The 112,482-nt window shown below is 72.9% G+C and carries 103 protein-coding genes and 2 pseudogenes (1 of these 105 only partly in view); 54 read left to right on the forward strand and 51 right to left on the reverse strand.

The window, feature by feature from the left end; all coding sequences use genetic code 11:
• Positions 1-170 precede the first annotated feature (170 nt).
• The 3 genes from ACZ514_RS27255 to ACZ514_RS27265 all read right to left on the reverse strand — a co-directional run bounded on the left by ACZ514_RS27255 (position 171) and on the right by ACZ514_RS27265 (position 3,459).
• Entirely contained in the window at positions 171-1,172 is a 1,002-nt protein-coding gene (locus tag ACZ514_RS27255; RefSeq protein WP_468164766.1) for a glutathione S-transferase family protein, read from the reverse strand.
• A gap of 206 nt (positions 1,173-1,378) precedes the next feature.
• Entirely contained in the window at positions 1,379-1,705 is a 327-nt protein-coding gene (locus ACZ514_RS27260; RefSeq protein ID WP_468164764.1) for a GYD domain-containing protein, read from the reverse strand.
• 368 nt (positions 1,706-2,073) lie between these two features.
• Positions 2,074-3,459, reverse strand: a complete 1,386-nt coding sequence (locus tag ACZ514_RS27265) for an erythromycin esterase family protein (RefSeq protein ID WP_469125887.1) — start codon at positions 3,457-3,459, stop codon at positions 2,074-2,076.
• 277 nt (positions 3,460-3,736) lie between these two features.
• Between ACZ514_RS27265 and ACZ514_RS27270 the strand changes: the two genes are divergently transcribed.
• The 4 genes from ACZ514_RS27270 to ACZ514_RS27285 all read left to right on the forward strand — a co-directional run bounded on the left by ACZ514_RS27270 (position 3,737) and on the right by ACZ514_RS27285 (position 6,249).
• Positions 3,737-4,552: a S1 family peptidase gene (locus ACZ514_RS27270; protein WP_469125888.1), complete on the forward strand. Its 816-nt coding sequence runs from the start codon at positions 3,737-3,739 to the stop codon at positions 4,550-4,552.
• Positions 4,553-4,702: 150 nt separating this feature from the next.
• On the forward strand, positions 4,703-4,891 hold the full coding sequence (locus ACZ514_RS27275) for a DUF6381 family protein (protein ID WP_468164758.1): 189 nt from the start codon (positions 4,703-4,705) through the stop codon (positions 4,889-4,891).
• A gap of 112 nt (positions 4,892-5,003) precedes the next feature.
• Entirely contained in the window at positions 5,004-5,390 is a 387-nt protein-coding gene (locus ACZ514_RS27280) for a VOC family protein (RefSeq protein WP_468164756.1), read from the forward strand.
• Positions 5,391-5,589: 199 nt separating this feature from the next.
• Positions 5,590-6,249, forward strand: a complete 660-nt coding sequence (locus tag ACZ514_RS27285; RefSeq protein ID WP_468165357.1) for an esterase/lipase family protein — start codon at positions 5,590-5,592, stop codon at positions 6,247-6,249.
• Positions 6,250-6,347: 98 nt separating this feature from the next.
• Here ACZ514_RS27285 and ACZ514_RS27290 read toward each other — a convergent pair whose 3' ends face one another.
• Genes ACZ514_RS27290 through ACZ514_RS27310 form a run of 5 tightly spaced genes read right to left on the reverse strand, consistent with a single transcriptional unit; the run spans position 6,348 to position 13,668 of the window.
• Positions 6,348-7,331 (reverse strand): ABC transporter substrate-binding protein, encoded by a 984-nt coding sequence (locus tag ACZ514_RS27290; RefSeq protein ID WP_468164754.1) that lies wholly within the window; start codon positions 7,329-7,331, stop codon positions 6,348-6,350.
• Positions 7,324-9,426: an ABC transporter permease subunit gene (locus ACZ514_RS27295; RefSeq protein ID WP_469125889.1), complete on the reverse strand. Its 2,103-nt coding sequence runs from the start codon at positions 9,424-9,426 to the stop codon at positions 7,324-7,326. Before ACZ514_RS27295 ends, ACZ514_RS27290 begins: the two co-directional genes overlap by 8 nt.
• A 52-nt stretch (positions 9,427-9,478) precedes the next feature.
• The gene (locus ACZ514_RS27300) at positions 9,479-10,579 is read right to left on the reverse strand and encodes a quaternary amine ABC transporter ATP-binding protein (protein ID WP_468164750.1); all 1,101 of its coding nucleotides are present in this window, start codon (positions 10,577-10,579) and stop codon (positions 9,479-9,481) included.
• Positions 10,576-12,168, reverse strand: coding sequence for a GMC family oxidoreductase (locus tag ACZ514_RS27305; RefSeq protein ID WP_469125961.1), 1,593 nt, complete (start codon positions 12,166-12,168; stop codon positions 10,576-10,578). Before ACZ514_RS27305 ends, ACZ514_RS27300 begins: the two co-directional genes overlap by 4 nt.
• Before the next feature lie 15 nt (positions 12,169-12,183).
• Positions 12,184-13,668, reverse strand: coding sequence for an aldehyde dehydrogenase family protein (locus ACZ514_RS27310; protein ID WP_468700865.1), 1,485 nt, complete (start codon positions 13,666-13,668; stop codon positions 12,184-12,186).
• 312 nt (positions 13,669-13,980) lie between these two features.
• Between ACZ514_RS27310 and ACZ514_RS27315 the strand changes: the two genes are divergently transcribed.
• Complete coding sequence (locus ACZ514_RS27315) at positions 13,981-14,355, forward strand: VOC family protein (RefSeq protein WP_468164746.1); 375 nt, start codon at positions 13,981-13,983, stop codon at positions 14,353-14,355.
• 144 nt (positions 14,356-14,499) lie between these two features.
• On the opposite strand, the gene ACZ514_RS27320 is transcribed toward ACZ514_RS27315, so the two are convergent.
• Positions 14,500-15,108, reverse strand: coding sequence for a DinB family protein (locus ACZ514_RS27320; RefSeq protein WP_469125890.1), 609 nt, complete (start codon positions 15,106-15,108; stop codon positions 14,500-14,502).
• Between the two features lie 226 nt (positions 15,109-15,334).
• On the opposite strand from ACZ514_RS27320, the gene ACZ514_RS27325 reads away from it, so the two are divergent.
• Together ACZ514_RS27325 and ACZ514_RS27330 are read left to right on the forward strand one after the other, a co-directional pair.
• Positions 15,335-16,207 carry an isocitrate lyase/PEP mutase family protein gene (locus tag ACZ514_RS27325; protein ID WP_469125891.1) on the forward strand — a complete coding sequence of 291 codons (873 nt, stop codon included), beginning with the start codon at positions 15,335-15,337 and terminating at the stop codon, positions 16,205-16,207.
• Positions 16,204-16,458, forward strand: coding sequence for a hypothetical protein (locus tag ACZ514_RS27330; RefSeq protein WP_469125892.1), 255 nt, complete (start codon positions 16,204-16,206; stop codon positions 16,456-16,458). Before ACZ514_RS27325 ends, ACZ514_RS27330 begins: the two co-directional genes overlap by 4 nt.
• 83 nt (positions 16,459-16,541) lie before the next feature.
• Here ACZ514_RS27330 and ACZ514_RS27335 read toward each other — a convergent pair whose 3' ends face one another.
• The gene (locus ACZ514_RS27335; RefSeq protein ID WP_469125893.1) at positions 16,542-17,513 is read right to left on the reverse strand and encodes a GlxA family transcriptional regulator; all 972 of its coding nucleotides are present in this window, start codon (positions 17,511-17,513) and stop codon (positions 16,542-16,544) included.
• A gap of 99 nt (positions 17,514-17,612) precedes the next feature.
• Between ACZ514_RS27335 and ACZ514_RS27340 the strand changes: the two genes are divergently transcribed.
• Together ACZ514_RS27340 and ACZ514_RS27345 are read left to right on the forward strand one after the other, a co-directional pair.
• A complete protein-coding gene (locus ACZ514_RS27340; RefSeq protein WP_468700857.1) occupies positions 17,613-18,026 on the forward strand; it encodes a hypothetical protein in 414 nt (137 codons plus the stop codon).
• Positions 18,027-18,112: 86 nt separating this feature from the next.
• Positions 18,113-19,381, forward strand: coding sequence for a HEAT repeat domain-containing protein (locus tag ACZ514_RS27345; RefSeq protein ID WP_469125894.1), 1,269 nt, complete (start codon positions 18,113-18,115; stop codon positions 19,379-19,381).
• A 72-nt stretch (positions 19,382-19,453) separates the two neighbouring features.
• Here the strand turns inward: ACZ514_RS27345 and ACZ514_RS27350 are convergent, their stop codons facing one another.
• Positions 19,454-19,837, reverse strand: coding sequence for a VOC family protein (locus ACZ514_RS27350; RefSeq protein ID WP_468164731.1), 384 nt, complete (start codon positions 19,835-19,837; stop codon positions 19,454-19,456).
• Positions 19,838-20,150: 313 nt separating this feature from the next.
• Positions 20,151-20,492, reverse strand: coding sequence for a hypothetical protein (locus ACZ514_RS27355; protein WP_468164729.1), 342 nt, complete (start codon positions 20,490-20,492; stop codon positions 20,151-20,153).
• Between ACZ514_RS27355 and ACZ514_RS27360 the strand changes: the two genes are divergently transcribed.
• Positions 20,491-20,820, forward strand: a complete 330-nt coding sequence (locus tag ACZ514_RS27360) for an RlpA-like double-psi beta-barrel domain-containing protein (RefSeq protein WP_469125895.1) — start codon at positions 20,491-20,493, stop codon at positions 20,818-20,820. The two genes, ACZ514_RS27355 and ACZ514_RS27360, sit on opposite strands and share 2 nt — an antisense overlap.
• A 152-nt stretch (positions 20,821-20,972) precedes the next feature.
• On the opposite strand, the gene ACZ514_RS27365 is transcribed toward ACZ514_RS27360, so the two are convergent.
• The 5 genes from ACZ514_RS27365 to ACZ514_RS27385 form a co-directional block, all read right to left on the reverse strand.
• Positions 20,973-21,488: a glycine-rich domain-containing protein gene (locus tag ACZ514_RS27365; RefSeq protein WP_468164725.1), complete on the reverse strand. Its 516-nt coding sequence runs from the start codon at positions 21,486-21,488 to the stop codon at positions 20,973-20,975.
• Complete coding sequence (locus ACZ514_RS27370; protein WP_468164723.1) at positions 21,485-22,831, reverse strand: hypothetical protein; 1,347 nt, start codon at positions 22,829-22,831, stop codon at positions 21,485-21,487. The genes ACZ514_RS27365 and ACZ514_RS27370 overlap by 4 nt, the downstream gene beginning before the upstream one ends.
• Positions 22,832-22,969: 138 nt before the next feature.
• Positions 22,970-23,122, reverse strand: a complete 153-nt coding sequence (locus ACZ514_RS27375) for a hypothetical protein (protein WP_468164721.1) — start codon at positions 23,120-23,122, stop codon at positions 22,970-22,972.
• Positions 23,123-23,469: 347 nt separating this feature from the next.
• Positions 23,470-24,927, reverse strand: coding sequence for a SulP family inorganic anion transporter (locus ACZ514_RS27380; RefSeq protein ID WP_468164719.1), 1,458 nt, complete (start codon positions 24,925-24,927; stop codon positions 23,470-23,472).
• A gap of 70 nt (positions 24,928-24,997) precedes the next feature.
• Positions 24,998-25,591: a carbonic anhydrase gene (locus tag ACZ514_RS27385; protein ID WP_468164717.1), complete on the reverse strand. Its 594-nt coding sequence runs from the start codon at positions 25,589-25,591 to the stop codon at positions 24,998-25,000.
• A gap of 720 nt (positions 25,592-26,311) precedes the next feature.
• Here ACZ514_RS27385 and ACZ514_RS27390 point away from each other — a divergent pair.
• The 4 genes from ACZ514_RS27390 (at position 26,312) to ACZ514_RS27405 (ending at position 30,873) form a co-directional block, all read left to right on the forward strand.
• On the forward strand, positions 26,312-27,964 hold the full coding sequence (locus ACZ514_RS27390; protein WP_469125896.1) for a flavin-containing monooxygenase: 1,653 nt from the start codon (positions 26,312-26,314) through the stop codon (positions 27,962-27,964).
• A 50-nt stretch (positions 27,965-28,014) separates the two neighbouring features.
• Complete coding sequence (locus ACZ514_RS27395; protein WP_468164713.1) at positions 28,015-29,130, forward strand: AI-2E family transporter; 1,116 nt, start codon at positions 28,015-28,017, stop codon at positions 29,128-29,130.
• Positions 29,131-29,264: 134 nt separating this feature from the next.
• Positions 29,265-29,774, forward strand: a complete 510-nt coding sequence (locus ACZ514_RS27400) for a RidA family protein (RefSeq protein ID WP_468164711.1) — start codon at positions 29,265-29,267, stop codon at positions 29,772-29,774.
• Positions 29,775-30,003: 229 nt separating this feature from the next.
• Positions 30,004-30,873 carry an MBL fold metallo-hydrolase gene (locus tag ACZ514_RS27405; protein ID WP_468700835.1) on the forward strand — a complete coding sequence of 290 codons (870 nt, stop codon included), beginning with the start codon at positions 30,004-30,006 and terminating at the stop codon, positions 30,871-30,873.
• An 84-nt stretch (positions 30,874-30,957) separates the two neighbouring features.
• On the opposite strand, the gene ACZ514_RS27410 is transcribed toward ACZ514_RS27405, so the two are convergent.
• Positions 30,958-31,218 carry a hypothetical protein gene (locus ACZ514_RS27410; protein ID WP_469125897.1) on the reverse strand — a complete coding sequence of 87 codons (261 nt, stop codon included), beginning with the start codon at positions 31,216-31,218 and terminating at the stop codon, positions 30,958-30,960.
• A gap of 201 nt (positions 31,219-31,419) precedes the next feature.
• Here ACZ514_RS27410 and ACZ514_RS27415 point away from each other — a divergent pair, with 201 nt between their 5' ends.
• Together ACZ514_RS27415 and ACZ514_RS27420 are read left to right on the forward strand one after the other, a co-directional pair.
• Positions 31,420-32,118 (forward strand): dioxygenase family protein, encoded by a 699-nt coding sequence (locus ACZ514_RS27415; protein WP_469125898.1) that lies wholly within the window; start codon positions 31,420-31,422, stop codon positions 32,116-32,118.
• 60 nt (positions 32,119-32,178) lie between these two features.
• Complete coding sequence (locus ACZ514_RS27420; RefSeq protein WP_468164706.1) at positions 32,179-32,766, forward strand: hypothetical protein; 588 nt, start codon at positions 32,179-32,181, stop codon at positions 32,764-32,766.
• 29 nt (positions 32,767-32,795) lie between these two features.
• Here ACZ514_RS27420 and ACZ514_RS27425 read toward each other — a convergent pair whose 3' ends face one another.
• Positions 32,796-33,911: an NADAR family protein gene (locus ACZ514_RS27425; protein ID WP_469125899.1), complete on the reverse strand. Its 1,116-nt coding sequence runs from the start codon at positions 33,909-33,911 to the stop codon at positions 32,796-32,798.
• Positions 33,912-34,003: 92 nt separating this feature from the next.
• Between ACZ514_RS27425 and ACZ514_RS27430 the strand changes: the two genes are divergently transcribed.
• Complete coding sequence (locus tag ACZ514_RS27430; protein WP_469125900.1) at positions 34,004-34,876, forward strand: endonuclease/exonuclease/phosphatase family protein; 873 nt, start codon at positions 34,004-34,006, stop codon at positions 34,874-34,876.
• A 170-nt stretch (positions 34,877-35,046) separates the two neighbouring features.
• The gene (locus tag ACZ514_RS27435; RefSeq protein WP_469125901.1) at positions 35,047-35,766 is read left to right on the forward strand and encodes a class E sortase; all 720 of its coding nucleotides are present in this window, start codon (positions 35,047-35,049) and stop codon (positions 35,764-35,766) included.
• A 29-nt stretch (positions 35,767-35,795) separates the two neighbouring features.
• On the opposite strand, the gene ACZ514_RS27440 is transcribed toward ACZ514_RS27435, so the two are convergent.
• The 7 genes from ACZ514_RS27440 to ACZ514_RS27470 all read right to left on the reverse strand — a co-directional run bounded on the left by ACZ514_RS27440 (position 35,796) and on the right by ACZ514_RS27470 (position 45,134).
• Entirely contained in the window at positions 35,796-36,413 is a 618-nt protein-coding gene (locus ACZ514_RS27440) for a nucleoside/nucleotide kinase family protein (RefSeq protein WP_468164697.1), read from the reverse strand.
• 113 nt (positions 36,414-36,526) lie between these two features.
• Positions 36,527-39,073, reverse strand: a complete 2,547-nt coding sequence (locus tag ACZ514_RS27445) for an acyl-CoA reductase (protein WP_469125902.1) — start codon at positions 39,071-39,073, stop codon at positions 36,527-36,529.
• Positions 39,070-40,218, reverse strand: coding sequence for a LuxE/PaaK family acyltransferase (locus ACZ514_RS27450; protein WP_468164693.1), 1,149 nt, complete (start codon positions 40,216-40,218; stop codon positions 39,070-39,072). Before ACZ514_RS27450 ends, ACZ514_RS27445 begins: the two co-directional genes overlap by 4 nt.
• Entirely contained in the window at positions 40,215-41,363 is a 1,149-nt protein-coding gene (locus ACZ514_RS27455; RefSeq protein ID WP_469125903.1) for a GNAT family N-acetyltransferase, read from the reverse strand. Before ACZ514_RS27455 ends, ACZ514_RS27450 begins: the two co-directional genes overlap by 4 nt.
• Entirely contained in the window at positions 41,360-42,655 is a 1,296-nt protein-coding gene (locus ACZ514_RS27460; protein ID WP_469125904.1) for an MFS transporter, read from the reverse strand. Before ACZ514_RS27460 ends, ACZ514_RS27455 begins: the two co-directional genes overlap by 4 nt.
• Positions 42,652-43,911 (reverse strand): phenylacetate--CoA ligase family protein, encoded by a 1,260-nt coding sequence (locus ACZ514_RS27465; protein WP_468164687.1) that lies wholly within the window; start codon positions 43,909-43,911, stop codon positions 42,652-42,654. Before ACZ514_RS27465 ends, ACZ514_RS27460 begins: the two co-directional genes overlap by 4 nt.
• A gap of 293 nt (positions 43,912-44,204) precedes the next feature.
• A complete protein-coding gene (locus tag ACZ514_RS27470; RefSeq protein ID WP_468700819.1) occupies positions 44,205-45,134 on the reverse strand; it encodes an AraC family transcriptional regulator in 930 nt (309 codons plus the stop codon).
• Positions 45,135-45,263: 129 nt separating this feature from the next.
• Here ACZ514_RS27470 and ACZ514_RS27475 point away from each other — a divergent pair, with 129 nt between their 5' ends.
• The gene (locus tag ACZ514_RS27475; RefSeq protein WP_469125905.1) at positions 45,264-45,944 is read left to right on the forward strand and encodes an NAD(P)H oxidoreductase; all 681 of its coding nucleotides are present in this window, start codon (positions 45,264-45,266) and stop codon (positions 45,942-45,944) included.
• A 96-nt stretch (positions 45,945-46,040) separates the two neighbouring features.
• Here ACZ514_RS27475 and ACZ514_RS27480 read toward each other — a convergent pair whose 3' ends face one another.
• Complete coding sequence (locus ACZ514_RS27480) at positions 46,041-47,327, reverse strand: phytase (RefSeq protein WP_469125906.1); 1,287 nt, start codon at positions 47,325-47,327, stop codon at positions 46,041-46,043.
• A gap of 229 nt (positions 47,328-47,556) precedes the next feature.
• On the opposite strand from ACZ514_RS27480, the gene ACZ514_RS27485 reads away from it, so the two are divergent.
• On the forward strand, positions 47,557-47,817 hold the full coding sequence (locus ACZ514_RS27485; RefSeq protein WP_469125907.1) for a hypothetical protein: 261 nt from the start codon (positions 47,557-47,559) through the stop codon (positions 47,815-47,817).
• A 127-nt stretch (positions 47,818-47,944) separates the two neighbouring features.
• Here the strand turns inward: ACZ514_RS27485 and ACZ514_RS27490 are convergent, their stop codons facing one another.
• A complete protein-coding gene (locus ACZ514_RS27490) occupies positions 47,945-49,357 on the reverse strand; it encodes an aminopeptidase P family protein (protein WP_468700811.1) in 1,413 nt (470 codons plus the stop codon).
• Positions 49,358-49,506: 149 nt separating this feature from the next.
• Between ACZ514_RS27490 and ACZ514_RS27495 the strand changes: the two genes are divergently transcribed.
• Positions 49,507-50,490 (forward strand): LuxR family transcriptional regulator, encoded by a 984-nt coding sequence (locus ACZ514_RS27495; RefSeq protein ID WP_468164675.1) that lies wholly within the window; start codon positions 49,507-49,509, stop codon positions 50,488-50,490.
• A 162-nt stretch (positions 50,491-50,652) separates the two neighbouring features.
• Here the strand turns inward: ACZ514_RS27495 and ACZ514_RS27500 are convergent, their stop codons facing one another.
• On the reverse strand, positions 50,653-51,783 hold the full coding sequence (locus ACZ514_RS27500; RefSeq protein ID WP_468700807.1) for an NADH:flavin oxidoreductase: 1,131 nt from the start codon (positions 51,781-51,783) through the stop codon (positions 50,653-50,655).
• Positions 51,784-51,961: 178 nt separating this feature from the next.
• On the opposite strand from ACZ514_RS27500, the gene ACZ514_RS27505 reads away from it, so the two are divergent.
• Both ACZ514_RS27505 and ACZ514_RS27510 read left to right on the forward strand, forming a co-directional pair.
• Positions 51,962-52,441 carry a MarR family winged helix-turn-helix transcriptional regulator gene (locus ACZ514_RS27505; protein WP_468165353.1) on the forward strand — a complete coding sequence of 160 codons (480 nt, stop codon included), beginning with the start codon at positions 51,962-51,964 and terminating at the stop codon, positions 52,439-52,441.
• A 181-nt stretch (positions 52,442-52,622) separates the two neighbouring features.
• Positions 52,623-53,156: a DUF7822 domain-containing protein gene (locus ACZ514_RS27510; protein ID WP_469125908.1), complete on the forward strand. Its 534-nt coding sequence runs from the start codon at positions 52,623-52,625 to the stop codon at positions 53,154-53,156.
• A gap of 127 nt (positions 53,157-53,283) precedes the next feature.
• Here the strand turns inward: ACZ514_RS27510 and ACZ514_RS27515 are convergent, their stop codons facing one another.
• On the reverse strand, positions 53,284-53,625 hold the full coding sequence (locus ACZ514_RS27515; protein ID WP_468164669.1) for a HopJ type III effector protein: 342 nt from the start codon (positions 53,623-53,625) through the stop codon (positions 53,284-53,286).
• 242 nt (positions 53,626-53,867) lie between these two features.
• Positions 53,868-54,533, reverse strand: a complete 666-nt coding sequence (locus ACZ514_RS27520) for a hypothetical protein (protein ID WP_469125909.1) — start codon at positions 54,531-54,533, stop codon at positions 53,868-53,870.
• Between the two features lie 146 nt (positions 54,534-54,679).
• Here ACZ514_RS27520 and ACZ514_RS27525 point away from each other — a divergent pair, with 146 nt between their 5' ends.
• Both ACZ514_RS27525 and ACZ514_RS27530 read left to right on the forward strand, forming a co-directional pair.
• Positions 54,680-55,477 carry a maleylpyruvate isomerase family mycothiol-dependent enzyme gene (locus tag ACZ514_RS27525; protein WP_469125910.1) on the forward strand — a complete coding sequence of 266 codons (798 nt, stop codon included), beginning with the start codon at positions 54,680-54,682 and terminating at the stop codon, positions 55,475-55,477.
• Positions 55,478-55,622: 145 nt separating this feature from the next.
• Positions 55,623-56,096, forward strand: coding sequence for an SgcJ/EcaC family oxidoreductase (locus ACZ514_RS27530; RefSeq protein ID WP_468700802.1), 474 nt, complete (start codon positions 55,623-55,625; stop codon positions 56,094-56,096).
• A gap of 70 nt (positions 56,097-56,166) precedes the next feature.
• Here the strand turns inward: ACZ514_RS27530 and ACZ514_RS27535 are convergent, their stop codons facing one another.
• Complete coding sequence (locus ACZ514_RS27535) at positions 56,167-56,919, reverse strand: nucleotidyltransferase domain-containing protein (RefSeq protein ID WP_469125911.1); 753 nt, start codon at positions 56,917-56,919, stop codon at positions 56,167-56,169.
• Positions 56,920-57,113: 194 nt separating this feature from the next.
• Here ACZ514_RS27535 and ACZ514_RS27540 point away from each other — a divergent pair, with 194 nt between their 5' ends.
• The gene (locus ACZ514_RS27540) at positions 57,114-57,725 is read left to right on the forward strand and encodes an SGNH/GDSL hydrolase family protein (protein WP_469125912.1); all 612 of its coding nucleotides are present in this window, start codon (positions 57,114-57,116) and stop codon (positions 57,723-57,725) included.
• 387 nt (positions 57,726-58,112) lie between these two features.
• On the opposite strand, the gene ACZ514_RS27545 is transcribed toward ACZ514_RS27540, so the two are convergent.
• Both ACZ514_RS27545 and ACZ514_RS27550 read right to left on the reverse strand, forming a co-directional pair.
• A complete protein-coding gene (locus tag ACZ514_RS27545; protein ID WP_469125913.1) occupies positions 58,113-58,928 on the reverse strand; it encodes a hypothetical protein in 816 nt (271 codons plus the stop codon).
• Positions 58,929-59,092: 164 nt separating this feature from the next.
• Complete coding sequence (locus ACZ514_RS27550) at positions 59,093-59,641, reverse strand: phosphatase PAP2 family protein (RefSeq protein WP_469125914.1); 549 nt, start codon at positions 59,639-59,641, stop codon at positions 59,093-59,095.
• A gap of 292 nt (positions 59,642-59,933) precedes the next feature.
• Here ACZ514_RS27550 and ACZ514_RS27555 point away from each other — a divergent pair, with 292 nt between their 5' ends.
• From ACZ514_RS27555 to ACZ514_RS27580, 6 genes are all read left to right on the forward strand, one after another.
• Complete coding sequence (locus ACZ514_RS27555) at positions 59,934-60,605, forward strand: hypothetical protein (protein WP_469125915.1); 672 nt, start codon at positions 59,934-59,936, stop codon at positions 60,603-60,605.
• 218 nt (positions 60,606-60,823) lie between these two features.
• The gene (locus tag ACZ514_RS27560; protein ID WP_469125916.1) at positions 60,824-61,537 is read left to right on the forward strand and encodes a DUF3618 domain-containing protein; all 714 of its coding nucleotides are present in this window, start codon (positions 60,824-60,826) and stop codon (positions 61,535-61,537) included.
• Positions 61,534-61,680: a hypothetical protein gene (locus ACZ514_RS27565; RefSeq protein WP_469125917.1), complete on the forward strand. Its 147-nt coding sequence runs from the start codon at positions 61,534-61,536 to the stop codon at positions 61,678-61,680. The genes ACZ514_RS27560 and ACZ514_RS27565 overlap by 4 nt, the downstream gene beginning before the upstream one ends.
• Before the next feature lie 234 nt (positions 61,681-61,914).
• Positions 61,915-62,334, forward strand: a complete 420-nt coding sequence (locus tag ACZ514_RS27570) for a phage holin family protein (protein WP_468164646.1) — start codon at positions 61,915-61,917, stop codon at positions 62,332-62,334.
• Entirely contained in the window at positions 62,331-62,807 is a 477-nt protein-coding gene (locus ACZ514_RS27575; RefSeq protein WP_468700784.1) for a DUF3618 domain-containing protein, read from the forward strand. Before ACZ514_RS27570 ends, ACZ514_RS27575 begins: the two co-directional genes overlap by 4 nt.
• Positions 62,808-63,224: 417 nt before the next feature.
• Complete coding sequence (locus tag ACZ514_RS27580) at positions 63,225-65,264, forward strand: pectinesterase family protein (RefSeq protein WP_469125918.1); 2,040 nt, start codon at positions 63,225-63,227, stop codon at positions 65,262-65,264.
• Between the two features lie 59 nt (positions 65,265-65,323).
• On the opposite strand, the gene ACZ514_RS27585 is transcribed toward ACZ514_RS27580, so the two are convergent.
• The 4 genes from ACZ514_RS27585 to ACZ514_RS27600 form a co-directional block, all read right to left on the reverse strand.
• Positions 65,324-66,043 carry a hypothetical protein gene (locus ACZ514_RS27585; RefSeq protein ID WP_469125919.1) on the reverse strand — a complete coding sequence of 240 codons (720 nt, stop codon included), beginning with the start codon at positions 66,041-66,043 and terminating at the stop codon, positions 65,324-65,326.
• Positions 66,043-66,567, reverse strand: a complete 525-nt coding sequence (locus tag ACZ514_RS27590) for a SigE family RNA polymerase sigma factor (protein WP_468700781.1) — start codon at positions 66,565-66,567, stop codon at positions 66,043-66,045. Before ACZ514_RS27590 ends, ACZ514_RS27585 begins: the two co-directional genes overlap by 1 nt.
• Before the next feature lie 203 nt (positions 66,568-66,770).
• On the reverse strand, positions 66,771-68,111 hold the full coding sequence (locus tag ACZ514_RS27595) for a pectate lyase family protein (protein WP_468700779.1): 1,341 nt from the start codon (positions 68,109-68,111) through the stop codon (positions 66,771-66,773).
• Positions 68,112-68,444: 333 nt separating this feature from the next.
• On the reverse strand, positions 68,445-69,179 hold the full coding sequence (locus ACZ514_RS27600; RefSeq protein WP_469125920.1) for a hypothetical protein: 735 nt from the start codon (positions 69,177-69,179) through the stop codon (positions 68,445-68,447).
• Between the two features lie 77 nt (positions 69,180-69,256).
• Between ACZ514_RS27600 and ACZ514_RS27605 the strand changes: the two genes are divergently transcribed.
• A complete protein-coding gene (locus ACZ514_RS27605; RefSeq protein ID WP_469125921.1) occupies positions 69,257-69,829 on the forward strand; it encodes an ArsR/SmtB family transcription factor in 573 nt (190 codons plus the stop codon).
• A gap of 160 nt (positions 69,830-69,989) precedes the next feature.
• On the opposite strand, the gene ACZ514_RS27610 is transcribed toward ACZ514_RS27605, so the two are convergent.
• Positions 69,990-70,742 (reverse strand): ASCH domain-containing protein, encoded by a 753-nt coding sequence (locus ACZ514_RS27610; protein WP_469125922.1) that lies wholly within the window; start codon positions 70,740-70,742, stop codon positions 69,990-69,992.
• 318 nt (positions 70,743-71,060) lie between these two features.
• On the opposite strand from ACZ514_RS27610, the gene ACZ514_RS27615 reads away from it, so the two are divergent.
• The 4 genes and pseudogenes from ACZ514_RS27615 (at position 71,061) to ACZ514_RS27630 (ending at position 75,003) form a co-directional block, all read left to right on the forward strand.
• A complete protein-coding gene (locus tag ACZ514_RS27615; protein WP_469125923.1) occupies positions 71,061-72,041 on the forward strand; it encodes an ROK family protein in 981 nt (326 codons plus the stop codon).
• A 436-nt stretch (positions 72,042-72,477) separates the two neighbouring features.
• A complete protein-coding gene (locus tag ACZ514_RS27620; RefSeq protein ID WP_469125924.1) occupies positions 72,478-74,115 on the forward strand; it encodes a cellulase family glycosylhydrolase in 1,638 nt (545 codons plus the stop codon).
• 211 nt (positions 74,116-74,326) lie between these two features.
• A pseudogene (locus ACZ514_RS27625) lies at positions 74,327-74,472 on the forward strand (acetylxylan esterase); the annotation flags it as partial.
• Positions 74,473-74,535: 63 nt separating this feature from the next.
• Entirely contained in the window at positions 74,536-75,003 is a 468-nt protein-coding gene (locus ACZ514_RS27630; protein WP_469125925.1) for an acetylxylan esterase, read from the forward strand.
• Positions 75,004-75,065: 62 nt separating this feature from the next.
• On the opposite strand, the gene ACZ514_RS27635 is transcribed toward ACZ514_RS27630, so the two are convergent.
• A complete protein-coding gene (locus ACZ514_RS27635) occupies positions 75,066-76,106 on the reverse strand; it encodes a LacI family DNA-binding transcriptional regulator (protein ID WP_469125926.1) in 1,041 nt (346 codons plus the stop codon).
• Positions 76,103-78,565 carry a glycoside hydrolase family 2 protein gene (locus ACZ514_RS27640; protein ID WP_469125927.1) on the reverse strand — a complete coding sequence of 821 codons (2,463 nt, stop codon included), beginning with the start codon at positions 78,563-78,565 and terminating at the stop codon, positions 76,103-76,105. The genes ACZ514_RS27635 and ACZ514_RS27640 overlap by 4 nt, the downstream gene beginning before the upstream one ends.
• A gap of 278 nt (positions 78,566-78,843) precedes the next feature.
• Here ACZ514_RS27640 and ACZ514_RS27645 point away from each other — a divergent pair, with 278 nt between their 5' ends.
• The 3 genes from ACZ514_RS27645 to ACZ514_RS27655 all read left to right on the forward strand — a co-directional run bounded on the left by ACZ514_RS27645 (position 78,844) and on the right by ACZ514_RS27655 (position 82,116).
• Positions 78,844-80,163, forward strand: a complete 1,320-nt coding sequence (locus tag ACZ514_RS27645; protein ID WP_469125928.1) for an ABC transporter substrate-binding protein — start codon at positions 78,844-78,846, stop codon at positions 80,161-80,163.
• 82 nt (positions 80,164-80,245) lie between these two features.
• Positions 80,246-81,271: a carbohydrate ABC transporter permease gene (locus ACZ514_RS27650; RefSeq protein WP_469125929.1), complete on the forward strand. Its 1,026-nt coding sequence runs from the start codon at positions 80,246-80,248 to the stop codon at positions 81,269-81,271.
• Positions 81,268-82,116: a carbohydrate ABC transporter permease gene (locus ACZ514_RS27655; RefSeq protein WP_468164616.1), complete on the forward strand. Its 849-nt coding sequence runs from the start codon at positions 81,268-81,270 to the stop codon at positions 82,114-82,116. Before ACZ514_RS27650 ends, ACZ514_RS27655 begins: the two co-directional genes overlap by 4 nt.
• Before the next feature lie 75 nt (positions 82,117-82,191).
• Here ACZ514_RS27655 and ACZ514_RS27660 read toward each other — a convergent pair whose 3' ends face one another.
• The 4 genes from ACZ514_RS27660 to ACZ514_RS27675 all read right to left on the reverse strand — a co-directional run bounded on the left by ACZ514_RS27660 (position 82,192) and on the right by ACZ514_RS27675 (position 88,089).
• Entirely contained in the window at positions 82,192-83,208 is a 1,017-nt protein-coding gene (locus tag ACZ514_RS27660; RefSeq protein WP_468700754.1) for a LacI family DNA-binding transcriptional regulator, read from the reverse strand.
• Positions 83,209-83,353: 145 nt separating this feature from the next.
• Positions 83,354-84,619 (reverse strand): MFS transporter, encoded by a 1,266-nt coding sequence (locus tag ACZ514_RS27665; RefSeq protein WP_469125930.1) that lies wholly within the window; start codon positions 84,617-84,619, stop codon positions 83,354-83,356.
• A gap of 42 nt (positions 84,620-84,661) precedes the next feature.
• Positions 84,662-86,662, reverse strand: coding sequence for a PEP/pyruvate-binding domain-containing protein (locus ACZ514_RS27670; RefSeq protein ID WP_469125931.1), 2,001 nt, complete (start codon positions 86,660-86,662; stop codon positions 84,662-84,664).
• Positions 86,659-88,089, reverse strand: coding sequence for an ATP-grasp domain-containing protein (locus ACZ514_RS27675; RefSeq protein ID WP_469125932.1), 1,431 nt, complete (start codon positions 88,087-88,089; stop codon positions 86,659-86,661). Before ACZ514_RS27675 ends, ACZ514_RS27670 begins: the two co-directional genes overlap by 4 nt.
• A 345-nt stretch (positions 88,090-88,434) precedes the next feature.
• Here ACZ514_RS27675 and ACZ514_RS27680 point away from each other — a divergent pair, with 345 nt between their 5' ends.
• The 6 genes from ACZ514_RS27680 (at position 88,435) to ACZ514_RS27705 (ending at position 92,903) form a co-directional block, all read left to right on the forward strand.
• Positions 88,435-88,782 carry a VOC family protein gene (locus ACZ514_RS27680; protein WP_468164606.1) on the forward strand — a complete coding sequence of 116 codons (348 nt, stop codon included), beginning with the start codon at positions 88,435-88,437 and terminating at the stop codon, positions 88,780-88,782.
• Between the two features lie 671 nt (positions 88,783-89,453).
• Complete coding sequence (locus ACZ514_RS27685) at positions 89,454-89,870, forward strand: hypothetical protein (RefSeq protein ID WP_469125933.1); 417 nt, start codon at positions 89,454-89,456, stop codon at positions 89,868-89,870.
• Positions 89,867-90,199, forward strand: a complete 333-nt coding sequence (locus tag ACZ514_RS27690; RefSeq protein WP_468164602.1) for a winged helix-turn-helix domain-containing protein — start codon at positions 89,867-89,869, stop codon at positions 90,197-90,199. The genes ACZ514_RS27685 and ACZ514_RS27690 overlap by 4 nt, the downstream gene beginning before the upstream one ends.
• A gap of 459 nt (positions 90,200-90,658) precedes the next feature.
• Complete coding sequence (locus tag ACZ514_RS27695) at positions 90,659-91,189, forward strand: DUF6584 family protein (protein WP_469125934.1); 531 nt, start codon at positions 90,659-90,661, stop codon at positions 91,187-91,189.
• Between the two features lie 142 nt (positions 91,190-91,331).
• Positions 91,332-91,895, forward strand: coding sequence for a hypothetical protein (locus tag ACZ514_RS27700; protein WP_469125935.1), 564 nt, complete (start codon positions 91,332-91,334; stop codon positions 91,893-91,895).
• Positions 91,896-92,486: 591 nt separating this feature from the next.
• Entirely contained in the window at positions 92,487-92,903 is a 417-nt protein-coding gene (locus ACZ514_RS27705) for a CBS domain-containing protein (protein WP_468164600.1), read from the forward strand.
• A gap of 836 nt (positions 92,904-93,739) precedes the next feature.
• Here ACZ514_RS27705 and ACZ514_RS27710 read toward each other — a convergent pair.
• The 4 genes from ACZ514_RS27710 to ACZ514_RS27725 form a co-directional block, all read right to left on the reverse strand.
• The gene (locus ACZ514_RS27710; protein WP_468164597.1) at positions 93,740-94,357 is read right to left on the reverse strand and encodes a pyridoxamine 5'-phosphate oxidase family protein; all 618 of its coding nucleotides are present in this window, start codon (positions 94,355-94,357) and stop codon (positions 93,740-93,742) included.
• 36 nt (positions 94,358-94,393) lie between these two features.
• Positions 94,394-95,470, reverse strand: coding sequence for a globin domain-containing protein (locus tag ACZ514_RS27715; RefSeq protein WP_468164595.1), 1,077 nt, complete (start codon positions 95,468-95,470; stop codon positions 94,394-94,396).
• A 619-nt stretch (positions 95,471-96,089) separates the two neighbouring features.
• Positions 96,090-97,409 (reverse strand): hypothetical protein, encoded by a 1,320-nt coding sequence (locus ACZ514_RS27720; protein ID WP_469125936.1) that lies wholly within the window; start codon positions 97,407-97,409, stop codon positions 96,090-96,092.
• A gap of 342 nt (positions 97,410-97,751) precedes the next feature.
• Positions 97,752-99,017: a hypothetical protein gene (locus tag ACZ514_RS27725; RefSeq protein ID WP_469125937.1), complete on the reverse strand. Its 1,266-nt coding sequence runs from the start codon at positions 99,015-99,017 to the stop codon at positions 97,752-97,754.
• Between the two features lie 345 nt (positions 99,018-99,362).
• Here ACZ514_RS27725 and ACZ514_RS27730 point away from each other — a divergent pair, with 345 nt between their 5' ends.
• The 7 genes and pseudogenes from ACZ514_RS27730 to ACZ514_RS27760 all read left to right on the forward strand — a co-directional run bounded on the left by ACZ514_RS27730 (position 99,363) and on the right by ACZ514_RS27760 (position 104,067).
• A complete protein-coding gene (locus ACZ514_RS27730; protein ID WP_468164588.1) occupies positions 99,363-99,671 on the forward strand; it encodes a DUF6247 family protein in 309 nt (102 codons plus the stop codon).
• On the forward strand, positions 99,668-99,928 hold the full coding sequence (locus ACZ514_RS27735) for a hypothetical protein (RefSeq protein WP_468164585.1): 261 nt from the start codon (positions 99,668-99,670) through the stop codon (positions 99,926-99,928). The genes ACZ514_RS27730 and ACZ514_RS27735 overlap by 4 nt, the downstream gene beginning before the upstream one ends.
• A 367-nt stretch (positions 99,929-100,295) precedes the next feature.
• Complete coding sequence (locus ACZ514_RS27740; RefSeq protein ID WP_469125938.1) at positions 100,296-101,204, forward strand: WD40 repeat domain-containing protein; 909 nt, start codon at positions 100,296-100,298, stop codon at positions 101,202-101,204.
• A gap of 534 nt (positions 101,205-101,738) precedes the next feature.
• Positions 101,739-102,269: an NUDIX hydrolase gene (locus tag ACZ514_RS27745; protein ID WP_468164581.1), complete on the forward strand. Its 531-nt coding sequence runs from the start codon at positions 101,739-101,741 to the stop codon at positions 102,267-102,269.
• Positions 102,270-102,774: 505 nt separating this feature from the next.
• Positions 102,775-103,041, forward strand: a complete 267-nt coding sequence (locus ACZ514_RS27750) for a hypothetical protein (RefSeq protein ID WP_469125939.1) — start codon at positions 102,775-102,777, stop codon at positions 103,039-103,041.
• Positions 103,042-103,222: 181 nt separating this feature from the next.
• Positions 103,223-103,420, forward strand: a pseudogene (locus ACZ514_RS27755) (RNA polymerase subunit sigma-24); the annotation flags it as partial.
• 155 nt (positions 103,421-103,575) lie between these two features.
• Positions 103,576-104,067, forward strand: a complete 492-nt coding sequence (locus ACZ514_RS27760; RefSeq protein ID WP_469125940.1) for a pyridoxamine 5'-phosphate oxidase family protein — start codon at positions 103,576-103,578, stop codon at positions 104,065-104,067.
• Positions 104,068-104,391: 324 nt separating this feature from the next.
• Here ACZ514_RS27760 and ACZ514_RS27765 read toward each other — a convergent pair whose 3' ends face one another.
• Positions 104,392-105,180: an alpha/beta fold hydrolase gene (locus tag ACZ514_RS27765; RefSeq protein WP_469125941.1), complete on the reverse strand. Its 789-nt coding sequence runs from the start codon at positions 105,178-105,180 to the stop codon at positions 104,392-104,394.
• Between the two features lie 301 nt (positions 105,181-105,481).
• Entirely contained in the window at positions 105,482-106,648 is a 1,167-nt protein-coding gene (locus ACZ514_RS27770) for a low temperature requirement protein A (protein WP_469125942.1), read from the reverse strand.
• 431 nt (positions 106,649-107,079) lie between these two features.
• On the opposite strand from ACZ514_RS27770, the gene ACZ514_RS27775 reads away from it, so the two are divergent.
• On the forward strand, positions 107,080-112,482 hold the 5' portion of the coding sequence (locus ACZ514_RS27775) for a hypothetical protein (protein ID WP_469125943.1). 489 nt of this gene lie beyond the right edge of the window; only the first 5,403 of its 5,892 coding nucleotides appear in the window; the start codon lies at positions 107,080-107,082; its stop codon lies off the right edge, out of view.

Raw genomic sequence — 112,482 nt, forward strand, 5'->3', positions numbered from 1 at the left:
GGTGAGTTCCTAGACAGCTCCCACCACACCGGAGGTCTTCGCCATGTTCAAGACCAGCCGAGTGTCAACAACGCTCGTGATCAATACACCTAGCCCGGGAGGGCGGGTGCGGGGCCCGCGGGGGCCGGGGAAGGACCCGGCCCCCGCGGGCGGCGTTCGTACCGGGGGTGCTACGGAGCCTGGAGGGGCGGGACGGTCTCGTCGGGGGAGGGAGGCCCGGGCGGGGTGCCGTCCCCGAACGGGCGCCCGCCCAGGGCCTCACGCCCGTGCGGTTCCAGCCAGCCCGACGGGTCGGGGCCGAGGGGAACGATCCCGGACGGGTTGATGTGGCTGTGGACCACGTAGAAGTGCTTCTTGACGTGGTCGAAGTCGACCGTGTCCCCGAAGCCGGGCGTCTGGAACAGGTCCCGGGCGTACGCCCACAGCACTGGCATCTCCGAGAGCTTCTGCCGGTTGCACTTGAAGTGGCCGTGGTAGACGGCGTCGAAGCGCACGAGCGAGGTGAACAGCCGTATGTCCGCCTCGGTGATCGTCTCGCCGACGAGGTAGCGGGACCCCTCCAGCCGCTCGGAGAACCGGTCGAGGCGGGCGAAGAGACGCTCGTACGCCTCGGTGTACGCCTCCTGGGAGGGGGCGAACCCGACGCGGTACACGCCGTTGTTCACGTCCGTGTAGATCTCTTCGTTGACCGCGTCGATCTCCGCCCGCAGCGCCTCCGGGTACAGCTCCGGAGCCCCGTCGCGGTGGTACGCCGTCCACTCCAGCGACATGTCGACGGTCATCTGCGCGTAGTCGTTGGTGACCACCGCGCCGCTCGCCACGTCCACGATCGCGGGCACGGTGATGCCCCGGTCGTAGTCGGGGTCGCGGGCGAAGTAGGCCTCCTGGAGGCGCTCTATGCCCAGGACCGGGTCACGGCCGTCCGGGTCGAGGTCGAAGGTCCAGCTGCGCTTGTCGTGCGTCGGACCGGCGACGGCCATGGGCAGGGCCTTCTCCAGTCCGAGCAGCCGGCGGACGATCACCGCGCGGTGTGCCCAGGGGCAGGCGCGGCTGACGACGAGACGGTAACGGCCGGGCTCCACCGGGAAACCGTCGCGTCCGTCGGCTGTGATGCGGGTGGTGATGTAGCGGCTGTCGCGGGAGTATCCCTTGCCGGGCTTCACATTGCTCATCCCGGGGCCTTACCCAGGAACCGGCGTGCCGAGCGGCCGCTCCACCGGAGTTCAGGCCTCCCTCGTCCCGTTCTCCGGTCTCCGGTTTCCGGACCGGGACGCCGCGGCGCCGAGGGCGCGGAGGCAGGACAGCCCGGCGCGGCCGCCCGGCCGAGCACCGCCGGCGACGGTGGACCCGGCACGGCCGGTACGGCCCGGACCGGCCGCTACGCGCCGGGAGGCCGGTACCGGATCTGCGCCGCCCCGCGCAGGGCGTCCAGGGTCTCGTCGACGCTCAGCAGCACGGTCGTCTCGAACGAGCTGAGCGCGCCGCCCCCGCTGATGGCCAGTGCGACCGAGGCCATGGACACGTTGTCCGGAGCCTCCCAGAGGTTGTAGCCGTCGTGCGTGCCGAAGGCGTACCAGAAGCCGTGGAGCTTCCCGCCGACGGACTCGATGTACGACCGGGCGGCCTCGGAGCGGTCCTCCGGGTGACCGGTCAGCCTCGCCCAGGTCTCCGGCGTGTAGCTGAACCTCGACAGATAGAGCGGCATCGTGTCCCTCCCTCGTTCCACCCATCGGTGCCCCCGCCCGCCGGCGGAGGAACGCGGCGGCCCCCGGATCCCCCCGAACGGCCGGGGCGACGACCGGCACGGCCCACGGCCCCCGGCGGGGCGACGCGGGGGCGTGAGCGGCTGCCGGGGCGTCCTCCGCCACGGCCGAGGTGTGCTCCGGGGGGAACCGGGCCACCATGGTCGAGGGGCGGAGCCCGGAGGTGACGGACATGGACGAATCGCGCAGGGCCTGGCTCATGATCGGCACCGTCATCGCCGTCGTGTTCCTGAACCTCGTGGCCATCATCCTGATGAACGCCCTCGGACGCTGACCGGGCGCGGTGACGGCCGGCGGGATCCCGGGACCGCTACCGTCCGGGTCCCGAGGCGCGCAGCCTGTCGGCGGCGCGGACCCGGTGGAGGTGGACGAGGATGTCGTACGCCCGCCCGAGGGCGAGGGTGGGCAGGGGGTCGGGGGTGAAGGTCGAGCCGGCGTCGTACACCGGGCGGGCGCGCTCCAGCCAGGCGCGGGCCGGTGCGGGGGCGGTCCGCAGGTCGAGGTAGAAGTCCCGGTACCCGAGCAGGTCCAGGGTGTGTTCGTTCATGCCCGGACGCGCCGCCGGGACGGTGACGGTCTTCCAGTCACCGCTGAGGGAGGCGTCCTTGGTGAGGAAGGAGCCGCCGGCGAAGCTGAAGCCGATCGCGGCGTAGTCGCGTCCCAGGCGCTCGCGCAGCAGGGCGCCCTGTGTCCGGGGGTACATGTCCGGATGGGTGGACAGGTACCCGATGTGCCCGTTGTGGGCCGACAGCAGCATCTTGTGGCCGGTGTGGTGCCGCCACCACAGCACGTTTTCGGCCATGGCCTCGTCACGCAGGCGCTCGGCGGCGGTGACCGAGGCCGGATCGGCGAGGTCGACCGTGGCAAAGGCGAACGTCTGCGCGATGTTGCGGGCGTGCCGTACCGTCCACGCGTAGGCGGGCCCCGCGCCACGCTGCCCTCCGGCGACCAGTTCGTACGCCTCCCGGGCGCGGGCGGCGTTCGCCTCGCGTTCCGCGACCGGCCTTCCCAGATAGGCGAACACGTCGTCGAAGGGGCGCAGCCCGGCGTACAGCGCGGTGAGCCGGGGGAGTGCCTCCGGCCGGCTCTCGCGGACGGACGACAGCACGCGCTCGAACATGTGGTCCCCGAGCCCCGGCGCTCCGAGGTCGTCCCCCATGAAGCGGACGCGGCGGCCGGGGTGCCGCTGGTTGTGCTCGCGCATCCAGCCGATCAGACTGACGAACTCCTCCCGCTCCCACGGGGATCCGGCGAGCGCCTGCGCCGCGACGCTCCTGGCGTCACCGGGAGCGCCCTGGAGGAACTCGTCGATCCTGAGCCCGGCCGACCAGCTCATCTCCAGTGCGAAGGTGGTGAAGCCGCGTTCCTCGACGAGGTGCCGGAAGACGCGTTCCTTCATGGCGAAGAACTCGTGCGACCCGTGAGTGGCCTCACCCAGTCCCACCACCGTGGCCTCCCCGGCCATGGCGCTCAGCGCCCGCAGGTCCGCGCCGGGGCCGCCGGGCTCGGTGGAGCGCAGGGGGCGTGCGGCGCGTTGCAGGGCGCGCACCACGGCGGCTTCCCCGTTCTCCCGGGCGGAGCCGGCGCGTACGGCCGTCGCCGCCGAAGCCGCCGGAGCGGTCAGCGCCGTCGCGGCGAGCGCCGCCGTGAGGGCGAGCAGCTGCCGCCGGCCCGTGGTCCCCGTGTGTCCCTGCATTCCGATCACTCCTCGCGTGCCGCGGCTCCCCGAGCCGATGAAACGATCTTCGTCCGCCGTGCCGGGCGCCGCCCTGGGGTGATCCGCCGACTTGCTCCGGGGGCCACCCCGCGGGGCGGCCGGGGGCTGACCCCCGGGCCCAGGGTCCCGGTCGCCGGGGCCGGACGGGCGGGGAGGGGTGGGGCTGGTCCCACCCCGATGGTGCCGCTACCCGGATGGCCCGGTGGATCTCGAACGCGCAGGGTGGACGTCCTGTCCCACGAGCGAAGGAATCCCTGTGTTCCACCCGAAACCGGTCCGGGGCCGCGTGGCCCGCACCGCCGCCGTCGGCGTCATGGCCCTGGCGGTGTGCGCCACCCTGCTGACCGGCGGTGCCGCCGCCATCGTCAACGGCACCGATTCCACGGAGCCCTACCCGTTCATGGCGGTCATCCCGGAGTCGGCCCCGAAGCACGGCCTGTACGACGGTTCCTGCGGGGCGTCGCTGATCGATCCGCAATGGGTGCTGACGGCGGCCCACTGCGTACGGGGCGACGGCCTCGAGCTGGACGGCACCGTCCGCATCGGTGGCCGGGAGCGGAGGACCGGGGGGACGGTCAGGGCCATAGAGCGGATCGTCGTCCACCCCGGCTACGCGAACGGCGACGGGAAGGCACCCAACAGGGACGACATCGCGCTGGTACGCCTCGACCGCCCGGTCACCGAGAAGCCCGTACCGATCGCGGCGCGGGCCGGGCGCCCCGGCACCCCGACCCGGATCCTCGGGTTCGGGACCACCGCCGACACCGAACTGAAGTTCGCGGAGCGGTTGCAGGAGCTCGAAACGCGCAGGGGCACCGAAGCCGAGTGCGCCCCCGGCTACGGGCACCGGACCCGGCTGTGCACGGTCAGCCGCGTCCCGGGGGCGATGGCCTGCTTCGGGGACTCCGGCGGGCCGCAGCTCCAGCGGGGCCGGCACGGCCGGTGGGAACTCGTCGGAGCCACCTCGGGCCCCGGCGCCCCGGGAGTCGCCTGCTCGGCCGGGCCGGGCCTCTACACCGACGTGCCGGTCTACGCGGACTGGATCCGCAGGACCGTACGCCACCACGCCTGACGTCCCGCGCGACGGCCCCCCACCCCCGGCGAACCGCCGCGGAGGGGTTCCGCGCGGTGGAGTACGCCGCCGCCACGGCCGGTGGTGCGCGGGCCCGGCCACCGGGAATGCTTGAGTGGAGGCAGCCAGCCCCGAACCGGAGGAGATCCCATGAGCAACGAGAGCGGGCCCGACGAGCAGGCCCGGAACATGCGCGACAAGGCCGAGCAGCTCGAACTCGCGGCCCAGCGGTCCACCGATGCCGCCGAACGCCAACGGCTGTCCGAGAAGGCCCTGCACATCCGGGAGAAGCTCGAAGAGCTGCACGGCCCGGAGAGCGCCACCACGGACCCCATGTAGCCCACGGGCACGGACCGGGCGCCCCGCGGCGCCCGGTCCGCCGTCGGACCGCCGCGGGCGCGTCCCACCGGAACTCCGCCCGCACGCCGTCGCGGGTGGGCAGAGTGGGGCCATGGTTCACGTACTCGGCAGCAGGGTCCTGCTGCGCCCCACCGATCCCGAACGCTCCCGTGCCTTCTACGGCGGCACCCTGGGCCTCGCCGTGTACCGCGAGTTCGGTACCGGTCCCGAGCGCGGCACGGTCTACTTCCTCGGCGGCGGCTTCCTCGAGGTGTCGGGCCGCGCCGACGCGCCGCCCGCGCCCGGGCTGCGGCTGTGGCTCCAGGTGGCGGACGTGGAGGCGGCCCACCGGGAGCTCCGCGAGCGGGGCGCCGAGGTGCTGCGGCCGCCGCTGCGGGAGCCGTGGGGGCTGATCGAGATGTGGATCGCGGACCCCGACGGCGTACGCATCGTGGTCGTGGAAGTGCCGGCGGACCATCCCCTGCGGTTCCGCCCCTGAACGCCCCGTACCAGTGCGGCCGTCGACGGCCGCACCGGTACGGGGCGGGCCCGGCGGTGCCGAAACGTTCCTCGGGTGAACCGCGGCCTCCGGACGGGTGAGTGTCCGCGTCTCGAGGCCCGGGCGGGACGGGCGGGAGCGCTACAAACGGCCCGTGAACGTGACGACGCCCCGCTCCCTCACTGCCGTCCTGCTGACCATGGCCGCCTTCGCGGCCCCGGCCGCAGCCGCTCCCGCGGCCCCTTCGCCGCCCGACCCGGTGGTCTTCGTACACGGCTGGAACAGCGACGGTACGGCCTGGAACATCATGGCCGACCGGTTCCGGTCGGACGGCTGGCCCGCCGAACGGCTCCACCAGTGGACCTACCCGTCCTCACAGTCCAACACCACGACCGCCTCCCAGCTCGCCGAGACCATCGACCGCGTCCTGGCGTCGACCGGGGCCGCCAAGGTGGACGTCGTGACCCACTCCATGGGTTCCCTCTCCTCCCGCCACTACCTGAAGAACCTCGGCGGCGACGCGAAGGTGGACGCCTGGGTCTCCCTCGCCGGCCCCAACCACGGAACGGAGACCGCCCGTTGGTGCGGCGGTCCCGCCTGCGTCGAGATGCGTCCGGGCTCCGCCTTCCTCCAGGCGCTCAACTCGGGCGACGAGACGCCCGGCGCCCCGCGCTACGCCACCTGGTGGTCCTCCTGCGACGGGATCATCTCGCCCGTGACCTCCGTCGCCCTCAGCGGCGCGGTGAACACGCAGACCTCCTGCCTGCGGCACCAGGCCATCACCGACGACGCCGGGGTCTACCAGCAGGTCAGGGACCACATCGGCGGCACGGCCGCCCAGGAGCCCCCGTCGCGATGACCGCGGGCCTACGGTGGCCCGCCGCATGACGCCGGTACGCGCGTACGGCCCCGCACACCCGGGTGTGCGGGGCCGTACGGAACGGCCCGTGCGGCGGGTCAGCCCAGCCACGGCCGCCAGACGGCCTCGTTGCGCTCGACCCACTTCCGCGCGGCCTGCCGCGGCGACAGCTTCTCCTCGGCGATCATCAGGGCCACCTCGTTCTGCTCCGCGGTGGTCCAGTGGAACCGCTTCAGGAAGGCGGCCGCCTCGCTCCCCGACCCGGCGAAGCGCGAGTTGAGGTACTTCTGCAGCGGGGTGTGCGGGTAGGCGCAGGCCACCTTCTCCGGGACGTCGGCGCACCCCTCGGTGTACTCGGGGAGCCGCACCTCGGTCATCGGGACCCGCTCGAAGAGCCACTGCGGCTTGTACCAGTACGTCAGGAAGGGCTTGCCCTCCTTGGCGAACTGCTTGATCTGGGTGATCTGGGCGGCCTCCGACCCGGCGAAGACGACCTCGAAGTCGAGGCCCAGGTTCTTCACCAGTGCCTTGTCGTTCGTGACGTAGGACGGGGAGCCGTCCATCAGCTGTCCCTTGCCGCGGCTCTCCGGCGTGCGCAGCTGGTCGGCGTACTTGTCGAGGTTCTTCCAGTCGGTGACGTCCGGGTGGGCCTCGGCGAAGTAGGTCGGGACGAACCAGCCGATGTGACCGGTCACCCCCAGGTCGCCGCCCCGGGTGATCGTCTTCTTGGTTTCGACGTACCGCTTCTCCTGCTCGGGGTGGCCCCAGTCCTCCAGGATCGCGTCGACCCGCCCCTGGCTGAGGGCGTCCCAGGCGGGGACCTCGTCGACCTGCACGGTGTCCACGCGGTAGCCCAGCTCGTGTTCGAGGAGATAGGCGGCCACGGCGGTGTTCGCCTGGGCGCCGACCCAGGACTGGACGGAGAGGGTGACGGTCTTCGCGTCCTGCGCGGCGGCGTACGGAGAGGCCTGCCGGGTCATGTCGGCGGCTCCGCACCCGGTGAGCACGGCGAGCCCCGCCGCGGCGGCCAGCACGGCACGGCCTCGACGGCCGCGGCCGCGCCGGAAGGGTCGTTCACGCATCTCGGGCCTCCTTCGCGGGCTGGGTGACGCGGTCGAGCAGCAGGCCCAGGCACACGATCGCGGCGCCGGCCACCAGACCGGTGGCCAGGTCGCCCTGTGCCAGGCCGAGGACGACGTCGTAACCGAGGGCGCCGCCGCCCACCAGGCCGCCGATGATGACGACGGACAGGACCAGGACCACGGCCTGGTTGACGGCCAGCAGCAGAGCCGGTCGCGCGAGCGGCAGTTGGACCTGCCACAGCCGCTGCGCACGGGTCGCGCCCAGCGAGCGGGCGGATTCGAGCGCCGCCGGGTTCACCTCGCGGAGCCCCTGCGTGGTGATCCGGACGACCGCCGGCAGCGCGTACACGACGGCGGCGGCCGCGGCCGGTGCCCGCCCCACCCCGAACAGGGCGACCACGGGGATGAGGTAGACGAACTGCGGCAGGGTCTGGCAGACGTCGAGCACGGGACGCAGCAGTCGCTGCGCGCGGGCGCTGCCGGCGGCGCCCACCGCGATCGCGAAGCCCACCACGAGGGTGACGGCGACCGCGGCGAGGACCTGGGACAGCGTGTCCAGGGAGGCGTCCCACACGCCGAGCACGCCGACGCAGGCGAGAGCGAGGACGGCGGTCACCGCGGAGCGCCGGGCGCCGACGAGGAGGGCGAGCGCTCCGGCGACGAGCAGGAGCAGCCACCACGGCGCGGCCTGGAGGCCGGCGCGCAGCGGGTCGAGGACCCAGCCCGTGAACCGGGCGGCCCAGTCGGCGCTGCCCCCGACGACGGGCACTCCGGAGTAGAGGTGGGCGGTCATCCAGGCGACCGCCGCGTTCACGGGCTCGGCGACGGACACCGTCCAGGACGCCGGCCACAGCGAGGTGCCCGCGATCCGGCCGGCCACGCCGACGGCCACCGCCGCGAGGACGGTGAGCAGCCATCCGTACCAGCCGTCGAACACCCTGAGCAGGAGCTGCCGCGCGCCGCCCGGGGGCGGTCCGTCGGCGCCGATCCGGGCGCCCGCCGCCTCGGCGGTCCGGTCGAGGACCACGGCGAGCAGCACGATGGGGATCCCGGCGGCCAGCGCCGCGCCGACGTCGACGGACGAGAGCGCCTGGTAGACCCGGTCCCCGAGGCCGCCCGCGCCGATCACGGAGGCGATCACGGCCATCGACAGGCCGGTCATGACGGCCTGGTTGACACCCAGCAGGAGCTGACGGCGCGCGAGCGGGAGCCGGGCCGTCAGCAGCCGCTGGCGCCGGGTGGCGCCGAGCGAGGCGGCGGCCTCCATCACCCCGGCGTCGGCCCCGCGCAGACCGAGCGCGGTGAGCCGCGCCATCGGCGGGGCGGCGTACACCACCGTGGCCAGTACGGCGGCCGGTACGCCGATGCCGAACACCAGCACCATCGGCAGCAGGTACGCGAACGCCGGGAGGATCTGCATGGTGTCGAGCAGGGGACGCAGGGGGCGGTCGGCGCGCGCGGAGAGCCCGGCGGCGAGTCCCAGCAGTCCGCCGACGACGACGGCGGCGGCGACGGCCACCACCATCAGCGCGAGGGTCTGCATGGTCGGCACCCACATGCCGAGCAGCCCGCAGGCGGCGAAGGCGCCGGCGCAGGTCAGGGCGAGCCGCAGGCCCGCCAGGCGCCAGGCCACCAGGGCGGCCAGCGCGGTGACGCCGGTCCAGCCCCCGGCGAGCAGCACGACGTAGACGGCCCGGACGCAGACGGTCACGGCATTGCTGATGTGCCCGAAGAAGTAGAGGAACAGGGGGTGGCTGTCCCGGTGGTCGATGATCCAGTCGCCGGCCCGGCCCAGCGGCCCCGACAGGTCCACGGTCAGCGCGGAGGGCCAGCCTCCGGAGGCCGGGAAGACGACGGCGAGCGGGACCAGCACGGCGGCGGCCAGGGCCAGCGGCAGCAGCAGGGCGCGGCCCAGGGGCCGTCCTCGCACGGACAGCCGGCGGCGCGGGCGGTCCGGCGCCCGGTGGCCGTCCGCGGCGCGCCCCGGCGCGGCGGGACGGCCGGCGGTGGCGCGTTCCGGGACCCCGGAGCGGCCGGGCGACTGCGGGGCGCCCGGCCGGGACGGTTCGCGCGCGGGGGCGGTGGCCGCGGTCATGCGCGCCACCCCCCGGTGCCGGGGGCGGGGACGCCGGGTCGGGCGGTGCCGGTCATGCCGCCGCCTTCCGTCCGGTGCCGGCCGGGATCCCGGCCACCACCGCGAGCAGCGCCGCCTCGTCGACCACACCCAGGCACCGGCCGTGGTCGACGACCCGGACCGGACCGCCGCTGCGGACGACGGCCTCGATGGCGTCGGCCACCGTGGTGGCGGGGGCCAGCGCGGGACCCTGCTCGTCCGCGTCACCGACCGCGGGGCGCATGGCGCTGCGTACCGTGAGCACCTGTTCCCGGGGGACGTCGCGGACGAAGTCCCGTACGTAGTCGTCGGCGGGCGAGCCGACGATCTCCTCGGGCGTGCCGAGCTGCACGATGCGGCCGTCCCGCATCAGCGCGATGCGGTCACCCAGGCGCAGGGCCTCGGCCAGGTCGTGGGTGATGAAGACCATGGTGCGGCCCTCCTCGTGGTGGAGCCGGGCGACCTCGTCCTGCATCTCGCGCCGGATGAGCGGATCGAGCGCGCTGAACGGCTCGTCGAACAGGAGCACTTCGGGGTCGGCGGCGAGGGCCCGGGCGAGCCCGACGCGCTGCTGCTGGCCGCCCGACAACTGTCCGGGGCGGCGTTCCTCGAGTCCGGCGAGGCCGACCTTCTCGACCACCTCGGCGGCCTTCCCGCGGCGTTCGGCACGGCCGACGCCCTGGATCTCCAGGCCGTAGGCGACGTTGTCCAGGACACTACGGTGCGGCAGCAGACCGAAGTGCTGGAAGACCATGGCGGCCCGGTGGCGGCGCAGTTCGCGCAGCCGGCCGGCGTCCATGGCGAGGACGTCCTCACCGTCGAGGGCGATGTCCCCGGCCGTGGGCTCGATCAGCCGGGTGAGGCACCGCACGAGGGTGGACTTGCCCGAACCGGACAGGCCCATCACCACGAAGACCTCGCCCTTGCGGACGTCGAAGGAGACGTCGCGGACGGCCGCCGTGCAGCCGGTGCGCTCGCGCAGTTCCGCCGCCGGCAGCCCGGCGTCCCCGGAACCGGGGACCTTCGCGGCCGCGCCCTTGGGGCCGAAGACCTTCCAGAGGCCCTCGACCGAGAAGACGGGGGCGTCGCCGGGGGCGCCGGCGCGAGCGTCGGGGCTGGTGTCCAACGGGCTCACCGGGTACCGCCTTCCACGGTCAGCAGCTCGGCGGCCTTCTCGCCCACCATCAGCACTGCGATCATCGGGTTCACCGCGGTCATCGTCGGGAAGACGGACGCGTCCGCGATCCGGATGCCGTCGAGGCCGCGCACCCTGAGGTCGGGCCCCACGACGGCGGCGGGGTCCTCGGGGTCGCCCATCCTGCACGTTCCCGCCGGGTGGTAGACGGTGTGGGCGACGGAGCGGGCGTAGGCGCTCAGCGCCTCGTCGTCGGTGATCCCCGGGCCGGGGCAGACCTCCCGCTTCAGCCAGCCGGCCAGCGGCTCGGTCGCCGCTATCTCCCGGGCGAGCTTGATGCCGTCCACGAGCGTGCGGCCGTCGTAGTCGTCCTCGTCCGTGAAGTAACGGAAGTCCAGGGCGGGTTTGACCTCGGGGTCCGCGCTGGTCAGGTAGAGGCGGCCGCGGCTGCGGGGCTTGGGGATGTTGGGGGTCATCGACACCCCGTGCGCGGGCCGTTCGTAGCCGATGCGCTCCGGGTTGTCGGTGAAGGGCACCTGGTAGAAGTGGAACATCAGGTCGGGGCCCTCGGAGCGGGGGTCGCGCCGCACGAACAGTCCGGCGTCGCTGTCCATCGCCGAGTTCTCCGGGATCGGGCCGTCGGTCTCCCACACGATCACCGACTCGGGGTGGTCGAGCAGGTTCTCGCCCACCCCGGGCAGGTCGTGCACCGAGGAGATGCCGAGGGCCTCCAGGTCGGCGCGGGGGCCTATGCCGGAGTGCAGCAGCAGGCGCGGGGTGTCGACGGCGCCCGCGCACACCACCACCTCCCGGCGCGCGGTGATCAGCGACCGCGTGCCGTCCTGCGAGCGGACGTGCACCCCGCGCACCCGCGGACCGTCGAGTTCGAGGCGGTACGCCCACGTCTCCAGGAGGATGCGGAGGTTGGGGCGGTCGTCCATCACGGGGTGGAGGTAGGCCACCGAGGCGGAGGAGCGCTTGTTGTCCTCCGGGTGGTAGGCGAGGTCGAAGAAACCGGCACCCTCGTGGAACGGCTTGCGGTTGAACCCCTCGACGAGCGGGACGCCGAGGGCCGCTCTCGCGGAGTCGACGAAGTCGCGGGCGATGGCGTTGCGGTCCTTCTCGGCCACCGGGACGATGTTGTTGAGGAGCTTGTCGAAGTACGGCTCCATGGCGGCGGCGTGCCAGCCCTCGGCCCCCTCCCGCGCCCACTCGTCCCAGTCCGACGGCAGCGGCTTGAAGGCGATGAGCGTGTTGTGCGAGGAGCAGCCGCCGAGGACGCGGGCGCGGCTGTGCCGGATGTGGGAGTTGCCGCGCGGCTGCTCGGTGGTGGGGTAGTCGTAGTCGAGCTCGCCGCCCAGCAGGCCCATCCAGCGGCGCAGGGTGAGCACGTCGGGCCGGTCGACGTCGCTGGGACCGCCCTCGATGACGGCGACGGTGGTGCCGGGGTCCTCGGTCAGGCGGGACGCGATGACGGATCCGGCGGTGCCGCCGCCGACGACGACGTAGTCGTACTCGTACGCGTACGCGTGGTCCCGGCCGGGCGCGGCGGCCGCGGCACCGGGGCGGGTGTTCCTGTCGGTGGTGATGGGTCTCCTCCTCCTTCAGCCCGCGAACCAGCGCACGGGGCGCGGAGCGAGGTTCTGGTACACGTGCTTGGTCTCGCGGTACTCGGCCAGGCCCGCCGGGCCCAGCTCGCGGCCCGTGCCGGACTTCCCGAAGCCGCCCCACTCCGCCTGCGGCAGGTAGGGGTGGAAGTCGTTGATCCAGACGGTGCCGTGCCGCATCCGGCCCGCGACCCGGCGGGCCCGGCCCTGATCGGCGGTCCACACCGCGCCGGCGAGCCCGTACTCGGTGTCGTTGGCGAGTGCGACGGCCTCGTCCTCCGTGCGGAAGGTCTCGACCGTGAGCACCGGCCCGAACACCTCCTCCCGCACCACCCGCATCCCGCGGTGGCAGCCGTCCAGGACGGTCGGCCGGTAGAAGTAGCCGGGCCCGTCCGGGCGGGAGCCGCCGGAGCGCACCACGGCGCCCTCGGCGATGGCGGAGTCCACGTACTCCTGGGTCCGCGCGAGCTGCGCCGCGGAGACCAGGGGCCCGCACTCGACGCCCGGGTCGGTGCCGCGGCCGAGGCGGATCAGGTCGGCCCGGCGGGCGAGTTCGGAGACGAAGCGCCGGGCGATGCCGTCCTCGACGATGAGCCGGGAGCCGGCGGAGCAGACCTGGCCGCTGTGCATGAACGCGGCGTTGAGGGCCTGGTCGACGGCGGTGTCGAAGCCCTCCTCGGTGGCGCAGGCGTCGGCGAAGACCACGTTCGGGTTCTTGCCGCCGAGTTCGAGGGCCACCTTCTTCACGGAGTCGGCCGCCGCGCGCATGACCTTCGTACCGCTGGCGAGGCCGCCCGTGAAGGACACGAGGTCGACATCGGGGTGGGCGGAGAGGCGGGCGCCCACGGGGTCTCCGGCGCCGGTCACCAGATTGGCGACACCGGCCGGCAGGCCGGCCTCGGCGAGCAGGCGGATCAGCTCCACCGTGGACAGGGGGGTGATCTCGCTGGGCTTGAGGACGAAGGTGTTGCCCGCGGCGAGGGCCGGGGCGATCTTCCAGCTGGCCTGGAGCAGGGGATAGTTCCACGGGGTGATCAGCGCGCAGACGCCGACCGGTTCGTGGACGACGACGCTGTGGACGTCGGGGGAGCCGGCGTCGACCACGCGCCCGGCGCTCTCGCCGGCGACCAGGTCCGCGAAGTACCGGAAGGCGTCGCTGACGCAGTCCACGTCGACCCGCCCCTCCTCCAGCGTCTTGCCCGCGTCCCGGCTCTCCACCAGCGCGATGCGCTCGCGGTCGCGCTGGAGCAGCTCGGCGGTGCGCCGCAGCAGGGCGGCGCGCTCCGCGACCGGGGTCCCGGGCCACTCCCCGCCGTCGAAGGCTGCCCGGGCGGCGCTGACCGCGGCGTCGGTGTCCGCGGTGCCGCCCTCGGCGGCGAGCGCCAGGACGCTCCCGTCCGCCGGGTCCAGGACCTCGCGGGTGGCTCCCGAGAGGGCGGACCGCCAGGTCCCGGCGATGTGGATGGTTCTCGGCTCCGACACGACGCGCTGTACCTCCGCTTCCGGCACCACGGCTTGCCCGCGGTGCGTGCTGCTTCGGCGCCCTTGCCCTGCCGCCTGACACACATGCCCCATCCGTAACAGGAAGTGACGGGAGTCACGCGGCGTAACGCGCTCGGTGACGTGTCGTGTGACGTGTCGCCTGCCGTGTCGCGCGACACGGGCCGGCGGGTCCGCGCGGGACGACGGCACCGGGACCGGCCGCCGAGCCGCGGGCATGCCCGCCGCAAGGAGGGGTACGACCCCTCACGGACGGACGGGCCGCGCGGGCGGCCGGGCGAGAGGGTGTCGGAAGTGATTCGAAAGCTGCAGGCGATCGCGCTGGACTGTGCCGATCCGGTCCGGCTCGCGGAGTTCTACGCGGGGCTGCTCGGCGGCCGCGTGGTCCCGGACCCGGAGGACCCCGACTGGGTGGAGGTGCACGGCTTCGAGGGGACGCCGCTGGCCTGCCAGCGGGTGGACGGCTACCGGCCGCCCGAATGGCCCGGCCAGCGGCACCCGCAGCAGATCCACCTGGACTTCGACGTCGACGACCTCGACGGGGAGGAGGAGCGGGCGCTGGCCCTCGGCGCGACCGTGCTGGAGCGGACGGACCAGCTCCGCGCGGAGGCCAACTGGCGGGTCTACGCGGACCCGGCGGGCCATCCGTTCTGCCTCTGTCTCCACTGACCGCCGGCGGCAGCGGCCGCCGCGGCGCGTTCTGACCCGTCGGCGCGCGAGGGCGGCGCCCCTTCCGCAGGGGCGCCCCCGTCGCGCGGGCCGCCGCCGTGCCCGACGGTCCGGCCGCGCCGGGTCTCAGCGCGGCCCGCTCGCTCAGGCCGGTCCGGGCCGGCTCCGCTTCGCCTGCGCCTGCCGGGCGGCCGCCTCCAGCCTGTGCCGGTACTCCTCGTACCAGGCTCCGTCGCCGCCCGCCATGTTGCCGTTGGCCTCCCGCATGCCGACGCTGCCGTCGATCAGCTCGCGGACGATGTCGGCGTGGCCGGCGTGCCGGTGCGTCTCGGCCGTCACGTGCAGCATGATCCGCTGCAGCGTCACCTCGCCCGCCTCCCCCCACCACGCGACGCGGCCCGTCGCGTCGAGCGGCAGTTCCCCGATCGTCGCGTCCGCGTGCGCCCAGGCGCGGTGGTAGAGGCCGAGGACGTCCTCGCGCGACTCGTCGGCCGTCGCCCACATGTCGGCGTTGGGCTCGGCGTCCTCCTCGTGCCAGGGGAAGTGCTCTCCGTGCGGGCGGCCGAAGGTCGGACCGAAGTAACCGAGCTCGACGCCGGCGAGGTGCTTGACGAGACCGAGGAGATTGGTGCCGGTCGGGGTCAGGGGACGGCGGACGTCGTACTCGGAGAGTCCGTCCAGCTTCCAGACGACGGCTTCGCGGGCCGACCTGAGGTAGCGGTGCAGGTCGTCCTTGGGGTCATTGGGCTTCATGGGACCGAGTCTCGCACCGGCCGCCGGCCGGGGCGCCGGCCTTTTCCGCCGTCAGCAGGGGGTCCCCAGTGACGTTTCTGTGGTGAACGCGATGGGCTATTGGAGTGAGTAAAGCCTTGGTATGCGTAGAACCGCGAGATGGTCAGGAAATGATCAGTTTTGGGTAAAGCGGCGCCGCTTCGGAGGCGCCCCCCCGCCCATTGCCCACCACCTCGAGGAGCTGACGATGAGTTACGGGAACAAGCTGCGCGCCAGGATCGCCGAACCGGGCACCACCCCCCTGATCGGCGTCTACGACATGTACTCCGCCTCGGTCACCGCCGACCACTACGACGGGATGTTCGTCTCGGGCTTCGGCTTCGCCGCCTCCCACTACGGCCTGCCCGACATCGGGTTCATCGCCTGGCCCGACATGATGGCCTTCGTCCAGCGGCTGCGCGGCGCCTTTCCCCAGCACCACCTGCTCGTCGACATCGACGACGGCTACACCGACGTGGAGGTCGCCTGCCACGTGGTGGAAGGGCTGGAACGCATCGGAGCCTCCGGCGTGATCCTGGAGGACCAGAAGCGTCCTCGCCGGTGCGGTCACGCGGACGGCAAGCAGGTCCTGCCGCTCACCGAGTACCTGGAGAAACTGCGGGCGGTCCTCGAGACCCGGAAGGACATGGTCGTCGTCGCCCGCACGGACGCCACCGAGGAGAGCGACATCCTCCACCGCGCCGAGGCCCTGGCCGCCACGGACGCCGATGTCGTCCTGGTCGACGGGGTACGCAGCGTCGAGTGGATCCGCAGGATCCGCGAGGTGGTCGGCTCCAAGCCGCTGCTGTTCAACCAGATCGCCGGCGGCAAGTCCCCGCGGCTCTCCCTCGGCGAGCTGACCGAGCTCGGCGTCGACGTGGCCATCTACAGCACCCCCTGCCTCTTCGCCGCGCACCAGGCGATGGACGCCGCGCTGACGCAACTGCGGCTCGCCGACGGGCGCCTGCCCGCCGCGGGGGAATCCGCCGCGATCGGCGTCCCCGAATCCACGCGGCTCCTCGCCAAGAACATCAGCCGGCACCAGCCGGTACCGGCCGCGCGTGAGAGCGCCCTCGCGTGAACGGGGCGCGCGTACGGGCCGCCGCCTACCTGGCCGTGACCATGGCCTGGGGGAGCGCCGCACCCGCGGCCGCCGGCGGGAGCCTGATCACCGTCATCGACAACTCCCACGCCGACTCCGTCGTCGAGGTCGACCGGGCCGCCAACGTCCAGGCCGGGAGCGGCAGTGCCGGAAGCGACCAGGAGGGCAGCGCCGTCGACCTCATCGGCGCCCTCCTCCCGCGGGCGCGCTCCGGCGGGCACGACGCCTGAGGGCGGTCCGCGGCGGGCCTCGCGGCAAGGGCCCGCCGCGGACGCGTCCGGCGCGGCGCCACCAGGTCCGGCGAACCCGTCGGTCAGGGGGAGGCGGCGCGCATCACGGCGCGGTAGCGGGAAGGGGTGGTCCCGTAGTGCGCGGTGAAGGCCTTGCGCAGGGCCTCCGGCGTCCCCAGGCCGCAGCGCGCGGCCACGGAGGCGACGGGCAGGGTCGTCGACGCGAGGAGCTGCGCGGCGGTCTCGACCCGGACCATGCGGACGTAGCGGCCCGGGGACCGGCCCAGGTGCCGGGAGAACAGCCGCGCGAGGTGCCGCGCCGTCACGCCCGCGCGCGCGGCGAGGGCCTCCGTACCCAGATCGCCGGCCGGATGGGCGGCGATGTGCTCGGCCAGCGCCCGGACCGTGTCGTCCCGCGGTGCCGGCGCCGCGGTGAAGAGGCTCATCTGCGCCTGGTTCCCCGGCCGTTGCAAGTAGACGACCAGATGGCGGGCCACCTGCCGGGCCAGCTCGGCGCCGTGGTCCTCCTCGACGAAGGCCAGGGTCAGGTCCAGCGCGCTGGTGATGCCCGCCGCCGTGTACACGTTCCCGTCCCGGATCCACAGCGGTGCCGGGTCGACCGAGACCTCCGGGTGCCGGGCGGCCAGGTGGGGCGCGAACCGCCAGTGCGTGGTGGCCCGCCTGCCCGCCAGGATTCCGGCGGCCGCCAGGATGCCCGCGCCGGTGCACACCGACGCGACCCGGCGGCACTCCCGGGCCAGCCTCCTGACGTGGCCCACGAGCCGGGGATCGGCGGCGGCGTCCTCGACCCCCCTGCCGCCGGAGACCACCAGCGTGTCGAGGGGCCCCCGCGTGCGTTCCAGCGCCGCGTCGCTGCTGAGCGCGAGACCGGTACCGCACCGGACGGGGCCACCGCCCGGGGCGACCACCCGTACCGCGTAGGGCGTCCCCGGAGCACCGAGTTCGTTGGCCATCGCCAGGCCCGTCGTCACACACGCGATGTCGAGCAGCTCGGCAGCCTCGTACGCGACCACGACGACCGCACGCTCCCCCATGGGCGCGACCCTATGCCAGACGGACGCGCACCCCAACAGAACGGACCCCGACAGCTTCCGCGCGCCCCCTCGTCCGAGGCGGCCGGGAAAGTGGGTCCCATGACGCTCCGTTCTCTCGCACACCGATGGCCCACCCTGCTGGCGCTCGTCCTCGTGGTGGTCACCTTCGTCGACGGTCTTCCGCCGACCGGCTTCCTGGCAGCCCTCCTGGTGGTCATGCCCCTGTGCTACCTGGCGTTCGGCGCGGCCCGCCACGAGCTCCGCGCACGCCGGACCCTGGGCACCCAGCTGGCCGGCCTGGCGGGCTTCGGCACCCTGGCCCTCGTGGTCCTGGCCGTTCCCGGCCGGTACGCGCCGTGGGTCCTGGCCGCCGGCTGGGCCGCGCACGCGGCCTGGGACCTCGCCCACCACCGCTCGGGTGCGGTGGTACCGCGCGCCTGGTCGGAGTGGTGCGGTGTCGTCGACGCGGCGGGTGCGACGGCGATCGTGGTACTGGCCCTGGCGGCCCCGTGACGCCGGGCCGGCCGCACTCGCCACCGGCGGTCGCACCGGCAGACCTACACTGAGCTGCGAGGACGCCGGGGGGGGGAATCATGGTGGTGGCTGTCGGTGAGGACACGAGCGGTTCGACGGACGGCGAACCGGCCCTGATGGCCGCCGTGCGGTCCGGGGACACCGCCCTCGTCGAGCGCCTTCTCCGGGAGGACGGTCAACCCGGCGCCTCCGACGCCGCGTTCGGTGCGGCGGTCCGGATGCGTGCCGGGGCCGTCGCCCTCCTGCTGCTCCGGTACGGTGCCGATCCCGGCCGGTGCGCTCCGGACGCGCCGCTGCCGCTGAGCGAGGCCGTCGACGGGGGCTCACCGGCGCTCGTCGAGGCGCTCCTGCACCCCCGGCTCCTCGGCCGGTACGGCCGCTCCGAACTCCTGGAGACGCGCGAGCGCGCGCGCCACTGGTACGAGACGGGCGCCGCGAGCGAGCTGCGGCGCCGTACGGGTTCCCGGGACGCCGTCGTCCGTACCCGGGTCCGGGACGACGAGTACCACCACGTCGACGAGCTCACCCTCGGCGGGATGACCGTACGGGACGGACACGGGGCGATCCTCACGGACCTGGAGGAACTGCTCGGCGTCCGCACGCCGTTCGAGGAACTGATGCGGCGCGCGCTGGCCCACGGCCGGGACCACAGCGCATGGGGCAGGGCCACCGTCCTGCTGGCCCAGCGGCGCGACCGGGAGACCTGGACCGCGGCCCAGGCCCTGCGCACGCGTCCGGACCCGGCCCACCGGCTGTTCGCCGCCGAGGTGCTCCGGCTGACCCGTCTCTTCGACGAGAGCGACGAGGACGCGTTCGCGGGGCCCGCCCTGGACGTCCTCATCGACTGGTCGGACCGGGAGACGGACCCGGCCGTGCTCACCGAGGTGCTCGACGCGCTCGGGGACCACGGCGATCCGCGGGCCGACGCGGCCCTCCTCGCCCACGCCGGCCATCACGATGCCGCTGTACGGCGCCAGGTGGCGGGCGGGTTCACCACAGGGAACGAGCCGCCCGGCCTCTCCGGCGAAGTCCGAGCCGCACTGCTGGTGCTGATGACGGACCCGGACGCGCGGGTACGCCAGGGCGCCTGCCTCACGGCCGGCCGGGACAGCGGCCGCGATCCCGTTCTCGCCGATGCCATGGCCGCTCTGCTGGACGACGCGGACCGCCGGGTCCAGATCGCCGCCGTGTACGGCCTGGCCCGGCACGAGGACGAACGGTGCGTGGCGGCGGCCCGCCGCCTGGGCCCGCCGCGGCCCGGCCCCGCGGCCCTCGACGAGGAGCACTCCCTCGACGAGGCCCGGCGCTACGCGTCGCGCCGCGACGGCCGATGACGTTCCCGGGGTGCGCCGCCCGGGGGCGTCACGGCCGGCGCCGGCGGACACCGCGCGGGCCGGGTCCGGGGATCAGGACGGCCCGGCGGCCCGGTCGGACTCGCCGCGCAGGACGCAGAACTCGTTGCCCTCGGGGTCCGCGAGCACGGCCCACCCCGAGCCGTCGGGGTTCCGGCGGTCGTCGACCAGGGTGGCACCGAGACCCAGCAGCCGTTCGACCTCCTCCTCCCGGGAGGTCTCCGGACGCAGGCACAGGTGGAGCCGGTTCTTGACCCTCTTCGGCTCGGGCACCTGGTTGAAGTACAGCACCGGCCCCGCCGGCAGCATCACCTGCGTCTCCTTGTCTCCCGGCCTGTTCTCGGGATGCAGCGGGTGGCCGGTCACCCCGCTCCAGAACCGGGCCAGCCCATGGGCATCCGCACAGTCGATCGCCACGTTCTGCACTACCGAAACCATGACGACGATCATGCCCGAGCGGCCTCCCGCCGGCCACCGCCGCGCCCCGCGCCGTCCGGACCGGCAGCGTGGCGGCGTCCGGCTTCACCGCACCTCACCGTCGCTCTCAGGACCGGGCCGAACAGCGCGGACTCCCCCTCGACGTGACCTGCGGTGGGCGGCCGTTAGGGGACCGTTAGCGGGGGCCGTGACGATGGGGGCCGACGCGGGCGCCGGCCACATCGGCGGCCCCCGCGGCGGCGTCGCCGGCAGGAGACGGCGCGGAGGGACACACCGCCGCGAGTCCCCTGGCGACGCCCTGGAACGCAGCCCCTCAGAGAAAGAGCGCGATGAAGGCAACCATCGGCACCACCGCAGTAGCCGCGCTGCTGGTCGCAGGTACCACCGCTGTGATCACCGTCGCCACGGCCTCCGCTTCCGAGGAGACCACCACCGCCCTCTCGGTGGCGGCGGCTTCGGACCCTTCGTCGGGGTTCCCCGGACAGGGTGGGGCGTCCCGTCCCGCCCTCGTTCCGCAGCCCGGCGGTACGACGTCGCCGCCCGTGGCACCGGGCGGCACGAGCGCACCGCCGTCGTCAACCGGCAGGGCGACGACCCGGCCCCCGGCGCCGGGCAGGACGACGACACCGCCGCCGGAGCCCGGCAGGACGACCATGTCACCGGCACCGGGCAAGCCAACGGCGCCGAGCTACAAGGGAACGGCGACCTTCTACTCCGCCGGCATGGGGGCCTGCGGCCGGGTCACCATGGACACCGATTTCGCCGTGGCGCTGGATCCCACCATGTTCGGAGGCGGATACCCGGCGCCGACCTGCGGCCGCAAGGTGGTGGTCACCCACAAGGGGAAGTCCATCACCGTCACGGTCGTCGACGAGGCCCCGGGCGCGGGAAGGTACGGCCTCGATCTGACGCCCGCCGCGTTCAAGGCGCTCGCCCCCCTCGACCGGGGGAAGATCGACGTCACCTGGCGCTTCGCGAAGTAGCCCGTGCGCCCCGCCGTACGGCTCGCGCCTGATCGGCGAACAGGCGGGCCCCCGTCCCAGCTGGAGTCGGCGGGGGCCCGCCGGGCGCCCCCCACCGCTGCGGCCGGGGGGCGGAGCCGCGAACAGGGCCGTGCCGCCGGCCGCGGGGAACGTCAGGGCGCGACCGGCTCCGGTGCCGCTTCGAGGGCCGAGATCTCGGCGAGGGACAGGTTCAGTCCCTCGTGCAGGAAGCGGACGATCGTCCAGTGCGGCAGGATCCCCTCGTCCATGGGACCGAACTCCGCGCAGTACAGCGGGATCCAGCGCAGCGCCTCCTCAACGGCCTGCTCGCGTCCGGGCTCGGCCTGGTACTCCTCGTAGCCGATGCTGCGGTGGTGGATGAAGAAGCCCCCCGGAAGCCGTTCCTCGCACAGCGTGCGGTACTCGCGGGTCTGGAGGATGAGGTAGTGCCAGATCTCGTCGATGTCCTGTTCGACCGGGAGGAACAGTCCGCCGAGCCGGTCCGGGTGGGCGGAGACGAGGTAGAGGTGGCGCAGGCATTCCAGCACCTGCCGTTCGGCGAACGGCCGCGCGACGCCGGTGCGGCGTTCGGCGTGGCGCACCGCCTCCTCGTGCAGCGGCTCACCGAGCAGCGCGCGCAGGGTTTCGGGCGTCACACGGGGGCTCATGCGGTCTCTCCTCGGGGGTCCGGGCCGGGCTGGTCCGCGCCGGGCAGGTCCGGGCCGGTGGCGGGCGCCAGCCAGGCGTACTTGCCGGACGCGCCGATCGGCAGGTGGGCGGCGTGCCCCGTGGTGCAGGGGCGTCCGGTGAGGGCGGTGAGTTCGGCGGCGAGCGCGGCGGCCGGACCGGCGGCCAGCGGTTCCCCGTCGAAGGTGGTGTAGCGCAGCCGGGCCGGGGCGCCGGGGCGGGCGCCGTCCGCTTCGAGGCTGTAGAGGAAGACCTCCGGTGCGGTGGCGGCCACGCGGTCGTCCAGGTCGGCCTGGGCGACGGGGCCGTGGGGGGTCTCCAGCAGTTCCTTCTCGCGTCCGCAGAACGCGACCACCTTCTCGGGGTCGGTACTGCCGTCCGAGGTGCGGACGCAGTCGCCGGAGCGGTAGCGCACCAGCGGCATGTACGGGTTGCGGATGCTGGTGACGATCAGGCTGTGGATCCCGCTGCCGGGGGCCACCGGGACGAGTTCGATGCCCATCCGGTCCAGGTAGGGGTGGTAGCGGCCGTGCCGGTCGCTGTAGTAGAGGTACCCCAGCTCGGTGCTGCCGAAGAGGTCGATCACCGGCACGCCGAACCGTTGCGTGAGGTACCGGCGCACATTGACCGGGGTGTACTCGTACGCGGTGACGATGCTCGCCGGCTGCGGGAACGCCTCCGGGTTCCACAGGCCGAACGCCGAGGCGCGGTGCACCAGGTGCGCGAGGTGGTAGCCGGAGCAGTCCAGGTGGTAGGCGCCGTCCGGATGAGCGGAACAGACCCCGCGTATCTCGGCCAGCATCCGCTCGACGTCGGCCCGGTCCCACCGTGCGGGGTCCAGCCGCGTGTTGAGGTACAGGGTGCGCTCGTCGAGCCTGCGGTCCTCCAGGGCCGGCACGGCGGCCGGCTCGGTGCCGTCGCGGCGGGCGTTGACGCGCGCCACGTGCTCGGTGGCGAGCACGGTGGTCAGCGAGACCCGCCGGCAGCCGCTCTCCCAGGTCTTCGCCAGGTCCGGGTGCTCGCTCCACAGGCGGTAGTAGGAACGCAGCAGGAAGTACGGCGGCCGGATGAGCCGCATCCGGGCGTGGTGCGTGCCGGTCGACCAGACGTACTCGGCCTCACCGGCCTCGAGGGCGGCGGCCAGGCGCGGGGTCATCCAGTTGTCCGGGAAGCCGCGGGCGATCTCCGGCTTCTCCAGGACGGGAAAGGCGCCCCGGTCGAGGGCGGAGCGGTAGACCGGGATGTCCCGGACGCAGTCGATGACGTCGGAGACCGGGAGTCCCTCCGAGTGCGGGATGCCGGTCGGGTTGGCTGTGCCGTCCATGGCCACTTTCCGTTGTGGGGCGTGCGGGGCGGGGGTCCCCGGGGGTGCGGGCCGCCGGGCCGGGGCGGGCGGGGACGCTGCCACCGCCCTCCGCCCCGACGGGCCGTCACCTCCGGCTGACCGGCTTGGCCGGACGCGTCAGGAGATGCAACCGCTCTTGCCGGTCACGCTGATGCAGCCGGCCTTGGGAGAGGCGCTGATGCACCCGTCCTTCGCACCCTGCGCGGAGTTGGCCTCCACCCAGCGGCGCCACACGTCGTCCTGGGTCATCTTGCGGATGAGCTGCTCCATGGGAGTACCTCCAGAGATGGTGGGAAAGGCGGCGCGCAGTGGTGTGCGCCGCCGTACGAAATTAAAAAACACGGCAAGGAACGGTCAACGGATAACCAAGAGTTGGCGCGTATCCGGCAGAAGGAGGCCGAAACAGAGGGCTATCCCTGTGGCGTGTGAGGCGGCTGGGGCGCGCAACGAGCGGCGGGGACGAGGCCACCCCGGCCCGCGGCGCACCCGGGGCGCCGGCAGCGGCGAGCGATTGGCCGGGTACGCCGAAGGGACGTCGCGGCGACGCCGAGGTGACGCCGCGGGACGCCGAGGGGCCGGGCCGTACGGAGCGGCACCGGCCCCGGTGTGCGCGGTGGTCAGGTTCTGGCGAGTTCCCCGATGGTGGCACCGCGCTGGTGAGCCCAGTTCTCCAGGGTGGTGCGGCAGGCGTGGTCGAGGTGGCGCAGCCCGGAGAGGTCGAGTTCCACGGGGTGGCCGGCCGGGAGCGCTTCGAGGGTTTCCAGCATGTGCGGCAGGCGCAGGAAGGTGGCCGAGCCGGTCAGGGTGACGAGGAACCGGCCGTCGGTCGTCTCGTGGACGTCGAGGCGGACGTGCGAGGTCTCCCAAGCGCTCTTCACCACGGCGAGGGCGATGCCGAGGAGGACGCCTTCGAACATGCTGGTGGTGATGATGGCGATCGCGGTGACGGCCAGGACGAGGACTTCACCCCGGTGCGAGCGCCACAGGGGCAGCAGGTCCTTGACGGGGATGAGCTTGCAGCCCGCGTGGACGAGGACCCCGGCGAGCGCGGCCAGCGGAATGACGCCGATCGCGGCCGGGAGGAGGGCGGCGAAGAGCACCAGCCACAGCCCGTGCAGGATGCGGGAGAGCTTCGTCCTGGCTCCGGCCTGGACGTTGGCGGAGCTGCGGACGATGACGGCGGTCAGGGGCAGGGCGCCGAGCACGCCGCAGATGGCGTTGCCGACGCCCTGCGCCATCAGTTCCTTGTCGAAGTCGGTCCGCGGTCCGTCGTGCATGCGGTCGACGGCGGCGGCGCTGAAGAGGCTCTCGGCCGACGCGATCAGGGCGAAGGCGATGACCGTGCCGACGGCGGCGAGGCTGCCCAGAGCGACGAAGTCGGACGTCCCGGGCGGCTGGACGGCGGAGAGCAGTCCTTGCACGTCGACGCGGGGAACCGACCAGCCGGCCACCGCGGTGACGGCCGTGGCCAGGGCGACCGCGGCCAGCGGACCGGGAACCGTCCGGACCTTGGCCGGGAGCTTCCCCCACAGGACGAGGACGGCGATGGTGCCCGCCCCGATGCCGAACGCGGTCAGGGCGTGGCCGGAGGTGGCGATCTCGGCGGCCAGGCGCGGCATGCCCAGGATCTTGTCGATCCCGGAGCGGGGCTGCTTGACGTCGGCCATGGTGTAGAGCTGCCCGAAGATCAGGACCAGGCCGATTCCGGCGAGCATTCCCTGGACCACCGAGACCGTGATGGCGCGGAAGAAACGGCCGAACCGCAGTGCGCCCAGGGCGAGTTGGGCCAGACCGGCGATCAGGACGATGGCGCCCAGGGTGCCGAGGCCGAACTCCTGGACGGCCTCGAAGACCAGTACGGTCAGGCCGGCGGCCGGACCGCTGACCTGGAGGGAACTGCCGGGCAGGAACCCGACGACCAGTCCGCCGACGATACCGGTGATCAGGCCGAGTTCCGCGGGAACTCCGGAGGCGACGGCGACTCCCACGCACAAGGGGAGGGCCACGAGGAAGACGACGAGGGACGCCAGGGCGTCACGCCGCAGATGGGCGGGCTTTTTGAGGGTGAGGGTCATCAGCGGGTTTCCTTGCGGGGCCGGAGCGGAAAGGGTGGGTGGGGTGGCCCGTGGGGCGGGCGGATGGGGGTCACAGCGGCCGGAAGGAGTCGTCGTCCGGTCCGTACTCCCTGACGGCTCCGGTGTGGACCTCGTAGTACCAGGCGTGCACCGCCAGGGTTCCGGCCTCGACGCGTTCCGCGATGCACGGGTGGGTGCGCAGCCGTTCCAGCTGGGCGACCGCGTGACGCTGGACGGCTTCGGCGAGGTCGGGGGAGAGGGGCGTGGCCGTCTCGGGCTGGACGGCCGAGTGCTCCAACCACCCTCGCACCGCGGGCAGTCCGGAGAGATCACCCCCGCTCACCAGGGCGTTGACCGCCCCGCAGTGGGAGTGCCCGCACACGATGATGTCGCGGACCCCGAGCACCCGCACCGCGTACTCGATGGTGGCCGTCTCGGCGGCGGGGCGGTGGGCGCTGTACTCGGGCACGATGTTGCCCGCCGTGCGGAGCTCGAACAGCTCACCCGGGCGGGCGCCGGTGATCAGCGAGGGGATCACGCGGGAGTCGGAGCAGGTGATGAAGAGGACCTCGGGGCTCTGCCCGGCCTCGAGTGCGTTGAACTCCTCGGCGCGCTCCGCCACATGCGCCGAGAAGGATCGCGCGTTGTCAACCAGGGACTTCATGGTGGCCTTTCTCCTGCGCCCCTCACCACGGGGGTGTGCGGGCGCGGTGTGTTCAGGTCATCAGTCGATGGGTATGCGGACGCGCCCGAAGGGCGCGCCGCAGGCTTGTGCGTCATCGTCGACGCGATGAGGTGTTCGAAACGGGAAAGGACTTTCGCCTACCGCGCGAAAGGGATTTCCGCCGCCCGGGGGCAGGAGCGGGAACGTCTGCGCCCGGGGAGCGGCCATGCCGGCCCGTGGCCGGAATGGTGGGAACTCCGCCGCCGCATCAGTGCCCTTTCCTCCTTCGGTAAGACGGCCATGGGCCGGAGCGTGCCAGTCCATGACGAGGAGCGTCAGTTAGTCGGCTTGACTGCCGCACGAACACCTCTTTGCCTGGAGATTACCTCACCGTCGAGGGTCAAGTCATGGCCAAAATATGGCCAAGTACCGTTCCCGGTGCGGAAAGTGGCGCATTTGCCACGGTGGCGCACCGAGGCGTACCGGTGGTGGAGGACGAGTCGAGAGTGCGCCCCCCAGCAGAATGGGTGAACGGCGGGAAGCCATGGCGGTCGGACCGTGGGGTACGGTCACTTCCCGTGACGCCTGGAGCGCACGGGAACGCGCTCCCGTCCACTACGTCTTACGTCTTCTTACGTCTTCGCCGGCCCCGCGCACGACGACCGTACCCGCCCCGTCACGGCGCAGGGCCGCGCCGCGTGCGGGGAGATGGAGAACCCGATGGACACCGCCACCGCCCCTCCCTCCACCCGTCCCGTCGACGCGGTCGTCGTCGGGGCCGGCCTCTCCGGTCTCTTCCAGCTGTACCGGCTGAGGCAACTCGGCCTGACGGCAGTGGTCTTCGAAGCGGGTGACGACATCGGCGGGACCTGGTACTGGAACCGGTACCCCGGCGCCCGCTGCGACGTCGAAAGCATGTCGTACTCCTACTCCTTCTCCCCGGAACTGGACCAGGAGTGGGAGTGGAGCGAGCGCTACGCGTCCCAGCCGGAGATCCTGCGCTACATCCACCACGTCGCCGACCGCTTCGACCTGCGCGGACACATCAGCCTGCGCACCCGCGTCACCCGCGCCGCCTACGACGAGCACCGTCACGTCTGGCAGGTCTCCACGGACACCGGACGCAGTGTCAGCGCCCGGTTCCTCATACTGGCCTCGGGCTGCATGTCCGTCCCCAACGATCCGGGGATCCCCGGATCGGAGACCTTCACGGGTGCCCTCCACCACACCGCCCGCTGGCCGCACGAGGACGTGTCCTTCGCCGGCAAGAGGGTCGCCGTCATAGGAACCGGATGCTCCGGTGTCCAGGCCATCCCGGTCATCGCCGGGGAAGCGGCCGCCCTCACCGTCTTCCAGCGCACCCCGGCCTACGTCCTGCCGGCCCGCAACCGCCCGCTGCACGGCACGGAAATCGCCGAACTCAAGGCGCGCTACCCGGAGTTCCGCCGGGCCCAGAGGCTGTCCCGGGGCGGGACCGTCTTCGAGCCGCCGACCGGTTCGGCCCTGGAGGCGGACGAGGCGGAGCGCACCGCGGCCTACGAGGCCGCCTGGAACTCGGGTCTGCTCAGCGGGCTGCTCCGCACGTACACCGACATCCTGACCGACGAGAAGGCCAACGAGACCGTGGCCGCGTTCGTCCGGTCCAAGATCCGGTCGATCGTCACCGACCCGGCGACGGCCGAACTGCTCTCCCCGCGCTTCCCGTTCGCCACCAAACGACCCTGCCTGGGCACCGGCTACTACGCCACCTACAACCAGCCCCACGTGACCCTGGTGGACCTGCGCACCCACCCGATCGAGACGATCACACCCCAGGGCATCCGGACCTCGGAGGGGGAGCACGCCTTCGACGTCATCGTCCTCGCGACCGGCTTCGACGCCCTGACCGGCTCGCAACTCGCCCTGGACATCGTGGGCAAGGGCGGGGTGACGCTCCGGGAGAAGTGGGCGGACGGCCCGCGGAACCACCTGGGGCTGATGTCGGCCGGCTTCCCCAACCTCTTCACCGTCCTCGGCCCCCTCAGCCCGTCCGTGCTCTCCAACATCGCGGTGTCCCTGGAACAGCAGGTGGACTGGATCACCGACTGCATCGCCCACATGCGGGACCACGGCCTCACGGAGATCGACGCCACCGCGGAGGCAGAAGCCGCCTGGGGCACCCACGTGGCGGAGACCGCCGCCAGGACGCTCTACCCGGCCGTGGCATCCTGGTACACGGGAGCGAACGTACCGGGCAAGCCGCGGGTGTTCCTGGCGTACGCGGGCGGGCTGGACCGGTACCGGGCGGCATGCGACGCCGCCGCCCGGGACGGATACACCGGCTTCGTCCTCTCCGGCACCGAGTCACCGGCGGGAGCGGTACCGCCCCCGTGACCGGCGGCGGCGGTACCCGGCCCAGAACGGCATGTGAATAGGGTGACCCCATGTCTGTCACACTCAGCTCCGCACGAGCCGCCGCCGCCCTCCGCACGACGGCACGGGTCTCCGCCGAGTCGCTGGTGGTCCTGGTCATGGTGGCGGTGACCCTGTGGGTCGTGGGCCGCATGTGGTCGGTGGTCTGGCCGCTCATAGTCGCTCTCTTCCTCACCACCCTGACCTGGCCCCTGGCCGCGTTCCTGCGCCGGCGCGGGTGGCCCCCGGCCCTGGCCGCCTCCGTGGTGACCGTGCTGTTCCTGCTGGTGGCCGCCGGTATCGGGGCGCTGATCGCCGTACCCGTGGCGTCCCAGTCCGGCGAACTGGTCGAAGGCGTCTCCGAGGGGATCCGGCAGCTGCGCGAGTGGGCCGCCGGGCCGCCGCTGAACATCGGCAACGACCAGATCACCGGCGCCTTCGACGCCGCGGTGGCCCGCCTCCAGAACAGTGTCGGCAGTGCCGTCTCCACCGTCGTCACGGGAGTGAGCACCGTCTTCAACGGCCTGGTCACGGCCATCCTGGCGGTCTTCCTGATGTTCTTCTTCCTCAAGGACGGCCCCCGCTTCCTGCCGTGGCTCACCCGCCAGCTGCCCGGCCGGCTGGCCACCGACATCCCGGTGGTGGCCGAACGCGGCTGGCTGACCCTGGGCTCGTTCGTCCGCTCCCAGGCCTTCGTCGGTCTCCTCGACGCCGTGTTCATCGGCCTGGGCCTGTGGATCGTGGGCGTACCGCTGGTACTGCCGCTGGCGGTGCTGACCTTCGTCTCCGCGTTCGTGCCGATCGTCGGAGCCCTCTTCGCCGGTCTGGTGGCGGTGCTCATCGCGCTGGTGTCGAACGGCCTGACGGACGCGCTGATCGTGCTGGCGATCATCGTCGTGGTGCAGCAGCTCGAGGGCAACGTCTTCCAGCCCATGATCCAGAGCCGCGGCCTCGGCCTCCACGCGGCGGTGGTCCTGCTCGCGGTCACGCTGGGCGGCAACCTCGCCGGCGTCGTCGGCAGCCTGCTGGCCGTACCGGCGGCCGCCCTCCTGGCCGTCGTCTGGAACTACCTGCGCGACCAGCTCGGCGAACCACCGCACGAGCCGCAGGCCGACGAGGCGCTCCCCACGGCCCCGGCCCCCTCGTAGGACCACCCGTCCCAGGGAACCGCTGCGGCACCGGCGCGACCTGACGTCCACTCGATTCCCGTGCGAGGAGTTCTCCCTTTCGCCGTGACAGCGTCGGGGCTCCGGACTCCTCCGGGGACGAAAGGACAAGAGGAATGACCAAGTCAAGGCGCAGGTTCGGCATCGGCGCCGTGGTGGCCGCGATCGTGGCCGCGATGATCACCTTCACGGGACTGCAGGGCGCCAGCGCGCAGGACCAGGGACGCCGCGGCTGGGACCACTTCGGGTTCGGGGTGCCGTGGGAGGAGTCCTACGGGTACTCGCAGGGCATCAGGGCCGGGGACACGATCTACATCTCGGGGCAGGTGTCCCACGACGCGGCCGGGAACTTCGTGGGCGCCGGCGACTTCGAGAAGCAGGTCCGCACGTCGTTCGACAACCTGGACAAGGTCCTCGCGCACTACAAGGTGCCGCGCAGCCAGATCATCAGCATGAAGATCTTCACGAAGGACCTCCGCCAGAACTTCGACACGGCCGCCCGGCTGCACAAGGAGTACGTCGGCAAGCACCGCACGACCGACACCATCGTGGGCGTCAGCGACATGTCGGTCCCCGAGCAGCTCGTGGAGATCGAAGCCATCGTCAAGGTGACACCGCGCTCCTGACCGGCTGGTACCACGGCGTCACCGCACGAGGGCCCCTCCGCCGTACGGCGAAGGGGCCCTCGCGCCGGCCCCGGCGGGCGGCCGCCGAGCCCCCCGTCTCGACCACGTCAGACAGGGTCGCGCCCCGAAGCACAAGATCGGCAGGGCCTTCCGGTTCCGGCCGAGGGCGGGGTATCCCTGGAGGAAGGACCTGACCGGGTCCGTCGGCCCTCCGCGAAGGGAACCCCTCATGGACGACTGGTACGTGGACGACCGTTGCTTCAACTGCGATGTCGCACGCCAGCTCGCGCCCGGGCTGATCGGCGAGGCCGACGGGAAGTCCCGCGTCCTGCGCCCCCCACGCGGTGAAGCCGAGACGCGGCGCTTGCACGCGGCCGTCTTCGCCTGCCCCACCCGCTCGATCCGCCCCGCCACCGGGCAGCCGGACCGGCGGCTCGATCCCTTCCCCATGGCGCTGGACGACGGCGTACTGCTGTGCGGTCACAACTCACAGCGCACCGCGGGGGCCAACTCCTACCTGCTCCTGCGGCCCTCCGGCACGGTGATGATGATCGACACACCGCGCTGGAGCCGAGGCCTCGCCGAGCGGTACGCGGAATCCGGCCGGGTCACCGACGTACTCCTCACCCACCGCGACCACGCCGCGCACGGCCGCCGCTACGCGGACCACTTCGGCGCCCGCCTGTGGATCCACGAGGGTGACCTCGACGCGGCACCGGACGCGGACCAGGTGATCCGGGGCCTCGAACCCCGGGAGATCGGAGCGGGAGTCACCGCCCACCCGCTCCCCGGCCACACGGAGGGCAGCGTGCTCTACCTCGCGGATGACCGGTACTGCTTCAGCGGGGACAGCTTCTACTGGTCACGCACCACCGGGGACCTGGAAGTCGCGGAAAGCGTCACCTGGTACTCCATCGAGGAACTGGCCGCCTCACTGGCCCGGACAGCCCGGCGGATCCGCTTCGAGTGGGTCCTGCCGGGCCACGGCGACCGCCGCAGGCTCCCCGCCGACGAGATGTCCCTGCGGCTGAGTGACCTCGCGGAGCGCACCCGGCGGCTGAGTCCCCGGCCGGTCGACTTCACCGCCGTGCGCTGGTGAAGGGACCGGCCCCCGGCGCACTCCAGCACGACCGGCGATAACCGCGCGAAGGCCCGGGCCGCCACCCGTGCTTTTCCCTTCGCTTTACGTCCGGAAGGTGGCGATGGAGTGCGCGACGAGAATCACCAGGATCGCCAGTCCGGCCAGGAACCCGATGGCCGCGGATCTTTCGGAACGCTCTCTGTGGGCCCGGTCCTCTGCCAGATCCTGCCTGTGGCGTACCCGTTCATAGACCTCCGTCGCGGCCGGGTCCTCGGCCATTTCCTCCATGCCGCGGCGCATCAGGCGCGCAAGATCTCGGTCCGTGACCCTCTTGTACGGGTCGATAGCGAAATCGTCTTCCATAACCACCTCGCGGTTATCGGCCGGTTACGAGAAATCGTCGTATGAAGAACGTTTCTCCGGACTGTGACACCGGCATTGACGAAATGGTGCGAACTCGGCGCCCCGGCCCGTGTCGGTCAGTCCGCCCTCCGGGGCCGGCGGGCACAGTGTTGCCCGCCGGCCGCCGAAGCGCGACGGCACCCCTACCCCGAGGGAGCCCCCATGACCCGGAACGACCCTGCCCCCACCCCCCGTCGCGCGGTCCTGCTGGCCGCCGGCACGGCCGGTGTGGCCGCACTCGCCTCCACCCTGGCCGCTTCGGCCGCCGCGAGCACGGACGCCGATCCCCGCCCGCGGCCGGATCCGCGGGGCAGCGGCGCCGCACCGGGCTGCGTACTGACCACCGAGTGGGGGCCCGGTCCGTACTACCTCGACCTCGACCTGGTCCGTTCCGACGTCACGGGAGGGCGCGAGGGCGTTCCGTTCCGGCTGGACCTGACCGTCGTCCGTACCTCCGACGGCTGCCGGCCGCTCGAGGGGGCCGCCGTCGACGTCTGGCAGGCGGACGCCGCCGGTGACTACTCCGCCGACGGCGCCACCTGGCTGCGCGGCACCCAGTTCACCGACAGCGCCGGCCGGTGCACCTTCCGGACCGTCGTGCCCGGCTGGTACGCCGAACTCGCCCCCCACATCCACTTCAAGGTACGCACGGACAACCGCTCCGAAGCCACCTCCCAACTGTTCTTCCCCGAGGACCTGCTGAAGGAGCTGTACGCGCGCCCGCCCTACGCGCGGCGCGAGGTGCCCCAGCACCCCAACGAGCGTGACGACCGCTACCGGGAGTCCGGCGCCGCGCTCACGCTCGCTCCCGTCCCGGACGGCGCCGGGTTCCGCGCCGCGTACACCATCGGCATCGCCTGACCCGGTGCTGCCGGAGGGGGGGCCCACGGGGAGCGCCGGGCGGGCGGATAGCGTGCGGGCATGGCGATGACGGGGAAGCGGCGGGTCCTGTACCGGCAAGGCAGCGGGTTCTGGCGGATGACGGCGAAGTGGGTCCTGTTCTTCGGGGCCGTGACCCTGCTGGACGGGGCGGTGATCCGGTCGTGGAACCACGCCGTGGTCTGGCCGATGATCGGGCTCGTGCTGTGGGCGCCGTTCGGGATCGGCGTCGCCTGGTACCCGAAGAAGGACCAGTGGGTCGCGCTGACGGAACGTGAGATACGGCTGCGCCGCAGGCGGATACCGATGGAGCAGGTGAACCTGCTGCACGTGGCGCGGCTGTGGCTGGAGGGCCGGTCGACCGCGGACACCCGTCCGGTGGCGGAATGGACACGGTCCGTCCGGGCGGTGTGGGTCCCGCTGCGGGACGGCAGGGCGTTCGGCGTGGAGTTCCACGACCCGGCCGCGTTCGCCAAGGTCTTCGGTGCCTTCGCGGTCGAGGCGTGCGGCGGGCCGGACGTCGTCCGCGCGAGGGCCGCGGCGGAGACCTACCCCGATCCGGTCCCCATGCGGTCGCGGTCCACCGCCGACGAGGGCTCCTGGACGGACGTGCTGGACGTCTTCCACTGAGACCGCAGGCAGAGGCAGCCGCACTCCGTTCAGTCGGCGAGGTTCTGCCGGACCAGGAGTTCGGACCGGACGAGTTCCAGGAGGCGGCCCGTCCAGTTGCGGCCCCGGCCCCCGTTGTCGCCCCAGAAGCCCGAGTCGGCGTCGTCGTAGAGCAGGGTCGCGTCACCCGTGGCCAGCAGGATCGCCGCCAGGCCGGGGTGCTGCTCGTACTTGGCGCGCAGCAGCCGGGCCATGACCGCCGTCCGCACGCCCTCCCAGCCCTCGCACCGCATCGCCGCGGCCGCGGCCGTACGGGCCTTCGCGCCCGACTCCGCCGCCACGACCTCCGCCCGGACCTGCGGGTCGGCGACGGAACGGGCCCAGTAGGCGTGCGCCACCGACGGATAGGTGACGTCGTCGACGGTGATCGGGGCGGGGTAGCCGTTGCGCAGCGCCCGCTTGCCCGGGTCCTCGAGGGCGCGCTGCGGATACGACTGGCAGATCTTCACCGCGGGGGCGAAGGACTCGGCCGGCCCGTCTGCCGGCACCCGTGAAGGGGCGTCCGCGAGCCACCGCTCGCGGTCCTCGAAGTAGGCGACGGCCTCGTCGTACTCCTCCTGCGTGACCGTCTCCCCGGGCTCGTCCTCGGTCCGGCCGCCGGGCCCCGCCACCAGGACCTGGAGGGGGAGGTCCCTGTGGTCCATGTCGCCGAGCGCGTAGTGCCGCACGGTCTCGGGGACGGCCAGGTAGGCGGCCCGGGCGGCGGCCCGGTTGTCCTCCGTGCGGTCCGCCATGAAGACGTCGACCGCGGCGAGGCAGCGGTCGGTCGAGTCGGGGCGGCCGTTGAGGGCGTCGATGGTGTCGCGGACCTCGGCGAGCAGCAGCTCCGGCGTCAGCCAGGTGCGCGGTTCACCGAACGTCCACGACGCCAGGTGGTGCGCGGAGGCGCGCCCGCCGTCCGGAAGGCTGGTGGCCACCCATCCGCGGCGCAGCTTCCGCTCGAACTCGTCGAGGGTGACCAGCTCCCAGCAGTCGACGAGGCCGTCGGCGTAGATGAAGAGGTCGGTGAGGAAGTAGGAGCCGCCGTTGCGTATGAACGCGTGCCTCCAGGTGCCCGGTACGCGGACGCCGTCCGCCGTGCGGTGGGTGATGCGCTTGCCGATCATGCCGTGATGATGCCGGACGGACCGGCCGGGAAGCACCTCGACCGTGCGTCGAGGCCGCCGTGTGAGGATGTACGTCCACATCCGGGGAGGCGATGGTGCTGAGCAGGGGCGCGCGGTGGGCCGTGGGCGCGATGGCCGCGGTCTGCCTGGTGCTGCTCCTCGGTCCCGGCGCACCGGGCCGTGGCGCCCCCGACGCTGCGTCCCTGCCGTCGGACGCCGCCCGGAAGGCCGTACCGGACCGGGTGGCCACGTGGAACATCTGCAATCCGTGCGGCGCGAGCGGGCGCAACCTCGGCCGGGCGGCGGAGATCGCCACGTCCGCGCCGCAGGTCATCGGCCTGCAGGAGGCGTGCGTGCGGGACGTCGAGCAGATCCGCGGGTACCTGGAGCAGGTCCACGGGCTGGTCTACCGGGTCGCCTACGGGACGGTCCAGCGGAACTGGAACCGCTGCGGGGGCATGCCCTGGCGGCCGGGCGGCTACGGCCAGGCGATCCTCTCGGCGGCGCCGTTGACGGACCCGGTGAGCGTCGAATACCCCGACGGCGGCTCCGAGGACCGCGGGTACCAGGCCGTCACCACACTGGTGGGCGGCCGGCCCGTCCGCGTGTTCAACACCCACCTCGCCGAACGCAGGCAGGAGGAGGTGCGGACGGGCCAGGTGCGGGTCCTCGCCGCGGAAGTCGCCCGACACGACCGCGCGATCGTCCTCGGCGACTTCAACGCCGTGCCGCACGCGCCCGAACTCGGCCCGATGTGGGCCCTGGCCCGGGACACGGACCCCGGCTGCCGCCCCGGCACCGTCGCGGCCGGCGCGTGCGCGACGACCACCGACTGGAACAGCACGTTCGACTACGTGTTCCTGCGCGGCCTCACCCCGCGCGCGCACCGCGTCGACCCCAGCCCGCACTCGGACCACCACCTGGTGCACGCCGACCTGGACCCGGGCCGGCCGCCGGCCCGCTGATTCCGGTGCGCGCCCCGGCCACGGGGCGCGGAGCCAGGTCACAGGACGGGGCCCTTATGGACCGTTCCGCCATGTGTCACCCTGACAGGGGGGACCGGGTCCCCCGCCTGCCGCACCCCGCCCGCCGGCCCCCCGCCGTACGACCCGGCCGACCGACACGGAACCGCCCCATGCCCCTGCCGCCGCCCTCCCGGGCCGTCCCCGCCGTACTGGCCGGTGCCGTCGTCGCCCTGCTGGCGGCGTGCGGGCCCTCGGCCGCCGCGGGCACGGCCGCCCCGTCCGCTTCCTCCGCCTCGCCCACGCCTGCCCCGGCAGCCTCCCCGCCGGCTCCCGCCACCCCCTCCGCGCCGGAGCCCGAGCCCGTCCCGACCCGGGAATCGACGCTGTCCATACCCTCCGTGGGCATCGTCGGACTCCGCGTCGTGCCCTACGAGGGCACCACCGACGACGCACCGGGGACCCGCATCCAGGACCGGGGCGTGGCGGCCAGCCCGTACGGGAAGGACGGCGGGACCGGACCGGGCCGGGTGGGCAACTTCCTGGTCACCGCGCACCGCCTCTCGGCGGGCGGCCCGCTGCGCGACCTGCCCGCCGTGGACGAGGGCGACACGGTCCTGGTGACCTCGGGCGGCCGGACGTACACCTACGAGATCGTCGAGACCCGCGAGACCTCCTTCCGCTCCGCGCGCTCGCTGAGCGAACAGCGCGCCGCCGTGCCCGGGAAGCCCGGTGCGGCCCCCACCCGGGCCATGATCACGATCTCCACCTGCGCCACGCCCGAGGACCACGCCGAGGGGAACTTCTGGAGCGACGCGCAGGGCAACCCCGAGCACCGCATCGACAAGATCGGCGTCCTGCGCGAGACCTCAGGGCCCGCACCCGCCGCCTGACACCGTCCGCCGGGAGGGCCGCGCGTGCGTCAGCCCGGGTCGATGACGAGGTCGGCGCGGTGGCGGCCGCGCGCGACGAGCCGGGCGTTGGCCTCGTCGGACCGCGCCACCCAGGCGCGGGCACGCGCCGGGTCCTTGCCGTGCCGTACGTGCCGCTCGACGAGGCGGTCCACGCGCAGCGCCTCGTCCGGGGCCAGGTACCAGGCCTCGTCCAGGAGCGGCCGTACCGGCGCCCAGTCGGCCGCGTCGTGCAGCAGGTAGTTCCCCTCGGTGATCACCAGGGGTACGGCCGGCCCGACGGGGATGCTGCCCGCGACAGGCTCCTCCAGCGAGCGGTCGAAGGCGGGCGCGTACACCGTGACCCCCTCGGGCGAGCGCAGCCGGCGCAGCAGGCAGACGTACCCGGCCGCGTCGAAGGTGTCCGGCGCCCCCCTGCGGTCGGCCCGACCCAGCCGGTGCACCTCGGCCCGCGCGAGGTGGAAGCCGTCCATCGGCACCACCACGGCCCGCTCCGGCCCGAGCGCCCCGGCGATCCGCGCCGCCAGCGTCGACTTCCCGGCTCCCGGTGGACCGGCGATGCCGAGGATCCGCCGGCCGCCCCCGGCGGCCAGCGCACCGGCCCTCATGATCAGTTCCGTCGTCTGCACGTCCGTATCCTGCCCGAGGCCCGGGCCCGCCCGCGCGGCACCCGGCCCGGCCCTCCGGCCCCGGCCGTCGGACCAGGGCCGGAGGGTGCCCGGGGACGGCCGGCGGCCGCGTCCTAGCGGCGTGCGTCCACCACCGCGAGGAGCTTGCCACTGGCCGGGCTGCGGTCCAGCGACGCGCCGTCGACCGCCTCGACCACCAGGTCCAGCAGCCGCTCCGTCACCGCCGAGCGGAGCTCCGGGTAGCCGGCCAGGAAGACCTCCCGCAGTCGCTCCGGGCCGGTCGCGGACGACCGCTCCACCCGTACGGTCAGCCGCTCGCGCTCGTCCGTACCGTCCAGCCGGATCTGCAACTCGCCCCGGTGGCCGCCCTGTTCCTCGGCCAAGGCCAGGAAGCGGCGGTGATTGAGGAAGTACGTCGCCACCCGCATCACGTCACCGGTGCGCCCCATCAGCTCGAAGCGGGGCGCGTGCCGGCCACAGGGGCACCGGCCGGGGACCTCCCGGCCGAGGTCGCCTATCAGGTACCGGCCCAGGTGCTGCCCGCGCCGGGCGTGCGTGGTGAAGACCAGCCGGCCCGTCTCGCCCGGGGCCACCGGACGGTCCTCGGCCACGTCCACGATCTCCATCGTGTGGAGGTCGGCGTGCAGGTGGTGGACGCCGCCGGAGCTCTCGGTGCACTGGTAGCCCAGCGGGCCGAGGTCGGTGCTGCCGTACGTGATCGAGCGGACGGTCTCGATGCCGAACTCCTCCCTCAGCGTCCGCCGCTGCTCCTCGGTGAAGTGCTCGCCTCCGTAGAAGACCTTGCGCAGGCCGCCGTACGCGCGCAGCGCGTCCGCCTCCGCGTGCAGCAGCTGCCACAGGTAGGAGGGCATGCCGAAGAGGGTGTCGGCCCGGTGCTCGATCAGGGCGCTGGCCGTGGCCCGGTGGTCCGGTCCCGCGGACAGCGGCAGCTGCACGCCGCCCAGCCGTTCCAGCACGGAGAAGAAGCTGATGAAGCTGCCGTACATGCCCCCGCTGTAGAAGAGGTTGGCGGTGCGGTCCCCGACCGGGTCGTAGCCGGCGGCGAGCAGGCCGCGGGCGGCGGCGTGCATCTGGGTGTCGTAGTCGTCGTAGCTGAAGACCGACAGGGCGGGAGCGCCCGTGCTGCCGCCGCTGCGGAAGTAGAGCTCGGCATCGGCCCGGGCAGGCTCCCGCACGTGCTGCTTGCCGACCAGCGGGCCCGTCGGCGGCGGCAGGACGACGGGGCGGACCAGGTCGTCGAGGCAGGCGGTGGTGGCGAAACGGGCCGGGTCGGCCCGGACGGCCACGCGGCGGCTGTAGCGCTGCAGGGCGTACACCCCGTCGTGCGGCTCGCCCGCGTAGCTCTCCAGCATGGCCCCGACCGGCGTGACGCGGGTGACGCCCGCCGCCAGCGCGGTGCGGGAGAGCTCGGCGATGTCGCAGCGGCTGCCCGCCAGGCCCGCCGTCTGGAGATAGCGGCGCATCGGCCGCAGGGTGGCGATCATCCGCTCGCGGGGCAGCGGCTTGACCCACACGCTGCGGTGCAGCGGGGAGGCCGTGAGCGGCGACCGCGTGTCGGCCATGACCCGCCACGAACCGTCGGCAGCGGCGAACACACGGGTCAGCCCCAGGTGTTCCTCGAGCCGGGCCACCAGTTCGGTGGTGGTCAGCTCGGCGGCCTCGGCCGGGTCCGGTCCGCCCGCCCCGGCCGCGCTCGCGGCCGCCGGCCGGGACGCGAGCACCGCGGCGAAACGCTCGGCGAAGGCGAACACCTCCTCCTCGTCCTCGGTGTCGAGGTAGACCACCTGGGGGCTGGAACACGCCTGCTGCTCGTGCAGGCACACGTCGTCCGCGAGGGCCTCGAGCGTGCCGGCGTCCGACCAGGCGTCGCCCGTCAGGTACGCGAAGGAAATGCGGTGTCCCCACTCCACCAGCCGGCAGCCGGCCGGCACGTGGGCCGCCACGCCCTCGACGGCGCCTTCCCCGCCCCACACGGCGACGGCGTCCGCGGGCGCGCACATCAGCCGCAGCCACTCCTGCTGGGAGGACGGGAAGCGCAGGACGACGATCCGCGCGGCCAGCGCGCCGCTGGGATCGAGGGCCGCGAGTTCGGCCATCAGGTGCTGTGTCAGGAGGGTGTCCGCGCTGCTGGTCTTGAGGACGTTGACGTTGCCGGCGAGCAGCCCCTCGACGATGCTCAGCGGCGCGACCGTCGCCGCGTTGCCCGGGGCGATGTGGGCGACCAGGCCGACGGGTGCCCACGCCTCGTAGACCGTCTCGCGCGGATCTGCCCGGTCCAGCCGGCCGGGAGTCGCGCCGCCGAGCTCGCGGCGGACCTTGCGGGTCAGCTCCCGCCGGCCCAGCAGCCCGCCGAGCTCGGCCAGGACGGCCGGGTCCTCTCCCGCGGGCAGGTGCGCGGCCAGCCGGGCGCGTACCGGGTGGGCCGGGTCGCGCAGGGCGGTGGCGAGGGCGTCGCAGGCGGCCAGCACGGTCTCCGTCTCCAGCACCGTGGCCAGCGCGGCCTCGACGGCGGCCGGCAGGGCCGCCAGACGGCGCCCGGCCTCCTCGTCCCCGATGAGTTCCCCCTGCCAGTAGTGGTGCGCGGGGCCGCCGCCGTGCCGCTCGTACGCGGCCCCCGTCATGGTCTCCGTCACGGTCACGCCATGCCCTTCATCAGTTCCGCTGCGGCCACCGCGCAGCTGCGGTTGCGGCTCACCCCGGCACGGCCGTGGACGGTGAACCAGGGGGTCTCCAGCCCGCACCCGCAGGCGTCGCCCGGCTGGAGCGAGGCGAGGTCGCCCATGACCACGCTCTGCGCCGGTACCGAGGTGATGTACGGCGACACGAGGTGCAGGTACCCCCGCTCCCCGTACGGCAGCGCCTCGAGGGTGCGCGTGGAGCGGATCGTCACCCGGGACCACACGGGCGCGTGCAGCCGGTGGTGGTCGCACTCGATGTACGGGACGCAGTGCTCCACCGACCCGAAGGTGTCCCGTATCCGCTCGCCCGGGACGCCGAGCTGCTCGGTGACGCGGGCGTACAGCTCCTCCTTGTCGACGCGCCGGTCGGCGTGCCCCTTCCAGCCGCCGCCGAGCACGACGAGGGAGCCCTCGGGCAGGCGCAGCGGAGGCAGCCCCATGGCCCGCATCCGCTCCAGGGTGAAGAAGAGGAAGGCGGGGAAGCCGAGGATGCGGACCGGGGCGTCCTCCCGCTCGAAGCGGCGCAGCGCGGCGACGCAGCCGAACGGGTCGAACTCGTGGTCGCCGCCGGTGTTGCGCAGGGCGTACTCGACGCTGCGCGCCGGGGCGAAATCGCACAGGTAGTTGTCGGTGAAGGCCGTCCCGAGGTTGAGGGAGGGGGCCGGTTCGTAGCTGTACAGCAGGTAGTTGACCTCCTGGCCGGGGGTGATCCAGCCGTTGCGCTCGAAGATCCGGGCGACCATCCGCTGGGCGGAGCGGATGGTCCAGTGGTCGAAGAACATCTGCGACTTCTGACCGGTGGTGCCGGAGGAGGTCAGGTGCAGCTCGACGTCCTCGCGCGGGACGGAGAGCACCTCGTGCCGCTTGAAGAAGTTCGCGTGGACGAGCGGGGTCCGGTACGGCAGCGCCGGGGGAGTGGCCTCGTACAGCGAGCGGAAGAACGCGGAGCGCTCCACGTGCCAGGCGTTGGTCTCCGCCATGGCGGCGGCGAACAGTTCGTCCTCCGCGGGTCCGCAGGCGTACGGGTCGGTCAGGTCGCACAGCTGTTGCACGTGCGGCAGGAGGGCCGGGTCGGGGACGGTGACCGGCGCGAGATGGGGGTTCATGGGGTGACCTCGGATGATGTGGGCAGGTGCGTCGACGCCCAGGCCGACACGTAGCAGTCCAGATAGGGCTGGAGGGGCGGCTCGACGGCCACGCCGCGGAAGTCGACGCGTTCGCCGGAACGGGACAGGACGGCGTAGTCGTGGAAGCCGTCGCCGTCGGCGCGCATCGCCGGGTAGACGGCTCCGGCGACGAACCCCTCCGCCAGGAAGGCCGAGAGGACCTCGTGGTGCGCGAGCGGCACCAGGGCCTCGACGTAGCCCGCGCCCGCCCGGGCCAGGGCCCGGGTGACGGGTTCCAGGCACGCGCCGGCGGCGGCCGGATCGGGGTGGGCGGTCAGCAGGGAGCAGTACCCTCCGGCGCGGTTCAGGTAGGCGTAGACCTCGAACCGGCCGTCCTCGGGAGTGAGCAGCACGTTCGGGGTGTGCAGCGGGTAGAACCAGCCCTCGGCGCCCGGGAACCGCTCGCGGAACCGGCGGCGTACGAAGGCCGGCGCCTCGATCGTCTCCAGGCGGTCGCCGGCCCCCCGCGGCACGGGCGGTGCCGGACGCGGGACGGCGGCGGCGCGGACCCCGGGGTAGCCGATGCCCAGCGCGGCCCCGCAGGTGCGCAGCAGCGGCAGGAGCGGGGCGGGCACTTCGGTGACGGGGATGCGGCGGTCCAGCACCCCGGCCGAGTGCCGCGCGTAGAGTGCGAGGCTTTCGCGGCTGCTGAGATCCACCGCGTTGGGCAGGATGCCCAGCGGGCGGAAGCCGTTGCGCGCGACGACGCGCTGCGGGCCGGCGCTGACGGTGCGCACCGTCGCGTACACCGAGTCCAGCCGCCCCGTGTCCAGCATGTCCGCGCACAGGGCCCCGGTCAGGGTGGCGGCCAGGCCCGACGAGCGGTGCTCGGGGTGCACGGCGATGCCCTCCAGGCGCCCGATGCGGCTGCCCGCCTCACCGCGGATGGCGGCGGACGCCGTCAGGGCCCCGGTGCCGGCGCAGCGGCCGACGAGCCACCGGGAGTGCGGGTCCTCGATGAGCCGGGCCATCTCGGCCGGGTCGGTGCCGAGGGCCACGGGGTAGTGCGGTCCGTAGACGGCGTAGTAGAGCTGGCGCAGCTCGGCGATGTCCGAGCGGGCGGCCGGGGTGATGACGGGGGTCACCGTTCGCCTCCGGAGGGCTGAGCCGCGGCCGGCGCGGGTGCGGGGGACCTCAGCAGGGCCAGCGCGCAGGCCGCCGGGACGAGACCGGCGCCCTGCACCAGGCACAGGGTCCGGGGGGAGAGGAAGTCGCCGGCGAAGCCGAACGCCAGGGACGCCACGGGCAGGGAGGCGCCCAGCACGGCCTGCATCACGGCGAAGAAGCCGGGCTTGTCGGCCGGCGGTACCAGCCGCTGGAAGAGGGCCACGAAGCGGACGCTGACGGCCCCGGCGCACCAGCCGGCCACGGCCAGGCAGCCCGCGACGACCGGACGGTGCGCGACCAGCCCCGGCAGCGCGAGGGCGAGGGCCATCAGCCCCAGGCAGTACGCACCGGCGACCCTGGGGCTGCCCGGCACACGGGTGCCGGTGAAGGCGCCGACGAGCGCGCCGGCCCCCAGCGAGGCCTCCAGCAGGGCCACGGTGCCGCCGCCGCCCGCGAGGACGGAGCGGGTGTACAGGGGGATGACGACGAACACGGCGGTGGTGAACAGGTTCGCCGCGGTGAAGCAGATCAGGATCCGCCGCACGTAGAGGAGTTCCGCGAGGACGCGGCGCAGGCTGCGCCGCTGTGTCGGTGCCGACGGGCCGTCCCCGGCGCCCGTGGCGACGGTACGGAAGCGGGCACCCGCGACGAGGAGCGCGGCGCCGAGGTAGGCGGCCGCGCAGCCGGCGGCGAGCCCCGCCACTCCGGCCCGGTCGACCGTCAGGGCGCCGAGCAGCGCTCCGCCGAGGCCGGCCAGGGACTGGGTGGACAGCTCGAACCCGGTGGCGGCCTCGATGTCGGCGTCGTCGACGAGTTCCGGCACCGAGGTGGTCAGGCAGGGGTCGAAGAACGCCTGGCAGGTCGCCAGGGCGAGACCGGCGGCGTACACGGGGGCGAGCGGCGGGCCACCGCCGTACGCCCACAGCGCGAGGGCGGCCGATGCGGACGCGGCCAGGGCGGCGGCGTTCCGCAGCACCGAACGGTGCGCGGACCGGGCGACCGCCGAGGCCACCACGGGCGCCAGCAGCACGGCGGGCAGGGTGCAGGCCGCCATGAACAGGCCGGAGGCGAGCCCCCGGGCGTCCCGCACGGCGTGGGCGACGATCCACCAGGACACCCCGACCTGGAACATCCGTGCGGCGGCCTGGGTGAGGACCTGACCGAGCCACACGGCGCCGAAGGCACGGTTGCGCAGGACCAGCGGGGCGCGCCGCCGGCCGCCCGGGACCGCCCTCTCCGTGCCGGTCCGGGCCACCGGTACGGCGCTCACGCGGTCGGCCTTTCGTCGCAGACCCGGACGAGCTTGCCCGAGCGCGGGTTGACGGTGAGGTCGCGGTGGCGCACCCACTCCACGGACAGCGGGTGCACGAACCCGGCGCGCACGCTGTCCGGATACAGCGGCCGGACGTTCTCCAGCTCCGCGACGACGGCGTCGGCCAGCTCCTTCCGGCCGTGGCCCGGGGCCGTCGCCAGCCGCAGGACGAGCCCGTCGCGGCCGTCCCAGCGGCGGACGACGAGCTGCGTGCCGACCACGTGCCCCGCGGTGTCCGCCGCGGCCACGGCGTCCTGGGCGTCCTGGGTGTACAGGGAGACGGGACCCACCCGGACGCCCTCCTCGGCGCGGCCGAGTATCCGGAAGTGCCCGGGCCCGCCGCCGGTCCACTCGGCCCGGTCGCCCGCGGGGTAGCGGATGACCGGCATGAGGCGGCGGAAGAGGCTGGTGACGACGACCCGGCCGGGCCGGCCCGGTTCGGTGATGGGCTCATCGGTGGAGTCGTCGAGGATCTCGACGACCGCGTACGGCGTGAAGGCGCGGTGCACCCGGGCGTCGGAGCCGGCCACGGGGCGGCCGAGCAGGCCCGCGTCGACACTGGCGTAGCCGACGGAACGGACCTCGGCGCCGGGGAACGCGGTGGCCAGCAGCCGCCGCTGGTCGTCGAAGAGGGCCTCGCCGCCGAAGAGGAGCAGCTCCACCGAGTCGAGCCGCGCACCGGACGACACCGCCTGTTCGGCGAGCCGGCACAGGGTGGTCGGTGTCCCCGCCAGCACCTGGGCGCCGAGGTCCAGCAGCGCGGGGATCGTCGAGTCCAGTGGGGCGCCGCCGCCGAGGGGCAGGCGGACGTTGTCCACGGGCGCGTGGGTGAGCGAGTCGAGGACGAAGAGGAAGCTGGCGTACAGCTCCCCGGCGTAGAAGAGGTCGGCCACGCGGTGTCCCGGGCGCAGGCCCGCGTCCACGAGTCCCTGGCCGAAGGCGGTGACGAACGTGCGCCACTCGTCCCGCGTGTAGACGGAGAACTTGGGGGATCCGGTGGTGCCGCCGGTCTTGTAGACCGTGGCCTCGCTGAGCGGGCCGGTCAGCACGCGGTTGTCCTGGAGGGTGTTGGCCGCCCAGAACGCCTGCTGGTCGACCACCGGCAGGTCGGTGAGGTGGTCGACGCGCGGCGGAAGCGCCGCGTAAAGGTCCTGGTAGAAGGGCGAGTTGTGACGGGCGAAACGTATGAGGTCCGAGAGGTGCTGGGCGGACATGGGCCTTTGCCTAGGTGACGTGAACGGGACGGGAGACGCGGCGGGGCGCGGTGGGAGCGGAAACGCTCCCGCCGGCCCGGCCGGTGTGAACGAGGGCCCCCCGGCGCCCCGTCTCCTCGATGTGCGCCTGAAGTTGACGCGCAGTCACGATGATGAAACATCAGTGCACCGGACACCAAATTGGGCAAGGATTTCCGGCCATGGCGGCCATATTCATTAGATTTTCAAGTAACCAGCGGGCAGGGGAAGCCCGCGGCGGCTCCGCGGGGTTCCCGTCCGGACCCCCGCGGGGCTCAGGCCGCCGCGGCGCGGAACGTACTGGGGCTCAGGCCCTTGTTGCGTTTGAACGCGGCACTGAAGCCGAAGGCGTCGGCATAGCCCACCGACCTGCCGATCTGGGCGATGCTGAGGTCGGTGTCGGTCAGGAGCGACTCGGCCTCGTCCATGCGGCATTCGGTGAGGTAGGCGAGGGGCGGGCGGCCCATCAGCTGGGTGAAGCGCCGGGCGAACAGCGCCCGGGAGACCCCCGAGCGAGCGGCCAGCGACGCGACCGTCCAGGGCTCCGCGGGCCGGTCGTGGAAGGCCTGCAGGGCGGGCGCGAGGACCGGGTCGGCCAGACCCCGGTACCAGCCGGGCGCGTCGGCGCCGGCCCGGTCGAACCAGGTGCGCAGCGTGCACACCAGCGCCCAGTCGAGGAGCCGGTCCATCAGGGCCTGCGAACCGGCCGAGAGCCGGGCGGCGTCGATGGCGGCCGTCTCCAGCAGGGCGCAGACCTCGGCGTCCTCGTGGATCACCAGGACGGGGGGCAGGGCGCGCAGGAGCCGCTCGTGGCGGTGGCCCGAGGCGCGGTACGCGCCCACGATCAGCGTGGTCGCCTCCGCGGCATCGGCGCCCCAGCGGATACCGCCGAGTTCCTGGGCGGTGCACTCGGCGTCCGTGCTGAAGCAGGCGATCTCGTACGCGGCGTGGGAGCCGTGGACGCTGTCGGGGCGGTCCGCGAGACGGAACGGCGCGGATCCGCTGACGATGGCCGTGTCGCCGGTCCCGACCGCCCGCTCGGTGCCGTCGGGCAGCAGCAGGGTGCCCCCGCCGCGCAGCACGCTGATCATGGTGAGCGGTGCGCCGTCGGCGAAGCGGATGCTCCAGGGCGCGGTCAGTACGGCGTGGCTGACGACCGAGCCCTCGGCCCGGATGCCGCTCAGTAAGTAACTCAAGGGATCCACGCGGGAATCGTAGACGATCTCCTATGTTCGGGAGCGTTTCTCCCATGGATCATCCACGCCGCCCCGGCTGTACTGGATCCGTCCCACCGGACCGAAAACGAACCGAACCGAACCGAGCCAGGAGACACCGTGACGCAGCACGGCAGCGATGCCAGGACAGCCCTCGTGGTCGTCGCGCACCACCGCACCGATTCCCTCACCGCGCACACGGCCCGCCGTGCCGCCGCCCGGCTCGAAGCCGCCGGGTACCGCATCGACCTGCTCGACCTGCACGCCGAGGGCTTCGACCCCCGGATGAACACCGCGGACCAGCCGGACTGGGGCGACAGGGAGAAGCGCTACTCCAACGAAGTGCACGCCCATATGCGGCGCATCCTCGACGCCGAGGTCATCGTCGCCGTCTTCCCGGTGTACTGGCTGAGCGTGCCCGCGATCCTCAAGGGGTGGATCGACCGGGTGTGGAACTACGGGTTCGCCTACGGACGCAGCGAGCCCCGCCTCGCCGGCAAGCGCATCCTGTGGCTGGGTCTGGCCGGCGCCACGGCCGACGACCCCGTCGTGGAAGGGATGCACGCCGTCCTCGAGGCCAGTCTGAGCGAGGGCATCGCCGCCTACTGCGGATTCTCGCGTTCCACGGTGGGCCTCCTCACCGGCGCGGAGGAGCGCCCGCAGCGCGTCGACGCCGAAGGCAACCTCCTGATCGGGGCGGCGGTCGCGGGCGCCGAGCGGGAGGCTCAGTACGCCGATCTCGACCGGCGCGCGGGGGAGTTCGTGGAACGGTTCGTCGCCGAGGAGTTCGCGACGGTCTGACCGGCGCGGCCCGCGCCCGTCGGGGCCCGGCGGACGGCCCCGGCCGGGGCCCCGCACGGCGGGGGCGCGGCCGGGACCGGCTCCCGCCGCGGCGGTTCAGCCGATGGCCTTCAGGACCTCGCCCAGGTCGACGAACTTGAAGCCGGTGGCCTCGCGGTCGCCGTCACCGGGGGTCTCCTGGCCGTCCTGGACGACCAGCAGACCGTTGGGGTAGCGCGCGCCCAGGGGTGCGTTCAGGGCGGCGGCCCCGTCGCAGACCTCCGAGCCGTCGAGCGTCGCGGAGGCGCCGGTGACGCGGAAGGCGCCTTCGAACTCGTTGTGGTCGTCGCGTTCGCGGTCGTAGGCGACGAAGGTGTTGTCGCCCTGGCTGGAGGCCAGCAGGTACCCGTCCCCGTCCGCCTCGGTGACCAGGGTGAGGCCCTCGACGTCGGCCGTCAGGCGCTCGCCGCCGTAGCCGGGGTCGGCACCCGGGGTGCACTCCTCGCTCTCCGGGTCGTAGGTGCCGGGAACGCCGTACTCGCGGACCTTGTCGATCAGCTTCGGCGTACCGGTCAGACCGGCGTCGATGCGCCAGATGCCCACGTCCTCCTGCCCGGCGTACAGGGTGCCGTCGGCGGGGTCGACGACCATGCCCTCGACCTGCGGCAGCTCGCCCGGCTCGGCGCAGGGCGCCCAGGAGGCGCCGTTGGGCAGGCGGAAGGAGGCCGGCAGGTCGAGCGTCCGGACCTGCCGGTAGTCGACGGTGCCGGCCGGGGTCGGGAGCAGCTCGAGCTGGGCGATCCGCGTGCGGTTGCGCTGGCTGACCATGGCGTAGGAGCGGCCCGTCCGGCGGTCCGTCCAGGTCGCCAGGCCGTAGGCGGTCTTCTGCTCGTTGATCTCGGCCTGGTCGGCGGAGAAGACCGGGCGCGCGCCGGGGTCCGTGATGTCGGTGAGCGGGCCGCCGGGCCGGTCGCGGTCGATCCGGTAGATCCGCAGCCGGTCGTTGCCGCGGTCGCTGACCACCGCGACGTCGGCGGGGCCGGAAGCCAGACGCAGGCCCTGGACCAGGTCGACGTTGTTGAAGCGGCCGGGCGCGTCGTCGGTGCCCGGCCCCGCCGGGGCGGGGATCGACTGCACCTGGCGCGCGTCCAGGTCGTAGACCCGCAGACCGCCCTGCTTGGCGGTGGCGACGACCAGGCTGCGGCCGGGGTCGGCGGCGTTGCGCCAGATCGCCGGGTCGTCCGCGTTGGCGTCGCCGCCGGCCTCGTCGTCGTACAGCGGAGCGGTCTCGGCCTTCGGCCGGACGCTGCTGATCGAGGAGGCCTGTGCCGGGAGCGCGAAGGAGGCAGCGAGTGCCGTGCAGAGCACGAGCGCGGAGGCGCGAGCTGCCAGACGTATCGTCATGTTTCTTCCTTGATAGGGGTTCGCCCTGGTGAGGGAGACGCTCGCTCGAGCCTTTGTCATGGCCGCGACCGGAAAGTTTCCGGTGGTTGAACACGCAGCGAAACCCCCAGTGGCCCCGGTGTCACCGGCGGCGCCGTCCCGGCCCGCGGACACGACCGGCGGCGGACGGACCTCTGACGAGCGTAGGCTCACGCTCATGATTCTTCGACCGGAAGGGAGTTGACCGGCGGTGATGCCCCCGAGCTGCGCGATCTGCCGTGCGTCCCCCAGGGACCACGACCCCGACACCTTCACGCTCGTGTACTTCCGTGCCGTGGCGCCACCGCTCGGTCACGAGGGGCATCCCGAGAACGCCGTCTGGTTCTGCGAGGACCACGTCCGGTTCACTGAGGGCAAGACGCACCTGAGCGCCGTCCTCGCCATGGTCCACGTGCGCGCCGCGATCCGGCGCGGCGCCCGGAACCCCTGGCCGCTGCCCAGCCTGCCCTGAGCGCTTCGCGCCCCCGGGACGGCACGAGGCCCCCGCCGTGGACCGGCGGGGGCCTCCGCTCTGCTGGGAGACCCGCGAGGCACTGCGTGCCCCGCGGGCGCTACGGGCCCCCGGGTCCCGTACGCCGTCAGCCCGCGACGCGGGCCATCCACGCCTCGACCTCGTCCGCCGAGCGCGGCAGCCCCGCCGAGAGGTTCTCGTGGCCGTCGGCGGTCACCAGCAGGTCGTCCTCGATCCGGACGCCGATGCCGCGCCACTCCTCGGGCACCGTGAGGTCGTCCGGCTGGAAGTACAGGCCCGGCTCGACCGTGAGCACCATCCCCGGCTCCAGCACGCCGTCGACGTACTCCTCGTTGCGCGCCTCGGCACAGTCGTGGACGTCCAGGCCGAGCATGTGCCCGGTACCGGCCATGGTGAAGCGGCGCTGCAGGCCCAGCGCGTGGGCACGGTCCGCCGGGCCCTCGATGAAGCCCCACTCGACGAGCTTCTCCGCCAGGTACCGCTGCGCCGCCACGTGGAAGTCGCGGTAGGCGGCTCCCGGCTTCACGGCGGCCATGCCCGCCTCCTGGGCCTCGTACACCGCCTCGTACACCGTGCGCTGCACGGGCGTGAACGTGCCGCTGACCGGCAGGGTGCGGGTGACGTCGGCGGTGTAGAGGCTGTGCGTCTCCACGCCGGCGTCGAGCAGGAGCAGGTCGCCGGGTCGTACCGGGCCGTCGTTGTCGGTCCAGTGCATGATCGTGGCGTGCTCGCCCGCGGCGCAGATCGAGCCGTAGCCGACGGAGTTGCCCTCCAGCCGGGCGCGGCGGAAGAAGGTGCCCTCGATCCACCGCTCGGAGGACGCCACCGCCCGCGAGAGCTCGCCGACGCAGTCGGTGAAACCGCGCACGGTGGAGTCCACCGCCTTGCGCATCTCCCCGATCTCCCAGGCGTCCTTGACGAGGCGGAGCCCGCTCAGCGCCTCCTCCAGCTCGGCGTCGCGCTCCGGGTCGGTGCTGACGGCGGCCTCCAGCGCCGGGTCGACCCCGCGGACGATTCGGGTGGGAACGCCGGGGGCGGCGGCCAGGTCGCCCGCGGCGGTGCGGACGTCGCGGCAGGACAGCCCGAGCACCCGCTCCGACTCGGACAGGGAGCGGCGGCGGCCCGTCCACAGCTCGGCCGTGTAGCCCAGCCAGAACTCGTCGGTGTCCCGGCCGTCGCGCGGGAGCTGGTAGCAGTACGCGTCGTGACCGCCGTCCGGGCGGGGTTCGAGGACGAGCGCCCCGTCGCGGGCCTGGTCCCCGGTCATGTGGACGTAGCCGGAGTACGGGCGGAACGGGTAGACGTCGTCGTTCGAGCGGGCCTTCAGGTTGCCGGAGGGGATCACCAGCCGCTCGCCGGGGAAGCGCGCGGAGAGCGCGGCGCGGCGGCGCGCCGCGTACGGGGCCTGCTCGTCGAGCGGCAGGCCGTGCCGTTCGGTGTCCGCCCAGCCCGTCTTCATCAGGGCGGACAGTTCCTCGGACACCTCCGAGTAGAGGCCGTTCTTGCGACCCTTCGCCACGTCGTGCACCTGCTTCCGGATGGGTACGGCGTGCCGGGAAACCCCGGCGGCCCCCGGACCGTACTGCGCGACGGCACGCCGGAGAGGACCGTCCGTGCCAATGGCACCGATCGGCCACTCCTGCCCCGTCGTCGTCGATAATGCGGTGCATGGCGAACGCGAAACTCGGCGAGGCCCTGCGGATGCTGGGCATCGGCCCCGCGGCGGGCCGCGTGTACCTGACACTGCTCGAAGCGGCTCCCGCCCCGCTCACCGAGATCGGACGGGCCGCCGGGCTGGACGGTGCCGAGTTCGCCGCGGCCTACGCCGAGCTGGTCGACGCCGGGCTGGCCAGCGCCGCCGGGGAGGGCGCGGACGTGGTGGCGCCGGTCCCTCCCGCCGCCGGCCTGGAGATCCTGGCCAGGCACCGGGCGGCGGAGCTCGAGGGATCACGCATCACCGTGGGCGGCGCGTTCGAGTCGTTCCGCCGCCAGCGGCTCGCCGCGTACAACGACGACCTCGTCGAGGTGGTGACCGGTGACGCCATCGGCCCGAGGATGCGCCACGCCTGGGCCAGCGCCCGCGAGCAGATCCGCCAGCTCGACTCCCCGCCCTACTTCCCGCTGGCCGGAGCCCTCGACGACGCGCTGGCGACCCTCGCCCGCGGCGTGACGCAGCGGGTCGTCTATTCGAAGGCGTCGCTGGAGGTGCCCGGGCAGCTGGAGACGGCCATCGAGCCGTGCATCGAGGCCGGGGAGCAGGCCCGGGTCGCCCCGGCGGTCCCCGTCAAGCTGGTGATCATCGACGAGGCGTACGCGCTGGTGTCGCTGTCGATCAGGGAGGCGGACGTGCACAACACCATGCTGGTGGTCCAGCCGTGCGGCCTGCTCTCCGCACTCCTCGCCCTCTTCGAGCAGACCTGGCGGCAAGCCCTGCCCTTCCACGGCCGCGCCACCCGCCCGGCGGGCCTGCCGCCGTCCGACCGCCGGCTGCTCCGCCTCCTCGCCGGCGGCGCGAGCGACGAGGTCATCGCCCGCGAACTGGGCATCAGCCGCCGCACCTTCTTCCGCCGGCTCCAGGTCCTGATGGCCCGCCTGGGCGCCGAGAACCGCTTCCAGATGGCCCTTCAGGCGCAGCGCAGCGGCTGGCTGTGAGCCGCGGCGTCAGGCGCGGCCGGCGGGGGCGCCACGTACGCGTCGCGGTGCGCGGCGACGCCCCGTGACCTCGGCGGTCCGACGTCACGGGGCGTCCTCGTACCGCCGCCCGTACCGGACGGCCGCCGTACCCGCGGGCCGTACCGGCGGGTGCCGTACCGGTTACCGGCTGAGCGACTTGAGCGACGCGGCGTCGTACGGCTTCAGCTCGTCGAAGCGGTCGCCGAGGACCTTCGCCGCCCACTGCGGGTCCTGGAGCAGGGCCCGGCCGACGGCGACCATGTCGAACTCGTCGCGCTCCATGCGGTCCAGGAGGTTGTCGATGTCGCCGAGTGCCGCGCCCTCGCCCGTGAAGGCGCGGATGAAGTCCCCGTCGAGACCGACCGATCCGACGGTGATGGCCGGCCGGCCGGTGAGCTTCTTGGTCCAGCCCGCCAGGTTCAGGTCCGAGCCCTCGAACTCCGGGATCCAGTAGCGCCGGGTGGAGGCGTGGAACACGTCGACGCCGGCCGCCGCCAGCGGGGTCAGGATCGCCTCCAGCTCCTCGGGGGTCCGTGCGAGCCGGGCGTCGTAGGCCTCCTGCTTCCACTGCGAGTAGCGGAAGATCACCGGGAAGTCGGCCGGGACGCGCTCGCGCACCGCCGCCACGATCTCCGCGGCGAACTTCGTACGGGCGACCGCGTCTCCGCCGTACGCGTCGGTACGGCGGTTGGTCCGCTCCCACAGGAACTGGTCGAGCAGGTAGCCGTGGGCGCCGTGCAGTTCGACGCCGTCGAAGCCGATCCGGACGGCCTGCGCGGCGGCCTCGGCGAACGCGCCGATCACGTCGTCGAGGTCGGCGGGGGTCATCGCCTTGCCGGTTCCCTCCGTGCCGTCCACGCGGATGCCGGAGGGGCCGACGGCGGGCGCGTCCGCGTACGGCGCGTCGCCCTGGTTGCGCACCATGCCGATGTGCCACAGCTGGGGCACGATCGTGCCGCCGGCCCCGTGCACGGCCGCGGCGACGTCCGCCCATGCCGCCAGCTGCTCCTCGCCGTGGAACCGCGGCACCCGGTCGCTCTGCCCGGCGGACTCGTGGCCCACGTACGTTCCCTCGGTGATGACCAGGCCCACGCCGGCGGCGGCGCGGCTGGCGTAGTACGCCCGCACGTCCTCGCCGGGTACGCCGCCGGGGGAGAACATCCGCGTCATCGGCGCCATCGCGATGCGGTTGGGGACGGTCAGACCGTTCAGCGTGAGGGGCCGGGACAGGATCTCGGCCGCGCGGGAGGCGGTGGACGTGGTGACGGTCATGCGGGTCCTCCGGGTTGAGACGGTGGCTCGTCGGGGTGACAACCTGGAGTGCATGGTACACATGCTATGTATCATGCATATTGCCGGGCCGGTGCCGCGTCCGGGTCCCCGGGTCCGCGATAATGAGGCGCCGGAAGGAGCGTGAGGCACGGTGCTGGAGAAACTGGAGCGGGAGCTGATGCTGCTCTCACGGCACCAGGTGCTGGCCCGGCGCGACCGCGACCCCGAACGCCTCGAGCGGTCCGCGTACCTCCTGCTCAGCAGGATCGACACGCAGGGCCCCATGTCCATCGGACAGCTGTCGGAGGCGTTCGGCCTCGACACCTCGACCGTGAACCGCCAGACGGCCGCACTGCTGCGCTGCGGACTGGCCGAGCGGGTCGCGGACCCGGACGGCGGCATGGCCCGCAAGCTGCGCATCACCGCCGAAGGCGGGCGCCGGCTCGCCGCGGACCGCGAGGTCAACCGCTCCTGCCTGGCCCGGGTGGTCGCCGGCTGGTCCCCCGAGGAGATCCAGGAGCTGGAGGACGTCCTGATCCGGCTCAACCGGAGCGCGGAGGCCCTGGAAGGACGGCACTGGCCACGCACCGAGGACGACGGCGCCGCCCCCGCGTGCCACCCGCAGGTCCCGCCCGCATCCGTCCCTCCCGCCCCGTAGGGCACAGGGATCTCCGCCGGCCGCGGGGGAGCGGCGCGCGGTCGCAGACCCACCGGTGCGCGGCGTCCGCGCCGTGCCCGAAGCCGAGCAGGGGACGCCGGCGGCGGCCGGTCAGCCGGGCCGACCGTACGGCGTCGGCGCCACAACAGGGATGTCGGACCCCGGTGTTAGGGTCGCCGCCATGGCAAACCGTTCCTATCTCTACTCTGCCGATTCCCTGCCGACCGGGGACGACATCCCCAAGCCGGTCCGGTGCGTGTCCGAGCACAACTGGGGCATCCCGCTCGCCCACAAACTCATGGCCGGGTACGGCACGACGATCGTCCCCTCCATGATCTGGAGCCCCCGCATCGGCATCGCCGCGGACTACGACCGGGGCGCCGCCCTGCTCCGCGACCTCCTGAACGCGGTCGGCCAAGGACTCGAGGACGACGACGAGTTCGCCGCATGCGTGGAGAAGACCACGGGCCACCTGGAAAACCAGCGTGCGGGGTACTTCCTCCTCGAGACCGGCGAGATGATCTCCCTCACGGACGAGGATCCGGTGGCGGGAGTGGAGCGGCTGGTCTCCGAGGAGATTCCCGCTGCCGTCGCCCGGGCCGAGGCGGCGATCGCCGGCCGGAACGACGACTGGCTCGCCTCCGTCCGCGCCGACTGGGAGGAACACTTCGGGTCCTTCTACAGCCGCGCGCTCTACTACTCCTTCCCCGAATAACCGGTTCCCGGGGCCGGGAGCGGACGCCGGACCGGGGACGGGGTCTGCCCCGACCGGCGCGTCGGCGTCCGGCCCCCTGGGGGCCGCGCCCGGCGCAGGGCCTCCCCGCCCGAGTCGACGGGGCTGCTCAGCTCTTGCGGGCCAACGGCTGCCCGGCGAAGCTCACGCCCTTCAGCCCATGGGCCATGAGGTTGCGGATGTTGCCGTGATCGGTGCCGTTTGGCGTCGCCAGCACATCGCGGTAGTGCTCGCCGAACGCCAGCAGCGCCTCTTCGTCGGTCAGCCCTTCCAGCAGGGCCAGTCCCAGCGTCTTGCAGGAGCCCTCGTTCGTACCCGCGGCGTTCTCCAGTTCCCCGTTGCGGAACGCCTGCGGCTGGTACGCGTAATGCGCGGCGATGAAGGCCAAGGTGTCGGCGAACTCGTGCTCACCCGACGCAAGGCTTGCCCGCAGCGAGTTCAGATCGGCCATGTTCGTTCCCCTGGGGTGGAACGGACGTCCCATTGCCGTCCGTGACCGGACGACGATACCGCTCCGCAGCCGGCCGCCAGGAACCGCTCCACATGCCGGAACGCGCACGCGGGAGGACCGCCGGATCCGCCGCGACCCCGCGGTCCGCGTCCGTGCCCTCGGCAGGCCGGCGGCGCTCTCCGAGCGCCGGCCCCGGAGGCGAGGAGGCGGCCGTCGCCCCGGTCTCACCGCCTTCACCGCCTTCACCGCCTTGCGGGCCGCCGCGGCCTCGGGCGCCGCTTCTCGTACGCCTCCCGGATCCCGCCGGCCAGCCCGAGGAGCATCGCCGCACCGACCGCCACCCCGGCCGCGGTGCGCATGCCCCGGCCGTGGACGTGCCCGGCGGCCCGCGGGGAGACCTTGCCCCGCGGGTCGTGCACCACCGCCAGGGACTCGCCCTCCTCCGCGAGCCGCGAAGGGCTGCTCAGGTGCTCCGGACCACCCGCGGGGCAGTCCAGCCGGTGGCCGTACGAGGTCCGGGTCGTGGAGGTCCAGTGGCCCTGGGCGTCCATGGAGGACTCCGTCTCGGTGCGCTCGGTGACCTTCAGCACGACGCAGCTGATCTCGACGCCACGGTCCTCCAGCGCGAGGTGCCCCACGGCGACGAGCGCCAGCAAGGCGCCGAAACCGGCGGGGACGGCGGACAGCGAGACCAGCGAGGCGCCGCGCCGGGCGGCGACGGCGGCGTGCCAGCCGAGCAGCACCAGCGGCAGGAACAGCCCGCCGAGGACGAACCCCCAGCCGTTCAGCGACCCGTACGCCGCCGCCCGGGCGACCCCGTACGCCAGGGCCGCGGCGAAGGGCGGCACGGCCATCGCCACCGCGGTCCGCCAGAGCCCGCGTGCCCATCCCCCGTGCCAACCCGCCATGCCCGCCCCCCGTGCTCATACGCGTGCACTCCAGGTAACCGCGCGGGCACGGGCCCGTAAAGAGCGCGGCCGGGAACGGGAAGGCGGCGGCCGGCCCCGCCGAAAATCGCTGTCCGGCCACCGGAGCACGGTGATAGACATCCGGCGTGGAAAACAATCTTGAGTTCCCGGACCTGCTGCGACTGATCGACGAACGGTCGACCGCCTTCCGTACCGTGGTCGCCGCCGCGCCCGTTCTCGACGCACCGGTGCCGAGCTGCCCCGGATGGACGCTGTTCGATCTGGTCAAGCACCTGGGCGGGGGAGACCGTTACTGGGCCGCGATCGTCGGAGCGGGGCGTGCCGACGCTCCCCCGGCCGAGGCCGTCGCGGCGCGCGCCGCCCTGGAGGTGCCCCGGGAGCGCGAGGCCCTGCTGGCCTGGCTGGCCGAGTCGACGCGGCTCCTGCTGAGCACCCTGCGCGAGGCGGGACCGGACGCCGGCTGCTGGGCGTGGTGGAGTGGCCTGCAGACGCCGCGGACCTCCGGCGGAGTCGCCCGGCACCGGGTCCAGGAGAGCGCGGTGCACACCTATGACGCCCAGCTCGCCACGGGCGCCCCCCAGCCGCTGCCGGCCGGGGTCGCACTCGACGGCGTCGAGGAGTTCCTGTTCACCTGCGTCGCGACGCCCAGCACCTGGCCGCACAAGCCCACGGCCTTCGACTTCCACACCGCCGAGGGCCGCTCCTGGCGCCTCACGGTCGACGGCGACGGCGCACGCTCCACCCGCATCCCCGCGCCCACTGCCGCGGCCGGCGAGGACCCGGACCCGGCCGGCGCCTCCGTCCACGGCACGGCCAGTGAGCTGGTCCTCTACCTGTACGACCGTATTGCCGCCGAATCCCTGCGCGTTGACGGAGACGCGGGACTGCTCGACCTGCTCCGCGCCTGGGAGCCGGAGGAGTAGAACGGAGCGGCGGCGGTGGGCGGCCACCCGGGGCCTGTCCTCTGCTGCCGTTCCTTCCGCGGGCTCGCCGTGGCGTCCATGGAGGCTCGTGTTCTGTTGGAGACCGCTTGACCGAGGATCGGGATTTCCTTCCATACTTGTCGGCATGGACGAGGCGACGCTCATTGACGAGCAGAAGAAAAAGGACATCGAGGCGATCCGGGAAGTGGTCGCCAAGGTGCAGCATTCTCAGCAGCACGAACTCTGCGACGAATTCCTGAGCCTGTTCCGTGAGGACGCGATTTACACCGCACCACACGGCAGGATCCTGACCGGCATAGCGGAGATCGAGGAGTTCACCCGTCGCGTTCTGCCCGGCGCCATGGAGAACGCCACGGTCACCTATGAGCTGATCGACGTGTTGTTCATCCGCCCGGACGTAGCGGCGGTGAAGCTGAAGGGGCAGCACTACACGTTGGAAGGAAAGCCCGACGGGCACCCCAATTCGCCGCTCTACGTGATGTCCAAAGAAGACGGAAAGTGGCTGCTGACCGCATGTCAGGGCACTTTTCAGCTGTACCCGGAGTTCGACATTCCGAGCCGCATTCCTCCGGCGCCGGAAAGCGTCGAAGCCGGCTGAACGGATTGGACTGGCCGCCCGACCGGCCGCTCCGGCAGCGGGCCCCGGCCGCTTCACGAGGCGCCGGGGCTCAGCCGCGCACCCGCCGCGCCGCGGAGAGGGACTCGTTGCTGCCGTGCCAGGTCCTGCGGTAGCCCTCGCGCAGAGGGCCACCGACGAGGTCGAGAACCTCCGACGCCGCGCCGATCAGGGCCGCGGGATCGCCTGACCCGCACAGGTGGTGGTGTCCGCCGAGAAGGGCGGCCCCGCGCTCGGGGTCGGCTTCCAGCAGGCGGCGGGGCAACCACTTCCCGCCGCCGATCCACGCGTGGTGGTGGTCGCAGAGCAGCTCCGCCGCGGCATTGACCACGTACCCGGCCACGGCCAGCCGCTCGAGGGGGTCACCCGCGTCGCCGAGGTCGTCCAGTGCGTCCGTCAAACCGTAGCGTTTCGTGTCGACGGCCTCCGGTTCCAGCGGGGGCGGGCCCTCGCGCAGGTCCGCTTCGGCCAGGGCGCGGGCACGTCCGGCCGCGCCCTGGGAATCGACCAGAACGACACCGGACGCGTACATGTTCTGCAGGACCGCCCGCCGTGCCGCGACGTCCGCCGCGAAGAGCTCCAGGAGACCGGTGGGGGTGTGGACGAAGAGTTCTACGACGCGCTCCTCGAACCGGATCGTCTCCCGGTAGGTCACTCCGCCGTCCTCGATGAGCACCGCGAGGTCCAGGTCGCTACTGGCGGTGGCTCGTCCCGTGGCAGTGGAGCCGGCGAGGACCGCGGAGAGCGCACCGGGGAATCGGCTGCGGACGAGACGTCGCGCCTGGTCGATCGGGTCTGCACGCATGAGGCGCAGAGTGCCAGGATCCCTGATCGCGGTCGAGTCGATTCTCCGGCCGCCGGGCGGCCCTCCCGGCGGGGTTCGCTGTCGAACGGGCGTACGCGAGGTATCAGGCGCTATGTTTCTGATCTTGAGCAGGACCTCGGGCCGCCCGTACGCGGCAGCCGCCGGGGCCGTGACCGCACACTGGAGGAAACGGCATGATCCGCCTCTCTGCAGCGCCCATGACCTGGGTGGCCACCGGGGACAGCATCACCCAGGCCGTACTGCACACCCACGGCGCGCGGGGCTGGGTCGAACACCTGCAGGAACGCGTCCGATGGGAGCTGGACCGGCTGACCGACATCGTCGTCAACACCGGGGTCTCCGGCTGGCGCGCCGTGGACGTCCTCGGTTCCTACGAGCACCTGATCGGACGCTTCGCCCCCGACGTCCTGTCCATATCGCTCGGAACGAACGACGCACGCGCCGGCCTGGCCGGACTGGACGAGTTCCGGGACGCCATGCGCCGGATCATCGAGCGCACCGATCCGGACACCCAGATCGTCCTTCACACCCCGGTGCTCGTCAGCATCGCCGGCCGCGACGCCCGCGGCACGCTCCCGGCGTACGCGCAGGCCGTACGGGAACTCGCGGAGGAGACCGGCGCACTGCTGGTCGACCACGAGGCGTACTGGAACGCGCACTTCGACGGCGCCGACCCGATCGCCTGGCTCGACGACCCGGCCCATCCCAACGCCGCGGGCCACCTCCAGATGGCCGAGCACACGCTCCGGACCCTGGGCCTGGGCTCCCTGGACCCCCGCACCTGAAGCCGCTCGCCCCGGTCTCCTCGGCGCCCTGCCCAACAGCGACCCGGGCAGCTCCTCCCAGCAGACCGACGCCTCCTGAGGGCTGCCCGGCTCCCCGCGACCGGGCGACGGTGCCGGGCGCTCGGCCTCAGCAGGTGGAGTGAAAGAGGCCGCCCACGGGCCGAGTCTGTACGTCCCCGGGCTGGATTCCGGGGGGTGCCGGGTGCCGTGCTCGGCCCAGTCCCACGCGTGGCCGCCGCCCGGGTAGAGGACGAAGTCCTTCCCCGGCGTGAGCCCTTCGACCTCCATCAGGCCCCACTCCAGGCGGGTGACCCGGGGGGAGGGGGACGAGTTCGTCGGATCGTCAGCGCCGCTCATGTGGGTGATCGTCGCAGGACTACCCGCCCGTCAGGGAGCCCAGGGCAGCCGTACGGCCTCGATCTCCGAGTCGCCGAGGAGGGCCTCGACGAGCGCGGCCGGGCCGGCGACCTTGGTGGACCACAAGTCGTAGTCCGTGCACAGGACCCAGGACCGGTCGCGGGCCCAGAGGTTGGACGGGGTCCAGAACTCCTCCTCGGGGTGGTCGTACAGGGCCTTGGCGTCCGAGAGCCGGCCGGCCCGGACGTGGAGGTTGTCGAAGTCCTCCGCCCTTTGGCCCAGCGGGCTGTAGTAGGCGAGGCAGCGGGTGTCCGGGCCCTGAGGGCTGTGCTCGGTGAGGACCTCGACCAGCCGGTTCCAGTCGGCACGGTCCAGGCTGCCCTCGGACGGACTGGTGATGCCGACCGGCCATCCGCCCGGCTCGCGGAGCGAAGGGAAGGAGCTGCGGCAGGGCAGGTGGCCCTCGGGGGCCACGGGATCTCCGGTCGCCCGGGCGAGCTCTGCCCAGAGCAGCCGGCGGTAGCGCGGTCCGGGGTGCTCGCCCCTGGACGGGGCGAAGGTGTCCGAGGGATCGTCGAACACCTCCGCGGGGTCGAGGCCCGGGATGATCTCGAGGCCGGTGCCGGTGCTGTTCAGGAAGGCCCGCTGGTACTCGACGAACGGCATGTCGAAGGGTCCGAGTTCGTGTGCGTACATGGAGTGGAGCACCCAGGCCGCGTCGGGCAGCGCCGGTGGCATGAACCCGGTGAGCCCGTCGTCGCCGGCCAGCTCCCGCAGCCAGCCGGTCTCGGCGGACGCGGCGAGCGGCCAGCGGGTGGTCGCCAGAGCCTCGGAGGTGTCGTACACCGGCCCAGGATAGGGGCGCCCGGACGCGGCCAACTCCTCCCCGGCGGAGCCAGGGCCGCAACCCCTGGACGTCCCTGCCGGATCCGGGAAGAACCCCGTCGACCGTGGGTCGACGACCTTGGGGCCTGCTTGCCGGCGGGGCATCCGGGCCTGCGGCCGATGCCTCACCCGGGGCGGCGCGGCAGCAGGCGGGGCGCGGCCCGGACCACGGCGGCGGCTGCCAGCCCTACGGCGGCTCCCGCCGCGACGTCGGAGGGGTAGTGCGCGCCGCTGTGGACCCGCTCGATCGACACCAGAACCGCGGGCACGGCGCACGCGGCGGCGGCCCATGGCCAGCCGGGGGCGACGGCGGCAGCGAACGCGACCGCCGCGGCGGTGTGCCCGGAGGGGAAGGAGGAGCTGTCCGGCCGGTCCTCGACGTCCTCGTGCGGGAACCACTCCTTCGGCGGGCGGCGGCGCTCGACGAGTTGCTTCACGACTCCGTTGGACAGCACCTGCGCCACCGCCATCCCCGCCACGCCGGCCGCCGCGGCCCTGCGCCCCCTCCGTGCGCCCCCGGCGGCCATGAGAGCGGCGGCGGCCCACCACAGCTTGGTGTGCTCGGCCGCGTCCTCGACCGGCGGGAGCACGCCGCGCGCCCAGGGCGAATCCCAGGACGCCATGCGCTTGGTCAGCGTGTTCTCGCCCGCTCGCAGCGGTGCCGGAAGCCTCATGGAGTGCACTTTCCCCCACCGGAGCCGCTGAGACCGCTCTCCACCGACAGACACCGACGGACTGGACGGGGCTGGTCGCCTCGCGGCCGGGTCGGGTGGGCACCTGCCGGAAAGGGGGAGGGAGGGCAAGTGCCCACCGCCGCGACGGCCGCGAGCCGCTCACAGGTCCGGCCGCCTCTTCCACCGTAGAACGCGGCTCGGCCGAAGGACACCCGGGAGCTGCGGCCGGGCGGGCCCGGCCGGCCGGGAAACCCCCCTCGAACACGGAGCCGCCGAGCCGCGACGGGGAGGGTTGGGGGCTGAGGGCGCCACCCTGGTGGGCGGCAAGGCCGCCGAGGTGGGCGGCACGGCGAAGGAGCAGGCGGCCCACCTCGTCGGCGAGGCCTCCTCCCAGGCCCGCGGTCTCGCCGCGGACCTGCGCCATCAACTCCAGGGACAGGCGGAGACGCAGACCAGGAGTCTGGCGGACCAGGTGCGCCGGCTCGCGCAGGAGCTGCGGGAGGTGAGCGGGAGCGGCGAGCCCGACTCCACCCCGGCCGGTATGGCCCGGGAGCTGGCCGACGGCGGCAGCCGGGCCGCCGACCGCATCGAGCGGCGCGGGCCCGGCGGGCTGGTCGACGACCTCCAGGAGTTTGCCCGCCGCCGCCCGGGAGCCTTCCTCGCGGGCGGGGCCGTGGCCCGGTTCGTGGCCGGCAGGGCCCGCAAAGGGATCGGCGCGGCCGCCTCCGCCGACTCCGGTACGGGCCACGGCAACGGCAGAGGGCCGGCGGCCCCTAGGAGGGCCGGGACCGATGGAGGTGCTCCTGCGGTCGAACGCGCCGGCCCACCGGCCGGCTACGACGACCTGACTGACACCTACGGCCAGTCACAGCCCCCGCATGTCGTGCCGACACCGCCGTCCCGCCCGCCGGCCGGTGGTGCGCCGCCCCACGGCGGCCCGTCACGCCCGGCGGAAGGGATGTGAAACCGTGGCCACCGCGTACCAGGAACGGCCCACGCGCCACACCCCGCCTCGCCACCAGGCCGCCGAGCCGTCGGTCGGTGAGTGGTCGAGGCGATCGGCCAGGACGTGTCCGGGCTGGTCCGCACCGAGACCGAAATGGCGAAGGCCGAGCCCACGCAGGAGATCACCAAGCCGGGAAAGCGAGCGGACCGCTGGGAGGCGCCGGCTAGGCCGGCCACATGGCGATGCTGTTCGCCGGCCTCACGGTCGTCTTCGGGATGGCCAACGTGATCCACATCGCCTGGGCCGCGCTGATCGTCACCGCATTGCGGGCCGCCGTCGGCGCGGCGCTCTACGTGAGCGGACGTGCGGGCTGGCGCGGTCCACCTCAAGCCCGCACGGACCGTGGAGTCGCTGAAGGAGGATGCGCGATGGGCCCGACACCCGACGAGCTGAGGACCGACGCGGAGTACCGGCGCGCTCACCTGGCGCGCACCGTGGACGCCCTCGCGGACAGGGTGACCCCCCGCAGGACGGCGCAGCGCAAGGTCACTTCCGCGCGCCGCCGCGTCGGCGGCGTGAGGGAGCGTGTGATGGGCACGGCACAGAACACGGCGCACGGCGTCTCCGAAGGGCTGGGCCAGGCCACGGACGTCATCGCGGAGACCGCGAGCGACGTCGGCGGGACCGTGAGCGAGACCCTCCAGCAGGCGCCCGCGCAAGTGAAGCGGCAGCCCCAGGGCAGCCCCCTGGCCGCCGGGCTGATCGCCTTCGGCGCCGGGATGCTCACGGCCGCGCTCCTGCCGGCCTCCGAGGCCGAGGAACGCGCCGGCCGGCACCTGCGGGAGCACTCCGAAGAACTGCTGGAACCCTTCAGGCAGACGGTCGTCGAAGCGGTCCAGGAGGTGAAGGAGGAGATGCAGGCGCCCGCGGCCCAGGCCGTGCAGGCGTGAAGAGCACCGCCCAGGTCGCCGCGGAGACGACCAGGGACCACGCGCGGAGCGCCGGTCAGGAGACGGCACAGCGGCTGCGCCAGGTGGGTCAGGACGCCGCCGAGGAAGTGCGCCGCACCCCCGGCGCCTCCGGCTCCGCTTGAGGCCGCCCTCGGCAGGGACCCCCTGGGGACGACGCGGGCTCGCGGTCTTCTGGCGGGCCCGTCCGCGCGACCCGCGACGGCTGACGGCGCGTACCGAGGTCGTCACGTGCCGAGGACGTCACGTGCCGGGTCAAAGCCGAGACATCGCTGCGGGTGACCAGCACGTCGCGGGGTAGGCGCGCTCCGAATGGGAGAGATCCGGACCTCACGAGTGGAAGAAAGGGTTGGGCTTCCATGAACACCGTCGGACGGCCGGCAGGCCAGGACAGGACCGGGGAATCGGTGGGTGACCTCGTCTCGCGGGCGTCACAGCAGATCTCGGAGCTGGTCCGTGAGGAAATGCAGCTGGCCCGGGCCGAGATGGCCCAGAAGGGCAAACGCTTCGGCGTGGGCGGCGGCCTCTTCGGCGGCGCCGGCCTGGTCGCCGTCCTCGCGGCGCAGGCCCTGGTCGGCGCCGTGATCGCAGCCCTCGCGCTGGCCCTGCCGGTCTGGGCGTCGGCCCTCATCGTCGCCGCCCTGCTGGCAGCCGTAGCCGCGGGGATGGCGGCTGCCGGGAAGAAGCAGATCGCCAAGGCCGGCACCCCCGCGCCCGAGAAGACCATCGACAGCGTCAAGGCCGACGTGGCCGAGATCAAGGAGGCAGCACACCGATGAGCACCCCCTCCCACCCCAACGGCGACAAGGAAGCAGCGCCCACTCCCGAGGAGCTGCGCGAACAGGTCGAGCACACCCGCGAGGAACTGGGGCAGACCGTCGAGGCGCTGGCGGCGAAAGCCGACATCAAGGCCCAGACGAAGGAGAAGACGGCCGAGATCAAGGACCAGGCCGCCCAGAAGGCGGCCCTCGTCACCGACCAGCTCCGGGACAAGGCGACACACGCAGCGCAGCTGGTCAAGGACAAGACCCCCGATCCGGTGGTCGACAAGGCCGCCCACGCGGCCGCCCAGGTACGCGACACCGCGGCACGGGCCGGTCAGCTCGCCAGGGAGAAGACCCCGGACCCGGTCCGCGAGAAGGCCGGCCGCGCCGCGACGATGGCGCGGGCCAACCGCACCCGGCTGCTCGCCGCGGCCGCCGCGCTCGCCCTCCTGCTGCTGCGCCGCAGCCGCAGCCGCCGGCGCCGGTGAGCGGATCCCGGATCGCCTGACCGCGCACCACGGGCCGAACCCCGCGGCCGCCGCCGCGCTGACCACCGCATGCCGCTCACCCGAAGGGGTGCCACCGGGCGGCGGGCGGTCCGGGACCTACAGGGCGCCGGACGCCGCCGCGCACACCCCGGCGGCGTCCGGCGCCCGACCCATGCCGGCCCGACCGGCCCACGGGGCGTACGTCTGGTGATCGCCGCCGCCCGCTCGCCGGCGCGCGGCCGGAGTGCGGCCCCGTCGCGGCCGGGATGGCCGGACCGCACCCCGGTACCGGGCGCCTACCCCGGCCCGGCGGCCGGACATCCGGTTCCATGGCGATTTCGCGATGCGGTGGCAACCTTCCGGGTCCCGGCGGCAACCCCACGGGTGACCACTCCTCCCCACGGAACGGAACCGCCCATGAGTTCGATCCGCCGTACGGCCCGTCATCGCAGACCCAGAAGGGTCCTGGCCTTCGGGGTGCCGCTGATCCTGGCCGTATCGGGCGTGGTGGCCCACGGGTCCGCGTTCGGGCTGGGTGAGAAGGCTGCGGCCGCGGAACCCCCCGCCTGGGCGACCGCCGCCGCCGACGGATTCGCCTCTGTCGACGCGCTCGGGCAGAACGGCACGTACGGCGGCCGCGGGGGCAGGACCGTTACCGTCACGTCGCTCGCCGAGCTCGAGAGGTACGCCACCGCCCCCGAGCCCTACGTCATCGTCGTGTCCGGCACGATCGACATGGCCCCGGTCGGCAAGGAGATCAAGGTCGCTTCACACAAGACGGTCATCGGCTCCGGCACCCGGGGGCACATCGTCGGCGGCGGCTTCTTCCTCGGCCAGGGCGTCCACAACGTGATCATCCGGAACCTGACGATCAGGGACTCCTACCAGGGCCAGTGGAACGACAAGGAGCACGACTTCGACGCCATCCAGATGGACGGCGCCCACCACGTGTGGATCGACCACAACGACCTGCGGCACACCGCCGACGGACTCATCGACGTCCGCAAGGACAGCACGTACGTGACGGTGTCCTGGAACAGGCTGAGCAACGCCAACAAGGCCTTCGGCATCGGGTGGACCGACAACGTCGTCACCGACATCACGGTCCACCACAACTGGATCCGCGAGACGGAGCAGCGCAACCCGTCCACCGACAACGCCGCCCACGCGCACCTCTACAACAACTTCATGGAGGACACCCCGGGCACCGCCGTCACCTCCGCCTACGGCAACTACGCGCGCGGCAGGACGCGGATGCTGCTGGAGAACTCCTACTTCCAGGGCATGGCCAACCCGGTGATCAGGGACTCCACCGCCGCCCTCGTCCAGCGCGGCAACATCTTCTCCGGCACGAGCGGACGCAACGAGAGCGGCGGCACGGCCTTCGACCCCACGGCGTACTACCGCTACACCCCGGACGCCGCCGACAAGGTCCCCGCGCTGGTGAAATCCGGTTCCGGGCCGAGGAGTGCCCTGGGGACGGCGGCCGCGACCGCCGCCCCGGCCACCAGGACGCTCACCGTCGCGCAGGACGGCAGCGGCCGGTACAAGACGGTCCAGGCCGCGGTGGACGCCGTACCCGCCGGCAACGCTTCCCGCGTGGTCATCTCGGTCAAGCCGGGCACGTACCGCGAGACGGTGAACGTGCCGGCCGACAAGCCGCACGTCACCATCCAGGGGTCGGGCCCGAGCCGCAAGGACACGGTGATCGTGTACGGCAACGCGTCCGGGCTGCGCAAGCCCGACGGCTCGGGTACGTACGGCACTCCGGGCAGCGCCACGGTCGCCATCCGGTCGGACGACTCCCAGCTCCGCAACCTCACCGTCTCCAACGACTTCGACGAGGCCGCGCACCAGTCCGTGGACGGCCACCAGGCGGTCGCGCTGCTCACGGCCGCGGACAGGATCGTGCTGGACGCGATCATCGTCACCGGCGACCAGGACACCCTGGAACTGGAAACCGCGGCCAAGGACAAGCCCGGCCGCGTCTACGTCACCAACTCCTCCATCGTGGGCAACGTCGACTTCGTCTTCGGCCGCGCCACCGCGGTGATCGACCAGTCGGTCATCACCCTCAAGAAGCGCTGGAACGGCACCTCGGCCGGTTACATCACCGCCCCGAGCACCCCGGCGGGCCGCAACGGCATCCTCGTCAACCGGTCCACCGTCAACGGTGACGTGGCCGCGTCCTCCTTCCATCTCGGCCGGAACTGGCACCCGGGCGGCGACGCCGCCGTCGACCCGCAGGCCACCTTCCGCGACTGCACCCTCAGCGCCGCGATCAAGCACGCGCCCTGGACCGACATGGGCGGCTTCTCCTGGAAGGACGACCGCTTCGCCGAGTACATGAACGTCGGCCCGGGCGCCGGCCCCAAGAGCACCGACCGGCCACACCTGAGCGATGCCCAGGCCGCGTCCCAGGAGGTCTCGGACTGGCTGGGCGGCTGGACCCCGTAGCAGGGGAGGAGAGGGCCGGGAGCGACGCCGCCGCGTGGCTCCCGGCCCCCGGCCCCCCGTCAGCCCGTCGCGCCCGCCGCCGGGCGGAAGGTGCCGGTGACGGTGTACCGCTGTCCCGTCGCCGAGGCGGCCGTCGCCGCGTAGGCATCGCCGGCCACGGGCCGCGCGCCCGGGGCGTGGTTGTACTGGACGGCGAAGACGTGCTGCCCCGCGGGGACGGTCCGGCCGGGCTTGAGCGTCCACCGGTAGAGGAGGACGCCGCCCTCATCCGTGCTGGTCAGGGTGAAGTCGCCCTCAGGCAGGGTCCGCCAGGCGCCGGTGGAGGCCACGCCTCCCGTCTGGGCGACGCGGACCTCCAGCGTCAGCGCCGCCAGGGGCGCACCGGTGTGGAGGGTGATGGTGCTCTGGGACCAGTAGGGATTGGGCTGCGCATCGACGGCGCCCTCGGAGCGCAGCGGCCCGTCCTGGGTACCCCGCGGTGCGGACGGCGTGGAAGGGGCGGAGGAGGGGGACGCGGGCGCCGGCGCCGTGGGCGTCGTGGCGGCCGCCCGGCCGGTGCCCTCCGTGGGGAAGGCGGGGGCGAGCGCGTATCCGCCCACCACGAGCGCTGCCGTGGAGGCCAGGGTGGCGAGGGTGACGCGCGGCCAGGACAGGGGCCGGTCCGCACGCCGGTCGGGCACGGTACGGGACGTGCCGAGCCGGACCCGCTCCAGCATCCGGTCGCGGTCGGGAGTGTGGGCCGCCGCCGCGTCCCGCAGCCGGCGCTTCAGGTCCTCCATCAGTTCCTCGTTCCGGTCAGTTCCTCGGCGGCCTGCGCGCCGAGGAGGCGCTGCAGTTCGGCCATGGCCTTGGAGGTCTGGCTCTTCACCGTACCGACGGACGTCCCGAGCGCGAGGGCGGTGTCCTTCTCCGACAGGTCCAGCGCGTGGCGCAGCACGACGCAGGCACGCTTGCGGAACGGCAGGCGCGCCAGCGCCCGGCGCACGTCCATCACCGCGTCCACGTCGGGATGCTGCGCGCGGAGGGGAAGGGCCGTCCAGAAGAGGTGGACGCGGCGCCGTTCGCGGGTGAGGGCGCGGATGCGGGCCCGGGCCATGTTGGTGACCACGCCCCGGGCGTAGGCCACCGGATGGTCGGCCCGCCGCACGCGGTCCCAGCGGTGCCAGAGCGCGACGAAGGCGTCGGCGGCCAGGTCGTCGGCGCTGTCCGCCTCACCGGTGAGCAGGTAGGCCAGGCGGGCCAGTTCGGCGTGGTGCCGCTCGAAGAAGTCGTGGAACTCCGCGGACGTGTCGTCCAGGGTCATGGCGGAGTCTCCCTCAGGTCTGTCCTCGCTGCTGCCCGAGTCCGTGCCGGTGTCCGTGCCCGCCCGTCGGAGGGACGGTGAGCATACCAACCGGCCGGTCAGCACGGTCCCGGCGGGGCGCAGCGGTGCTCGCGTCGGCGGCGGCTGCTCGCCGGGGTGCCCGGGCGGGGCGAGCGCACCCGCCCGGGCACCGGTGTGGTGGATCACTTCAGGACGCCCGCGCCGGCACTGCGGGCGAGGGACGCGGGCAGTTCCGCGGCGGACGGTTCCAGCCCCTTGGCGAGGGCGGGCTTCCAGGTGACGGCGGGCTGGATCTTCTTCTTGTTCACGGCGTTGTGGGCGGCGACGAGGTCGGTGACCGAGCCGTTGACCATGTTCCCGCTGCCCGCGAACGCGCCCGTGCCGTCACCCGACAGGAGCTGCGAGACCTTGCGGTCGGAGGAGAGGGTCCAGTGGTTGTTCTGCGCCACGATCTGGGCGCCGGCCCGCGCGTTCACGCTGTAGCTGTGGGTGTAGCCGTTGCGCGGGGTGGTGTCGAAGTGGTTGTTGTAGAGGTGGATCTGTCCGACCCGGGCGAGCGGTGCGCGCTGCACGATGCCCTGGAAGACGTTGTGGTGGAGCGTGACCCGCAGCTTCGTGTCCTTGTCGCTGCTGCCGATGAGCATGGTCTTGTCGTGGTCGGCGAACCGGTTGTACGAGACGGTGACCAGGTCCGATGCGTTGGTGATGTCGAGGGCGCCGTCGTGGACCTGGTACTCGCGGCCGAAGTGGCGGGGGTTCGAGGCGTCGTAGCGGGGGCCGTCGGTGAACGAGTTGTGGTCGGCCCACACATGGGTCGCACCCCGCAGGGTGACGGCGTCGTACGCGGAGTTCCAGTTGCCCTCGGAGCCGTCCGTGGGGTCCCACTGGGGGAAGCAGTCGCGGGTGTCGGCGAAGGTCAGGTTGCGGATGATGACGTTGTCCGCCTTCTGCACCTGGAGGCTGCCCCCGTTGATGCCCGCGTCGGTGCCGGGCACGCCGATCACGGTGGTGTTCGACGGCACGGCGATGCCCACCCGCTCGGCCTGCTTCGCCTGCGCTGCCGCCCGCGCGGACTCCTGGGCGCCGGACGGCACCTTGGACCGCCCCCATACCGCGGGGTCGTAGGCCTTGAGATAGGCGGCGAGCGTGTACCCGGTTCCCTTCGCATAGTCGGCGCAGGTCAACGGACGCCCCTGATCGTCGGTGTTGGCGTCGATCCGGCCCTTCACCCGGATGATCCTGGGGGCGCCGGCCGGGCCCGCGCGGAGCGCCTTGACCAGTTCGGCCCGTGTGGTGACGGTGACGTCGTGCGCGGCGTCGGCGGCCTGCCCGCCGGTGGTGCCGGAGCCGCTCGACGCCCAGCCGTCCTGGGAGGCCAGGCGGTCGTGCGCGAGGTCGACGGCTCCGGCGTCGGCGCGCGTGGCGAACGGCAGGACGCCGAGTCCCGCCGCGGCGACGAGTCCCGTGGTGACCAGGACGAGACGGCGGCGGGCGGGGAGACGGCGGTGGGAGGAAGTCGGCATCGGTAAGTGGTCCTCGTACGGAGTGGGAGCGGAATTCTGCTCTGACCTCGTCCAGTTGCCGCCGCCCCCCACCGGGGTTGCCGGGAAGGCCGAAGAAGTGGTGCGACGTACGTCACAAGGCCGCGGCCGCACGACGGACGGACGCCCGGGGGATCGCGAAAACCAGAGGCGGCCGCCCCGGATCCGCCGTCCCGGCGTGGGCGACGCCGGGGGTGAGGGACGAGGACGCCCGCGCGGTGTCGGGAGCCGCTGACCGACGGCCCGGGCGAGCCGAACGACCTGGACCCGCCCGGCCGGCTGCGGCTCTCCAGCGGCGATCGCTCATCGAAGGGACTACGCGTAGGGCCGGATGGCGACCGTGACATCCATGGTGAAGGAGTTCGTCCCCGCCGGGGACGGCAACCCCAGGGCCCGGTTGAGCACGGGACTCAGAGGGCCGCAGCCACTGGTGCCCGGGGCGGCGAACTCCACGTCCTGGGCGCCGAAGGTGACGACCAGGGGGTCCCTGGATATCACCTGTGTGGGACGGGTGTCCTTGAGCACCAGGTGGACCGCGTCGTCATCGCTGCCCACCGAGCAGCCCGACGACGGCCGGGCCAGCGGCCCGTGAGACGCGCCCATGGCGAAGGTGATGTCGAACTCGCCGCGCCGGGTGTCGTCGGACAGGAAGTCCGAGTACCCGCCGTACTGCGGAGTCAGGGTCAACGGGGCGCGTCCCGCCCGGATGGGCGCCGCGGTCATTTCCCCGAAGACCTGGCGGAATTCGCCGCCCACACGTCCCTCCGCGAAGGCGATCCTCATGGGTTCGGTGAGCGGCTCGTCCATGGAGCCCATGCGCAGACGCCCCGTGGCGTGCATGACCCCGCAGCGCCAGGTGCCGGGGTCCGCACCCGCGGGAAGCTCATCGACGGCCGGACAGGCGGAGAAGTCGAACTCGGGCAGGCCCATGGCCCGTTCGGCCCCCTGCGCGGGTGCGGCGCCCAGGGCGACCCCCGCCAGCAGGGCTCCGGCAACGGCACGCGTGAAGCGGCGGATTGTGCGGTGCGAGGTCACTCGGTTCGTCGTCATGGGCACAAGCATTGCAGAGGTTTCTCTGCAGAGGAAGCTCTGCAGAGAAATATCTGCGCCGTGGGTAGACTGCCGCCATGACGAAAGAGCGGAGAGCGGAAGCCGCGGAGCGGCGCACGATCGACAGTCCCGAGGCGCTCAAGGCCCTCGCGCACCCCCTGCGCCTGCGGATCCTGCGCCACCTCGGCGCGTCAGGCCCGGCCACCTCGACCACGCTGGCCACCGCCCTGGGCGAGAACACCGGGACGCTCAGTTACCACCTGCGCATGCTGGAGCGCAGTGGTCTCATCGAGGACATCCCCGAGCGCTCCGCCGGGCGGGAGCGCTGGTGGCGCGGGGTGCGCGGGCTCGACATCCGCAGACCGCCGCACGGCGAGCTGACGGAGGCCGAGCGTGCCGTGTCGGCCGAGCTGGACAGGATGAGGCTCGAGGAGGACCTCGAGCTCGCCCGGCGGTTCACCGCCGAACAGGCGGGGTCCGAAGGCTGGATGCGGGGTTCACGCAGCCTCATCCACCTCACGAAGGGTGAGCTGGACGCGTTCCATGACGACTATCTGGCCCTGCTCGCGCGCTATGCCCGCGGGCCCGAGGACGCCCCGGACGACGCCCGCCCCGTACTCCTCCGCTGGTTCGGCCTGCCCGCTGACTGACCGTTGATCACGCAGGCCGCGGGGCGGCCCCCGCCGGCTCGCCGTGGTCAACGGTCTGCCCGTCCAGCACCCGCGCCGGGCCGCCGAGCCGGGCGGTCGGGTGCCGTCACGGCCTTCTCCGCCGCTGCGGCGCCCCGGTCCTCGCTGGTGCCTCCGCGGTTCAGGCGGAGCCTGTCCCGTCGACGGTCCGGAAGGTGATGACGTCGACTTCGTCGGTTCCCGCCAGACCGGGGTAGTGGGCCTCGAGGACTTCCCGGAGTCCGGTCGCGGTCGTCAGCCCCTCGGCCTGGGCGTCCTGGTGGGTGAGTTCGCTGACCAGGCAGTGCCTGATGCCGGTCACCTCTGCCGCCAGGACGACTTCGGGGTCGCTCTCGAACACCAGCCGTGCCGGCCCGAGCTGGGTCGGGTCCCGGAAGCGGGTGGTCCTGGTCTTGGCGCCCGAGCGGACGTCATCGAGGTAGCGGGGGTGGAACCGGATGATCGGGGGACCGGCCGTCTCGGGGTCTTGGTAGAGCGACGGGTCGAGACCCTTCATGCCTTCCGGGGTCCATCGCTGAGTCAGCGGCATCAGGTCGGCGGCGAGAACGGACCTGGGCCCCGCGGGCGTGGGCACGATGACGCGCATGGTGGGGTAGTGGTCCACGAAGACCTGCCGGTCGCGCCCGCACGGGCCGATGACCCCACGCCCGTGGTTTCCCACGGCGACGATGCAGCGCATCTGGCGGGCGCCCTGGGCTCGTGCGGCCGCCAGGGCCACGAGTTCGGCGCAGGGCCCGCCGGTGAAGTGGTAGAGGTTCACGCCGGCGAACATCCGGTAGTCGGCGGCCATGACCGCGGCCCCCATCGTGTGGATCCCGTCTTCGTCGGGCCCGGCGTCCGTATGCGCGTCGATGGTGCGGCGTGCCAGCTCCACGAGCTCACGCTCGTCAGCATCGAGAACTCGTGCTGATGACGGTACGTACACGTCTCGGCCCTCCCTTTCGCCGCCAGTCGCCAAGATCATTCCACGCCACCCAGGTGGCCTCCACGGGATTTCGGCCCGCCGTGACCGAACTCCCTCGTCCGGACAACCGGCGAACCGGGCCCCTGCCGTCCAGGCCGAGTGGGTGGATCAGCGCCCGTTTTGCTAAACGAGGACTTAACTGAACCCGTTAACTGGACAACGTTGTCATCGGGCCTTCAGAGTGTGCACGCACGCCACTGTCCACGCTTTACGAAAGGCTTCCTCACCATGGTGTACGGAGCACTCGACATCGGGGGTACGAAGATCGCCGGCGCCCTGGTCGACACCGACGGCCGGCCGGTGGCCCGGGCTCAGCGGGCCACCCCCGCGCAGGGCTCCGCGGTGGAGCTCATGGCGGCGGTTCGGGCGGTCCTGGACGAACTGTCCGCCCACCCCCGCTGGTCCGCCCTCTCCTGCCTGGGCATCGGCAGCGCGGGGCCCGTCGACACCACGGCCGGCACGGTCAGCCCGGTCAACATCCCCGCCTGGCGTTCCTTCCCGCTCGTGGACCGGGTGCGGGAGCACCCGCGGCTGCCCTCCGGGATCCGGCCGGTCCTCGTCGGGGACGCCGTGGCGATGGCCGCGGCCGAGCACTGGACGGGAGCGGCCAGAGGCGTGGACAACGCGCTGTGCATGGTCGTCTCCACCGGTGTCGGCGGAGGTCTGATCCTCAACGGCGCCCCGCACCCCGGCCGCTCGGGCAACTCGGGCCACATCGGCCACATCACCGTGGACCAGGACGGTCCCCGCTGCCCCTGCGGCGCGCGCGGTTGCGTCGAGCGCTTCGCCAGCGGCACCGCCATCGCCGCCCACGCCCTGGAGTCCGGCTGGACGCCGCCGCCCGGGGTGGCCCCCACGGCCGCCGCCGTGGCGAGCGCCGCCCGTGCGGGCGACCCGAGGGCCCGCGCCGCCTTCGACCGCGCGGGCCGGGCCCTGGCCGCCGCCATCGCGGCCACGGCGGCCCTGGTCGAACTCGACCTCGTGGTCGTGGGCGGCGGAGTGGCACAGGCCGGCGAAACCCTCTTCGGGCCGCTCCGCCACCACCTCGCCGACTATGCGGTCCTCGACTTCACCCGAGACGTCCCCGTGGCGCCGGCGGCCCACGCGCTCGACGCCGGGCTGATCGGGGCGGCCGCGGCCGGCGCCAGGTCGGCCGGCCTGTTCCGTGCGGGGGCCGGCGCCCCGGGTGATCCCGTACACCGTCGGTGACCCGGCGAGACAGTCGTCGTACCGGCCGACTTCGTCCGGTACACGGAGGTCGCCCGGGCGCACCGCGGCGACCCGGGTCTGCCGGCCGCGCCTGTGCGGCGCCGAGCCGAAAAGAGAACTTAACCGGTTAGGTCATGCCTATTGTTTTCCGGCCCCGCTCCCCTCTAGCCTCGTCCTCGGTCGCCGGGCGTCTCGCGCATCCGCCACGCCACGACCGGGCGGGGACGACCCACCCCACCGGTTCGGCGCACTTCCTCCCGCTGTCCGGCGAGAGCCGCAGCAACACACCGGGCAGCGGGAATCCACCGGCCCGCACATCGCCTCCGGCGACACGTCGTTCCACAGGGCCGGAAGCACCGCACCCTCCATGTCAGGAAAGCCCGCACGCCACGGCACCGACCACGGCGTGCGCGCGACCGAGTTGGGAGCACCACACATGCACCGGACACTGGCCACGGCCGCGGGAGCCCTGCTCGCCGTCGCCGCCGCGATGACCACCGCGCCCGCCCCGTCCCACGCGGCCGGCACCTCCGACGCCTCCGCCGCCGGCTTCCACGTCGCCGACGGCCGTCTCCTCGACGCCAACGGCAAGGACTTCGTCTTCCGCGGCGTCAACCACGCCCACACCTGGTACCCCGGCAGGACCGACCGCGCCCTCGCCGACCTCAAGGCGCTCGGCGCCAACTCGGCCAGGATCGTGCTCAGTACGGGTGACCGCTGGACGAAGGACGACGCCGCCGACGTCGCGCACATCGTCACCCAGTGCAAGGCCAACCGGCTGGTCTGCGTCCTCGAAGCCCACGACACCACCGGCTACGGCGAGCAGAGCGGAGCAGTGTCCCTCGCCAAGGCGGTGGACTACTGGCTCGAGATCGCCGGAGCGGTCAAGGGCCAGGAGAAGTACGTCATCGTCAACCTCGGCAACGAGCCGCACGGCAACACCGGTCACAGCGCCTGGACCGAGGACACCAAGAACGCCGTCACGCGCCTGCGCGCCGCCGGCTTCCACCACACCCTCATGGCGGACGCACCCAACTGGGGCCAGGACTGGTCGAACACCATGCGGGACGGCGCACCCGCCGTCTTCGCCGCCGACCCGGAGCGCAACACCGTCTTCTCCGTCCACATGTACGGCGTCTACGACACCGCCGTCGAGGTCCGGAACTACCTGAACAGCTTCGTCACCCGCAAACTCCCGCTCGTCGTAGGCGAGTTCGGAAACGACAACTCCGACGGCAACCCGGACGAGGACGCCATCATGGCCACCGCCCGGCAGCTGGGCCTCGGCTACCTGGGCTGGTCGTGGAGCGGCAACGGCGGGGGAGTGGAATACCTCGACCTCGCCACCGACTTCGACGCCGGCCGGCTCACACCGTGGGGACAGCGCCTGTTCAACGGTACCGACGGCATCCGGCAGACCTCCCGCGAGGCGAGCGTCTACGCCGGCACCGGAGGCGGCGACACCCAGGCTCCGACGGCCCCCGGCGCGCCCACCGCGTCCGAGGTGACCGCCACCGGCGCCCGGCTGACCTGGCCCGCGGCCACCGACGACACCGGGGTCACCGGGTACGAGGTCGTCCGCGTCGACGGATCGACCGAGACCGCCGTCACGGCCACCACCGGCACGAGCACCACGCTCACGGGGCTCACCCCCGCCACGCCCCACACCTTCGCCGTGTACGCCCGCGACGCCGCCGGCAACCGTTCACCGCGCTCCTCGGGCGTCGCCGTCACCACCACGGCCGGGCCCGTCACCGGAAGCTGCACCGTCGGGTACCGGCTGCAGGACTGGGGAACCGGCTTCAACGCCGACGTCACCCTCCACAACACCGGCACCCGTCCCCTCCAGGGCTGGCGGCTCGACTTCGCCTTCCCCGGCGGGCAGACGGTGACCTCCGCCTGGAACGCCAAGGTCGTCCAGGAGGGCAGCCAGGTGCACGCCACCCCCGAGTCGTGGACCGAGACCGTCCCGGCCGGCGGCAGCGTGAGCTTCGGCCTGAGTGCCACGTCCACCGGCGGCAACGGCGTCCCCGCCGCCTTCACCCTCAACGGCGCCGCCTGCGCCAGGACCTGACCGTAACCGCCCCGCCCCGCGCGGCCGGGGCCCCGAGACCTCCCCCGGCCCCGGCCCGCCGGGGGAGGGCACCGCGTACCGAACCCGCCACGGCCGGCCGCGCCACCCGTTCCCGGGACGAGCACGGCCGGCCCGCACCGTCAGGAGCCCCCCCGTGCCGTACACCGACCTCCCCCCGCACCACCCGGCCGCCCGAGCGGTCGAACCCCCGGTGGAACCCGCGGACTTCGACGCCTTCTGGACCGAGACCCTGCGGACGGCCCGGCAGGCGGGCGGGGATCCGGAGACCCGCCCGGTGACGGACTCCCCCCTGACCACCCTCGACGCCTACGACGTGCGGTTCCCCGGCTGGGCCGGCCAGCCCGTCGACGCGCGGTCGACGTCGCCCGCTCCGTTCCCCACGTCGACCCCGACCGGATCGTGGTCCAGGGTGCCAGTCAGGGCGGCGGCCTCGCCCTGGCCGTCGCCGGGCTCGTCGGCGACCGCATCGCCGGAGCGCTGCCGGACGTACCGTTCCTCTGCCACATCCGGCGCGGCGCCGAGACGGCGACCGAGGGGCCGTACACCGAACTCGTCGACCACCTCCGCCACCACGCCCCGTACGCGACGGAACAGGTCTTCGCCACGCTGGGGCACTTCGACGGCGTGCACTTCGCCCGCCGGGCCACGGCTCCCGCACTCTTCAGCGCCGGACTGATGGACCCGGTCTGCCCTCCGTCCACCGTCCTCGCCGCCTTCGACGCCTACGCGGGGGAGAAGGACATCAGGGAATGGCCCTTCGGCGATCACGCAGGAGGCCGGGGAGCGACCGCCGTCGAGCACCTGCGCTGGCTGCGCGCGCACGGACTCGCCCCCGCCGACGGCGGACGGACGGGTCGCCGGCGCTGATCCGCGAAGCCGGAACCGGGACCGGAGAGGCCGTACCCCGGCACAGGAGGTACGGCCTCTCGTCAGGTGCTCCGACGCGAACGGGGCGGCCCCGTCGAGCCCCGGGGCGTCAGTGACGGAGTCGACACCTGGAGGGCCCCGCTCCAGGTGCCCGCGATGACCTCGAAGAGGGCCCGTGCGACCTCCTCGCCGAAGCGGTGCACGTCATGGCTCAGGGCCGACAACGGCGGGTGCGTCAGCCGGCACAGCTGCGAGTCGTCCCAGGCCAGCAGGGACACGTCGTCCGGCACCACGAGCCCCATCTCGGCCGCCACGGCCGCCCCCGCGACGGCCATGATGTCGTTGTCGTACACGATGGCCGTCGGCCGGTCACGCGTCAGGAGCAGGCCGCGCGTCGCCCGGGCGCCCTCCTCACCGGCGAACCCCGTCGACACCTGGCGGCGGCCGTCGAGACCGAGCTCCGCCATCGCGGCCTCGAAGGCCCTCGCGCGGATGGCGCTGTGCCCGAGCCCCGCCGGGCCGCCGACGCGGGCGATGCGCCGGTGGCCGAGCGCCGCCAGGTACCGCACCGCGTCGGCCGCCGCCGTGGCGTCGTCCGTCCACACCGAGGGGAAACCGCCGGTCAGCGAGGGATGCCCGACGGCCACCGCGGGCATCCCCAGCGCGCGCAGCGGCGGGATCCGCGGGTCGTCCTGGAGGAAGTCGACGAGGATCGCCCCGCCGACCGTCTTGCTCCGCCACCACTCCCCGTACAGGGCGGCCTCCTCGTCGAGGCCCCGCACCAGACGCAGCAGCAGAGAGCAGGAACGCTCCGTCAGGACGCTTTCGATGCCGGAGACGAACTCCATGTAGAAGGGCTCCAGACCGAGCAGGCGGGCTGGGCGGCAGATGGCCAGGCCCACGATGCCCGCCCGGCGGCCGGACAGGCTCCGCGCGGTCTGATGCGGGGCCCAGCCCAGCTCCCGGGCCACCTCGAAGATCCTCTCCCGGGTGGCCCGCGACACCCCCGGCCGGTCGTTGAACGCCATCGAGACGGCCCCCTTGGACACGCCGGCCCGCGCGGCGACGTCGTTGATGGTCACCCGGGGCGCGGGTGCGCTCACGCCGGATCCACGCTGAACAGGGCCGCGCGCACCCGCTCGACGCCGTCGACGCCGAGATCCCCGCAGCCGCTCACCCGGATCCGGGTCTCCTCACCGGGCAGCAGCGTGACCAGCCCCCGGTCCGCGCTCGCCGCGGCCGCGATCCGGTCGGGCTGGAGGAGGAGGTCCCTCACCAGGGTGTGCGCCGTCACCACCACGTCGACCGCCGGGCCCGGCCCGGTGGCCGCCCCGCCCTGCCCGGCGACGGCCTCCAGCCGGACGTCGTACCTGGCGGGTCGGTAGGCGAACTCGCGGTCGGGTACCGGGAAGTGCACCGCGCGCAGCCCGTCCGCGTCGGCGACGAGGAACTCCTTGACGGAGCCGGGCGCGGGCAGCAGTTCCGACGGGAGCGCCGGCCGGCGGACCGAGCGCGGCGGGACCCCGACCGCGAGCACGGAGCGGGCCAGGACGGTGCCGTCCGCGTCGACCCGCCGCAGGCTGACCTCCGCCTGCCAGGCCGTGCCCGACTGGTTGTCCACCGCGAGCACCGGCCCGTCCTCGCCGGGCAGCAGCGTCAGCAGCCGGTCGGCGTACACCCGGCGCAGTTCGTGGTACAGCGGTTTCAGCCGGCCGTCGCCGTCGACCGCCGCCCACGAGCTCACCGGCCAGCAGTCGTTGAGCTGCCACACCACCGTGCCGGCACACACCGGCCAGTGGGCACGCCAGTGCTCGATGCCCGCCGCAACGGCCCGCGCCTGCACCACCTGCGCCAGATAGTGCCAGCGGTCGAAGTCGGACTCGGGCAGCGGGAAGTGGCGTGCGATGCCCCGGTTCAGCTTGCCGTTGCCGTCCTCGGCCTTCTGGTGGTGGAGCATGCCGGGGGAGTCCGGCGCCAGCCGCTCGCCGGGCAGCGCGCGGTGCAGGGTGGCGAGGGCGGGCGGTGCCTGCCAGCCGAACTCGGCGACGAAACGCGGGACGCTCGCGCGGTACTCGGCGTAGTCCTGGCGGTTCCACACCTCCCAGGAGTGGTGGGTGCCGTGGCGGGGATCGTTGGGGTGGTGGTCCCAGGAGCCCGACCACGGGCTGCCCGCCGTGTACGGGCGGGTCGGGTCCAGCTCGGCGACGGTGCGCGGGAGCACGCCCAGGTAGTACCCCTCCCCCCAGGAGTCGCCGGCGAGCGGCCCCTCCCAGCCCCAGTCGCGGAAACCCCAGAGGTTCTCGTTGTTGCCGTTCCAGAGCACCAGGCTGGGGTGCGGCATCAGGCGGACAACGTTGTCACGCGCCTCCGCCTCCACCTCGCCCCGGAGCGGCTGCTCCTCCGGGTAGGCGGCACAGGCGAACAGGAAGTCCTGCCAGACCATGAGCCCGAGCTCGTCGCAGACGTCGTAGAAGGCGTCGTCCTCGTAGATGCCGCCGCCCCAGACGCGCACCAGGTCGACATGGGCCTCGGCGGCCTGGCGCAGCCGCGTCCGGTAGCGGTCCGGCGTCATCCGGGAGGGCAGCACGTCGTCCGGGATCCAGTTGACCCCGCGCGCGAAGATCCGTACGCCGTTGACGACGAAGGTGCAGGCGGTTCCGTGCGCGTCGGCGGAGCGGTCGAGTTCGACGGTGCGGAAGCCGATCCGGCGCCGCCAGACGTCGAGCGGCCCCTGCTCCTCGTCGAGAAGGGTGACGTCGAGCTCGTACAGCGGCTGCTCACCGTAACCGCGCGGCCACCACAGCCGCGGTTCGGGGACCTCGAGTCGCAGCACCGCCTCGTCGCCGGTGAAGGAGACCCGGCCCTCGGCCTGCGCCTGCGCCTGCTCCTGCGCCTGCGCCCCGCGGACGGTGGCCCGGACGGTCAGCGCCCGGCCGGTGCCGCCTTCCGTGCGCTCGGCCCGCAGCCGGAGTTCCACGCGGCCGGTCGCGCCGTCGACCGTGACGAGCGGACGGACCTCGGCGAGCCGGGCGGTCGACCAGTGCTCCAGGCGCACCGGGCGCCACATGCCCGCCGTCACGACGGTGGGGCCCCAGTCCCAGCCGAAGCCGCACGCCATCTTGCGGATGTACTGGAAGGGCTCGGGGTAGACGTTCGGCCGTTCCCCGGTGAGGGCGCGGATCCGGTCCGCCTCCTCGTACGCCGAGCCGAAGCGCACTTCCAGAGGACCCGTGCGGCCCGTGACGTCGAAGCGGTGCGCGCGGTGCATGTTGCGCGTCGTCCCGAGGACCTCCCCGGCCAGGACGATCTCCGCGACGGTGTCGAGTCCGTCGAAGACCAGGTCCGTGCGCTCGTGCGCGCTGCCGTGGCTCAACTCGGCGAGGTAGGACCACCCTTGCCGGCCGACCCACGCGATCTCTGTCTCGTTCCGGCCGATGAAGGGGTCGGGTATGACCTGCGCGGCGAGCAGATCGGTGTGGACGCAGCCGGGGACGCGGGCCGGGAGCAGCGCGTCCTCATGGCGCAGGCTCCAGCCCTCGGTCAGCTGGGTGACGTCCTTCATGTGTGCGGCTCCAATCGCCCGACTGCGGCGGGATGCGTATACGACCCGGACAACGTAGCCCTCACGTGCGGCAGCTGTCCATGAACCGGTAAAGCTGCTTTCGGTCACTACATGTTCACGCAGGGCGCCAACGAGGGTGGCTAAGGCCACGAGAAGGGGCGTCCCTGATAACGATTGGGCATCGCGCGGGAATCTGTAGCTTTACCGGTTCATGCGGTCCTGTCATAGTGCCGACATCCCACTTTGACCTGAGCCGTAACCCTGAAGGAGTTGGGCACATGGGGAAGACGAAGACGCTCACGGGCGTGCTTCTCACCGTCGCGATGATGGCCGTGGCGGGATGCAGTGGCGGGGGTGCGGCGTCGGGCGGGACCGCGGCGGTGCCGGCCGACCCGAAACAGGTCTCCGGAGAGATCAAGGTCCTCACCCAACGGACCGACCTCGTCCAGAACGGCGCGCTCAAGCGCTACGCGGCGGAGTTCAACAAGGTCTACCCCGACGTGAAGGTGAAGTTCGAAGGGATCACCGACTACGAGGGGGAGGTGAAGATCCGCATGAACACCAAGGCGTACGGGGACGTGCTGATGATCCCCGCGGCGGTCGCCAAGAGCGACTACCCCAAGTTCTTCGCTCCCCTCGGGCCGGCCGCCGAGCTCGCGGCGAAGTACCGCTTCAGCGACAAGACCGAGGTGGCCGGCAAGGTCTACGGCATCGCCCAGTTCGGCACCGTCAACGGCTTCGTCTACAACAAGGCGGTGTGGAACAGGGCGGGGATCACCCAGTGGCCGAAGACCCCTCAGGAGTTCCTCACGGCCCTGAAGGCCATCGAGGACAGGACCGGCGCCGTCCCGTACTACACGAACTTCAAGGACGGCTGGCCGCTGGTCCAGTGGACCGCCAACGTCGGTTCGGTCACCTGCGACCCGAAGGCGACCGACCGGCTGGCCGGCCCGGTGTCGCCCTGGAAGGCCGGCGGTGAGCTCCACGCGGTCGACACCCTGGTCCACGACATCGTGAAGCGGGGGCTCTCCGAGAAGGACCCGACCACCACGAACTGGGAGGGTTCCAAGGCGATGCTGGCGCGTGGCGAGATCGGCGCGATGATGCTGGGCTCCTGGTCGATCACGCAGATGCGGGCCGCGGCGGAGAAGTCCGGCGCCGCCGCGGCGGACATCGGCTTCATGCCCTTCCCCGCCCAGAAGGACGGCAGGTACTGCGCCACCTTGGTCTCCGACTACCAGCAGGCCGTCAGTGCCCACTCCGAGAACAAGCAGGCCGCACGCGCCTGGATCGACTGGTTCACCGAGAAGTCCGGCTACTCCGAGCAGGAGGGCGCGGTCCCCGCGGGGAAGTCCGCTCCCATGCCCGCGACGCTCAAGGAGTTCGTTGACAACGATGTCATGTTCGTGGAGCGCTCCGAGGCCCGGACGGCTCCCGTCAACGACATCGACAACGCGGCCGAGATCGGTCTGAACAAGCCCGACTACCGGCAGAAGCTCATCGACACCGCCCGCGGAGTGCAGGGGGGCGACCTCGAGGACTTCTTCGCCGGCCTGAACAAGAGGTGGGACGAGGCGGCGAAGACCGCCGGTTCCTGACACCGGCGGAGCGGGCCCCCGGCCGCCGTACGGCGTCGGCCGGGGCCCTCGATCCCCGCAGCCGCCGACACGAAAGGCCGACATGACCGACACACCCCCCTCCTCCTCCTCCCGGACCGGACCCGCCCTGACGGCCGCCGCGTCGAACGCCGCGGCGGCCGGAGCATCACCCGGAACGGTGGCCGCAGTCGCGGCCGGGAAGCTCGCGGGCGGCACGCGCGCACGGGGACGCTCCTGGCGTGACTCCCCGCTCCGGCGCGCCACCCCGTGGTTCTTCCTCGCGGTGCCGCTGGCGCTGCTGATCACGTTCACCTACGTGCCCGTGGTGAGCATGGTCTCCTACAGCTTCACCGACTGGGACGGGGTGAGCCCCGACCGCGAGTTCACGGGAGTGGACAACTACGTCCAGATCTTCACCCGCCCCGAGCTCTTCCGGGTCTTCTTCGTCAGCGGCTACTACCTCGCCGCCTCCGTCCTCCAGATCGGCGTCGCCCTCTACTTCGCCACGGTGCTGAGCTTCAACCTCAGGTTCCGCGACTTCTTCAAAGGGATCCTGTTCTTCCCCTACCTGATCAACGGGGTCGCGATCGGCTTCGTCTTCCTCTACTTCTTCCAGGACGGCGGCACCCTCGACTCCCTGCTGGCCTGGGCCGGCGTCACCACCGACCACGCCTGGCTCGGCGACCCCACGTCCGCCAACGTGTCCCTCGCGGGCGTCTCGGTGTGGCGCTTCACGGGACTGAACTTCGTCCTCTTCCTCGGCGCCATCCAGTCCATCCCCGGCGAGCTGTACGAGGCGGCGCAGCTGGACGGGGCCGGGAAGTGGAAGCAGTTCCGTCACATCATCGCCCCGAGCATCAAGCCCGTCCTCAGCCTCAGCATCATCCTGGCGGTCTCGGGATCCCTGAGCGTCTTCGAGATCCCGTACATCATGACCGGCGGCGCGACCGGCACGTCGACCTTCGTCATCCAGACGGTCAAGCTCGCCTTCCAGTTCAACAAGACCGGCCTGGCCTCGGCCGCGGCCGTGGTGCTGCTCGCGATCATCCTGCTGATCACCTGGATCCAGCGCCGCCTCGTACCCGACGACAAGGTGGACCTCGTATGACCCCCGCCGTGACCGCGCGCCGCCGCCTGCCGGTGGGGACCGCGCTGACCTATCTGTCCCTGCTCGCCGCGACGGCTGTCGTCCTGCTTCCACTGGCCGTCGTCTTCCTCACCTCGCTCAAGACCTCCAAGGAGGTCTCGGAGGGCGGAGCGCTCTCGCTGCCGGGCGACTGGACGAACGTCTCGAACTACGCCACGGCGTTCACCGACGGTCACATGCTCACGGCCTTCGGGAACACCGCCTTCATCCTCGTCTTCTCGGTCGGCGGTACCGTGATCATCGGCTCGATGACGGCCTACGCGGTCGACCGCTTCGACTTCCGGGCGAAGAAGCCCGTCATGGCGCTCTTCCTGGTCGCCACCCTCGTGCCGGGCGTCACCACGCAGGTCGCGACCTTCCAGGTCGTCAACAGCTTCGGCCTGGTGGACACCCGCTGGGCCCCGGTCCTGCTCTACATGGGCACCGACATCGTGTCGGTGTACGTCTTCCTCCAGTTCATCCGCTCCATCCCCCCCTCGCTGGACGAGGCCGCCCGCCTCGACGGGGCCAACGCGTTCACCATCTACCGGAAGATCATCCTTCCGCTCCTCAAGCCGGCGATCGCCACCGTCGTCATCATCAAGGGCATCACCACCTACAACGACTTCTACATCCCGTTCCTGTACATGCACTCGGAGGACCTCGGGACCATCTCCACCTCGCTGTTCCGCTTCAAGGGCCCGTTCGGCGCGCACTGGGAGGCCATCTCGGCGGGCGCGATCCTGGTCATCCTGCCGACGCTCGTCGTGTTCCTGCTGCTCCAGCGGTGGATCTACAACGGCTTCGCGCAAGGGGCCACGAAGTAGGGGGCGCGGCCGTCCGCGCACGGGACCGGGCTGGAGCGACGGGGCAGGCCGAGGGGACGCCTCAGGCCGAGGGCCTCAGGCCGAAGGGGCTGAGGTACTGCCCCGCGGCACGAACCTGGCGTACTCCTCCTCCGCGTTGCCGACCTCCTCGTTCGCGACGAGCGCGAGCAGGGTCCGCGCCGCGCGGGCTCCGTACGCCGGGATGTCGCGGGCGAGGGCGGACAGCGCGGGCCGCACGACCCGGGTGAGCGGTGACTCGTCCCAGGCCACCACGGACAGGTCGCGGGGGATCGACAGCCCGAGCTCCTGGGCCACCGACAGCGCCGCCACCGCCATGATGTCGTTGTCGAAGACCATCGCGGTGGGGCGCTCGGCGGCGATGAGCAACCGGCGGGCGGCACGCGCCCCTTCGTCCCCCGTGTAGTCGGTGTGGATGATCTCGGGCTCCGGCAGCCCGGCCTCCGCGCAGCTCTCGCGGAGGGCGGCGTCCCGGACGGCGGTGTGTGCGAAGCCCTCGGGACCGGCCACCCGCGCGATGCGCCGGTGGCCGATCGCCTTCAGGTACCGCACCGCCTCGTGGACGCTCTTCGCGTCGTCCGACCACACGGCGGGCAGGGAGCCCGCCGTGTGCGGCGGCCCGATGACCACGGCGGGCAGTCCGAGGGCCTCGATCGCCGGCACGCGCGGGTCGTCGGTGCGCAGGTCGACCAGGAACACGCCGTCCACCCGCCGCTCACCCCACCAGCGCCCGTAGATCTCCACCTCGCGTTCCTCGCTGTCGACCATCTGCAGCATCAGCGCGTACGCGCGGTCGGAGAGGACGCTCTCGATCCCGCTGATGAACTCCATGAAGAAGGGCTCGGTGCCGAGGGTGGACGCGGGCCGCCGCACGACCAGTCCGACCGCCTGGGCACGCGCGCCGCTGAGCGCCCGTGCGGCGCTGTTGGGCCGCCAGCCGAGCTCCTCCGCGATCGCCTTGATGGCGGCACGGGTCGTGTCGGACACCCCGGGCTGGTCGTTGAGGGCGTAGGACACGGCCACCTTGGACACCCCGGCGCGGCGCGCGATGTCCGCAATTGTCGGCCGCTTCACGCGTGACTCCCACTCTGCACAGGCCCTCCCGTCACGGTGACCCTACCCGTACCGGCTGGGGAACCCGTCAGGTGCGCCGCGGTGCGGCATCCCTCCGGATCGCCCAGGACGGCACAGCGCGCCGCGCCGGTCCGGCCGCCGGGGGTCAGGGCCCGTCGGCCGCCGGCCGCCCCCCGCGGCGGCGCTGCCGCCGCAGGACGAACCCCACGACGAGCAGCAGCAGGCAGGTGCCCGCGGCCGCGTGCACCAGGAGCGCGTCGAGGCGGTCCGCCGCCAGGTAGGCCCCGACGGCCAGTGCCACCAGCGCGCACACGCCCCGGTCGACGATGGACTCCACCGACAGCAGGGTCGCCCGGTAGGGGGTCGGCGGGATGGCCGCGTTGATCAGATTGCGTTGCACCGGGTAGGCGAGGCCCGCCGCGGCGGCGAACGCGCACAGCCACAGGACCGTGCCCGGGCCCCCGGACAGCGTGGTGGCGGCGAGCGTGAGGGCCATGACCACGCTGAGGACGGTCACGGCGGTGGTGTCGGACAGCCGGCCGCGCAGCCATCCGGTCCTGGCCGACCCCACGGCCTCCGCGACCGTCATGGCCGACAGCACCGCGCCGTGGTCGGCGACGGGCAGGTCCTTCTCCAGCAACAGCGGTTGGAAGAGGTTGACCTGGCAGATGCGGGCGAGCGTGAACACGGCCACGCCCTGCACCATCAGGGGCCCGAGGGAACGTGACGTGCCGAGCACCTTGACGGCCTGGCGGGCCGAGCCGAGGAGGCCTGCGCGCCCCGCGGGCGGATCACCGTCCGCGAGGGGCGCCGCGGCCGCCGGGAGGGCCGCGGCGCACGCCAGCGCACCGAGTGCGCAGAGCGCGGTCAGCACGTACGGGGCCTCGTGCCGGACGTGCATCAGGACGCCGACCAGCGGCCAGCAGGCGATCTTCGCCCAGAGCCCGAGGGCCCGGGCGGTGCCCTCGGCCTGCACGTAGTGCGCGTCCGCGCCGTGCTCGCGCAGGTACTCGTACAGGTAGGCGCTGGAGGCACCGGACACCAGCGAGCGGGCGGCGGCGATGGCCAGGAAGTGCGCCATGAAGCCCGCGAAGGACGGCGAGGCGACCGGGATGAGGTTCGCCGCCGTCATCGCGGCCGCCCCGAGCTGCATGCAGCGGCGCTGTCCGATGCGGTCGGCGATGAAGCCGGTGGGTATCTCCAGCAGACAGAACGCGACGTAGTAGACGCTCTGGATGCCGAAGATCTGGCTGTCCGAGAGGCCTGCCTGCTTCTGGTACTGGTAGAAGACCGGCATCCACCACAGCAGGTTGAACAGCAGCTGGAACCCGTTGTTCAGCCGGATCACGCGGAGTGCCGCGGCGGGCGGACGCACGCGGCTTCGCGCCCGCGTGCGCAGGGAGATGGGCATGGGCGACCTTCGGGTGTACGGGCACGGGGAGGCACGGACGGGTCAGGCGCTGTACGGGCGCAGCTGGAGGATGCGGAGCGCGTCGTCCGGCCCGAGCAGCCACTCGATGTCGAGCGGCCCCTCGAAGGTGTAGTCCGTGGCGAAATGGGACTGGAGCAGGCGGCCCGCCAGCGCCAGCCGGCCCAGCCGGTCGCGCGTCTCCTGCGGCAGGTCCTCGGCGGCCGCGCCCAGCGACAGGGTGCGCCCGCCGCCCTCGACGGTGTTGTACAGGTACTGCAGGGGCAGCGTCCGGCCGTCGACGACATCGGCGGTGGAGCCGTGCGCGCAGTTGAGGTACACGTTGCGGAAGTCGGCCCGGTTGGTCGGGTTGCAGGTGACCATGACGCCTCCGATCGGGGACGGCTCGTAGCGCTGGACGATCACCCCCATGTAGGTGTCGTCCAGGGAGATGCCGGCCTGATGGCGCAGCCGCACGCTGCGCGGGGAAAGCAGCGAGGCCCACACCCCGCGGACGGCGTCCAGCAGCCCGGGCAGATCGGTGACCTCGGTGTGGGACTCGTAGATCCCGGCCGCGGAGAAGCCCGGCAGGTCCTCGGCGTTCGAGGAGGACCGCACGGCGAAGCGGCCCGTGCCCGCCAGGTGCTCGACCAGCTGCGCGTCCAGGGCGCGCACCAGGTCCTCGGGCACCGGGAGGGTGCGGATCAGGTGCTGCAACTGGAGGCAGACCGTGTCCACGACGTCCATGGAGTTCAGCTCCAGGGCCATCTTCAGCTTGCCGATGCTCTGCTGCACGGCCGGTGAGGAGTCCAGGAAACGCTGCTGGACGGCGAAGGGCACGGCGATGCCCGCGGGCGCCTGGACGTGCCGGGCCAGGAACTCGCCCGCGCACTGGGCGAGATCACCGTCCTCGGGCATGCCCAGCCGCGCGGCGAGGTGGCCGAGCAGGTCCGCCCGGGGCGGCCGGGGCACGGAGTAGTAGCCGGTCAGCCGCCCGGATCCGTGGCGCAGTACGTGGTGCAGCTCCCCGAGGTTCGCCGCCTTGGTGCCGTAGCGGTTGCGGTCGCCGGCGCGCAACGCGGACAGCGGCACGAGCGGCACGTCCGTCACGTGCGGCGTGCCGAGGCGGACCCGCTGCGTGTGCCAGGTCGGTTCGGCGAGGTCCGACGGCTCCTCGGCGCGCTCGATCGTGAACCCGTCGGCGGTGACCTCGTAGCGGACCCAGGCCCCGTCCAGCTTCTCGTCGGCGACCGTGTCGAGGACCCCGCGGACGATGGCGTTGGGGATGCCCCAGCCCGCCGCCAGCATGTTGGTGTGCGACAGCGGCGTGGTGGGCAGGGCGTTGATCAGACCGGCGACCCGCGGGATGTCGTCGGGGACCACCGGCATGGCGACGATGTCGTACCAGGTCAGGTCCGCACGGGCGGCCAGGTACTCCTCGCCCGAGGCGAAGGCGCGGAGCCGGCCGGTGGCCGACGCGAGCGTCAACGGCACGAAGGGCGCGGTCTCCATGAGCGCGTGGCCCCGCGCACGGGGCACCACCGTCTCCGGCACCGCGGCGAGGGCGTTCTCCTGCCCGTGGTTGGCCGGCTTCACCAGCAGCTCCAGCGCGGGATCGAGGTGGGCCCGTACGAAGGCGTGGAACTCGATCAGCAGGTCCGCGCCCATCGTGTCGGCCTCGGTGGTCTCCAGGACCATGAACAGCTCTTTCCGCTCCGGGCCGCCCCGGGAGTGCAGCGACAGGACGCCGAGCAGGAAGCGCCGCGCGGGGTCCTGGTACACGTCGTGGTTGAAACGGTCGAGTTCGGCGTCGAGCTCGTCCAGGGTCAGCCCCTGGATCTCGGTCGCGATGTAGTTGACGTGGAAGGAGTGCACGGCGCTGTCGAGGACGTGCCAGCGGCCCTGCTCGCGGTCCACGACGACCTTCACGTACGGGTACCCGCCCAGCACCCCGGCCAGTTGCTCGAACAGGGGGAGCGTGAGCAGGGCGTCCACGGCGGCGCCCCGGGGGGACGGCGCGGCGGCGAGCTGTCCGGCGTTCGTCATGCGGTGCTCCCGGGCGTCGGGCGGTCGGCGGAGGGGGCGCAGGGCCGGGTGCGGGCGGTCGCGGCCCCGGGGGCGGCGTGCGGGGCGGCGAGGGCGTCCGGCAGGGCCGCGACGATGCGGCCGCAGTCGGCGAGCAGCTGCGGCCCGGACTCGGCGGTGAGGAAGCACAGCGCGGCCATGGAGTTGGCGCCTCCGGCCTCCTCGTACGGCGGGACCGGGCTGCCCGGCGCGAGACTGTGCTCGCGCACCGGCTCGACCCGGGACCCCGGTGCGACCAGGGAGGGCCAGTCGACCGCCTCGAAGTCCCAGACCGGGAGCCGGCTCCAGGGCCGCCCCTCGGCGTCGACGGCGAGGACGACCAGGGACCCGGCGGCGCCCTCGCCCGCGGTCAGCATCCGCTCCGGGTAGACGACGTCCCGGCCGAGCAGCTCGCGCACCAGCATGCCGATCATGTCGAGACCGAAGACGGTCTCCACCTGCCGGGTGGTCATCACCCCGCCGAAACGGGCGGCGGTCTCGATCAGCCACATGGCCCCGTCCGCGCCGAGTTTGATCTCGGTGTGGGTGGCGCAGGTGTCGAGCCCGAGCGCGTCGACGGCGGCGCGCGACAGCTCCTCGATCCGGCGCTGCAACGGGACCGGGAGGGCGGCCGGAGTCAGGCTCGCCCGTTCGGTGAAGGGTGCGACGGTCGGCATCCGCCCGGTGATGCACAGCGGATGGTAGCGGCCGCCGGTGACGATCCCCTCCACGCTGACGTAGTCGCCCCACCCCTCGCCGTCGAACCAGTCGCCGGCCTCGCCCGTCACGATCTCCTCCAGCAGGAAGTCGCTGACGCCCGCGTCCGCGGCGTGGAGTTCCGCGTAACCCTGCGCCGAGGAGGCCTCCATGACGGAGCGCCCGGTCTTCCAGGCGGCCTCGGCCTCCCGCTCGTTCCACACGGTCAGGTGGGCGGTGGAACCCGCGCTCCAGGCCGCCTTCAGGAGGAGCGGCGGCCTCAGGGTCTCGAAGGCGGTCGTGATGTCCTCCGGCGCGTGGACCTCGGCGAACCCCGGTACGGGCACCCCGGCGTCGCGCCAGATCCGGCGCATCAGACGCTTGTCCCGCGCACCGGCGACCCGCTCACCGGCACCGCGCAGCCCGAGCCGCAGGCTCGCCCGGGCGACGGCCACCACCGCGTACTCCGACAGGGTCAGCACCGCCCGGGCGCCGACGCGGCGGGCGTGGGAGCAGATCAGATCGACCAGTTCCAGCCCCTCGCCGGGCGGGGCCGTCGTGACCGACGCGCAGGCGGGCAGCCACACCGACCCGGTGGCCCGGGGCAACGGCGCGAGCGCCAGGACGTGCACCTCGGCGTGGGCGGCGACGCGCGGAATCGCGTACTCCAGGGGAGGGCCGCCCTTGGCGTAGACGAACAGGATCGGGGTCATGGTTCTCCTGGGGTCGAGGGGACGCCGCGCGGCGCGACGGCGTCGTCGGGGGAAGACCCGTTGGCGGTGTCACCGCGTACGGGCCGGGTATCTGGACCACGACGGAAAACAGCGGACGCACAGACGTACGCCTACTCGGCCGGACGTTCCCCAAACACCCGCGCGCCCCAACCGCCGCCGCTGCGACGGTGTTTCGGCCACCCCCGCCCGCCCGTGGCACCGTGGGGCGCGCCCTCGCCGGGCGGCCGCCGACGGAAACCTGGATTCGACACCACATGGGGCGACGACTGTGGCGTAGTACTCCTGGAGAGCCACAGGACGTTTTCTCTTCACTTGGAGTGGTTGATGGCCGTTCGCCGCGTCGTACCCAATGTCCAGTCGGAGGCCGTGCAGGCGAGCCGGGAGTTCTACGGCCTGCTCGGGTTCGAGGAGGTCATGAATCACGGCTGGATCATGACCCTCGGCTCCCCGTCCAGCCCGGCGGCACAGGTCAGTTTCATGGCCAGTGACAAGACCGCGCCGGTCACGCCCGACATGAGTGTCGAGGTGGACGACGTGGACGCGGCCTATGAGGCCGTGCAGGCGAGCGGTGCGGAGATCGTGCACCCCTTGCAGGACGAAGAGTGGGGCGTGCGCCGGTTCTTCGTCCGTGACCCCAACGGCCGGGTGGTCAACGTACTGGGCCACCGCTGACGCTCATCCCGGCCCTGGGGCCGGCGGTGCCAGTCACTCTCCGGCCGATCAGCGGTTCTCCAGCAGTTCGGCGTGAGCGCGCTCTCGAACGGCCGGCTGCCCTGCTGGGCAGCACCCGAGCCACCGTCTGGCCCCTGCTCGCGGCCCGTATGGCCGATGATGCCCGTGGCGGGGAAGGCGAGCCGGGCCGGCGGACACATGCGTCCGGCTGCTGGGCCCGCGCAGGGACGCGTGCCGCCGTACGACTTCGGGGTCTGGTTCCGGTGTCCTGGTGCGCCAGGCACCGGTAGGCAGCCGGCTCTGGTGGGTTTCCGGCGTTGCGGGCGCGGCCCGGAATCGGCTGGGACAGCCCGTACCGGCCCAACCAAGTGGTTAGCCGGCCGCGGGCGCGCGTACCTTCACCGCCGCGGCGCTCACGAAGTACGGGGACACTCGGCCCGGCGACCGCGTGGATGCCGCGGCCCGGCCGCTGCGGTTCTCCGGGAGTTCCCTGGCCTACGGGCTTTACCGCCCACCCCACGAAGGTGCTGCTGACGAGCGGCGCCGAAGCCACCGCGCTGGCTGGCGGTAGGCAGACCGAGACCACCCCTCTGGCAAATAGTTGCTACTGTGGCAAGTGCATGCCGGGTGGGCAGGTACGCGCTGCCCGGTGACCACGGGAGGGATTCGACATGAATGAACGGGCCGAAGCGGCCGCGGCGTTGAAGGGGATCGCGCGGATCGAGGCGACAGCACGGGGGCGGAGCGGCTGGCACACCGGCTACCTGTGGCTGTTCGCCGCATGGCAGCTGGTCCTCGTGCCCGCGGTGCTGTTGTGGCACGGGCCGAGAGCAACCCTCGTCAGTACCCTGGCGAACGCCCTCGTGGTCATGGGGCTTTCCGCGTTCGCCATGCGGCAGCCCGTGGTCCCGCGTGGCTACGCCCGCCGGCACCTCGGAGTGATCGGCGCTTGGGCGGTCATCTACGCGCTGACCCTCGCCCTCGGCCTGACCGCCTTCGTGGACAGTGTCCCGTTCGCGGCCGCGGCCGCCCTCGCGTGTGCGCTGCCGGCCGGCTTCACCGCCTGGCGGGAGGCACGCTCCGCATGACCTCGGAAACCGCAGCGGCCGCGGGGCGGGGCCCCCACCCGCGACACGGGCTCGAAACCCTTCTGGCGTCGGCCGTGCGCCTGTCGATCGTCGCGGCCCTCGTCGGCGTGGAGAAGGCCGAGTTCGCCTACGTGCGCGATCTCGTGGAGATCACCGACTCCGCACTGTCGAAACAGATCACGCGCCTGGAGGAAGCGGGCTGGGTGACGGTCGAAAAAGGGCAGGTCGGGCGCCGGCCGCGGACCTGGCTGCTCCTGACCGAGGCCGGCACCGCCGCGTACCGGCGTCACATCGCCGCGCTCACGGCAATCGCGGGCCCCCTGCACTGATACCCACTCCGGTGAACCGGCTACAACGGCACCACCGGGAGCACCGACACCGGCATGCCCAACCACAGCTCCCGGGGGCCGTCCACCGCCGCTCACCGCGACGAGAACGGCACCCAGGCCAGCTCATGCGCATGCACCGCGGCTCACAGCCCCGGCCCATGGAGTAGCTCGGCAACCCCGCCGCCAGCAGGGTCCGGGCAAGCACATACGGGCAAGGGCTGCGACGACGGCCGCCGCGCCGATGGCTCCGCCGGCGCGGCACTGATTCAAGCCGCTGCCGGTCCTGCGCGAGCAGTTCCGCCAGGCGGGCGCCGGCGAATGGCCGCAGTCCTGGGTGCGGGTCGCTGACCTGCGGGGTGAAGGTGGGCACGACGCCCGTGCCGGACGTGCCCACGCACTCGCGCAGCGCGTCGGACAAACAGGTCGACGGGGGCCGGTGCGGCATCCGATCATGCGTCCATGCCCCTGAGTGAGACCCTTGCCCGAGTCGATGCGGACCTGGCCGCCGGCCGGGTGCCCGTCGCGCGCCAGCGTTTGCGCGGCCTCGTCTCGTCCTTCCCGTGCGACCTGACGCTCCGTCGGCGACTGGCCGCGGTGTACCGGCTGTACGGCGATGCGGCCGAGGCCGGGCGCTGGATGTACCTCGAAGAGGACCGCGACGCCGACGAGACCACCGCCTTCGAGGCGCGGTACGGGTGTTCCGCCCGGCGGATGAAGGCTCTCGCCTGGCGCGGCCCTGAGACGATGGCCGCCAGCCCCTTCGCGCAGAAGCAGCTGATCGCAGTACGGACGGCCTGCGCCGCACAGGTGGGGCACCCCGTCGACTGGGACGATCCCGACTCCTACCAGGACGGCCTGGAGGACGAGGCCGGGGAGGTACCGCCCAATCCCTGGACGGTCCGCGACGTGCTGTCGGGCCTCGGCTGCCTGCTGGGCGCGCTCGTGGTCCTCGCGATATGGGTGAACGGCCTCGTCGCCCTCTTCGACTGACCCGGTCACCCCGCCGCACGCCCGTTGAGGCGGGAGGGCGGCACCACGACCTGGACGGATGAGGAGCCGGCATCCGCGGTCAAGTGACTGGACTCGCGCCCGTCTCGTTGAGCTGGCACACCAGCAATCAAAGGACGGTCGCATGACTGATCTCGGCACCACGATCCCTCTCCCGCCGGTTGGCGTGGACATCCCGTGCAGCATGTACGCCGCCAACGTGCCCATGAAGCTGAACGTCCTCGGCGTTCTGACGCTCGACTTCAAGGGCGGCATGAGCACCCTCGTCAGGACGAGCAAGGAGGACGGTCTCGCCCTGGAGATCCAGGGCTTCCGAATGGAAGCGGACACGAGCCCCGACACCCCCGGCTCGGGCACCCTCGTCGTCCTGACCCGGACGGACGCGACGAACACGCCGCTCAGCGTGCTCCAGGCCACGCAAGGCGGCCTGGAGATGCTCCTCCGCCTGCCGCTGCAAGCCGAGGTCATCGACAAGTCGACAAGGGAGACGATCCAGACGTTCTCCACGGGCCCGGCGCAGCACGCCACACTGGGCGCGACCGGCGTGAAGCAGTTCCCGCCGGTGAACCAGCTCTACACACTCCAGGAGGCGGTGACGCTCTACCCCCAGGACGGCAGCGAGGCCGCGGGCGCCGAACCGGCCGGCGCGCTGGAAGGCTTCGACGTCATCGTGAACCACGCGGTCTGACGCCGGCGCGCCGCCCCGCTCTGCGAGGCCCTCGCCACGCCGGGACTTCCGCTGTGCGGACGGCCGCTGACCGGTTCCGGAGCCGGCCCCGGGCCCACGCACCGGAGCCCACGTCGCCGAACCGGCGCCGGCCGCCGCCCATGGCGGCGCGCGCCCGCGCGATGACGGTGGCCTGCGCGAGGTGATGGACGACGTCCCGCGCTCGATGGCGATACCCGCTGCCCGGCCCGTGACGCGACGCAGTCCGCCTCACGGGCGGCCCGGGGCGGCTCCGGGTCCGGCATCAGCCGCGCGCAGGCGAACCGGCTCGTGAACGCCGCCCGCGGCCTCGTCGTGATACGCGAAGCGGTCGGTCGCCGCCCCGCACCGAGACGTCGGCGCATGCGCGTCACGGGGTGACACGGGGGACACGGTTGACGCCTTTTGCAGTACCTCACGTGCCGCGACGCAACACGGCCATCCGCCGGCGGGGCCCAACAGCCGCTCCGCACCTGATTCGGATCCCGCGGGGCGGGCACCCGGTTCCATGTCCCCGCCCGCCCGACGACCCTGACGGGCGGGCATCGTGACACGCACGGAAGGAACGGGTTGATGACGAAGGCTCGCGAGATCATGACGGGTGGCGCGGAGTGCGTCGGCGCCGAGGAGACGGTCCTCGAGGCCGCGAAGAAGATGACGCGGATGGGGGTGGGCGCGCTGCCGATCTGCGGGACGGACGACAGGCTCAAGGGCATGCTCACCGACCGCGATATCGTCGTGAAGGTCCTCGGCGCGGGCAAGGACCCGGCCCAGGTCAAGGCCGGCGAACTGGCACAGGGCGAAGCGGTCACCATCGGTGCCGACGACGACGCCGCCGAGATCCTGCGCACCATGAGCGAGCACCAGGTACGGCGCCTGCCGGTCATCGACGGTCACCGACTCGTCGGCATCGTCGCCCAGGCCGACGTCGCCCGCGCCCTGCCCGACCCCCAGGTCGGCGACCTGCTCCAGGCCCTCTCCACCGGCTGACACCGGCGGGCTGGACAGGGGTCGGGGCACCTCAGAACGTCGCCGTCGCCGTCGCCGGAGCGGTGTCGCCCGCCCGGGCGGAACCGCTCCGGCCCCTCGCCCCGCGGAGCACCTTCGCAGGTGGCATCGGCCCATGCGGTGCAGGTGCTGGCCTTGCGTTCCCGGAGGCCGGCGAGGTGGTGGACGGTGCCTGGGTGCCGGTCCGGCGAGTGGCCCGGTTCGGCGGTCGGACGACACTCCACCGCGTTGAACTGCCTTTGCGGGGAATTGGAAGGTAAACCGCTTGTCCGACGTGTGGAGTGTGAGGGCTGACGCCGCCGCGCCCCCTGTGTGAGGAGATCTCCTTGAGTGCTGCCCCAGCGCTGATACCGGGTTCCGCGTTCGATGCCGCTTTGGACGCCGCGTACGAGACACATCGCCGGTTCCGGCATGGTGCCTTCGCCGAAGCATGTCCGACCTGCCACGTTCCCGCCGGCGAGCTTTGCCTGGCCCGGCGCAGTGTGCACACTGCGCGTCGCCAAGCCCATCGTGCCCGCTCGGAGCGCACCCGGTTCCCGATCCTGGCGGCTCTGGCCCGTTGAGCGCTCGCCGCTGAGCCCCAAAGCGGGCCCTCGGGTCGCCCGTCTGTCGTGACGCCCGTACCCGACGAGCAGCGCAACGAGGGGTTCGGGCCGCGCGGCCCGGCTGAAGAGCTCGAGGAGTCGTAGCCGCAGAGCCGGCACGGTACGGGCAGGGGCCGGACGAACGGGTCCGGCCGGCCGGAACGGTCCGGCCGCACCCGTGCGGGCAGCGCTGCCGTCCTGTGCCCGGGCGCCCTCACGCCCGTCGGCGCCGCGTCAGGACAGACCCGACCACACCGCGGTGCGGCGCTTGGTGAAGTAGTCCGCGTCCTTGGGCCGGGCCGGGTCGTGGCCCGCGGGACGGGGAGCCGGTTCCAGGTGGGGTATGTACTTCGAACAGTGGATGTACGCCTCCTGGACCGTGAGGTGGACCCACAGCTGGGGCCCCCGCCCCGGCGCGACGTCGGTGGGCAGGCCGGGATGGACCCGGCGCAGCTCCGCGTCGTCGTAGAGGCGGGCGACGCCGTTGACGTGCAGTCCCACGTGGTGGTGGGTGAAGTCCACGAACAGCATGCCCAGGTGCGGGTTCTCGGTCATGTTGCCGGCGCTGGCGAGCACTCCGTTCCCGCGGAACTCGGGGTAGGCGAGCGTCCGGTAGTCGATGACGTGGACGAACCCCGGCGGCCCGGCGCGGAAACTGGCGTCGCACTCGCCGTGGGAGTCGGCGGTCGCCAGGAACACCATGCTCTGGCAGCCGATGAACTCCCGCATCTCGTCCGTCAGGTGGGAGCGCACCTGCTGGTCGTAGAAGCGGGCGGCGCGCTCGGCCGTACCCAGCTGCTGCTGCAACCGGCGCTCACCGGCCGAACCGGACGACGGTGGAGGGAAGATCACGGGGGCTGCTCCTGGGAGAGTGAACGGGGATCCGGCTCAGCGGGTGGACAGGACGGGAGTCTCGAACGGGTCGTGATGGATACGGTCGGGCAACGTACCGTGGCGGGTCAGCGTTTCGCTGGCGGATACGACCATTGCCGCCGGCCCGCTGAGGAACACGTCGTGCTGGTACCACGGCCCGTACTCGGCCAGCACCTGCGGCAGTGACCCCCGGATGCCGGGAATGTGTTCGTGGGAGACCGCGCCCCGCAGGGTCAGCCAGTGGTGCCGCTGGACCATCCGCAGCATGTCGTCCACCCCGTACAGTTCGTCGCCGGTGCGGGCACCGAGGAACAGGTTCACCTGGTGGCGTCCCCCGCGGCGGGCGACCTCCTCGATGAGGGCGCGCATCGGGGCGAGCCCCGTACCGCCGGCGACGCAGAGCAGGTCCGTGTGCACGGCCGCGTCCAGGACCATGTCGCCCATCGGAGGACCCAGCCGCAGCACGTCGCCCACCGCTGCCCGGTGTACCAGCGCCTCGCTGACGGAGCCGCCGGGCACCGCGCGGACGTGGAAGGTCAGGGTGCCGTCGGCGCGGGGCGCGTTGGCGGGGGAGTAGTAGCGCCACAGCTTCGGCCACCACGGCGTCTCCATGCTCACGTACTGTCCGGCCTGGTACGCGTAGGGCAGGTGGGGGCGCACGGTGATCTCGGCGATGCCGTGCCCGCGGGGGAGGTGGTGCACCACCGTGGCGGGCCAGACGGCGGGCCGCTCCGCCGCGTCCTCCTCCGCGGCGCTGATCATGACCTGGGAGACCACGCCGTACGCCTTCGTCCACGCGTCGGCGATCTCCTGCGTCCAGGCCGGGCCCGCGTAGCGGGCGAGAGAGGCCAGGAGGCACTCGCCGACCGCCGGGAAGTGCGCGGCAAGGGTACCGAACTTGCGGTGGTCGCGGCCGAGGTGCCCGCAGAAGCGGACGAGGTTCGCCGGGTCGTCGACCACGTCCACGATGTGCAGGAGCGCGCGCAGGAGGCGGCCGCGCTGGGCGTCCATCCCGGGCGGGAACAGCGGACGTACCTGCGGATAGCGGGCGAACAGGATGGCGTAGAAGTAGACCGTCATCTCTTCGGCCACGGGAGCGACCAACGACGCCGAAGTCCTGACCAGGTGTATCTCGTGCTCCGACAAGGGCGCTTCGGGAGCCGGGGGCGGCGCGGTGGCGGGGGCGCGGTCGTGCGCCGGTTCTTCCGTGGGCTGGTGAGCGGGCGGATTGCTGGGGCGGCCGATCCGGAATCTCAAGGGACGAGCGCTCCTCCGCTCCTTGTCCGGACGGATCTCCGTCTCGGGGCGGAAGGGGCGATGTCGTGTCGGGAGAGCATGAGTCCTCATCGGGTAGGGGCGCGCCTGGTCATAGAAGCGGATGAAATGCTTCCGGACCGCCCATGATCTTTGAACAGATTGTTGATGGGTGGAAGGGTCGTATCCGCTAGAACTCGTCCCCAGATCTTGTCGCTTTATGTGGGCTGGTCACGGGGTTAAGACGAGAGATTCGGGGAAAACTCGCCGGCCGGCCGCCGCCGGCCGCCGCCGGCCGCCGCCGGCAGGTGAGGGCGGTGACCACCGTGCCCGCCTGGCGTCCGGCGGCGATGGCCGTCGCCTTCGCGACGGCGTGGGCGTGGGCCATCGCCATGAGGCCGCGCTGCCCGCGCGGCAGATTCGGCCCCGGCCGCGGAGGCGGCCGGGGGGGGGGGGCTCAGATGCGGTGGAGTGGTGCCGAGTGCGTCCAGTGCCAGTTGACCGGGCCCCACTGCTTCTTCAGGGCCGTGCGCTGTCGGCCGTACGCCCGCAGTGCCTCCTCGACGGTCGCTGCGAGGTCGGTGAGGTCAGCGGGGGCCGGGACGCGCAGCACCAGGTGCTGCTTGGTGTGGGCCAGCAACAGGTCGCCGTTGGGGGCGCAGGATCCGAGGGTGAAGTGGGTCAGCGGCTTGAACGTCTTGTTGCCGGTGTCCAGTTTGGCGCGGAGCACTCCTTGCCGGTTCCAGGCGTAGAGGCCGTAGCGGTTGAGGTGGAAGGCATGGCCCCGGTGCGGGTCCGCGGCGAGGTTGAAGCAGAAGCCGGTGAAGGGCGAGTCGCGCCACTCATGCAGCCCGTGAAGTCGTCCGGTCATTTCGCCCTGGTCGTTGACGAGGGCGAAGACGAAGGGCTGGCCGCGGCTGCCGCCTCGGAAGGTCCGGGCGTAGAAGGGGACGACGAAGAGGCCGTCGGAGAGCGGGACCGGCCGGCCGAGACGGGACCGCTCCCAGCCGGAGAGGCTGTCCTCGGCGGCGACGAGCTCGGTCAGGGCCGGGCGGGGGCGGTTCGCCAGACCGACGGGAGCGCCCCGGTACGTGGCGTGCGCCCGGAGGTCCACCTCGGTCTGGTGTGCGGGTGTGGGGTCGAGCGAGGCGAGTACGCGGATGGCCGGCTTGGAGTCGGCGGTCAGGGCTCCCTCGGCGATGCCCACGAGGTTGGTGATGACGTTGCCGTACCGCCACACGCCGTACTCGGCGAGAGTGCACAGCAGCCGGCCCGAGGGAGTGACGCTGAGGGAACCGGCGAAGGGGTTGCCCTCACCTGGCGTGAACTCCCGGTAAGGGCGGCCGTCCTTCGAGTCGTACACGGCCAGGACGCGGCTCAGGTCAGGCGCGACGAGCGTGGTCATGTCCGGCGTCCCGGTGATGGCGAGCACCCCGTCGGGCAGTACGCACAGGCTGATGTCGACTCCGTCAGCGACGTCCGAGTCACCCTTGCGCGCGCCGCCGGTACGGAACCGCGCGCTCGCCAGGACCTCGCCCTCAGCGGAGTACCGGGTGATGATCCGGTACCCGAAGTTCGCGACCTGCGGGTCCTGTTCCTCGTCGGCGACGCCGTAGGTGTAGCGGTACACGCCGTACAGGGCGTACACCTCGCCGTTCGGGGCTCCGGCGATGTCGAAGAGGGTCAGGCCCCAGCCCGTTGAGTAGAGCGCGGTCAGATCGAGGCCGTGGTGGTCCACCAGCGTGCCCGGCAGGGCCAGGGGAAGAGTCTGGATCATGCCTTCATCCTGCGTCACGGCGCTGACAGTCGGCCCGGCGGGCGGCCGGCGGGAGCGTTCGAGCCCGCGGGATGACGACCCTCGGACCGGGCCGCGGCCTTCGCGCGCCGCCGGCGCCTGCGCCGAGCCGCCTTCGACCAGGCCGGCTCCGCGGTTCGACCGGCCCGACGGCCCGCACCTGGTCCTGGTCGGTGTCCGGGCACGCGGGGGAACCGCGCCGGCCGGTGCGTCGGCGTGGAGCGGGCCCTGGCGGAGTCGAAAGGGCTCCGCCAGGGCCCGGACAGATGCACGCCGGCCACCCGGAAGCCTCGGTGACGACCGGTGGTGCCTCTGCGGTCGGGATCAGATGCCGAAGATGCTGCTGAGGGGTCCGAAGAGGCCGGTGAGGGCGGCGTCGGAGAGGTTGATGCCGGGCTTGGGCTCGGTGGGTGTCCATTTCACGATGGACCAGGTCTGGCCGTCGCCGCCCTTGGGGCGGCCTACCAGGTATCCGCCCGCGTCGGTCCAGTAGGTCTTGTCGGAGGCGTAGATGTAGGTGCCGTCGTAGGTCCAGCCGTAGGTGCTGCCCTCGCCGCCGCTGGCTCCACAGCCGTACAGGGTGGTGCGGGAGTCGGAGGCGATCACCGGGGGGACGATGCCTTCCTTGGCCGCGGCCCTCAGATAGGTGTCCAGCGCGGCGATGATGCGCTCGTCCTCGCTGGTGCTGTAGTGAAGGCTGGTGAACCGGATGCCCACGTCCGGGCTGACCCTGCGGACGGCGCAGTAGGAGTGCCACTCGTGCAGGTCGTCCAGCGGAACGGCGGCCAGGGCGGCGGCGGCGCGGCGCTCCTTCACTTCGGGCAGCAGCTTCGCGGCGCGCTCGAGGACCTGTTCGGCGCGCGGATCGCGCTCCAGGCGCTGGACCACTTCCCTCATCTGCTCGTCGGCCCCCGCCCGGAGCGCCTGCTGCTCCTCCGGGGAGAGGTCCATCAGCCACTCCGTCATCTCCCCGGGCAGGTCACCGAATTCGTCAACCTCCTCCGGGCTGCGGATGGTGCCCTCGATGATGCCCAGCCGGTAGGCGCGCAGCAGGGTGAGGTCCTGGTCGCTGGGAGGGTGCTCCTCGGCTGCCCATGCCTCCACCTCCGCGTCCGCCTCCGCGCGGGCTTCTTCCTGCTCCCTGAATGTCAGGCTCTCGGCCTGCTGGGCGCGCTGGCGGGCTTGGATGGTCGTCCACTCGGCGGGGATCAGCGGCGCGAGACGGGCTTGCAGGTCCGCGGGCATGTCGTTCAGCCGGTTTTCGAACGCCTGCCGGGTGTTGAAGAGGTCCTCCGACCTGTTCGCCCAGTCTTCGTGCATCCATACGCAGTAATCACCGATGTTCTGGTATTCGCGGACGGCATGGCTGACGATCTGCTGGTATTCCTGGCGGGCGTCGTGCCACCAGACGGTGGCGGGGGTGTTGTCGGCCTGGCCCAGCTCCAGCGTGGGCTTCTCCGTGACGTACTGGAGGTACTTGGTGCCCTCCTTGTGCTGGCTCACGTCGTGGGTGCGCCCCAGACGCACGCGCACGGCCCGGCCGGTCTCGTTGTTGACGATGGTGAAATTGCCTTCAGGGAACCTCGACATGGATCCACTGCTATCACTCATCGCATCGACCTGATCAAAGACCGCACATTTCTTGCCAACCCCGCGCCAACGCTGACCCGTTACCACACCCACGGCATCCCGGAAGCGCCGAGGCACGGAGGGACGTGCCGTCGAAAGCGGAAGCCACACCCCTCAGGACCGCCCGCTCCAGAAGAACGCCGGCCGTCGGCATTCCGATGGAGCCCGCCACGGCAGGGTTGGGCACGAGCGGGGCCGCGTACCGGCAGCACGTCCAGAGCTGCCTCGCCAGCCGTGAGGACCGAACCCTCCACCCTCCACCACCGCGGCGGCTACCGTGGCGGTACAACCTGCCTGGAGGAGCCCGTGAGCGCTCAACCCGTCGACCACGTACCCGTACCGCCGTACGCGCCCGCGCCGGGCGCCGCGGCCGAACTGCGCGCACAGCTGCGCGCCGACCGCCGCGCGCAGATATGGGTGCCGGCGTTCGAGCGGGACTGGGCCAAGGCCCTGGAGGACGCCCGTGACTCCTTCAGCCTCACCCCCTTGCACGACGTGGTGCGCAGCTGGCAGTTGCGCGTCGCCGCGGCCCCGGCGGTCGACGCCTTCACGGACTCGGGCCGTGACGAGTCCGGCTTCGTGGACCTGGACGACGTTCTCGGAGCCCGCGGGTGACCGGCCGGCGGTGGGTGGTGCGCCTGTCCCCGGAAGCCGCGAAGACGCTGGCCGGGCTTCCCGAACCGGCCCGGGAGATGGTCCGCGATGTCCTGGACATCGCGGTGCGCTCCCCGTGGGGCTGGCCGCAGTGGAACGCCGGCGATCCTGAGGGCGAGGACGTCCGGGCCGCGTCCGTCGGACAGCTGTCCGTCGTTTACGTGGCCAACCACCTCACCCGGGGCTTGTCCGTCCTCAGCATCGTCTGGCTCGGGTAGCCACTTCGTAAGCGTCACGCGACGAAGCGGGCCGGCCGGCGTGGCCGAGGGAGTCCAGCAGCGGCTGCGGGCCGCCGTTGGCCGGTGAGGGGCCGGCCCCTTCGCCTCGCCCCGAACGCCGCTCGTGCCAGGGGGCCCGTCAGCGGTTCGGGCACACTGGCCGTGACGGTTCGACGGGAGGCGCGGGGTGGAAACGACGGACGAGGACGACACCAGCGGCGCGGACCACCGGGGGGTGCGTGCCCCGCGGCCGGGCAGGCTCCGCAGAGCGACCCCCACCCGTACCCTGCTGGGATCCTTCCAACGGGGCACGGTCGCGATTTCCCCTGACGGGCGACACGGCGTATGCGGAGGAAGGAACGAACCGGTGCGGCTGTGGGAGCTCACCACCGGAACGCTCCTGCGGGGCCTGGGAACCCGGGGCGCCGGCTCCGACGGCGTCGCCGTTCCCGGGAACCGGGTGCTGGCGTACGGCGGCGGGACGTTCATGCGGTGCACTTTGACCGGCGCGGTGAGCCGGTTCGACCCCCGCAACCCCCTGGGCCGGCGCACCTCGCCCAGGGGCCCCCACCCCGACCTCGGCACGGGCGTGGTGGGCTCGGTCGCGTTCAGCGCCTCCGGCCGCTTCGCACTGGGCATGTGCATGGACCACGCCGTGCGTATGTGGGATCTCCGGGACGGAACGTGCACGCAGACGCTGGTCGGACACGCTGCCCCGCCGTCCGCGGTGTGGCTCGCCCCGGACGCACGCCGGGCGGTGTCGGCCTGCGCCGACGGCGAGATCCGGGTCTGGGACGTGGACAGCGGTGAGTGCGCCCTGTTCCCGCACCCGGGCTCGTGGATCTCCTCGGTGTGCCTGAGCCCGGACGGCCGCCTCGTGCTCGCCGCCGGCGACCACCGCGGCCTTCCACACCGGGGCCGTACGCTCTGGGGCCGCAGGCGCCCGGGCCGAACGCTCTGGCTCACGGACGCCGGCACCGGTGACCTCGTACGCACCTTCGAGGACGTACGGGACCGGTACCGCGGCTTGCCGAGGCATTCCGATGACCGCTCCGAGGAGGTCCTGACGGCCCGGTTCACCTCCGACGGAAGGTTCGTGCTCTCGGGCGAGGACGACGGCCGGATACGGATCTGGGACACGGCAACAGGCCGTTGCGTCCGGACCCTGGACGGCCACGACGACGACGTCTACGGCATCGCGCTGACCCCGGACGACCGGTTCCTGCTCTCGGGCAGCTCGGACGGCACCCTGCGACTGTGGGAGCTCGACTGGTAGCGGCGTCACCTCTCTTCCGTTGCCACGGTCCGCCAGCGGCCACGGCTCCGACGCGCCCGCGGCCTCCTCGAGTCGTCGCCGGAGCGATGACCGCCCACGCGCGCCTGGCCGCCGACGTCCCGGGCCCGGGCCCGCGCGCGACGATCGTGGCGCTGCTGCCGGCCTGTCTGTCCATCCGCAACAGCTCCGCTCTCCGTAGCCGGCGGGAAGGGCCTCGTGCAGCCGCGGCCATACGCCCGGCCTCGACGCAGCCCCGAAGTCGCTGCCAGGCGGTGATCCCGCTGCGACCGGTACGCTCCGCGGGCACGCCCCGCCGGCTCACGCTCTTGCACAGCCGGGCTGGACGGACTGTCCCGGGTGGCCGGAGGCCAGACCAGACTCCCTTGACCGGACGGCACGGCCCGCACCCGGCACGAGCAGGCGGCCCCGGTCTACGAGAAGGGCCCCATGGCCGGACCGAGGCGCGACCCGTGAAAGGCTGGCCCGCGGGACCACTTGGTCGCGCCATCCCTCTTCGAGAGCAGGTACGACGACATGCGATGGACCATCCACGGCGAGCGCACGGTGCACGACACGCCCTGGGTGCGGTTGCGTTCGCTGGACGTGGAGCAGCCGGATGGCGCGCGGGTCGACTACCACGTCGTACGGCTGCGGGACCTCGCTGTGACGGCGGCGGTCGACGAGCGGCAGCGGGTGCTGATGATGTGGCGCCACCGCTTCGTCACGGACACCTGGGCGTGGGAGCTGCCGATGGGGCTGGTCGAGGACGGCGAGAGCCCCGCCACCGCCGCCGGCCGGGAGCTCGAGGAGGAGACGGGGTGGCGGCCGCAGAACCTGCGGGAGCTGATCTACGCGGAACCGGCGGCCGGGATCACCGACGCACGGCACTTCGTGTTCCGCACGGACGACGCCCGGCGCGTCGGTGAGCCCACCGAACGCAACGAGTCGGACCGGGTGGAATGGATCCCTCTGGCCGACATCCCCGGCATGATCGCCCGCCGGGAGATCGTCAGCAGCGCGACGCTGGTGGGCGTGATGGCGCTCCTGCTGGACGCCATGGCCTGAGCCGGCCCCCGGTACGCCCCCGCCCGCCGCCCACCGGAGGGGTGCGGTCTCGCGACGCGGACCGCCGAGACGTCGTCTCGTTCGCCTCAGGATGAAGGCCGGGGAAGCTGAGCTCGTCCGCGCCCGCACCGTAGAGGGCCCCCCGCCTGGGGGCGGTGACCGGAGCCGATGCGGCCTCGATTCCGGGTACGGAACGGGCTGCGGTCGCCGTCCCCGGTTTGACGGCTTAAGCGCATGAGGCGCCTTTCTCCTCGATAGCCGGGGAAAGAGGCTCTGCCTTGCAGACGGAGGCCGGGCGGCGGACCCGGTCAGGCCAGGAACCGGACGCCCCCCGACTCCGGCCGCGCCCAGGCCCGTTCCGTGTCCGCGAGGTCGAGGCCGGACTGGATGACGAAGGCCCTGGGGGAGCCGCTGCGGTGCTGGCCACGCGTGACTGCCTCGGCGGTGGGCCACCTGCTGCGGGCCGGCCTGCTGAAGTCCGCGATGTCTGACGAACTGGTGCGCGATGCGATCCTGTCCTCCCCGGCCTGCCGGACATCGCGGCCGCGATGTCCGGCTCGACGCGAAGGGCGACGTCGCCCGGATCCTCCTCGACGCGCACGCGACCGGAGCGGGCATCGACCAGGCCGTCGCCCCTGTCATCTCCGCGGCCCGCCGCCAAGGACCCGGCGGCGCCCCGGCCGCTGTTGCTGCCGCGCTGCCGGCCCGGGCTCTGGACGCGCTCCCGCCCGTCCCCGCTGCTGCGCCGGTGCGGAAGACCGCCGACCTGTAGGCGCGCGTCCGCGATCGTCGGTGCCGTCAAGGACGTCCTCCCCGAGCAGCAGGATGCGGTGAGCCGACAGGGGCCATTGGCGGGAGCCAGCCACGAATGGACCAGATGCGCGGCCAGGGCGCCCCCGGTCTCCTCGCCGCGCATCGGAGGGTCGGCCCTGCCGGAAGCCGCCGTCCCCGACCAGATGCGGGCGGAGTTCACCTGGATCAACGGCGGCCCGGGCGTGGTCTTCCGCAGGCCGGACCGCGTGATCGCGACGCTGACCTTCGACTTCGACTCCGAAGGCCGCGTCTCGACCATCCACAACGTGGCCGACCCCGACAAGCTCCACGCCGTCGCCGTCGCCGTCGCCGACGGCACACGGTACGCACTGGCCTGAGCAGCCCGACCGCACCAGAGCCCGGGGCTCCCAACGCTCTCACCGCACTGCTGATCCGGCGAGTACCGCGGCGACCACCCGTGGCGGGAACGGGCCGCGGGCTCCGGCCGCCTGGTCGCGCTCCCTCCGCTGCGCCGGGCTCGTACGCTCGGGGAATGATCACCGACACTGACATGCTGTCCCGTGACCCCGCCCAGCGTGCGCGGGACGTACGGGCGCGGCTCGCGGCCGACATGGACCTGTGGGTCGCGTCCGCCGACGCCGACGGACGGCCGTACCTCGTGCCGCTCTCGTTCGTCTGGGACGGGAACGCCGTCTGGGTCGTCACCCGGCTCTCCAACCCCACCGGCCGCAACCTCGCCTCCGGCGGCCGGACCCGGCTCGCCCTCGGGACCACCCGGGACGTCGTCCTCGTCGACGGCGAGGCGGTCGCCTACCCCCAGGACGACGTTCCGGCTCCGGTCGCCGAGGGCTTCCGCGCGAAGACCGGCTGGGACGCCCGTGCCGCCGGACCCGCCTACCGCTGGTTCCGGATCCGGCCGGTGACGGTGGAGGCGTGGCACGAGTACCCCGAGTTCCCGGACCGCCGTCTGATGACCGACGGCGTCTGGGCGGCCGGGACGGCGGAGGACCTCCGCCAGCGGTAGCCGCCCGGGGTGCTTCGGTGGCGCGGCCGGGGGACGGGCAGCCATGCCGTCCTCGCCGAGGACGCGGTAGCGGCGCAGTGGGCGGGCCGCTGGCGTCCGGTCTTGGTCAGGGGTGCGTTACGGCTGGGCGCGAGGTCCTTCCTCTGGCCCGCCTACGGTCGCCCGCAGAGCACACCGGCGGCAACCACGCGCGGTCAACGTAGCGCCCGTCTGCATCGGGCCGGCGGTGTCCGACACTGACCGTCAAGCGTGCGGCGAGGTCGTCGGGCTCTTCCCCTCCCCGCCGGCCGGCGGCTCATCCCGCCCTTGCACTTGGGCAGGGTCTCATCGAAGCGAAGCTCCGGCAGCGTCGTGGCCGGTGAGGAACGCCCGGACCAGGGGCACGGTGAGGTCCGTTCTCAGAAAGGTGTCGAGATGCCCGCAGCCGGACAGTTCCGCAAGGGTGGCGCTGTGTATCCGGTGGGCGGTCTCCCGGATCGCACGCAGTCGGGGGTCGCGATCTCCTGCGAGCAGGAGCACCGGAACGGCGGAGGAAGCCAGCGCTTCCAGAACGCCGTGGCGGTGGTCGAGAGCGAGGCTCAAGGCTGCCAGGGCAAGGGGGTCGGCGGCTTGGACCACGGTCCGCATCCATGCGGGTAGCGGTCCCTGGCGTTCCAGCGTCTCGATGAACGGTGCGGTGCCCTGAGTCCGGAACACGGCGGCTTCCGCCTCCGACTCAGCCGGGCCGACGGTGACCGGGCCGGCGTGGGCGCCGCCCGCGACGAGCGCCGTCAGCCGCTCAGGGTGACGGGCGAGGAGATGCAGGCCGATGATGCGGCCCATCGAGGCGCCCCACATGGCCGCCCGGTCAATGCCGAGAGCGTCGAGCACGGCGAGGACGTCGTCGGCCTGACGGCTGATCGCGTAGCCGCCCGCGTCATGGGGCGCTTCGCTTTCACCGTGGCCACGGGCATCGATCAGGACGAGCCGGAAGTCCGCGGCGAGTGCGTCGACGTAACCGGCGGAGTGCCACGTGGTGCGGTCGCCGAAGAAGCCGTGCAGCAGTACCAGCGGATGTTCACGGCCCACCGCCTCGAACCCGATCGTCAGTCCGTCACCGCTGGTGACCCGCATGTTCCGAGCCTGGAGGACGGCCCCCGCGTGTGCAACGTCTTTTGCCGGGCGCGGACCCTGCCGCACCCAGGGCGGGCTGCGCCGGATGGTCCGGTACACGCCTCGGGTCAGTGACGGTCGCAGGGTTTCGGGCAGGGCGACGACGAGGCGGCCGTCGAGGCCCGAGGCGGCGCAGGGCCGGTGCCGCCGAGGGGCCGCCCGGACTTCCGGGCGTCGTCGGCGAGGGATTCCGCTCGCGCAGCAGCCGGCGGTGCGCAGTCAGGCTCGCGGGTGCCAGGCAGGGGGACCTCCCCGTCGCCGCCTACGGGGCGGCCGGAGGCCGGAGGCGGGTCGCCCTGGCGCGGGCGTACAGCAGGTGGGTGACGGCCTCCGCCGCGAGCAGCAGGACCACCAGCCAGGGTGCGAGGACCTCGTGCGCGAGGGCCACCGCCACCGGTACGACGACGCCCGGCACCGCCCAGACCGCCACGGCGCCCGCGCCCCGGCCGAAGCGCAGCGCGATGGCGGCGTGGGCCGCGTGATACATCGCCAGGCCCCCGGCCAGGGACCAGGCCGCGCCCCGGGCCAGGTGGGCATGGCCCGACTCCTCGACGGCGGTCGCCAGTCCGGCCGCCATGCACAGGATGCCGGCGGTCACGAAGTAGTGCAGGAAGCCCCCGATGTCCCGGGCCATCAGGTACGCCCGCACCGCTTCGACCCGGCCGAGCATCTGCTCGGCCGCCGCCGAGCCGAAGTCGAAGTACGACCACCAGAGCGCGGCCAGCAGGACGAACCCCAGCACCGCCACGACCCCGGACCCGGCCGTCCACGTGTGGTCCGTCGAGGTGATCAGGGCCAGCACGGACTCGCCGAACACGATGATCACGAACAGCCCGATCCGCTCCACGAGGTGCCCGGTGTTCAGCCGGCCGGGAATGCCGCGGCCGCGGGCGGTGAGCAGCAGTGCCATCTCCGCGGCGATCAGTGCGGCCCAGACGACGTACTGCCAGGGGGACGGGACAGCCGCCGACGCCGCCCACAGCAGCCCGGACGCGAGGCAGTAGCTCAGCGGCCGCCAGCGCGGGATCCGGTGCGGCTCCGGGAAGCGGGTGGCGGGCCACCAAAGCCCGAGCAGGACCAGCCGCGTGCCGGCGTACCCGAGGGCGTACACCGCGCCGCGGGTGCTGTCGGCCTCGGGCACCGCGGCGGCCATCCCGGCCAGGCAGAGCATCGCGAAGAGCATCAGGAACCGGCGGCGCGCGCTGTCGTCCTCGAAGAGGTTCGCGGAGGCCATGAGGTTGCTCCACATCCACCACGGCGGGAAGTACAGCCCGAGGAAGACAGCGAACTCCAGCAGCCCCGGATCGCCGTGCAACCCGTGCGAGAGCTGCGCCGCGAAGGCCACGAAGACGAGGTCGAAGAACAGCTCCAGCCAGGCGGCGTGGCGGCTCTCCCGGTCGCGCGGGACTGCCGTATCCAAGGCACTCATCAGACATCCGTCCGGGGATCGCGTACGACGAGCCCCGAGCCTGCCCCCACGCGCGCGCCCATCCCGGAACGGCACACCGCCGGGTCATACGAATGGCCCGGCGGTCCCCGCGGGATGCGCCACCCAGCGATCCGCCGACCATGCCGGCCCGCCCGTCGCAGAGCCTGCGCGCCTTCTACGACCGCCTCGAACCACGCACCGGCGCGGTCCACAGACACGCCGCAGCAACGGGCAGCACCGCGGGACCTACTGGCTCGAACCCGCACGACCGCGGGTGGTGGGCGGCGCACCGCGGACGACGGACGGCGAGCAGGCACCGGTGGCAGCACCCCCGCCCGACCCGGGCTCCGCTCGGCAGTTCCGGCGCCTCCCGCCCGGCAACTTTGTCCGAATCCCCCTACCGCCGGACAAGCCTCTGGCAAGATCTGCCCATGGGGAGCGAGAACGACCGCCTGCGGTCCTGGCTGGCGGGTCTGGGCGACGAGGAACTGCGCCGCCTCGTCGCGGTCCCCGGCATCTCAGCCCTGGTGCCCGGGGTCGGAGGCGGCCCCAAAGGGCCTGCGCCCCGCCTCCGGCGGCGTGAACTCCTGGCCACACGTGCCTGGCTGGTCAGGGCCACCGGACGTGAGCTGGCCGAACTCGCGGACCGCGCGCGCCATCTCGCCGTTCACCGGCTTCTGCACTGCCACGGATATCCTCGGGGGTCCGTCGCCAGGCCGGACCGGGCCCAGCTGGCGTCGATGCTCGGCGACCTTGAACCGGGCCTCGCGCGGATCAGCATGCTCAGCCTCGTCGAGGGCGGCTACCCGGCCGCCGACCTCGTACGTGCGCACTGGGCCGAGCTGTGGAGCGTCGCCGGTGGTCCCGGCACACCGTGCGGCTGCGGGATCGAGACCGGTGGCTGCGGGTCCGAACAGAGGCGCCTTGCCATAGAGGCCGAGCCCGACGGCGAGGCTGGCGAGCGCGTGGAAGCCCAGGCACATCCCGAGGAGGAGCACCGCGTGACACAGGCCGTTACCCCGGACCGGCTCGACCAGGACATCGACGCGCTGCGCAGCCTGGCCGATGAGCTGACCGAGGCGCTCCTCGCGGCCGGCGAAGCCGTCAGGGCGGGGCGGGAGGTTCCCGTCGGGCTCGCCGCGTCCCTGTCCGCCTGGTCGGCGGCACGGAGCGAGGTGGCCGACCAGCTCACCGCGGCCGGACGGCCGTGGCCCGGCTCCGCCGGCTTCGCGGAACTGGAGGCACTGGCCGGCGAACTGCGGGCTGCGGAGCTGGACCGGCTGCGGGAGCAGAGGGACGACCTGAAGTCGCTGCTTGCGCGGGCCGCTCCCGACGCACCGCACCTGGGGCCCCTGCGCGAGTCGCTGACCCTGCTGGAGCAGCGGATGGAGACGCTGGCGGGGTCCGCGCCCAGCCCAGCAGCCGTACCGGAGCAGCGCGAGCCCGCACGTGGGGACACCGAACCGGCACAGCCGCCGCGGCCGGCAGGGCCGCCACCGGAACAGAACGCCCCGCCCGTGGCCGTCGCTGGACGCCCGGTCGCCCCCACCGCCGCCATGCCGTCACCCGCCGTACAGGCCGCGACGGAGCCGTCACCCGTCTCTCCTGAGGCGACGGGGGCCGACGGCGACGACGCCTCCGTTCAGCAGGAGGGGAAGCCCGGGCAGCCGAAGCCGGAACCCCAGCCGCCTTCGGGCCTGGAGCTGCAGGTGGACCCGGAGGCGCCGCGGGACATGCGTCCACAGGGGGAACCGTCCGTCGCCGACCAGGCCGAGACGGCGGAGCCCGTCCGGCCGACCCTCCCGCATCGCCCTACGGGCCACCCGACCGACACCGCCCCGACCGACGCCGCCCCGGCCACCGGCGCCCCATCCGATTCGGTGCCCGCGGGGCCCGACGCCGCAGAGGCAGACGGCCCCGACGACTCCGGTCCGGTATGGCTGCCGTGGCAGCCGCAGGCCGACGGCGCCGACGACTCCCCGGTGGCCAGGCTGGTCCGCGACGGCCGCTTCCAGGAGGCGTACTGGCTCACGGTCAGCTCCGACGAGCGCACCCACCGCGCGGACATCCTCGCCTTCACCGCGGCCGCCTTCGCCTGCGGCGACCAGGAAGAGGCCGCTGCCGTGGTCTCGGGCTTCGATCCGGACATCACCGCGCTCCAGGGGGACCGGACCGCGCTGGTCCTGGCCGTCGTGGCCTCCTTGCGCGCGTGCCTCCTCGGCGGCTGGCCCAACGACGTGCTGCTGCAGGCCGAGCTGTCCTCCGCCGCCCTGCCCGACCCGTGGGTGAAGCTGCTGGAACGGGGCGCGGACACGCTGCGCCGCTACCAGCGCGTGGACCTCTCCGCCATCCAGCTCACCACTGAGAGCGACGACGACTCTCCCGTCCTCACTCCCGAGGGTGTGGCCGCAGAAGCCGCCGAGCTGCTGGCCGACCTGCCGCGCCAGCGGATCGGCTACACGCGGGCGACCCAGGTCAGGTCCCGCCTGCTCGGGCCGGAGCAGCCGCTCGGCCGGGCCCTGGAGGGCATCAGCGCCTGGGCCGAAGGCCGGGCCACCGCGAGCGACCTGGACAAGATCTGGGAGCTCTTCCGCAAGCGCGGTGCGGCGGAGCGCATGATCGAGGAAGCCGATGCCGCGATCCGTACGCCGAAGCAGGCCAAAGAGCCCATCGAGGCCGCTGCCAAACGCTCCCTGCTGCGCAGCATCCAGCAGGTGTCCCGCCTGTTGACCCGCGCCCGCGTGCTCGCCGCCCCACTGGGCGACGAGCAGAAGGACACCACCACCGGACTCCGGCACGCCCTTGACCGGGTGCGCAACGCCGAGCCGCCGGCCGGCGTCGACGGCGCGGCCTTGCTGCGGCTGCGGACCTGGCTGCTCGGCGGTGATCCGGACACCGGTACGGCCGTACCGGCCCTGTCGCCGCCGTTCGCCGAGCACGGCCGGGCGGAGGACCAGCCCGGTCACGAGGCGCTGCTGGCCGTGCCGGACCTGCCCCGCACGCCGGCGGGCTCGCCGCTGCCTCACGACGAGGGGTTCGGGGAAGCCCTGCTCAGCGCCCTGGAGCCGGTCGACGCCCGCCGGGTGCTGCGGCGTTACTGCGACCGGGGCGATCTGCACCTGGCCGACTGGTTCGTCGCCGCGCTGGAGCAGGACCTGGTGCCCGCCGTACCGGCGGGGCTGGACGCGGTGCCGGCCGACTGGCGGCAGCTGCGGGAGTCGGAGTGGGCCCGCTGGGCCGCGGTGCATCGCACGGCGCACGGGCGGGCCGCGGCCCTCCTCGCGGAGCTGCGTACCCAGCAGAGCCTCGACCTGCCCAGCGAACGCGACCTGGTCGGGCGCCTGGAGGAGCTGCGGCGGCCGGTCCCCGAGGGCGCCTTCGGGTGGGCGGCCACCGGGCTGGCCGCGTTGGAGGCGGAGCTCCGCGCAAACGTCCAGCAGTACGTCGAGCGGCTCCGCGAGAGCCTGGCCGACCTGAACCTGCCCGCGGAGGAGTGGCAGCGGCTCACCGCCCTGCTGGACGCCGGTGACACGGTCACCGCCGAGGAGTGCCTGGCCCTCCTGCGCAAGGGCGAGCCGCTGCCCGACCTCAGCGGCATGGACTGGGGCGCGGAGCTGGCCCGGTTCACCGAGGGTCTCGAACTGCCGTCCAGCCGCAAGGCGGGCCAACAGGGCCACTCCGCGCGCCTGTGGGCGGAGCACTACCTCGACGGCCAGCCCCTGACCGAGGGATCCCGCAGCGGCCTGGACTCCTGGGACGCCCTCTGCCACCCCGCGACACGCGGCTCGCAGTGGCAGCGGCACCTGCCGTCGGTCCTGCGCGTCCTCGGTCTGGAATGCGAGCAGACACCCGTGCGCAAGGAACGGCAGCCGGTGCGCGGCGTGCTGCGGCTCACCGCGCGGGCCCGCTCCGCCGAGACCGCTCCCGGATACGTGGCGGCACTGGGGTCGGCCGCCTCGTCGTACACCGTCCTCGTGGTCTCCGACGAGCAGCGCGGCCGGAGCCCCCTGGAACTGCTGGACAGCGGAGACGGCGGCGCCTGTCTGATCATCTACCTCTACCCGCTCGGACTCGGCGGCCGGCGCGACATGGCCACCCGCGCCCGCACGTCCTCCTCCCAGCAGGCGCTGGTGGTGGACCCGGCGGTGTTCGGCTGGGTGGCCGCGCGCTCCCCGCGTTCCTTCCGCGCCACCCAGCGCGTCACGCTGCCCTGGACGGCGTACAACCCCTACACGCCGTTCGTGGCGGGGCTGGTCCCGCCTGAGGTCTTCTACGGCCGCGACGAGGAAATGGCCAAGGTCACCGACCCGATGGGTGCCCTGTTCCTCTACGGCGGCCGCCAGCTCGGCAAGTCCGCGCTGCTGCGCCGCGTGCAGACCACGTTCCCCAGCACCCCGGACCGCAAGGCCGTCTACATCGACCTCAAGGCACGCGGCGTCGGTGAGGCAGAGCCCGCCGAGCGGATCTGGTCGGTGCTGGAATCCGAACTGCGCAGGGTCCACGTCCTGCAGCCGGCGGGGGACGACGACGCCGGGCCGGCCCCCGACGCCTTGCTCGAACAGGTCGAGAACTGGCTGGCGAAGGACGAGGACCGGCGCGTGCTGGTCCTGGCCGACGAGGCCGACGCGTTCCTGACCGCCGACTCCAAGGCGGTGCACGGGCGGGGCGGGGAAGGCACCTTCGCCAACGTCGCACGGCTCAAGGGACTGATGGACCGCACCACCCGCCGCTTCAAGATCGTGTTCGCCGGCCTGCACCAGGTACAGCGCTTCAGCCACCTGTCGAACGTCCCCCTGACCCACGGCGGCCCGGACGTGCTCATCAGCACCCTGAAGCCGGCCGAGGCACAGCGGCTGGTCGCGGAGCCGATGGCAGCCTTCGGGTACAAGTTCGAACGGCCCGAGCTGGTCTGGCGGGTCCTCGCCGCGACGAACTACCAGGCGTGCCTGGTCCAGATCTTCTGCGAGCGGCTGGTCGCGGCCCTGCGCGAGAAACCGCTCGGGTCCGCCCAGTGGCCCGTCACGGTCACCGAGGAGGACGTCCGGTCGGTGGCCGGTTCCGCCCTGGTCCACCGGCACATAGCCGAACGGCTGAGGATCACCATCAACCTCGAAGACCGCTACCGCGTACTCGCCCTGGTGATCGCGCTGCGCAGCCAGGCGGACCGCTTCCGCCGCGGCTACGACGCGGACGAGCTCCTGAGCGCGGCCAAGGAGAGCTGGCCGGAGGGCTTCAGCTCCCTCACGGCCAGCGACGTGCGGATATACCTGGACGAGATGGTGGGGCTGGGGCTGCTCATCCAGCAGGCGGACCCCCGCCTGTACGCGGTCCGCAGCCCCAACGTGGTGCACATGCTCGGCACCCGCGAGGATCTCCAACTCGAACTGCGGCAGACCGAGTTCGACCTGCCGTACGACTACAACCCGAGGTTCTCCCGCCGGCACCTCGGCACGTTCCGGCCCGGGAACATCACCCGCTACAGCCCGCTGACCGAGCACCAGCTCCACCAGATCACCGGACCGGGAGTCACAGCGGTCTGCCTGACCGCCGCGCACAGCCCGCCACTGGTGGAGCTGGCCGTCCGCTCGTACGCCGACGCCCGCGGGCTCAAGGTGTGGCCGACCGACGCGGCAGCCCTGACCGCCACCTTGGCGCAGGACGTCCGGACGGCCACCTCGGCGCAGGACGGCCGGTCCACACCCAGCCTGGTCCTGGCCGACCTGCGCGGCTGCGACAGCCGAGCGCTCCAGGACTGCCTCGACGCCCTGCACGCCCACACCACGCAATCGCCGAACCGCTCGGCCGTGGTGCTGACGGACCCCGCTTCCTGGGTG

Source organism: Streptomyces sp. NPDC034086, from assembly GCF_055575515.1.

Excerpts from the sequence above, each read along its gene's own strand:
- ACZ514_RS27255 (WP_468164766.1), bottom strand. The coding sequence starts at position 1,172 with ATGAGCAATGTGAAGCCCGGCAAGGGATACTCCCGCGACAGCCGCTAC.
- ACZ514_RS27260 (WP_468164764.1), bottom strand. The coding sequence starts at position 1,705 with ATGCCGCTCTATCTGTCGAGGTTCAGCTACACGCCGGAGACCTGGGCG.
- ACZ514_RS27265 (WP_469125887.1), bottom strand. The coding sequence starts at position 3,459 with ATGCAGGGACACACGGGGACCACGGGCCGGCGGCAGCTGCTCGCCCTC.
- ACZ514_RS27275 (WP_468164758.1), top strand. The coding sequence starts at position 4,703 with ATGAGCAACGAGAGCGGGCCCGACGAGCAGGCCCGGAACATGCGCGAC.
- ACZ514_RS27280 (WP_468164756.1), top strand. The coding sequence starts at position 5,004 with ATGGTTCACGTACTCGGCAGCAGGGTCCTGCTGCGCCCCACCGATCCC.
- ACZ514_RS27285 (WP_468165357.1), top strand. The coding sequence starts at position 5,590 with ATGGCCGCCTTCGCGGCCCCGGCCGCAGCCGCTCCCGCGGCCCCTTCG.
- ACZ514_RS27290 (WP_468164754.1), bottom strand. The coding sequence starts at position 7,331 with ATGCGTGAACGACCCTTCCGGCGCGGCCGCGGCCGTCGAGGCCGTGCC.
- ACZ514_RS27295 (WP_469125889.1), bottom strand. The coding sequence starts at position 9,426 with ATGACCGCGGCCACCGCCCCCGCGCGCGAACCGTCCCGGCCGGGCGCC.
- ACZ514_RS27320 (WP_469125890.1), bottom strand. The coding sequence starts at position 15,108 with ATGAAGCCCAATGACCCCAAGGACGACCTGCACCGCTACCTCAGGTCG.
- ACZ514_RS27325 (WP_469125891.1), top strand. The coding sequence starts at position 15,335 with ATGAGTTACGGGAACAAGCTGCGCGCCAGGATCGCCGAACCGGGCACC.
- ACZ514_RS27335 (WP_469125893.1), bottom strand. The coding sequence starts at position 17,513 with ATGGGGGAGCGTGCGGTCGTCGTGGTCGCGTACGAGGCTGCCGAGCTG.
- ACZ514_RS27340 (WP_468700857.1), top strand. The coding sequence starts at position 17,613 with ATGACGCTCCGTTCTCTCGCACACCGATGGCCCACCCTGCTGGCGCTC.
- ACZ514_RS27350 (WP_468164731.1), bottom strand. The coding sequence starts at position 19,837 with ATGGTTTCGGTAGTGCAGAACGTGGCGATCGACTGTGCGGATGCCCAT.
- ACZ514_RS27360 (WP_469125895.1), top strand. The coding sequence starts at position 20,491 with ATGTCACCGGCACCGGGCAAGCCAACGGCGCCGAGCTACAAGGGAACG.
- ACZ514_RS27355 (WP_468164729.1), bottom strand. The coding sequence starts at position 20,492 with ATGGTCGTCCTGCCGGGCTCCGGCGGCGGTGTCGTCGTCCTGCCCGGC.
- ACZ514_RS27365 (WP_468164725.1), bottom strand. The coding sequence starts at position 21,488 with ATGAGCCCCCGTGTGACGCCCGAAACCCTGCGCGCGCTGCTCGGTGAG.
- ACZ514_RS27370 (WP_468164723.1), bottom strand. The coding sequence starts at position 22,831 with ATGGACGGCACAGCCAACCCGACCGGCATCCCGCACTCGGAGGGACTC.
- ACZ514_RS27375 (WP_468164721.1), bottom strand. The coding sequence starts at position 23,122 with ATGGAGCAGCTCATCCGCAAGATGACCCAGGACGACGTGTGGCGCCGC.
- ACZ514_RS27380 (WP_468164719.1), bottom strand. The coding sequence starts at position 24,927 with ATGACCCTCACCCTCAAAAAGCCCGCCCATCTGCGGCGTGACGCCCTG.
- ACZ514_RS27385 (WP_468164717.1), bottom strand. The coding sequence starts at position 25,591 with ATGAAGTCCCTGGTTGACAACGCGCGATCCTTCTCGGCGCATGTGGCG.
- ACZ514_RS27390 (WP_469125896.1), top strand. The coding sequence starts at position 26,312 with ATGGACACCGCCACCGCCCCTCCCTCCACCCGTCCCGTCGACGCGGTC.
- ACZ514_RS27395 (WP_468164713.1), top strand. The coding sequence starts at position 28,015 with ATGTCTGTCACACTCAGCTCCGCACGAGCCGCCGCCGCCCTCCGCACG.
- ACZ514_RS27400 (WP_468164711.1), top strand. The coding sequence starts at position 29,265 with ATGACCAAGTCAAGGCGCAGGTTCGGCATCGGCGCCGTGGTGGCCGCG.
- ACZ514_RS27405 (WP_468700835.1), top strand. The coding sequence starts at position 30,004 with ATGGACGACTGGTACGTGGACGACCGTTGCTTCAACTGCGATGTCGCA.
- ACZ514_RS27410 (WP_469125897.1), bottom strand. The coding sequence starts at position 31,218 with ATGGAAGACGATTTCGCTATCGACCCGTACAAGAGGGTCACGGACCGA.
- ACZ514_RS27415 (WP_469125898.1), top strand. The coding sequence starts at position 31,420 with ATGACCCGGAACGACCCTGCCCCCACCCCCCGTCGCGCGGTCCTGCTG.
- ACZ514_RS27420 (WP_468164706.1), top strand. The coding sequence starts at position 32,179 with ATGGCGATGACGGGGAAGCGGCGGGTCCTGTACCGGCAAGGCAGCGGG.
- ACZ514_RS27425 (WP_469125899.1), bottom strand. The coding sequence starts at position 33,911 with ATGATCGGCAAGCGCATCACCCACCGCACGGCGGACGGCGTCCGCGTA.
- ACZ514_RS27430 (WP_469125900.1), top strand. The coding sequence starts at position 34,004 with ATGGTGCTGAGCAGGGGCGCGCGGTGGGCCGTGGGCGCGATGGCCGCG.
- ACZ514_RS27435 (WP_469125901.1), top strand. The coding sequence starts at position 35,047 with ATGCCCCTGCCGCCGCCCTCCCGGGCCGTCCCCGCCGTACTGGCCGGT.
- ACZ514_RS27450 (WP_468164693.1), bottom strand. The coding sequence starts at position 40,218 with ATGAACCCCCATCTCGCGCCGGTCACCGTCCCCGACCCGGCCCTCCTG.
- ACZ514_RS27465 (WP_468164687.1), bottom strand. The coding sequence starts at position 43,911 with ATGTCCGCCCAGCACCTCTCGGACCTCATACGTTTCGCCCGTCACAAC.
- ACZ514_RS27480 (WP_469125906.1), bottom strand. The coding sequence starts at position 47,327 with ATGACGATACGTCTGGCAGCTCGCGCCTCCGCGCTCGTGCTCTGCACG.
- ACZ514_RS27495 (WP_468164675.1), top strand. The coding sequence starts at position 49,507 with ATGGCGAACGCGAAACTCGGCGAGGCCCTGCGGATGCTGGGCATCGGC.
- ACZ514_RS27500 (WP_468700807.1), bottom strand. The coding sequence starts at position 51,783 with ATGACCGTCACCACGTCCACCGCCTCCCGCGCGGCCGAGATCCTGTCC.
- ACZ514_RS27505 (WP_468165353.1), top strand. The coding sequence starts at position 51,962 with ATGCTGCTCTCACGGCACCAGGTGCTGGCCCGGCGCGACCGCGACCCC.
- ACZ514_RS27510 (WP_469125908.1), top strand. The coding sequence starts at position 52,623 with ATGGCAAACCGTTCCTATCTCTACTCTGCCGATTCCCTGCCGACCGGG.
- ACZ514_RS27515 (WP_468164669.1), bottom strand. The coding sequence starts at position 53,625 with ATGGCCGATCTGAACTCGCTGCGGGCAAGCCTTGCGTCGGGTGAGCAC.
- ACZ514_RS27520 (WP_469125909.1), bottom strand. The coding sequence starts at position 54,533 with ATGGCGGGTTGGCACGGGGGATGGGCACGCGGGCTCTGGCGGACCGCG.
- ACZ514_RS27530 (WP_468700802.1), top strand. The coding sequence starts at position 55,623 with ATGGACGAGGCGACGCTCATTGACGAGCAGAAGAAAAAGGACATCGAG.
- ACZ514_RS27535 (WP_469125911.1), bottom strand. The coding sequence starts at position 56,919 with ATGCGTGCAGACCCGATCGACCAGGCGCGACGTCTCGTCCGCAGCCGA.
- ACZ514_RS27540 (WP_469125912.1), top strand. The coding sequence starts at position 57,114 with ATGATCCGCCTCTCTGCAGCGCCCATGACCTGGGTGGCCACCGGGGAC.
- ACZ514_RS27550 (WP_469125914.1), bottom strand. The coding sequence starts at position 59,641 with ATGAGGCTTCCGGCACCGCTGCGAGCGGGCGAGAACACGCTGACCAAG.
- ACZ514_RS27560 (WP_469125916.1), top strand. The coding sequence starts at position 60,824 with ATGGCGATGCTGTTCGCCGGCCTCACGGTCGTCTTCGGGATGGCCAAC.
- ACZ514_RS27570 (WP_468164646.1), top strand. The coding sequence starts at position 61,915 with ATGAACACCGTCGGACGGCCGGCAGGCCAGGACAGGACCGGGGAATCG.
- ACZ514_RS27575 (WP_468700784.1), top strand. The coding sequence starts at position 62,331 with ATGAGCACCCCCTCCCACCCCAACGGCGACAAGGAAGCAGCGCCCACT.
- ACZ514_RS27580 (WP_469125918.1), top strand. The coding sequence starts at position 63,225 with ATGAGTTCGATCCGCCGTACGGCCCGTCATCGCAGACCCAGAAGGGTC.
- ACZ514_RS27585 (WP_469125919.1), bottom strand. The coding sequence starts at position 66,043 with ATGGAGGACCTGAAGCGCCGGCTGCGGGACGCGGCGGCGGCCCACACT.
- ACZ514_RS27590 (WP_468700781.1), bottom strand. The coding sequence starts at position 66,567 with ATGACCCTGGACGACACGTCCGCGGAGTTCCACGACTTCTTCGAGCGG.
- ACZ514_RS27595 (WP_468700779.1), bottom strand. The coding sequence starts at position 68,111 with ATGCCGACTTCCTCCCACCGCCGTCTCCCCGCCCGCCGCCGTCTCGTC.
- ACZ514_RS27600 (WP_469125920.1), bottom strand. The coding sequence starts at position 69,179 with ATGACGACGAACCGAGTGACCTCGCACCGCACAATCCGCCGCTTCACG.
- ACZ514_RS27605 (WP_469125921.1), top strand. The coding sequence starts at position 69,257 with ATGACGAAAGAGCGGAGAGCGGAAGCCGCGGAGCGGCGCACGATCGAC.
- ACZ514_RS27615 (WP_469125923.1), top strand. The coding sequence starts at position 71,061 with ATGGTGTACGGAGCACTCGACATCGGGGGTACGAAGATCGCCGGCGCC.
- ACZ514_RS27620 (WP_469125924.1), top strand. The coding sequence starts at position 72,478 with ATGCACCGGACACTGGCCACGGCCGCGGGAGCCCTGCTCGCCGTCGCC.
- ACZ514_RS27640 (WP_469125927.1), bottom strand. The coding sequence starts at position 78,565 with ATGAAGGACGTCACCCAGCTGACCGAGGGCTGGAGCCTGCGCCATGAG.
- ACZ514_RS27645 (WP_469125928.1), top strand. The coding sequence starts at position 78,844 with ATGGGGAAGACGAAGACGCTCACGGGCGTGCTTCTCACCGTCGCGATG.
- ACZ514_RS27650 (WP_469125929.1), top strand. The coding sequence starts at position 80,246 with ATGACCGACACACCCCCCTCCTCCTCCTCCCGGACCGGACCCGCCCTG.
- ACZ514_RS27655 (WP_468164616.1), top strand. The coding sequence starts at position 81,268 with ATGACCCCCGCCGTGACCGCGCGCCGCCGCCTGCCGGTGGGGACCGCG.
- ACZ514_RS27665 (WP_469125930.1), bottom strand. The coding sequence starts at position 84,619 with ATGCCCATCTCCCTGCGCACGCGGGCGCGAAGCCGCGTGCGTCCGCCC.
- ACZ514_RS27670 (WP_469125931.1), bottom strand. The coding sequence starts at position 86,662 with ATGACGAACGCCGGACAGCTCGCCGCCGCGCCGTCCCCCCGGGGCGCC.
- ACZ514_RS27675 (WP_469125932.1), bottom strand. The coding sequence starts at position 88,089 with ATGACCCCGATCCTGTTCGTCTACGCCAAGGGCGGCCCTCCCCTGGAG.
- ACZ514_RS27680 (WP_468164606.1), top strand. The coding sequence starts at position 88,435 with ATGGCCGTTCGCCGCGTCGTACCCAATGTCCAGTCGGAGGCCGTGCAG.
- ACZ514_RS27685 (WP_469125933.1), top strand. The coding sequence starts at position 89,454 with ATGAATGAACGGGCCGAAGCGGCCGCGGCGTTGAAGGGGATCGCGCGG.
- ACZ514_RS27690 (WP_468164602.1), top strand. The coding sequence starts at position 89,867 with ATGACCTCGGAAACCGCAGCGGCCGCGGGGCGGGGCCCCCACCCGCGA.
- ACZ514_RS27695 (WP_469125934.1), top strand. The coding sequence starts at position 90,659 with ATGCCCCTGAGTGAGACCCTTGCCCGAGTCGATGCGGACCTGGCCGCC.
- ACZ514_RS27700 (WP_469125935.1), top strand. The coding sequence starts at position 91,332 with ATGACTGATCTCGGCACCACGATCCCTCTCCCGCCGGTTGGCGTGGAC.
- ACZ514_RS27705 (WP_468164600.1), top strand. The coding sequence starts at position 92,487 with ATGACGAAGGCTCGCGAGATCATGACGGGTGGCGCGGAGTGCGTCGGC.
- ACZ514_RS27720 (WP_469125936.1), bottom strand. The coding sequence starts at position 97,409 with ATGATCCAGACTCTTCCCCTGGCCCTGCCGGGCACGCTGGTGGACCAC.
- ACZ514_RS27725 (WP_469125937.1), bottom strand. The coding sequence starts at position 99,017 with ATGTCGAGGTTCCCTGAAGGCAATTTCACCATCGTCAACAACGAGACC.
- ACZ514_RS27745 (WP_468164581.1), top strand. The coding sequence starts at position 101,739 with ATGCGATGGACCATCCACGGCGAGCGCACGGTGCACGACACGCCCTGG.
- ACZ514_RS27750 (WP_469125939.1), top strand. The coding sequence starts at position 102,775 with ATGCGATCCTGTCCTCCCCGGCCTGCCGGACATCGCGGCCGCGATGTC.
- ACZ514_RS27760 (WP_469125940.1), top strand. The coding sequence starts at position 103,576 with ATGATCACCGACACTGACATGCTGTCCCGTGACCCCGCCCAGCGTGCG.
- ACZ514_RS27765 (WP_469125941.1), bottom strand. The coding sequence starts at position 105,180 with ATGCGGGTCACCAGCGGTGACGGACTGACGATCGGGTTCGAGGCGGTG.
- ACZ514_RS27770 (WP_469125942.1), bottom strand. The coding sequence starts at position 106,648 with ATGAGTGCCTTGGATACGGCAGTCCCGCGCGACCGGGAGAGCCGCCAC.